Genomic DNA, 113,999 nt, shown 5'->3' with positions numbered 1-113,999 from the left:
GTAGCTGACGTAGAGATGCTTGCCGTCTTCGGTCAACATGGGTCGTGATTCCTGTTCAGTCGGCCAGATAGGGGTGGCGCATCATGATCGTGTGGTCGCGGTCGGGGCTGGTCGACACCATGTGGATCGGCACGCCGGTGACCTGCTCGATGCGCTGCAAGTACAGCCGCGCATTGACCGGCAGCTTGTCGTACTGCGTCACACCCACGGTGCTTTCGGTCCAGCCTTCCAGCGTCTCGTAGACCGGCGTGCAGCGCGAGATTTCGTCGGCACCCATCGGCAGGATGTCGGTGTATTCGCCGTCGAGCTCGTAGCCGGTGCACAGCTCCAGCTTCTCGAGGCCATCGAGCACATCAAGCTTGGTGATGCACAGGCCCGACAGGCCGTTGACCTGTGCCGAGCGCTTGAGCAGCGCGGCATCGAACCAGCCGCAACGGCGGCTGCGACCGGTGGTCACGCCCTTCTCGGCGCCCACCGTGCTCATGTGGTAGCCCGGCGTGCCCGGCTTTTCCCAGTCGAGTTCGGTGGGGAACGGGCCGCCGCCGACGCGCGTGCAGTACGCCTTGGTGATGCCCAGGATGTAGTGCAGCATGCCCGGGCCGACGCCCGAACCGGCGGCCGCATTGCCGGCCACGCAGTTGCTGGAGGTCACGTACGGGTAGGTGCCGTGGTCGACGTCGAGCAGCGTGCCCTGGGCGCCTTCGAACAGCAGATTGGCGCCGGCCTTGTGGGCGTCGTTGAGTTCGCGCGACACGTCGGCCATCATCGGCTTGAGCAGCTCGGCGTGGACCATGGCCTCGTCGTAGACCGTGTCGTAATCGATCGCGGAGGCGCCCAGCACTTGCGTCAGCACATGGTTGTGCAGGTCGAGCAGCACGCGCAGCTTGTCGGCGAAACGCTGGGGGTGCTTCAGGTCCTGCACGCGCAGCGCGCGGCGCGCGATCTTGTCCTCGTAGGCCGGGCCGATGCCGCGGCCGGTCGTGCCGATCTTCTCGCTGCCGCCCTTCTCGCGGTAGAGCTCGCGGGCGATGTCGAGTGCGGCATGGAAGGGGAGGATCAGCGGGCAGGCCTCGCTGATGCGAAGGCGCGAACGTACCTCGACGCCGGCCTTCTCCAGGCCTTCGATCTCCTCGAAGAGCTTGGCCGGCGACAGCACGACGCCGTTGCCGATGTAGCACTTCACGCCTGGCCGCATGATGCCGCTGGGGATCAGGTGCAGCGCGGTCTTCACGCCGTTGATGACCAGCGTGTGGCCCGCGTTGTGGCCGCCCTGGAACCGAACCACGCCCTGCGCGCTCTCGGTCAGCCAGTCGACCAGCTTGCCCTTGCCCTCGTCGCCCCATTGGGTGCCGACGACGACCACGTTTCTTCCGGTGGTAACGCTCATGATGGTTCGCTTCTCAAGATTCAGATGGCTTGGACGTTCCACTGGCCGGCGCTCTGCACGAGCTCCCGGTCGCAGTGGAACTCGTCGATTTCGCTGTCGTGGCCCGGCAGCACGCAGACCACGGTTTCGCCCTGCGCGCGCAACGCGGCGATGGCCGCCCGCAGGCCGGCCGCATCGCTCCACGGTGCGCGGATGGCCGCCCGCAGCGGTCGGCTCGGCACCACGCCGACCAGCTCGCGCAGGTCGACGCTGAAGCCGACCGCCGGCCGGTTGCGGCCGAACACCGCACCCACCTCGTCGTAGCGTCCACCGCGCACCAGCGCATCGGTGGCGCCGTCGACATAGATGCCGAAGCGCATACCGCTGTAGTAGGCATAGCCGCGCAGGTCGGACAGGTCGAAGCTCACGCGGGCGCCGTCGAGGCGCTGGGCCAGGCGCTTGAGGTCGCTCAAGGCGTTCTGTACCGCGGCGCTCGCCGGCAGCGCCTTGGCCGCCTCGTCCAGCACCGCGGCGTCGCCGTAGAGCTGCACCAGGGCCAACAGGCCCTCGCGCGCGGCGGCGGGAAAGTCGCGCGTCAGCGCGCGCAGCGCGCTGGCATCCTTGGCAGCCAGCGCCGCATGCACGCGGGCGATCGTGGCCGCGTCTACCGGCACGCCGGCGAAGAGCGAGCGCACGAGGCGGGCGTCGGCCAGGTCGACGATCACGTCGGAAGGAAGGCCGGCGGCCCGCAGGCAATCGAGCGCCAGCAGCAGCACCTCGGTGTCGGCTTCGAGCCCAGCGTGGCCGTAGATCTCGGCGCCGAACTGCAGTGGTTCGCGGGTGGCATGCGGACGGTCGGGCCGGGTGTGGACGACCGGGCCGCAATAGCAAAGGCGCGTGACGCCCTGGCGGTTCAGCAGATGGGCATCGATGCGCGCGACCTGCGGCGTGGTGTCGGCGCGCAGACCCATGGTGCGGCCGGAGAGCTGGTCGACCAACTTGAAGGTTTGAAGGTCGAGCGCTTCGCCGGTACCGGACAGAAGGGATTCGAGGTGTTCGAGCAGCGGCGGCATCACCAGCTCATAGCCATAGCCACGGGCGGTGTCGAGCAGTTCGCGTCGAAGTTCTTCGATGTGGCGCGCCTCGGAAGGCAGCACATCGGCAATGTGATCCGGGAGGACCCAGGCGGACATGAGGATCGGGGGCGTGGTTAAACCGGGATTCTACCGGGCGCGGAACGACAGCCCGTCATCGGGGCAACCCACAAGGAGAAAGCTCAGTTGAGAACCCAGAGCAGCAGCAGGCCGACGAGGATGCTGCAGAGGCCGAAGAAGCGCAGCTGGCCATCGCGCAGCTGCATCAGCTGACCGAAGCCGCGACGCCAACCGCCCGGAGACACGAAGGGCAGCAGCCCTTCGATCACCAGCACGAGCGCCAACGCGCTCCATAGCGTGTCGGCGCTCACGACAGGCGGTCAGCGCGGCGCGTTCGGGCTGCCGGGCCCGCGCAATGCACGGAAGAAGTCGGACGATGCCGGGTCGACCACCAGCACGTCGCTCTTCTTGTTGAAGCTCTGCTTGTAGGCATCGAGGCTGCGGTAGAACTGAGCGAACTGCGGGTCGCGGCCGAAGGCTTCGCTGTAGGCCGACGCGGCCTGGGCATCGCCCTCGCCCTTGATCTTCTGCGCGTCGCGGTAGGCATTGGCCACGGCCACTTCGCGCTGGCGATCGGCGTCGGCGCGGATCTTCTCGCCTTCGGCAAAGCCGGTGGAGCGCAGTTCGTTGGCCACGCGCTTGCGCTCGGCCTCCATGCGGCGGTAGACCGACTCGGTGATCGCTTCCACGTAGTCGACGCGGGTGATGCGCACGTCGACAATGTCGACGCCCCAGGGCTTGGCGCCCTTCACCACCGCCAGCACTTCGCGCTGCACGTCGGCCATGAGCTGCTCGCGCCGCACTGAGATCAGGTCGCGCACGGTGCGCTTGTTGACGTTTTCCTGGAAGGCGTTGCGCACCACGCGGTTGAGCTGCACGGCACCGGCGTTCTCGTCCAGACCGACGTTGCGGATGTATTCCGAGGGGTTCGAAACGCGCCAGCGCACGTACCAGTCGATCACCACGCGCTGCTTCTCAGCCGTCAGCATGGGTTCGGTCTCGAGGCTCGACAGCGTCAGCAGGCGCTTGTCGATGTACGACACGTTCTGGAACGGCGGCGGCATCTTGAAGTTGAGGCCGGGCTCGGTGATCACGTCCTTGATCTGGCCGAGCTGGTAGACAACGCCGAACTGGCGCTGGTCGACCACGAAGAGCGTCGAGCTGAGCAGCGCGAGCGCCACCAGGATCGTCGATGCGATGAATCCGATTCTGTTCATGTTCTGGTTCTCCGCCTCAACGTCCGTCGCGATCGCGCGTGCGGCCGTCGCGCAGGCGCGCGTCGTTGCTGGCCGGTGCGACCGGGATCACCGAGGACTGCGGCGGTGCGGTGCCCGCCACGTTCGGGCTGGCACCGTCGGCCGGCGCGCCGGCGGCATTGCCACCTGTCATCTGCATCAGCTTGTCGAGCGGGAGGTACAGCAGGTTCGACCCCTGCTTCGAATCGACCAGCACCTTGGTGGTGTTGGTGTAGATCTGCTGCATGGCGTCGGTGTACATGCGGTCGCGGGTGACCTGCGGCGCTTTCTGGTACTCGGCCAGCACGGCGGCGAAGCGGCCGGCATCACCCTGCGCCTGCGCCACGATGCGCGCCTTGTAGGCTTCGGATTCTTCCTTCAGGCGAGACGCGGTACCGGTGGCGCGCGGCACCACGTCGTTGGCATAGGCCTGCGCCTCGTTCTTGGCGCGCTCGCGTTCCTGGCCGGCCTTGAGCACGTCGTCGAAGGCCGCCTGCACCTGCTCGGGCGGACGCACGCCGCCCTGCTGCAGGTTGATGTTCACGACTTCGACGCCGACCTTGTAGCGGTCGAGGATGGTCTGCATGAGCGTGCGCACGCGCGGGGCGATCTGGTCGCGCTCCTCGGCCAATGCGGCGTCCATCTTCATCTTGCCGACCACTTCGCGCACGGCGGTTTCGGCCACCTGCACCACCGTGTCGGCGGGCGCCTTGCTTTCGTAGAGGTAGGCGCGTGCATCGCTCAGGCGGTACTGCACGGCGAACTTGATCTCGACGATGTTCTCGTCTTCGGTCAGCATGGCCGATTCGCGCAGGCCGGTGGAGCGCACGATGCTGTCGCGGCCCACGTCGGTCGAGCGAATCTGCGTGGTCACCACCACCTCATGGCGCTGGATGGGATATGGCAGGCGCCAGTTGAAGCCGGCGCCCACGGTCGTCTTGTAGCGACCGAACTGGGTGATGACGGCCTGCTGGCCTTCGTTCACGATGAAGAAGCCGGTGCCCAGCCAAATCAGCACCGCCACGCCCGCGATGAGGCCGATGCCGTAGCCGGCGTTCTTCATGTCGGGCTTGAAGCCGCCACCGTTGCCGCTGGGCGGACGGCTCCCGCCGCCCTTGCCGCCGCCGAAGAGGCCGCCGAGCTTGCGGTTGAAATCGCGCCAGAGTTCGTCCAGGTCGGGCGGGCCTTGGTTCGGGCCTTGGCCCCGCGGGCGGTTGTTGTTGTTGCCCGAGGGCGGCGGATCGGCGTCGGGCCGGTTCCCTGTCGGGCGGTCGCCGTTCGACGAAGGCTCGTCGCCCCGTCCCCATCGACCGTCGTTCAGGTTGAACATGCCCTGAAAACGTCTCCACACTGGCTTTGCATTCATTCGGTTCGCTTCTCTCGTCAGTGGGGCGATTGTGCCCAATCAGCCGGGTGCATCGTGCAATTCAGCCCCCGCCTCCAAGGGCATGCCCGGTGGCACCGAGCCGGAGCGCCGCGCCAGCTCGGTGCGCAGCGCCGGCAGGCCCAGGCCGCTGTGCGCACTCACGAACAGGCGGGGGATCTGTACGCCATCGATGTCCATCTCGTCCTGCATCTGCAGGGGCTGCTGTGCGCTTTCAAGAGCGTCGAGCTTGTTGAAGACGAGCAATTGCGCAATGCCGTCGGCACCGATCTCGCGCAGCACGCGCTGCACCTCGGCCATCTGTTCGGGGAAGTGCGGATTGGAGGCGTCCACCACATGCAGCAGCAGATCGGCATCGACCGCCTCCTGCAGCGTCGCCTTGAAGGCGTCGACCAGGCCGTGCGGCAGGTCGCGGATGAAGCCGACGGTGTCCGAGATCGATACCTGGCGCCGGCGTCCGTCTTCGGTATTGCCGAGGTAGAGATGGCGCGTCGTCGTGTCGAGCGTGGCGAAGAGCTGGTCGGCCGCGTAGGCGCGCGCCTTCACCAGCGCATTGAAGATCGACGACTTGCCGGCGTTGGTGTAGCCCACCAGCGAGATGTTGAAGGTGTCGCGCCGCTCGCGTTGGCGGCGCTGCGTGCTGCGCTGCTTCTGCACCTTGGCCAGGCGTTCGCGGGTGCGCTTGATCGACTCGTCGATCATCCGGCGGTCGAGCTCGATCTGCTTTTCGCCCGGGCCGCCGCGCACGCCGGCACCGCCGGTCTGGCGCTCCAGATGGGACCAGCGGCGCACGAGGCGAGTGCTGAGGTACTGCAGGCGTGCCAGCTCGACCTGCAGCTTGCCCTCGTGCGAGCGCGCACGCTGGGCAAAGATTTCCAGGATGAGAAAGGTGCGGTCGTAGACGGCGCAGCCCAGCGCACGCTCGAGATTGCGTTGCTGCGCCGGGCTCAGGGCCTGGTCGAAGATGACCTCGCTGGCGCGGTGCAGTTCGGCCAGCTCGCGGATCTCGTCGGCCTTGCCGCTGCCCACAAACAGGGCCGCGTCGGGCGCCTTGCGTTTGCACACCAGGCGCTCGACGGGCGTCAGGCCGGCCGTCTGGGCCAGCAGGCCGAGTTCTTCGAGGGCACTGTCGAAATGAGGCAGCCCGAAATCGACACCGACGAGAACGACGGCGCCATCCTGGCGGGGGATGTCTTCAGACAAGCGGAATGGGGGTTGGCATGAAAAAGCGCGACGGGCGGCGCCCGTCGCGCGACGTGCCGGTCAGGCGGCCGCTTCGTCGTTCTCGGCAGCCGAGAAATTGACAGCGCGTCCGGGCACGATGGTGGAAATGGCGTGCTTGTAGACCATTTGCGTCACAGTGTTCCGCAGCAGCACGACATATTGATCGAAAGATTCGATCTGACCCTGAAGCTTGATGCCGTTCACCAGATAAATGGAAACCGGCACATGCTCCCGACGCAAAGTGTTCAGGAACGGGTCTTGCAAAAGTTGCCCTTTGTTGCTCACGATATTCTCCGTGTTCAAGGAAGAGTTATAGGACCGAGAACCTTAACACAGGGTTTCCCCGCTGCAGCGCGGAGGCCAATGGCCTTCCAAAAATAACGTCTCTTTCAAGGCGGAACTTTGGACGCCGCAAGGGCTCGTTGCATGGCGCTTCAGCGTGGAATCCGCTCCGTCGGCTAGCTCTTGTCCTTGTCGGCATAAGGATTGTGCGAGGACTTGAATTCGATCCGCAGCGGCGTGCCGACCAGGTCGAATTCCTTCCTGAAGCGCCCTTCCAGAAAGCGCTTGTAGGAATCGGTGACGTGTTCCAGCGAATTGCCGTGGATCACGATGACCGGTGGATTCATGCCGCCCTGGTGCGCATAGCGCAGCTTGGGCCGGAACATGCCGGCACGCTGCGGCGCCTGGAACTGGACCGATTCGAGCAACAGCCGCGTGAGCACCGGCGTCGACATCTTCCGGGTCGCTGACTTGTGCGCCTGCGCAATCGCTTGCCAGACCGGACCGAGGCCCTGCCGCTTGATGGCCGAGATGAGGTGCAGCGCCGCGAATTTCAGGAACGGCAGCCGTGTCTCGATCTGGCGCTGCACCTGCTCGCGCTGGTAGCTGTCGACCGCGTCCCACTTGTTGACGGCGATCACCACGGCGCGGCCGGATTCCAGGATGTAGCCGGCAATGTGCGCATCCTGGTCGGTCACGCCCTGCGTGGCATCGAGCAGCAGCAGCACGACGTTGGCCGACTCGATCGCCTGCAGCGTCTTCACCACCGAGAACTTCTCGATCGCCTCGAACACCCTGCCCTTGCGGCGCAGGCCGGCCGTGTCGATCAATTCGAAACGCTGGCCGTTGCGCTCGAAAGGCACGGTGATCGCGTCGCGCGTGGTGCCGGGCATGTCGAAGGCCACCAGCCGCTCTTCGCCGAGCCAGGTGTTGATGAGCGTCGACTTGCCGACGTTCGGCCGGCCGGCCACGGCCAGCTTGATCGGCTTGGCCTCGCCGTTGTCCTGCTCGTCTTCGGGCTCCGGCAGGTTGAGCGGCTCGAGCGCGAGCTCGACCAGGTCGCGGATGCCCTGCCCGTGCGCCGCGGACACGCCGTGCACGTCGCCGAGACCCAGCTCGTAGAACTCGACCAGCTTGGTGCCGTCGTGCATGCCTTCGGCCTTGTTGGCCACCAGCACGCAGGGTTTGCCCAGCCGGCGCAGTTCCTTGCCGATCTCGTGGTCCTGCGCCGAGAGGCCTTCGCGCGCATCGACCACGAACACCACCACGTCGGCCTCGGCGACGGCCTGGCGCGTTTGCTTGGCCATCTCCTTGAAGATGCCGCTGCCCGCGTCGGGCTCGAAGCCGCCGGTGTCGATCACGATGAACTCGTGCCGGCCCTGGCGGCCGTTGCCGTAGTGGCGGTCGCGGGTCAGGCCCGCGAAGTCCGCGACGATGGCGTCACGCGTCTGCGTGAGGCGATTGAACAGGGTCGATTTGCCAACGTTGGGGCGACCGACCAGTGCGATGACCGGTTTCATGAGCAGCGCCCCTTGATAGCGTTATTCAGGGCGATAGCCGAACACGCCGCCATTGCGGGTGACGACCACGACCGTGTTGCCGGCGAGCACCGGCGTGGCGACGATCGGCGAGCCGTCCGGCGTCAGGCGATTGAGCAGCGCACCGTCTTCGCGCGAGACCAGGTGCAGCGTTCCGGTGTCTTCACCGATGATGAGCGAGCGGCCCACCGCCAGCGGCGCGGTCAGCGTGCGGTACTTGAGGCGGTCCATCGACCAGGCGCGTTCGCCGTCGCCGCGGCGCCAGGCCACCACGCTGCCGTTCGATTCGGTGCCGTAGACGAAGCGGTCGTCCCCGGTCAAGCCCTCGGCGCCCGAGGCCGGCTTGCTCCAGATCAGCACGCCGCGCGTGGTGTCGACGCAGCCGACGTTGGCGTAGTACGCGCGGGCACAGACGTTGTCGCCCACCCGGCTCACGCTGCCGGTGAGGTCGACCAGACGCTCGACGTCGTTGGTGCCGCGCGGCGCTGCAATGGGAGATTCCCAACGCGAGGTACCGTTGGCCGGATTGAGCCCGACCAGGCGGCCGCCCACGCCGGTGACCAGCGTATCGCCAACGGCCAGCAACACGCCCGGCTTGCGCAGGACGAGGTTCTCGGCGGTGCGCTGCTGGGCCCACAGGCGACGGCCGGTCTGGCCGTCCCAGGCGCTCAGGGTGCGATCGGCGGTCTGCACGAAGACCCGGCGGCCGGCCACCAGCGGCGCGGTGAACGCCTGCGCAGGGAGGCGCTGCTTCCACAACACCTTGCCGGCCTGCAAGGCCACGAGTTCGTTGTCCTTGGTGATGACGGCAGCCACGGCGCCGTCGCTGCCGACACCGGCGATCAAGGGCGCACCGGCGCTGGCGCGCCAGGCCTCCTGGCCCGAGCGAGCGTCGATCGCGACCACCGTGCCATCGGCACCGGCCACCGTGACGGTGTCGCCGCTGACATCGATCTGAACCGGGAAGTCGGTCTTTGGAATCGACACCTTCCAGGCCTGCCGCACCGAGAAGAGCGCCGGGTTGGCGGGCAACTCGGCCGGCTTGGGCTTGGGGGTGCCGGAACAGGCCGCGAGCACCGCGACCAGCAGGGCCGCAGCGACGAGGCGCAGCGTGGGCGTGACAGGGTCGAGACGAGAGAGATTCATGGTGCGATCATTGGGTTTTGACGGGCGCCGCCGCAGCGGGTGCCAGCGTCTTCGGATCCACGCCGACGGCGTTGAGCTTGACCTCGACGAGCCGGCGGTAGTCGTTGCCGGGTTCGAAGGCCGTCCACGCCTTCTGGTACTCGCCCTTGGCCTCGTCGCGCTTGCCCTGCGCCAGGTAGATGTCGCCCTTCCGGTCGGCGATCAGCGCATCGAATTCCTTGGGCACCGGTGCCGCCAGCTGCTTGAGTGCATCGTCATACGATTTCTGCTGCAGCAGCTCGGCCGACAGACGCAAGCGAGCAATCGCCTGGTAGGCCGGGTCGACCGCGTTCTGCGCCACCCATTCGAGCGCGGCGCGCGAACCGTCGGCCTTGCCCTGCTCGTTGAGCGTCTTGGCAGCCAGCAGGCCGGCCTGCTGCGCGTAGACGGTGCCGGCAAAGCGGTCTTTCATCTCGCCGAGCGCACGCTCGATGCGTGCGGCATCGTTCGCCTGCGCGCTGCGCTCGACTTCGTCATAGAGCGCCGACGCCTGCGCGGCCTTGGTCCGCTGAAAGTACTGCCAGCCGTTCCACGCCATGAAGGCGCCGGCTGCCAGCAGCACGACCCAGGTGATGAGCGTGCCGTAGGTGTTCCAGAAATGCTTCAGCTGGTCGAGCTGCTCCTGCTCTTCGAGATCGAGATGGGTTGCCATGCGCTGTCAGTGGAGGGGGGTCGGCGATTGTAGGGTGGTGGCCCAGGTGGCCAGGTCGGCCAGCGGACGGACCGTCTGCGCACCGCTGCCGTCGCGCAGTGCCTTGACCGTGATCTCACCGCGGGCGAGCTCGTCTGCACCGAACACCAGCGCGTAGGCGGCACCGCTGGCGTCGGCCTTCTTGAACTGCGACTTGAAGCTGCCCAGGCCGTCGACCGTGCTGGCGTGCATCTGCACCCGCACGCCGGCCTCGCGCAGCTGCTGCAGCGTGCACAGGGCGATCGGCATGCTGGCGGCATCGGGCACCACGGCGTAGGCGTCGGGCACCGGCAGCGGCACCGCGGCGCCCTGCTCCTTCACCAACTCGAGCACCCGCTCGATGCCCATGGCCCAGCCGACGGCGGGCGCAGGCTTGCCACCGATCTGCGCGATCAGGTCGTCATAGCGGCCACCGGCGCACACGGTCCCTTGGGCGCCGAGCCGGTCGGTCACGAACTCGAACACCGTGAGGTTGTAGTAGTCGAGCCCGCGCACCAGGCGCGGGTTGATCGTGTAGACGATGTCGTTCGCATCCAGGATGGCGCGCAGGCCGTCGAAGTGCGCCAGCGATTCGGCGCCGAGGAAGTCGATCAGCTTCGGTGCCGACTCCACCACGTCCTTCATGGCCGGGTTCTTGGTGTCGAGGATGCGCAGCGGGTTGCTGTGCAACCGACGCTTGGCTTCCTCGTCGAGCAGCTCGGCGCGCGCCTCGAAGTACTTGATGAGTTCGGCGCGGTGCAGCGCGCGCTCCGGCGGCTGGCCCAGGCTGTTGAGTTCGAGGCGAACGTCGGCAAGGCCGACGGCCTTCCAGAGCGCCGTCGCCAGCAGGATCAGCTCGGCATCGACCTCGGGGCCGGCAAAGCCCAGCGCCTCGGCACCGATCTGATGGAACTGGCGGTAGCGACCGCGCTGCGGACGCTCGTGGCGGAACATCGGGCCGGTGTACCAAAGGCGCTTGCCGCCGTCGTAGAGCATCGAATGTTCGATGACCGCGCGCACCAGGCTGGCCGTGCCCTCGGGGCGCAGCGTGAGCTTCTCGCCATTGAGCTTGTCTTCGAAGGAGTACATCTCCTTCTCGACGATGTCGGTGACCTCGCCGATGCCGCGCACGAACAGTGCCGTGTGCTCGACGATGGGCGTGCGCACGTTGCGGTAGGCGTAGCGCGCCATCAGGTCGCGCACGATGGCTTCGAGCCATTCCCAGCGCGCGGATTCGGGCGGCAGGATGTCGTTCATGCCTTTGACGGCATTCAATTTGTCGGCCATGGATGTCGGAGAAAAAGGAAAATCAGACCGCTTCGGTCGGCGCAGGTTCGTTGCTGCTGGCGCTGCCGAAACGCTTGTCGATGTAGGTCTCGACCAACTGATGGAACTCGTTGGCGATGTTGTCTCCGCGCAGCGTCAGCGCTTTCTCGCCGTCGATGAAGACCGGCGCGGCCGGCGCCTCGCCGGTGCCCGGCAGGCTGATGCCGATGTCCGCATGCTTGCTCTCGCCCGGGCCGTTGACGATGCAGCCCATCACGGCCACCTTCAGCGTCTCGACGCCGGGGTATTTCTTGCGCCACACCGGCATCTGCAGCCGCAGGTAGTCGTCGATCTGCTTGGCCAGTTCCTGGAAGGTCGTGCTGGTGGTGCGGCCGCAGCCTGGGCAGGCAGTGACGCTCGGCACGAACATGCGCAGGCCCAGCGCCTGCAGGATCTCGTTGGCGATCACCACTTCCTGTGTGCGCGCCTCGCCAGGCTGCGGCGTGAGCGACACGCGGATGGTGTCGCCGATGCCTTCCTGCAGCAGGATCGACAGCGCCGTCGCCGACGCCACGGTGCCCTTCGTGCCCATGCCGGCTTCGGTCAGGCCCAGATGCAAGGGGTAGCTGCAGCGCTTGGCGAGTTCGCGGTAGACCGAGATCAGGTCCTGCACGCCGCTCACCTTGCAGCTGAGGATGATCTGGTCACCGTTCATGCCCATCGATTCGGCGAGCCTGGCGGAGTCGATCGCCGAAGTGATCAGCGCTTCGTACATCACCGACTTGGCGCCCCACGGCGTGGCACGCTGGCTGTTGACGTCCATCAGGTGCGCCAGCAGTTCCTGGTCGAGGCTGCCCCAATTCACACCGATGCGCACCGGCTTGTTCCAGCGCATGGCGGCTTCGATCATCTGGCCGAACTGCCTGTCCTTCTTGTCGCCCTTGCCCACGTTGCCCGGGTTGATGCGGTACTTGCTGAGCGCCTCGGCGCAGGCCGGATAGTCGGTCAGCAGCCGGTGGCCGTTGTAGTGGAAGTCGCCGATCAGCGGCACGTCGATGCCCATGCGGTCGAGCTGCTCGCGGATGTACGGCACCTGCGCGGCGGCCTCGGGCGTGTTGACCGTGATGCGGACCATCTCCGAGCCGGCGATCGCCAGTTCCTTCACCTGGATGGCGGTGCCGATGGCATCGACCGTGTCGGTGTTGGTCATCGACTGCACGCGCACCGGTGCATCGCCGCCGACGGTGACGATGCGTGGCCCCCAGACCACGCGCGCCTGGCGCGAACGCCGTGCCAGCGGCGCGGCGGGTTCGATCGGCCCCATCGCTGCCGGGTTCGTCATGGTTTCACCTCGAAGCGTGCGACGCCGCCCGAACGTGCCAGCGGCGTCAGGTCGAAGGGCTTGCCGCGCACCTGCACGTCGACGCCCGATGCGCGGCCGACGACCACCGACAGCGGCAGTGCGCCGTTCAGCGGGACCGTTTCGCCCGGCATCACCGTGCGGCGCAGCAGCGACTTGCCGGCGGCGTCGGTCACGGTGATCCAGGATTCCGCGCGGACGACGAACACCAGTGCGTCCTTGCCCACGGCGGCCGGCGTATCGACGGCGGCGGACACCGGGCTCGATGCGACCACTGCAGCAGCGGCTGCCGGCGAGGGCTCGCTGGGCGCCTGTGCCGACACCGGCTCGATCACCGTGCCGGCGGGCGCATCGGCCGCCTGCTGCGACACCGCGTCGCTGGTCGACGAGGACGCCCCCGAGGCGAACCCGGCCACCCATTGGCCGATGCGCTCGAAGGCGCCGGAGGGAAGCCACACCAGCGCCGCCGCGCCGGCCAGCAGCAAGGCCACGACGATGAGCAGGGCCCGCGAGGGCGTTCCACCCGCCGTGCTGCGGCTGCGCGGCGCGCCGGAACGGAAGCTCCCGCTGAGCGGCCGATCGGCGTCCGCCAACCCAGGGCGCAGCGCGCCCGGCAGCTTGGCCAGCACCGGAGCCGGGTCGACGTGCAGCGCGCGACAGACGCTGGCCGCCAGCGCACGCGCGAACACCGGATCGGGCAAGGCCTCAATGTTGTTGTCCTCGAGGGCCTGCAACTTTTGCGGCGGCACCTTCAGCGCCGCGGCCACCACGTCGAGGTGCAGGCCGTGCGCTTCCCGCGCCTCGCGCAGCAGATCGCCGGCCGTCTTCTCGGTGCTGTCGCCGTGGCTCAGGGGAGCCGTCTGTGAGTTGCCGAATTCGCTTGCGCGCTCAATCATCGAAATTCCCGCGTTCGTACGCCACTGCCTCCCGTGACTGCGGGAAGCGGCGCTGCAATTGCCCGCCGAGCTGCGCCATGGCCTCGCGGTTGTTGAGTCGGCGCTCGATCTTGACGCCGAGCCACAGGGTTTCCGCGTTGGCCGACGGACTGTTGTTGACCCGGCGAATATAGAACTGCGCGCGCGACCAGTCTTCGCGCTGTGTCAGCAGCGCCGCGAGGTTGTAGCCGACGACCGGATTGCCGGCGTCGATCTCGTAGGCCTGCGTCAAGCTGCGCTCGGCCTCGACGCGCTGGCCGGCCTGCATCTGGCAGACGCCTTGCGTCATCAGCGTCTTGGCACGGGCGCTGTAGTTCGGAGCCGCCAGCGCCGCGCTGAACTGCTGCGCCGCATCGCCATAACGCTTCTGCTGGCAGAGCAGCCAGCCGTAGTTGTGCAGCGTGTTGGGCTCGCGCGGGTTCAGGGCGATCGCACGGCGGAAGCTGTCTTCGGCCAGCCCGGCGTCGTCCAGGCGCATGTAAATCAGCCCTCGCAGGTTGTACGCATCGGCAAAGGTGGCATCGGCCGTCAGCGCCTGCTTGATCTCGTCGAGCGCGACGGTGGTCTGGCCGGCCTCGAAATAGCCGATGGCCAGCTCGAGCCGGATGCGCGCACGGCGACGGCCGGAGGGCTCGTCCGACGCGGTCACCATCTCGGCGCCGTTGCCGGCGGTGCTGCCGACCGGCCGCGAGGTTTGTGTGGTCGTGCTCACGCAGCCAGCCAGCGAGGCCAGCAGCAGCGCGCCCATCAGTCCGCGCACGGGCACCGCGCGCGGCGTCGAAAAAACCATGCTCATCGCTTCAATGCTCCTCGGAGGCCGCCGCGCGGACGGGGTGCAGCGTGACGATGCGACGCTGCGCCATGCGCTCGGCCGCATGGGTGCGGTCCTTGACGTCGCCGGCCAGCTGGCCGCAGGCGGCATCGATGTCGTCGCCGCGCGTCTTGCGCACGGTGGTCACGATGCCCGCTTCGCTCAGGGTGCGGGCAAAAGCCACCACCCTCGGCTGCGGCGAACGCAGCAGGCCCGACGCCGGGAAGGGGTTGAAAGGAATCAGGTTGAACTTGCACGAAATGCCGGTGCTGCGCACCAGCGCGACGAGTTGCTTCGCGTGCTCCGGCTGGTCGTTCACCCCGTCGAGCATGCAGTACTCGAAGGTGATGAAGTCGCGCGGCGCGTGCGCCAGGTAGCGCTTGCAGGCGTCGAGCAGTTCGGCGATCGGGTACTTGCGGTTGAGCGGCACCAGGTCGTCGCGCAGTGCATCGTTGGGCGCATGCAGCGACACCGCCATCGCCACCGGGCAGTCGGCACCGAGCCGGTCGATCATCGGGACCACGCCCGAGGTCGACACCGTCACGCGACGGCGCGACAGACCGTAGGCGTTGTCGTCGAGCATGGTGCGCAGCGCGGGCACCAACGCCGCATAGTTCTGAAGCGGCTCACCCATGCCCATCATCACGACGTTCGAGATGACGCGTTCGTCACGCTTCAAGTGCTTGCGCAGGAAGTGCTCGGCGAACCACAGCTGCGCCACGATCTCGCCGGTGCGCAGGTTGCGGCTGAAGCCCTGGTGCCCGGTGGAGCAGAAGCGGCAGCCGACGGCACAACCGGCCTGGGACGACACGCACAAGGTACCGCGGTCGTCCTCCGGAATGAAAACGGCTTCGACGGCATTGCCATCGCCCACGTCGAACAGCCACTTGATGGTGCCGTCGGCCGACTCGTGTTGGGTGATGACCGGCAGCGCCTCGATGCGCGCCGTGGTCGCCAGCTTCTCGCGCAGCGACTTGGCCAGGTCGGTCATCTGCGCGAAATCGCTCGCGCCACGCTGGTGGATCCAGCGGAAGAGCTGCGTCGCGCGGAAACGCTTTTCGCCCAGCTTTTCGCAAAACGCGGCCAACCCCTCCAGATCGAACTCGAGCAGGTTGACGGTCGTCATGAGATCGGCCGGGTAGCGGACTCAGCGTGCGTAGACGTTGAGGCCGGCGAAGAAGAACGAGATTTCGTTGGCAGCGGTTTCCGGTGCGTCCGAACCGTGCACGGCGTTGGCGTCGATGCTGTCGGCGAAGTCGGCACGGATGGTGCCGGCGGCAGCCTTCTTCGGATCGGTGGCGCCCATCAGGTCGCGGTTCTTGGCGATGGCGTTGTCGCCTTCGAGCACTTGCACGAACACCGGGCCGGAGATCATGAACTCGACCAGGTCCTTGAAGAACGGGCGGGCGCTATGCACGGCGTAGAACTGCTCGGCTTCGGCGCGCGAAAGGTGCACCAGCTTGGCGGCAGCGATCTTGAGGCCGGCGGCTTCAAAGCGGGAGACGATCTTGCCGATGACGTTCTTGGCGACGGCGTCGGGCTTGATGATGGAGAGGGTGCGTTCGATGGCCATGGAGAAGTTGCTTCCTGAGCAGTTGATGTCGAAATGAGGTCCGCCGCGGCGCCGCCAGCGCAGCCCGCGACCTTGACAAAGCCTCTGATTTTAACCGGCGCGCCGCAGGCGCCCGGCTGAAAGACCGCGAAAACCGCGGTCCTGAACAGTTTTAACGGCCGCGGCGGCGGCCACCGCCGGAACCGCCCGGCCCGCCGCCGCCGAAGCCGCCACCACCCGGGCCGCCCCGGCGCGGCCCTTGACGCTGCTCCTTGCGCTGGCGCGAGAAGCTGTCGGCGCCGATGTAGCCCAGTGATGTCTTCATCGGATCGGGCTGCGCACCGCCTGGCGCGCGGTCTTCACCGCCCGCGCGACCCTGCCCCGGCTGGCCCTGGCCCTTGTTGTTGCGACGCCCCTGCGGCGGGCCGCCGGCGTTGCCGCCACGGCCCCGATCGCCGCGCGCGGCCTGGCCGCCGCCCGGATTGGGCATCGGCGGACCGCCCGCATTGCCACCATTGCGGCCGCCGCGGCGCTTGTTGTTGCCGCGACCGTTGCGGCCGCCACCCTCGGCACCTGGCTCGCGCGGACCCGGCGCCGGCCGCGGCGCACCGCCACCGGCCGCCTGGAACAACGAGCGGATGTCGCGCTCGTCCAGTTCCATCCAGGCGCCGCGCTTGAGGCCGCGTGGCAGCACCATGGCGCCATAGCGGATGCGGATCAGCCGGCTCACCGCATGGCCGACCGACTCGAACAACCGGCGCACCTCGCGGTTGCGGCCTTCGGAGATGGTGACGCGGTACCAGTGGTTAGAGCCTTCGCCGCCGCCCTCTTCGATGGTGCCGAACTGGGCCATGCCGTCGTCCAGGCGCACGCCTTCGAGCAGCTTCTTCTTCTCTTCGGCGTTGATCGCGCCGAGCACGCGCACCGCGTACTCGCGCTCCAGGCCGAAGCGCGGATGCATCAGCTGATTGGCGAGCTCGCCCGAGCTGGTGAAGAGCAGCAGGCCTTCGGTGTTCAGGTCCAGCCGCCCGACGGACTGCCACTTGCCCTGCACCAGGCGCGGCAGCTTGCGGAACACGGTCGGCCGGTTCTGCGGGTCGTCGTGGGTGACGACTTCGCCGATGGGCTTGTGGTAGGCGATGACCCGGGCCGGCGGCGGTGCGATCCGGTAGCGGATCGGCTTGCCGTTGATCTTGACCTGGTCGCCGTACTGGATGCGCTGGCCGATGTGGGCCGGCTCACCGTTGACCGAGATGCGGCCCTGCAGGATGAGCGCTTCCATCTCGAGCCGCGAACCCAGGCCGGCCTGGGCCAGCACCTTGTGCAGCTTGGGCGAATCGGCCTCGGGCAGCAGCACGCGCTTGAGCGGCGGCACTTCCGGGCTTTCCTCGTCGGCGTCGAACTGGCCGGAGATGACGTCGGCGAAGCGGATCGGCTCGGTCGGCGGCGCATTGCGACGCTCGCGGTCGGCAAGGCGTTTGGCGCGATCGAGTTCGTCCTCGTCGTCGCCCTCTTCGTCTTCGTCGTCCTCGTCGTCATCGGAGGTCTCGTCACCCTCCTCGCCGCGCACTGGAGCGCCGACGGCAGGCTGAAGCGCAGGCCGGGCGACCGCGGGCGCCTCAACGACGGGCGCAGCGGCCGGCTCTGCTGGGGCCGCAGGCGCCGCGTCGGTGGCCGCCTCGCCGTCATCCGCCAGCGGCGTCTCGGCGACGGGTTTCGGCTTGCGCGGGCGGCGCTTGCGCGGCGCAGCGGCGTCGCCCTCCGGCACGCCGGCCGCAGCAGCGCCGGCCTTGTCGTCGGGAAGGGCTTCGACAGGCGGGATCACCGCGTCGTCGGGTTCGGAGGAGCTCATGTGGGTGTTCCGGGGGGCGCAGTGGGTGCGTCGGGTACGTCGGGTGCGTCGGGGTCGTCGAGGCCGGTCGGCTCGATCGGGGTGTCGGATTCCGCGGCGGCGGCGGCCGCATCCGCCTCTTCGGCCGTCGGGCCCTCCATTGGCAGCGCCGGCTGGTCCGGGCTGACGGCCTCGGCCAGTGCGTCGAGCAGCGCGCCTTGCTGGGCCGGCGATTCGATCACCGGCAGCTGGTCGAGCGAGGCAAGCCCGAGGTCGTCGAGGAACTGCCGCGTGGTCGCGTACAACGCGGGGCGGCCGACGGTTTCGCGGTGGCCGATGACCTCGACCCAGTTGCGGTCCTCGAGTTGCTTCAGGATTTGCGAGTTGATCGTGACGCCGCGTATGTCTTCCATGTCGCCGCGGGTGACCGGCTGGCGGTAGGCAATGATGGCCAGCGTCTCGAGCGCGGCGCGGGTGTAGCGCGGCGGCTTTTCGGGGTGCAGGCGGTCGAGGTGGTCGCGCATTTCGGGCCGGCTCTGAAAGCGCCAGCCACTGCCCACGCTCACCAGCTCGAGGCCGCGCTGGGTCCAGTCGTCCTGCAGTTCGGTCAGCAGCGACTTGATCGTGTCCGCGCCCAGTTCGTCGTCGAACAGAACGCGCAGTTCGCGCACCGGCAGGGGCTGCGTCGAACAGATCAAGGCGGTTTCAAGAATGCGCTTGGCATCCGCCGTATTCATGGTTCGCGTTATCCGGGAAAAGGCGCCAGGTGGCGCACGTTCAAGTGGATGGAGAGTCTCGTGATGGAGAAGCGGCGCTGCCGGCACGCGGCGGGCAGAACGCAAGGCCGGCATCGAAGGCCGGCGGGGCCCTCGGGCCGTCAGGCGCGATTGTAGTCCAGCCCCCAGGTCTCGAAGGCCTGGACCAGATCCGGTGGCGGCGGGGACAAAAAGACCATCGGCGCCTGCGTCTGCGGATGCACGAAGGCCAGGCGGAAGGCGTGCAGCGCCTGTCGTGCCAGGCCCGCCGCCGGGGCGCCACCGTAGAGCGCGTCGCCGACCAGCGGATGGCCGATGGACGCCATGTGGACGCGGATCTGGTGGGTGCGGCCGGTCTCCAGCGTGCAGCGCACCGCACAGCCATCGGCGGTGCCGTCCAGCCGCTCGATCAGGGTGCGCGCCGTCTTGCCAGGATGGCGCTGCAGATCGACCACGGCCATGCGCAGGCGATTGCGCGGGTCGCGGCCGATCGGCGCATCGACCTGCCGCGCGGCGGCGCCCTGCCACGGCCGATGCGCCATGGCGAGGTACTGGCGCGAGACCTCGCGCGCGGCGATCAACTGCACCAGGGCGTCCATGGTGGCCCGCGTGCGGGCCACGACCATCAGGCCGCTGGTGTCGCGGTCGAGCCGGTGCACGATGCCTGCGCGCGGCAGCAGTGCCGCCTGCGGATCGAGCGCCAGCAGGCCATTGAGCAGGGTGCCGCTCCAGTGGCCGGGCGCGGGGTGCACGACCAGCCCGGCCGGCTTGTCGATGACCCGCAGGTGGGCGTCCTCGTGCACCACCCGCAGCAGCATCGGCTCGGCCTTGAAGGCCTGGCTTTGCGGCGTGGGACGCAGCTCGATCTGCCCCGCCTCGCCGGCATGCACCGTCACCGAGGGCTTGGTCACGATCCGGCCCCGCAGTGTGACGGCGCTGGCGTCGATCAATTGCTGCAGGTAGCTGCGCGAGAACTCGGGAACCAAAATGGCCAGCGCACGGTCCAGACGTTGGCCGTGCTGCGCCGTGCCAATGGCAAAGGCCCGCACCTCGCTGGTCTCGCCGAGATCGACACTTTCGTCGGCCTCGTTCGCGTCAGGGCCGCCCAGGGCTTCATCCAGAGGGTCGGTCGATATAATTGAAGGTACTTGTTTCAAGAAAGCTTCATGTGATGTTTCGCGCCAAATTATCGGTTGTCCCCGCGTGGACGGCGCTCGTTGCGGCCGCGTGGCTCGTCGCCGGCTGCTCGACCACCAAGGTCGACGAGACGGCCAACTGGAGCCCCAACAAGATCTACAGCGAAGCCAAGGACGAAGCCGGCTCCGGCGCCTACGACAAGGCGATCCCCTTGTACGAGAAGCTCGAGGGCCGCGCGGCCGGTACGCCGCTGGCCCAGCAGGCACAGTTGGAAAAGGCCTACGCGCAGTACAAGGCAGGCGAGAAGCCAGCCGCCATCGCGACGATCGACCGCTTCATGAAGCTGCACCCGGCCAGCCCGGCGCTGGACTATGCGCTGTACCTCAAGGGCATCATCAACTTCAACGACGACCTGGGCATGTTCGCGTTCCTCACGCGCCAGGACCTGTCCGAGCGCGACCAGAAGGCGGCCAAGGAATCGTTCCAGGCCTTCAAGGAACTGGTCACCCGCTTCCCCGATTCGCGTTACACCCCGGACGCCCGGCAGCGCATGAACTACGTGGTCAATTCGCTGGCCCAGTACGAAGTGCATGTGGCGCGCTACTACTACCAGCGCGGCGCCTACCTGGCGGCCATCAACCGGGCCCAGCTGGCCCTGGCGGACTACCGCGAAGTGCCGGCCCTCGAAGAGGCGCTCTACATCATGGTCCAGTCGTACGACAAGCTGGGGCTCAACGACCTGCGCGACGATGCCAAGCGCGTCCTGACCACCAACTACCCGCAAAGCGAGTACCTGACACGCGGCTTCCGCAGCAAGGACGATCCGTGGTGGAAGGTCTGGTAAGCATCTGGTGAGCGCGCACCGCGTCTCACCTCCGCTGCTGGCCAGTTAGCGCGGCAGCGCCTCGAGCGCAGCGTCGAAATCCGCTTCGCTGTCCAGCCGCCGCATCGGCGGCAAGGCGGCGATCAGCCGCCGGCCGTAGCCCATGCTGACCAGCCGGGTGTCGCAGATCGCCAGCACGCCCACATCGGTTTCGCGCCGGATGAGCCGGCCGGCGCCCTGCTTCAGCGCCACCGCGGCTTCGGGCAGCGAGTAGTCACCGAAGGCGTTGCGGCCTTCTGCCTCCAGCCGCTGCGAGCGCGCCTCGACCAGCGGATCGTTCGGCGGCGGAAAGGGCAGCTTGTCGATCACCACCAGTTGCAGCGCATCGCCGGGTGCGTCGAAACCTTCCCAGAAGGAGGCCGATGCCACCAGCACGCAGCCGCTGCCGCCCTGCCCGTCGCCGGCCCGAAAGCGATCCATCAGGACGCGCTTGGGCAGTTCGCCCTGCACCAGCACCGCCGGGCGGCGATCGCTCTCCACCTGTTCGAGCTGCTGCCGGATCGCGTCGCCGATGGTGCGCAACGCCCGCAGCGTGGTGGTCAGCACCAGCGTGCGCCCGCCCAGCGTCGCTGCGCCGCGCGCCGCCAGCCGCGCGACCTCGGCGCCATGCGACGGATCGTTGGGCTTGGGAAAGGCGCGCGGCACATAGAGCGCCGCCTGCTCGGCGTAGTCGAACGGGCTCTGCACTCGCAGCACCTCGGCGTCGGTCAGGCCGCAGGGCTCGGTGAACCAGCGCAGCCGCGGGTCGTCGCCGAGCGTGGCCGAGGTGAAGATCCAGGCGCGACCGCCGTCCTCGGCCTCCGCGGCGCCCTTCTTCAGCACCCGCGTGCGAACCGCCTCGGCGATGTCCAGCGGCGACTCGACCAGCCGCAGCTGCGTACCGACGTCGACCCAGCGCACCGAGCCGAGCGCACAGGGCTGCACGAAGCGTGCGGCCCGCTCGGCCAGCTGCTCGGCCCGCTCGTGCAGGCGAACGAAGTCGGGCGAGATCTCGCTCACGGTGGCGAGCGCGTCGGCGGCCTGCTCGAAGGCCTCCTGCAGGTCGCCCAGCGCGCCCTGCCACAGCGTCGGCGCCAGGCCTTCCGGCGCGTCGCCGGCCCAGCGCAGCTTGGCACCCGGCCATTGCTTGCCGGCAGCCAGCCGAAGTTCGCGCGCCGCACGCTCGACCTCGGCCACGCGCTGCGTCCAGTCGGCCAGCCCGCGCGCGTGCTGCAGGCCGGCCGCCAGCACGTCGCGTGCGAAATCGAGTGCCTGGCCAGTACCGAACTGCACGCCCAGGAACTGCACGCCGGTCTCGTTGAGCTGGTGTGCCTCGTCGAACACCACCACACGCACCGACGGCAGCAACTCGGCCATGCCCGATTCGCGCACCGCCAGGTCGGCGAAGAACAGGTGGTGGTTGATGACCACCACGTCGGCCGCCAGCGCCTCGCGCCGCGCGAGGTTGACGTGGCAGGGCTTGAACTGCGGGCACTGCGCGCCCAGGCAGTTGTCGCGCGTCGAGGTGATCAGCGGGATGAGCGGCGATCGCTCGTCCAGCCCTGGCAACTCGGCCAGGTCACCGGTGCGGGTGGCCTTGGACCACTGCTCGATCTTGGCCAGCGTGCGCAGGCTGCCGCGTTCCGGCGAGGTGTCGTGGCGCGCCAGGTCGAGCCGGTGCAGGCACAGGTAGCTGGCCCGACCCTTGAGCAGCGCGGTGCGCACCGGCAGCTTCAAGGCATCGACCAGGCGCGGCAGGTCGCGGCCGAAGAGCTGGTCCTGCAGCGTCTTGGTGGCGGTCGACAGCAGCACGCGCTCGCCGCTCAGCAGGGCCGGCACCAGGTAGGAAAAGGTCTTGCCGACACCGGTGCCGGCTTCGACCACCAGTTCGCCGCCGTCGACGATGGTGCGTGCGACGGCCAGCGCCATCTGCGTCTGCCCTTCACGCTCCCGGAACTGATCGGCCGCGTGCGACAGCACGCCGTCCGGCGCGAAGACCGCGCGCACCTCGTCGACCAGCGCCGCCGGCTTGCGCGACGTCGGCCCGGGTGGCGGGGCCCCGCCGAGCAGCGCGTCGAGGTTGTCCTCGTCGCCATCGCCATCGCCATCGCCGTCCCCCTCGAAGGCGAGCTTGCCGGGGACCATCAGGCGGGCTCTTGCGGCTCGACCGAACGCTCGACGCGCGCGATCTGGTCGCGCAGCGCGAGTCGCCGCTTCTTGAGGCGACGCAGCAGCAGCTCGTCTTGCGGCAGGACCTCGCCCAGTCGGTCGATGCTCGCGTTCAGGTCGGCGTGCGCCATGCGCAGCTCGATCAAATGGCGGGACGGGGAATGGAGATTGAAGTCCAAGGGAGATGGGGGATTCGGAATTCGCAACGCCGGTGGCCGGCGCAGCCGACGTCGATACGGCTTCGCTCGATAATACGTCGCCGCTCCCTCTTCCCCGACGCCTTTCAACCGCGCCCCCGGCGCATCCGCGCCATGACACGAGGTTTCCGACTTTCCGCCGCCACCGGCCTGCACAAGGGCGACCGCGCCTACCAGCAGGACCAGGTGGCGATGATCAGCCATCCGCGCGCGGTCGGTTGCGTGCTGGGCATCGTTGCCGACGGCATGGGTGGCCGCAGTGGCGGCCGCAAGGCCTCGGACCAGGTGCTGATGACAGCCAACCAGTTGTTCGCCCGCTACCGCCCCGACCGCGATGACGCCGGAGCGCTGCTGCGGCAGATGCTGGAAGACGCGCACACCGTCATCAAGCTGACGGCCCTGTCGAGCGAACAGGAGCCGCACAGCACCCTGGCCGCGTTCCTGGTGAACCCGAGCGGCGGCTGCGCCTGGATCCACGCCGGCGATTCGCGCATTTACCACTTCCGCCGCGAGCGGCTGGTGGAACGCACCCGCGACCATTCCTACGTGCAGGTGCTGATAGACCGCGGTGAGATCACCGAACGCGAGGCCAACGTGCATCCGCAGGGAAACATCCTGCTCGGCTGCCTCGGCATGACGAGCACGCCGCCGCCGGTCGACCTGCATTTCATCCCGCAGCTCGAGCCCGGCGACGTGCTGATGGCCTGCAGCGACGGCCTCTGGCACTACTTCAGCCCCCAGGAACTCGGTGGCGTGCTCGCCACCCAGCCGCCGCGCATGGCGGTCGAGATGCTGGTGAACGAAGCCCGACGGCGCGCCCGCGGCACCGGGGACAACCTGTCGCTGGTCGTGCTGAAGGTCGAGCCGCTGCCGAAGGAAGATACCGCGGCCTGACGACCGCCTAGCCCGCCACTGGGGCCTCAGGAAGGCTCAGGGAGGTGGCGACAGCGGGGCCGAACGGGGCTTCGTGCGCTCGGTGTTCTGCCGCTCGCGTTCGGCCCGATGCTCCGCGGCCTTCTGCAACTTGCGCTCGTAGCGCGCGCGCTCGGCCGGCGCTTCGGCCTTCAGGCGCGCGGCCTTGGCCTGCTCCTCGGCCTGGGTGCGCTGCTTGTCTTCGAAGCGGCGCCGGTTCGCTTCGGCTTCCGCCGCCACGTCGGCACGGCTCTTCGCATGGTCGGCGGCGCGCTGCTCCCGCCCCTGCTGCGACTGGCGGGCCTTCTCCTGCTCGACCGGGTCGTCCTGCGCGCGTGGAGGCGCCTTGTCGAGGCGCTCGAGCTGTGCAGCGGCGCGGCGCTTGCGTTCCATGTCGTTCAGGTCGGCCTCCTGCCGCTTGATGCCGTCTTCGACCGTCCGACGCTTGCGCCGGCTCTCCTGCAGGCAATCCTCCACCGCGAAACGCTGGTAGCAGGCCGTCCGCTCGGTCTTGGCGCGCTCCACCGATTCGGCTCGCTCTTTCGACAAGCGGGCGCGCTCGGCCTCCATGTCGACATTGCCGGCGGCCGCATTGGTCTGGGCCCAGGTCGGCATGCCGGCGGCCACGAGTGCGATGCAGAGAAGAAGTTTCTTGAAGCTCATGTCAGGTGAGACGCGTATCGACCGTCCGGCGTTCCAGCGCCAGGAACTCCGCCGACTGCATTTCCGTCAGCCGGGACACCGTGCGCGGGAACTCGTGGGCCAGCGGGCCCTCGGTGTACAACGCCTCCGGCGGGACCGCCGCCGACACGATGAGCTTGACCCGGCGGTCGTAGAACACGTCGACCAGCCAGGTGAAACGGCGCGCTTCCGAGGCCCGAGCCACCGTCATCTGTGGCACGTCGGACAGCAGCACGGTGTGGAACTGGGTCGCGATCTCCAGGTAGTCGTTCTGCGAGCGCGGGCCGCCGCAGAGCGTCTTGAAGTCGAACCAGACCAGCCCGCCGGCCTTGCGACGGGCCTGAATCTCGCGCGCCTCGATGTGCAGTACCGAATCTTCGTCGGCGCTCTCCGCGAGCCTGTTGAAGGCAACCGTCATTTCCTGATCGGCCTCGGGGCCGTTGGGCGTGAGGTACAGCCGCACCTGTTCGAGCGTGCGGCGCCGGTAGTCAGTGCCGTTGTCGACGCTCAGCACCTCGAGCTTCTCGTTCAGCAGCGCAATGGCCGGCAGGATGCGGTCGCGGTGCAGGCCGTCCGGGTACAGGTCGTCCGGCTTGAAATTGGAGGTGGTGACGAAGCCCACGCCGTTCTCGAACAGCGCGACCAGCAGCCGGTGCAGGATCATCGCATCGGTGATGTCGGCGACGTGGAACTCGTCGAAGCAGATCAACTTGTAGCGCTTGGAAATCCGCTTGCCGAGTTCGTCCAGCGGATTGACGATGCCCTGCAGGTCCGCCAACTCGCGGTGCACTTCGCGCATGAACTCGTGGAAATGCAGCCGCGTCTTGCGCTTGATCGGCACGGCGTTGAAGAAGCAGTCCATCAGGAAGCTCTTGCCGCGGCCGACCCCGCCGTACATGTAGACGCCGCGTGGCACGTCCGGGCGGTTGATGATCTTCTTCAGCGCATTGGAACGCCGCGCCTTGTAGGCCGCCCACTCGTTGGCGCAGCGCTCCAGCGCGGCCACCGCGCGCAGTTGCGCGGGGTCGCTCTGGAAGCCACGCGAGGCGAGTTCTGCCTCGTACGCTTGCTGGACGCTCAAAGGATCAGAAGTTCAGCGTGCGCTTGTCGACGGCGAGCGCCGCTTCCTTCGTCGCTTCGGACAGCGACGGGTGCGCGTGGCAGATGCGGGCGATGTCTTCGGCGCTGGCCTTGAACTCCATCGCCACGACGGCTTCGGAGATCAGCTCGCTGACCTGCGGGCCCACCATGTGCACGCCGAGGATCTCGTCCGTGGTTGCATCGGCCAGGAACTTGACCATGCCGGTCGTGTCGCCCAGCGCGCGCGCCCGACCGTTCGCGAGGAACGGGAAGGTGCCGGCCTTGTAGGCACGGCCGCTGGCCTTGAGCTGCTGCTCGGTCTGGCCGACCCACGCGATTTCCGGCGAGGTGTAGATCACCCACGGGATCGTGTTGAAGTTGACGTGCCCATGCTGGCCGGCAATGCGCTCGGCCACGGCCACGCCCTCTTCTTCTGCCTTGTGCGCCAGCATCGGGCCGCGCACCACGTCGCCGATCGCCCAGACGTTCGGCAGGTTGGTCTTGCAGGCATCGTCCACCGTGATGGCGCCGCGCTCGTCCAGCGCCAGGCCCACGGCTTCGGCGTTCAGGCCGATGGTGTTGGGCACGCGGCCGATCGAGACGATCAGCTTGTCGACGTCGAGCGACACCGCTTCGCCCTTGGCGTTGGTGTAGGCGACGCTGACACCCTTCTTGCCGGTCTTGACCTCGCCGACCTTCACGCCGAGTTCGATCTTCAGGCCCTGCTTGTCGAAGGCCTTCTTGGCTTCCTTGGCGATCTGGTCGTCGACCGCGCCCAGGAAGGTCGGTAGGCCTTCGAGCACGGTGACTTCGGCACCGAAGCGGCGCCAGACCGAGCCCATTTCGAGGCCGATCACGCCGGAGCCGATCAGCGCCAGCTTCTTGGGCACCGCGCCGACGCGCAGCGCGCCGTCGTTCGACAGGATGTTCTCTTCGTCGAACGGTGCACCCGGCAGCGCACGGGCATTGGAGCCCGTGGCGACGATGATGTGCTTACCGACGATCGACTCTTCGGCAGCGCCCGCGACCTTGATCTCGTAGCCACCGTCGGCGGCCTTCACGAAGGAGGCACGGCCATGGAAGGACGTGATCTTGTTCTTCTTGAAGAGGTAGGTAATGCCGTCGTTGTTCTGCTTCACGACCTGGTCCTTGCGGGCCAGCATCTTGCCGACGTCGAGCTCCAGGCCCTTCACGTTGATCCCGTGGTCGGCGAAGTGCTTGCCGGCATGCTCGTAATGCTCGGACGATTGCAGCAACGCCTTCGACGGAATGCAGCCGATGTTGGTGCAGGTGCCGCCCAGGGCGGGGCCGCCCTTGGCGTTCTTCCATTCGTCGACACAGGCGACGTTGAAGCCGAGTTGCGCCGCACGGATGGCGGCTATATAGCCGCCGGGGCCGCCGCCGATGACGATGACGTCGAATTGCTTGGTATCAGCCATCTGTGTGCGTCCTCAGATGTCGAAGAGGAGGCGCGACGGGTCTTCCAGCGCTTCCTTCATGGCGACCAGGCCCAGCACGGCTTCGCGGCCGTCGATGATGCGGTGGTCGTACGACATCGCCAGGTAGTTCATCGGACGGATCACGATCTGGCCGTTCTCCACCACCGCGCGGTCCTTGGTCGCGTGCACGCCCAGGATGGCCGACTGCGGCGGGTTGATGATGGGCGTCGACAGCATCGAGCCGAAGGTGCCGCCGTTGGAGATGGAGAAGGTGCCGCCGGTCATGTCTTCGATGCCCAGCTTGCCGTCCTGGGCCTTCTTGCCGAATTCGGCGATCTTCTTTTCGATCTCGGCGAAGCTCATCTGGTCGGCGTTGCGCAGGATCGGCACCACCAGGCCACGCGGCGAACCGACGGCGATGCCGATGTCGAAGTAGCCGTGGTAGACGATGTCGTTGCCGTCGACCGAGGCGTTGATGACCGGGAATTTCTTCAGCGCATGCACCGCGGCCTTCACGAAGAAGCTCATGAAACCGATCTTCACGCCGTGTTCCTTGGTGAACTGGTCCTGGAACTTCTTGCGCATCTCCATGACCGGGGCCATGTTGACTTCATTGAAGGTGGTCAGGATGGCGTTGGTCGACTGCGATTGCAGCAGACGTTCGGCGATGCGGGCGCGCAGGCGGCTCATCGGCACGCGCTGCTCGGGGCGCTCGCCCAGGTCCTTCGGGCTCGACGATGCAGCGACTTGCTGCAGCGCCGGCTTGGCGGCCGGTGCCGGCGCAGCGGCCGGGGCCTTGGCGGTCGTGCCCGAGGCCACGGCGCCGAGCACGTCGCCCTTGGTCACGCGGCCGTCCTTGCCGGATCCGGCGACGTCGCCGGTCGACAGGTTGTTGTCGGCCAGCAGCTTGGCAGCGGCGGGCATGGCGACGTCGGACTTCGAACCGCCGGTGGCGGCCGCAGCGGCTTGGGCCGGTGCCGGTGCGGCGGCAGCGGGTGCCGCGGCGGCGGGCGCTGCTGCGCCGGCCTTGCCTTCGGAGTCGATCTTGGCGATGACCTGCCCGGCCACCACGGTGGCACCATCACCTTGCACGATCTCGGCCAGCACGCCGGCCGATGGCGCCGGCACTTCGAGCACGACCTTGTCGGTCTCGATCTCGATCAGGATTTCATCGATGGCGACGGCTTCGCCGGCCTTCTTCTTCCAGGTGAGCATGGTGGCTTCGGCCACCGATTCCGACAACTCAGGGACTTTGACTTCAACGATAGACATTTTGTAGAGTGCTCCGACTTCTATTTATAGGTGGGATGGATGGGGGGAGCCGGCTCACTTCGTGAGGACGAAACCCTTGAGCTTGCCGAACGCGCCGTCGACCAGCGCCTTCTGCTGCTCCTGGTGCAGGTGCGAATAGCCGACCGCCGGCGATGCCGAAGCGGCGCGACCGGAATAGCCCAGCTTCTGGCCATCGGCCATGTTTTCGTGGATGTAGTGTTGCACGAAGAACCAGGCGCCCTGGTTCTGCGGCTCATCCTGGCACCAGACCACGTCGGCCAGGTTCGGGTACTTCTTCAGTTCGGCGGAGAAGGCCTTGTGCGGGAACGGATAGAGCTGCTCGACGCGGATGATCGCCACGTCGTCGACGCCCTTCTCCTCGCGCTTCTTGGCCAGGTCGTAGTAGACCTTGCCCGAGCAGGCGATCACGCGCTTGACCTTGTCGGCCTTGAGGTCCTTCGCGTCGGGGATGACGGTCTGGAAGAAACCCTTGGTGAACTCGGACAGCGGCGAGGTTGCATCCTTGTTGCGCAGCAGCGACTTGGGCGTGAGGATGATCAGCGGCTTGCGCAGGTTGCGCACCATCTGGCGACGCAGGATGTGGAAGATCTGGCTGGCCGTGGTCGGCTGCACCACCTGCATGTTGGTGTCGGCGCTCAACTGCATGAAGCGTTCGAGGCGCGCCGAGCTGTGCTCCGGCCCCTGGCCTTCGTAGCCGTGCGGCAGCATCAGCGTCAGGCCGTTGACGCGGCCCCACTTCACCTCGCCGGATGCGATGAACTGGTCGATCACGACCTGCGCGCCGTTCACGAAGTCGCCGAACTGAGCTTCCCAGATGACGAGCGTGTTCGGGTCGTTCGAGGCGTAGCCGTATTCGAAGGCCAGCACCGCTTCTTCGGACAGGATCGAGTCGATCACGACGAAGGGCGCCTGGTTCTCGGCCACGTTCTGCAGCGGCACGTAGGTGCCGACGTCGAACTTCTCGCGGTTCTGGTCGTGCAGCACGGCGTGGCGGTGCGTGAACGTGCCGCGGCCCGAGTCTTCGCCCGACAAGCGCACCGGGTAGCCGCTGGCCACCAGCGAGGCGAAGGCCATGTGCTCGCCCATGCCCCAGTCGACGTTGACGTCGCCGCGGCCCATGGCGGCGCGATCGTCCAGCACCTTCTTCACCAGCGGATGCACGGTGAAGCCGGCCGGCACGGCCGTGATCTTCTCGGCGATGCGCTTCCACTCGGCGGTCGGGATGGCGGTGTCACCGGCATCGGTCCACTTCTTGTTGAGGAAGGGGCTCCAGTCGACCGCGTACTTGCTCTTGAAGTTGGTGAGCACCGGGTCGGACGTGTTCTTGCCGGCGTCGAAGGCCGCGCGTTGCGCCTTGACCATGTCGTCGCCGAGCGTGTCGCCCAGGCCCTGCGCAGCCAGCTTGTCGGCGTACAGCTTGCGCGTGCCCGGGTGCTGGGCGATCTTCTTGTACATCAGCGGCTGGGTGAGCGAGGGGGTGTCCTGCTCGTTGTGGCCCAGCTTGCGGAAGCAGATGATGTCGACGACCACGTCCTTCTGGAATTCCATCCGGAAGTCGAGCGCGAGCTGGGTGGCCAGCACCACGGCTTCGGGATCGTCGCCGTTCACATGCAGCACCGGTGCTTCGATCATCTTGACGATGTCCGAGCAGTACAGCGTCGAGCGGCTGTCGCGCGGGTCGCTGGTGGTGAAGCCGATCTGGTTGTTGATGACGATGTGCACCGTGCCGCCGGTGGAATAGCCACGCGTCTCGGCCAGCGCCAGCGTTTCCATCACGACGCCCTGGCCGGCGAAGGCCGCGTCGCCGTGCACGATGATCGGCAGCACCTGCTTGCCGAGCGGGTCGCCGCGGCGGTCCATGCGGGCGCGCACCGAGCCTTCGACCACCGGGTTCACGATTTCGAGGTGAGAAGGGTTGAACGCGAGGCTCAGGTGCACCGGGCCGCCGCGGGTGCTCACGTCGGAGCTGAAGCCCTGGTGGTACTTCACGTCGCCGCTGGGCAGCTCTTCGGGGGCGGTGTGGTCGAACTCGGCGAACAGGTCGGCCGGCATCTTGCCGAGCGAATTGACCAGCACGTTGAGGCGGCCGCGGTGGGCCATGCCGATCACGATTTCCTGCACGCCCTTGACGCCGGCCTCGTTGATCAGTTCGTCCATCGACACGATGAAGCTTTCGCCGCCTTCGAGCGAAAAGCGCTTCTGGCCGACGTACTTGGTATGAAGGAAGCGCTCCAGGCCTTCGGCGGCCGTCAGGCGCTCGAGCACATGCTTCTTCTGGTCGGTATTGAGCTTGGGGTTGGTGCGCGCCGTCTCGAGCTTCTGCTGCCACCAGCGCTTTTGCTGGTGGTCGGTGGTGTACATGTACTCGGCGCCGATGGTGCCGCAGTACGTTTCACGCAAGGCGTTGAGCAGATCGCGCAGGGACATGGTGTCCTTGCCGAAGAAGGTGTTGCTCGTGTTGAACACCGTTTCGAGGTCGGCGTCGCGCAGACCGTAGAACGACGGTTCGAGCTCGGGGATCGCCGGGCGCTCGGTGCGCTTGAGCGGGTCGAGGTCGGCCCAGCGGGCGCCGACGTTGCGGTAGGCCGCGATCAGCTGCTGGACCGCGGTGCGCTGGCGACCGAGTTCCGAATCGGCACCGCTGGCCTGCACCACCTTGGTCGTGCCCTGCTTGGCGCGTTCGGCGAAGGCGTTGATGACCGGCTGGTGGGGAACGTCGCGGGCATTGGTGCCATCGACGGCCGGCACATGCTGCAGCGCGTCGAAATAGGAGCGCCAGTTGTCGGGGACGCTGCCCGGATTGGCCAGGTAGTTCTCGTACATCTCCTCGACATAGGGCGCGTTGCCGCCGAAGAGGTAGGTGTTGCCTTGGTAGGCGTGATAGACGGACGACGAATCGCTCATGTTCCGCTGACTTTCGCTTCCCTGAAGGAAGCATTAGCTGGTTTAAGAAACCTTCCGCGACACGGCTGGACCGGTTGGCGGATGCGACTGTGGCTAGGGAAGGGCCTGAGTACGCCTGCATTGTGCCACGCGCATCCGAGGCTGCTGGAGCGGCATGGAGATTTGCACTAATGCCGGTTTGGCGACTGAAGTTGCGCCAGCGGGTCTGCGATGCGCCGGAGATGAATTAATAAGTACTAACATTTGAGCCCGTGCGCATGCCGGGACGTCACCGGTCAGGGAGGACAACACGTGAACATGCTCATCATCGGGGCCAGCCAGGCGCTGGTGTTCTGCCATACCTTGGCCTTCGCGTTCGCCATCGTGACCGTGGCGCGGGAAGACCTGGCGCTGCTCTCGGCCGACTACGTCGACGCCGCCCGGATCCAATCCACCGGCCGCCAACTCGTGATCCTCCTGGGATTGCTCTGGCTGACCGGCGGCGCGCTCATCTTGCTGGATCTCGGCAGCAACCTCGCCGCCCTCGCCGGCCGGCCCAAACTCCTCGCCAAACTAAGCGTCGTGTCGCTGTTGACGATCAACGGGCTGCTGCTGCATCACTTCGCGTTCCCGATGCTCACCCGCCCGGTGCAGGATTTCCGCCGCGCGGCGCTCGTCTGCGTCACGCTGGGCTCGATCAGCACGGTGAGCTGGGTCTACGCCGCATTCATGGGCGTGGCCCGGATCATCGCTCCGGCCATGAGCTACGGCGCGTTCATGGCGCTCTACGCCCTGGTGCTCGCTTGCGGCCTCGCCTTCGGGCTCGCCGTTTTGCTGCCCCGGATCGAGCAACTGCTCGCGCGGCACGCGCAGCAGGATTCCGCGGACGGCGTCGAAGCCGCGCTGCGCCTCACGATGGGCCCGGCGAGCTACCTCATGCTCGACGACATCACACGCGTAGCCCGCAGAACCAGCACGGCGACCGAATATGCCACCGCGCTGGCTGCGCGCTTCCCGCCCTCGATGCAGGACCAGCGCGCCACTTTCATGCGGCGGGTGCGGCAGTTCATGGCGCAAACGGAGCGCTGAGGCAAGTCCGCCGGCTCAGACGCCGACCAGACGCTGGATCTGCTGCAAGCAAGCGGGATCGTCGATGGTCGTCAGGTCGCCCGGGTCGCGCCCTTCGCACACCGCCTGGATGGCACGCCGCAGCAATTTGCCGCTCCGGGTCTTGGGCAGTGCCGTCACGAAGCGCACGCGCGCAGGACGCGCCAACGCGCCCAACTGCTCGGCCACCCGCTTCATGATTTCGCCTTCCAGTTTCAGCGCAGCGTCGGCGTCGGTCACTGCGTTGCCGGCTCTGGGCACCACGAACGCCATTGCCACCTGCCCTTTGAGTTGATCGGCCACGCCAACCACGGCGACTTCGGCCACGTTATCGTGGCCCGAAATGCTCTCCTCGATTTCGCGCGTACCCAGCCGATGGCCGGCCACATTGATCACATCGTCGGTGCGGCCCAGGATGTAGAAATAGCCATCGGCATCACGGATGCCCCAGTCGAAGGTCGAATAGACCATCCGGTCGGGGATGCTCTTCCAATAGGTGTCGACGAAGCGCGCGTCGTCGCGCCACACGGTTTGCATGAAACCGGGCGGCGTCGGGCCCTCGACGACCAACACCCCCTTCTCCCCGGGCGCCGTCAGTTCCTCGCCGGTGGATTCATGGACGATCTTGACCCGCCAGCCGTACATCGGCACGCCGGGGCTGCCGAACTTGCTCGGCTTGCGCTCCACGCCGTTCGCGATGGTGATGATCGGCCAGCCCGACTCGGTCTGCCAGTAGTTGTCGATGATCGGCACGCCCAGGCCATCGCTGATCCAGCGTGCCGTGGGCTCGTCCAGTGGCTCGCCGGCCAGGAAGAGCGCGCGCAGGCTCGAGAGATCGTATTTCTTCAGCAGCCCCGGGTCCTGCTTCTTGAGCACACGCACCGCCGTGGGTGCGCTGAACATGACGGTCACTTTGTACTTCTCGACCAGTTGCCACCAGATGCCGCCATCGGGCTGCCGATCGAGGCCCTGGGTCGGCAGGCCTTCATAAAGAATGGTGGCCATGCCGGCGATCAGCGGGCCATAGACGATGTAGCTGTGCCCGACCACCCAGCCGATGTCGCTGGTCGAGAAGTAGGTTTCGCCCGGCCGGCCATCGAAGATGTGCCGCATGCTCGCGGCCAGCGCCACCGCATAACCGCCGGTGTCGCGTTGCACGCCCTTGGGCTTGCCGGTGGTGCCGCTGGTGTAGATGGTGTAGCTGATCTCGGTCGATTCGAGCCAGGCGCAGGGCACCACCGCCTCGGCGTGCTGCGCGGCCAGGTCGCGCAGCAGGTGGTCGCGTCCGGGCACCATCGCCATCGGCGCCAGACCGCGGTCGGCCAGCAGCACCGCCCGGGGCTTGTGCTTCGACAGGCGGATCGCCTCGTCGAGCAGCGGCTTGTACGCCAGCACCTTGCCGGCCCGCGAGCCGGCATCGGCGCTGACCACCACGACCGGCTCGGCGTCCTCGATGCGCGAGGCCAGCGAGCCGCTCGCGAAGCCGCCGAACACCACGCAATGCACCGCGCCGACGCGGGCGCAGGCCAGCATCGCGAACACCGCCTCGGCGATCATCGGCATGTAGATCAGCACCCGGTCGCCGCGCTGCACGCCCAGCGCCAGCAGGCTGGCAGCCGTGCGCTGCACCTCGGCATGCAACTCACGGAAGCTGTAGCTGCGTTCGCTGCCCGTTTCGGTGGACACGCAGATCAGCGCCGGCTGGTCGCCGCGAGCCTCTAGATGACGATCGACGGCGTTGTGGCAGAGGTTGGTCGTTCCGCCCACGAACCAGCGCGCGAATGGCGGCCGGCTCGCGTCCAGGATCTGCTGCGGCGGCGTTTTCCAGTCGATGAACGCGGCCTGCTCGGCCCAAAAGGCCTCGGGCTGGTCGACGGAACGGCGGTAGAACGCGCTGTACAGCGCGGGATCGAGCGGCGTGGGCATGGCGTGTCTCCGGATGGTCCCGCTGGATACGGGATCTGATTTCATGATTGTGGCGCGCGCTTGCAAGGGGCTGACACGGCCCGCCCGCACACACGCGCCGCCGCCCGGCGCGCCACAACCTTGATCCGCGTCAACGAATCAGTGCCTGGTACTCGCGAAAGGCCGGATGCTCCGCCGTGCGAAGCCATTCGAAGCCGACCATCTCGGTGGTCACCAGTTCGGCGCCGGCACCGGCCAGGCGGTCGAAGGCGGCGTCGCGGTTGCGTTCGGTGCGCGAACTGCAGGCGTCGGTCACGACCCAGACGTCGAATTCGTCCTCCAGCAGGTCAAGCGCGGTCTGCAGCAGGCAGACATGCGCTTCGCAGCCGGCGATCACCACCGTGTTGCGCTCCTCCTGTTCGGCGCTGGGTTTCTGCAGATGCTTGGGCAGGCTGCGTGCGTTGCCTTGCGGCGCCTTGGCCGGCGGCCGGAGCCATTCGCCGAGCCCTTCTTCCACGCCGCTGAAGTGCATCTTGGCGAGCGAACGCTGGCACAGTGCGCGAATCTCGGGCAGGTTCTCGCCCAGTTTGGACGGGTTCTGCTCGGTGCCCCACACCGGCACCTCCAGCATCCTGGCGATCTTGCCGAGGCGGACTGCGTTGGCGGCCACGGCTTCGGCCTCGAAGATGGCGGGCATGAGCCGGGCCTGGTAGTCGACAAGAACCAACTGGGAAACGGAAGCGTCGAGCAGCATGAGGAAATCCTTCGGAAAAACGGTCGGGCGCCTGGTGGCCCGACCTGCCTCGGAATTAGACCGTATCCGGCGCCCTGCCCGCGGATGGCGGAAGGCCGGCGCGCATGCCTTCGTGCTGGCCGCGGCGGCGCTGACCACGGCTGCACCCGCTGAACGCGCTCACTGCGGCTGAAGCCGCAGCAGCTTGCCGTCGGCCTCGTCGGTGAGCACATACAGAAGGCCGTCCGGGCCCTGCCGCACGTCGCGAATGCGAGCCCGCCCGTCTTCCAGCAACTTGTGCTCCGCGACGACCCGATCGCCGGCCAGTTCGATCCGATCCAGGTAGCCGAACTTGAGCGAGCCGACGAAGAGGTTGCCCTTCCAGCCAGGGCCGTAGCGATCGCTGGTCAGGAAGGCCATGCCGGACGGGGCGATGGAAGGCACCCAGTAGTGCAGCGGTTGCGCCATGCCCTCCTTCGCGGTCAGCCCGTTGCCGATCTTCCCGCCACCGTAGTTCTCGCCGTAGGTGACGACCGGCCAGCCGTAGTTCTTGCCCGGCTGAGGCACGTTGATCTCGTCACCGCCCTGCGGACCGTGCTCATGCATCCAGAAGCGCCCGTCGGGCCCGAGCGTCGCGCCCTGGCCGTTGCGGTGGCCGTAGCTCCAGATCTCCGGCAGCGCACCGGCCCGCCCGACGAAAGGGTTGTCGGGCGGCGTGCTGCCGTCCTTCTGGATGCGCACCACCTTGCCCAGGTGGTTGTCGAGCTTCTGCGCGTCTTCCTTGCGACTGAAACGGTCACCCAGGGTGATGAACAGGGTTCCGTCCTTCGCCTCGACGATGCGGCAGCCGAAATGCGCCCGGCTCACCACCTTGGGGCGCTGGCTGAAGATCACCCGGACGTCCTCCAGCCGGCTCGCATCGCCGGACAGCGTCGCCCGCAGCACAGCCGTGCTGTTGGCGGTGCCGCCGGCCTCCGGTTCGGAGAAGCACAGGTAGACCGTGCGATTGCGCGTGAAAGCGCTGTCGGTCACGACATCGAGCAGGCCACCCTGTCCGCCGACCGCGATCGGCGGCAGGCCTGCCACTGGCGCACCAAGGCGGCCCTCCGCATCCACGACCCGCAAGCGGCCGGCGCGCTCGGTCACGAGGAAGCGACGGTCGGGCAAAAAGGCCACCGACCAAGGATTTTCCAGACCGGCGGCGATGCGCTGCACGCGCACCTGCGCCGATACGTGGGTCGCGGCGCCGGCCAGCACCACCATGGCAACGCCGCCCCAGCCGACGCGCGCGAATTGCGGCAATTTCACTTTCATTTGCATTCCTATTGGCCAGTTGACGAATTCGCGAGATCAGCCTCTTGCACCAACCGGTCGCAATTCGCGAACCTTTGCATTACTCGTTGAGACAAATCATTTCGGCCCCAGCCCGGCTTTACATCTCGCAATGGAAAAAATGCAAAATAACTCAACAGCGACAAGCACTTAGATGCACAATCCAGACTCCGCTTCAAATTGACACTCTGCAGTGTCATCCCTATCCTACGAACCCATGCGTTTTTCACTTGTCCTAGCCTCCCTTCTCGTCGCCGGCGTTGCGCACGCCGCACCCGCGGTGGACCGCTCGGACGACATAGACCGTGCGCTGGCAGACAGGGGTTTGATCGGGCAACTTCAGCAAGTTCGCCAAAGCGTGGTCGAACGCACCTCCGATCTGGTGGTGACGGCGATCGGCTTCCTGGGCGTGCCCTACCGCCGCGGCGGCAACACCGCCGAGAGCGGCTTCGACTGCAGCGGCTTCGTCCGTGCGATGTACAACCAGACCGTCGGCCACCTGCTGCCGCGCCGCGCCGAAGAACAGGCGGCGGCCACCGAGAAGATCGATCGAAGCGAATTGAAGCCGGGCGACCTGGTGTTCTTCAACACCATGCGCCGAACCTTCAGCCATGTGGGCATCTACGTCGGCGAGGGCAAATTCATCCACTCGCCGCGCACCGGTGCGCAGGTTCGGGTCGAAGACATGAACGGCAGCTACTGGAAACGCCGCTTCGACGGCGCCCGCCGCGTGCTGTCGGCCAAGGACGACGAAGACACCCGCACCGTGAAGTAATCCAGCGCGCGGGCACCAGCGCCCCGCCTCATAAAAAAACCCGCCGTCGGCGGGTTTTTTGTTGGCGCAAGCCTTCAGCTTCAGCGCTTGACCGGCGGCAGGTCGGTACAACTGCCGTGCGCGGCCTCGGCCGCCAGGCCGATGCTTTCGCCCAGCGTCGGATGCGGGTGGATCGTCTTGCCGATGTCGATGGCATCCGCCCCCATCTCGATGGCCAGCGCGATCTCGCCGATCATGTCGCCCGCATGCGTGCCGACGATGCCGCCGCCGATGATGCGATGGCTCTCAGCGTCGAACAGCAGCTTGGTGAAGCCTTCGTCACGCCCGTTGGCAATGGCGCGACCGGACGCGTTCCACGGGAACAGGCCCTTGCTGATCTTGACGCCTTCGGCCTTGGCCTGGTCTTCGGTGATGCCGACCCACGCCACTTCCGGGTCGGTGTAGGCCACGCTGGGGATCACGCGGGCGTTGAATGCGGCGCTCGCCAGCTCCTTGTCGCCCTTCTGCTCGCCGGCGATGACCTCGGCCGCCACGTGCGCCTCGTGCACCGCCTTGTGCTCGAGCATCGGCTGGCCGACGATGTCGCCCACCGCGAAGATGTGCGGCACGTTGGTGCGCATCTGGATGTCGACCGGGATGAAGCCGCGGTCGGTCACCGTCACGCCGGCCTTCTCGGCTGCGATCTTCTTGCCATTGGGCGTGCGGCCGACGGCCTGCAGCACCAAGTCGTACAGCTGCGGCTCCTTCGGGGCGGCCTCGCCTTCGAAGGTGACGCGGATGCCCTCCTTCGTGGCCTCCGCTCCCACCGTCTTGGTCTTGAGCATGATGTTGTCGAAGCGCGGCGCGTTCATCTTCTGCCACACCTTGACGAGGTCGCGGTCGGCGCCCTGCATCAGGCCGTCCATCATCTCGACCACGTCGAGGCGCGCGCCGAGCGACGAATACACCGAGCCCATTTCCAAGCCGATGATGCCGCCGCCGAGGATCAGCATGCGCTTGGGTTCGACGCCCAACTCCAGCGCACCGGTCGAATCGACCACGCGCGGGTCGTCCTTGGGCATGAAGGGCAGATGCACCGCCTGCGAGCCGGCGGCGATCACGCAGTGGCGGAACTTGATCGTCTGCGCCTTGCCGGTGGTGTCGCGACCGTCGCCCGAGGTTTCCTGCACCTTGACGTGGTACGGGTCGACGAACTCGCCGACCCCGCGCACGGTCGTCACCTTGCGCATCTTGGCCATCGCGCTGAGGCCGCCGGTGAGCTTGCTCACCACCTTGTTCTTGCGCGCCAGCAGCTTGCTGCGATCGATGCTCGGCTCGCCGAAGGTTACGCCCATGTCGGCGAAGTGCTTGACCTCGTCCATCACGGCCGCGACGTGCAGCAGCGCCTTCGACGGGATGCAGCCGACGTTGAGGCAGACGCCGCCGAGGGTCGCGTAGCGCTCGACCAGGATGACCTTCAGGCCGAGGTCGGCCGCGCGGAAGGCGGCGGAATAACCACCGGGGCCGGCGCCGAGCACGAGCAGGTCGCATTCGACATCGACGGAACCGCTGTAGCTCGATGCGACGGGTGCCGGTGCGGCCGAAGTTGGGGCCGGGGCCGGGGCCGGCGACGTCGCGTTGGCCGCCGGTGCCGCAGCGGGAGCCGGCGCGGATGCAGGCGCGGGTGCAGCAGCCCCTTCGGCCACATCCAGCGTCAGCACCACTGAGCCCTGCTTGACCTTGTCGCCGACCTTCACGGCCACGGCCTTCACCGTGCCGGCCGCCGACGACGGGATCTCCATCGACGCCTTGTCCGACTCCACGGTGATCAGCGACTGCTCGGCCTTCACCGTATCGCCCACCTTCACCAGCACCTCGATCACCGCGACTTCGTCGAAATCGCCGATGTCCGGAACCTTGATCTGTTGTTCACTCATCTCGTCGTTCCTTGTTCTCAGAGCAGCACGCGGCGGAAGTCGGCGAGGACCTGGCCGAGATACGCATTGAAGCGTGCGGCCGAGGCTCCGTCGATCACGCGGTGGTCGTACGACAGCGACAGCGGCAGCGTGAGCTGCGGCACGAACTGCTTGCCGTCCCACACCGGCTTCATCGCGCTCTTCGACAGGCCGAGGATCGCGACTTCAGGCGCGTTGATGATGGGCGTGAAGTGCGTGCCACCGATGCCGCCGAGCGAGCTGATCGAGAAGCAGCCACCCTGCATGTCGGCGCCGCCGAGCTTGCCGTCGCGCGCCTTCTTGGCGAGCTCGCCCATCTCCTGACTGATCTGCAGGATGCCCTTCTTGTCGGCGTCTTTCAGCACCGGCACCACCAACCCGTTGGGCGTGTCCGCCGCGAAGCCGACGTTGTAGTACTGCTTGTAGACCAGGGTGTCGCCGTCGAGGCTGGCGTTGAACTCGGGGAATTTCTTCAGCGCCGCGACCACCGCCTTGATCACGAAGGCCAGCATCGTCACCTTGACGCCCGACTTCTCGTTCTCCTTGTTGGTCGCCACGCGGAAGGCTTCCAGCGCGGTGATGTCGGCCTCGTCGTTGTTCGTGACGTGCGGGATCATCACCCAGTTGCGGTGCAGGTTCGCGCCGCTGAGCTTCTTGATGCGCGACAGTTCCTTGCGCTCGACCGTGCCGAACTTCGCGAAGTCGACCTTGGGCCAGGGAATGAGGCCCAGCGCCGCGCCGTCGCCACCACCAGCCGGCGCCTTGGCGCCTGCAGCCTTGGTGCTGGCGACGCCGCTCATCACCGCCTTGGTGAACGCCTGGACGTCCTCCTGCGTGATGCGGCCCTTGAGCCCGGAGCCCTTGACCTCTTCCAGCGGCACACCCAGTTCGCGCGCGAACTTGCGCACCGACGGCGACGCGTGCGGCAGGCTGCCGCTCGGCGGCGTGGTGGTGTCGTGCGCAGCAGGCGCCGCGCTGGGCGCTGGCGCGCTGGCCGTGGCGGCTGCCGGTGCTGCCGCAGCGGACGCCGATGCAGGTGCCGGCGATGCGGCAGGCGCCGGTGCGGGTGCCGCGCCGGCCGTGCCTTCGAGCACCGCGATCAGATCACCGATGTTCACGACATCGCCGACCTTGACTTTCATTTCCTTCAGCGTGCCGGCCGCCGACGACGGAATCTCCATCGACGCCTTGTCCGATTCCACCGTGATCAGCGACTGCTCGACCTTGATCGCGTCGCCCGGCTTCACCAGCACTTCGATGACGGACACGTCCTTGAAGTCGCCGATGTCCGGCACCTTCACCTCGACCGGTCCGGCCGGCGCGGCGGCCGGCGCTGCCGCAGCGGGGGCCGGGGCGGCTGCCGACTGGGGCGCAGGCGCGGCAGCGGCGGGCGCCGCGGCCGGTGGCGCTGCGGCGGCGCCTTCGGCCTCCACCACGATCACGACCGAACCTTCCTTGACCTTGTCGCCCACCGCGACCTTGAGTTCCTTCACCACGCCGGCGGTCGACGACGGAATCTCCATCGACGCCTTGTCCGACTCCACCGTGATCAGCGACTGCTCGGCCTTCACCGTGTCGCCCACCTTCACCAGCACCTCGATCACCGCGACTTCGTCGAAATCGCCGATGTCCGGCACCTTCACTTCCACTGCTGCCATATCTCTGTCTCCCGCCCGTCGGGCGCGTCGGTTGTTCGGGTTGTGCTTTACGCGTAGAGCGGGTTGACCTTGTCGGCGTTGATGCCGTACTTCTTGATGGCTTCAGCGACCTTCGAGGCCGGCAGCGTGCCGTCTTCAGCCAATGCCTTGAGCGTGGCCACCACGATGAAGTGGCGGTTGATCTCGAAGTGCTCGCGCAGCTTGCTGCGGAAGTCGCTGCGGCCGAAGCCGTCGGTGCCCAGCACCTTGTAGGTCCGACCCTTCGGGATGAACGGGCGGATCTGCTCGGCGTAGGCCTTCATGTAGTCGGTCGAGGCAACCACTGGGCCGGTGCTGGCCGCCAGCTGCTGCGCCACGAAGGACACGCGCTGCGTCTCGGTCGGATGCAGCAGGTTCCAGCGGTCTGCGTCCTGGCCGTCGCGGGTGAGCTCGTTGAAGCTCGGGCAGCTCCACACCGCGGCACTCACGCCCCATTCCTTCTCGAGCAGTTCCTGCGCCGCGATGCTCTCGCGCAGAATGGTGCCGCTGCCGAGCAGCTGCACCGTCGGCGTTTCCTTGGCTCCCTTGGCCGGCTTGACCACCGGGCCCTGCTTGCACAGGTACATGCCCTTGAGGATCTGCTCCTCGGTGCCGGGCTGCAGGCCGGGCATCGCGTAGTTCTCGTTGAGCAGCGTAAGGTAGTAGTAGACGTTGTCCTGCTTCTCCACCATGCGCTTCAAGCCATGGTGCAGGATCACGCCGACCTCGTGCGCGAAGGTCGGGTCGTAGCTCACGCAGTTCGGGATGGTGTTGGCCAGGATGTGGCTGTGGCCGTCTTCGTGCTGCAGCCCTTCGCCGTTGAGCGTGGTGCGCCCCGACGTGCCGCCGAGCAGAAAGCCGCGCGCCTGCATGTCGCCAGCGGCCCAGGCCAGGTCGCCGATGCGCTGGAAGCCGAACATCGAGTAGTACACGTAGAACGGCACCATGATGCGGTTGTTCGTGCTGTACGACGTGGCCGCCGCGATCCAGCTCGACATGCCGCCGGCTTCGTTGATGCCTTCCTGCAGGATCTGACCGGCCTTGTCTTCCTTGTAGTACATGACCTGGTCCTTGTCGACCGGCGTGTACTGCTGCCCTGCAGGGTTGTAGATGCCGATCTGGCGGAACAGCCCTTCCATGCCGAAGGTGCGGGCTTCGTCGACCAGGATCGGCACGACGCGCGGGCCCAGCGCCTGGTCGCGCAGCAACTGCGTGAGGAAGCGAACGTAGGCCTGCGTGGTCGAGATCTCGCGGCCTTCGGCGGTCGGCTCGAGCACGGCCTTGAAGGTTTCCAGTGCCGGCACGGTGAAGCTCTCTTCGGCCTTCGTGCGACGGTGCGGCAAATAGCCGCCGAGGGCCTTGCGGCGCTCGTGCAGGTACTTCATCTCGGGCGTGTCGTCGGCCGGCTTGTAGAACGGGATGTCGGCGAGCTGGCTGTCGGGAATCGGGATGTTGAAGCGGTCGCGGAAGGCCTTGATGTCTTCGTCGCCCAGCTTCTTGGTCTGGTGGACGTTGTTCTTGCCTTCGCCGATCTTGCCCATGCCGAAGCCCTTGACGGTCTTCACGAGCAGCACGGTGGGCTGGCCTTCGTGCTTCTGCGCGGCGTGGAAGGCGGCGTACACCTTCTGCGAGTCATGGCCGCCGCGCTGCAGGCCCCAGATCTCGTCATCGCTCAGGTGCTCGACCATCTTCAGCGTGCGCGGGTCGCGGCCGAAGAAGTTCTTGCGGACGTAGGCGCCGTCGTTGGCCTTGAAGGACTGGTAGTCGCCGTCGTTGCACTCCATCATGATCTTGCGCAGCGCGCCGTCCTTGTCGGCGGCGAGCAGGGCGTCCCAGCCCTTGCCCCAGATCAGCTTGATGACGTTCCAGCCGGCGCCGCGGAACTCGCCTTCGAGCTCCTGGATGATCTTGCCGTTGCCGCGCACCGGGCCGTCAAGGCGCTGCAGGTTGCAGTTGATCACGAAGATCAGGTTGTCGAGCTTCTCGCGCGCGGCCAGGCCGATGGCGCCCAGCGATTCGACCTCGTCCATTTCGCCGTCGCCGCAGAACACCCACACCTTGCGGTTCTCGGTGTTGGCGATGCCACGGGCATGCAGGTATTTGAGGAAGCGGGCCTGGTAGATCGCCATCAGCGGGCCGAGGCCCATCGACACCGTCGGGAACTGCCAGAACTCGGGCATCAGCTTCGGGTGCGGGTAGCTGGAGAGGCCCTTGCCGTCGACTTCCTGGCGGAAGTTGAGCAATTGCTCTTCGCTCAGACGGCCTTCGAGGTAGGCACGAGCGTAGATGCCGGGCGACACGTGGCCCTGGATGTAGAGGCAGTCACCGCCGTGGCCTTCGCTCTCGGCGCGCCAGAAGTGGTTGAAGCCGGCGCCGAACATGCTGGCCAGCGAGGCGAAGGAACCGATGTGACCGCCGAGATCGCCGCCGTCGGCCGGATGCAGGCGGTTGGCCTTGACCACCATCGCCATCGCGTTCCAGCGCATGTAGGCGCGCAGGCGCTGTTCGATCTCGAGGTTGCCGGGGCTGCGCGCTTCGAGTTCGGGCTCGAGCGTGTTCACATAGCCGGTGTTGGCCGAGAACGGCAGGTCGACGCTGTTCTGGCGCGCGTGTTCGAGCAGTTGTTCGAGCAGGAAGTGCGCCCGTTCGGGGCCCTCGCTCTGGATGACGGCGGACAGCGCGTCCATCCATTCACGGGTTTCTTGCGCATCCGCGTCGTTCGCGGCCGAGCCGAAATGGTTCTCGGGATTTGCCGACATGCTTGTCTCCTTGAGGGCGTGGCTGTGGATTTGACTGGCGGGAAATGTCGCACAGAACAGGGTGAATTTCAAATGGTGTTTAACGTTTTCTTAATGTGAAAACACCCGCAGGCGATCCGGAGACGGAACCGCTGGATCGCAGTCTGAACCGTTTTCAAGACCGCTCGGCGTCGGGCGGGCTAGGGGTTCCCCTACACTCGGCCGATGCCCCTCTTCAGCCCGCTCGCCGCTGCCCGCAGCGCCGTGAAAGCCTCGCCGCTTTCCTGGTGGCGTCGCTGGTGGCGCCGCCAGACCCCGGTGCTGCAAGACACCGTGGCCATGCTCGTGCCGCTCGCCGCGGTGATGCTGTTCCTGGCGGCCATCGTGTCGGCGTTCTGGTACCTGCGTGCGGAAGAGATCGAGCGCGAACAGGAATCCGTCAAGCGCGATGTCGAGTACGCGCAGCAGCGGCTTCGGCTGCGGCTGCTCGAGCGGCAGGAACAACTGATGCGCCTGGCGCGCGACGCCTCCAACCGCGAAATCGATGCCACCGAATTCGGCAGCCGGGCCGAGTCCCTGGTGAGCCAATACCCGGAACTGCAGGCGGTCAGCTGGATCGACGATCGTCGGCGCTTCAAGGCCAACTACGCCGCACCGAGCGTGCACCCCGCGCAGCAGCATGTCCTGGAAGAAGTGCTGCGCCCCGGGGACATCGAAAGCAACTACGCCCTGGCCCGCGAGCTGCGCCAGCCCGTGTTTTCCCAGCCGGTCACCGGCGGCGATCCGGTCCCGATGCTCCAGCTGCACATTCCGCTGTTCGACCAGGGCCTGTTCGCCGGCGTGGTGCTGGGCGAATTCTCGATCGACAGCCTGCTGCGCTATGGCGTGCCGCCGGAAGTCAGCGCCCGGTACGCCGTCGCCCTGCTGGACGCCAAAGACGGCCTGCTGGCCGGCAACACGGTGAATCCGCGAGCCGAGGGCACCCGGTTGCTGCCCTGGGTCGAGCACACCAACGAGTACGAAGTGCCGGTCTCGCCGATCGGCAACGCGGTGGTGCTGCGCGCGCAGGCTTACCGCACCTCGCCGGGTCTGGTGGGCAACGGCCTGTTCTGGCTGGTGGGGGCGCTGAGCGTTCTGACCGCCTGGATGCTGATCGGCACCTATCGCCATACGCGACGGCGGCTGCAGGCGCAGCAGGCACTGATCGCCGAAACCAATTTCCGCCGCGCGATGGAAAACTCGATGCTCACCGGCATGCGGGTGCTCGACCTCGAGGGCCGGATCACCTACGTCAACGCGGCCTTCTGTGCGATGACCGGCTGGAGTGAATCCGAACTGGTCGGCCAGAAACCGCCCTTTCCCTACTGGCTGGAATCCGACCGCGAGGTGATGAACGAGCGGCTCGAAGAAGAACTGCATGGCCGCGCCCTCCCTGGCGGCTTCCAGGTGCGGGTCAAGCGCAAGAACGGCAGCGTCTTCAACGCACGGCTCTACGTGTCGCCGTTGATCGATGCCCGCGGCCACCAGACCGGCTGGATGACCTCGATGACCGATATCACCGAGCCCACGCGCATCCGCGAACAGCTGTCCGCCTCGTACGAGCGTTTCACCACCGTGCTCGAAGCGCTGGACGCGGCGGTCTCCGTCGCCCCGATCGGCAGCGAGGAGCTGCTGTTCGCGAACAAGCTCTACCGCCTCTGGTTCGGCTCCGACACGGTCGGCCACCTTGGCATGGTGGCGCAGGCCGGCGTGCCGGCGTCGGCCGCGCACGACGACGCGCTGGACGACGTCGACCCGTTCGCCGGCCTGCCGATCGACACGCTCACGGCCGCCCAGCCGGCGAACAACGAGATCTTCGTGCCCGAGCTCGGCAAGTGGCTCGAAGTGCGCTCGCGCTACCTCACCTGGGTCGACGGTCGGCTCGCGCAACTGGTGATCGCGACCGACATCACGCCGCGCCGCGATGCGGAGGAACAGGCCGCTGCCCAGGCCGATCGGGCGCAGGCCGCCAGCCGGCTGATCACCATGGGAGAGATGGCCTCCAGCGTGGCGCACGAACTGAACCAGCCACTGACCGCCATCACCAACTACTGCAACGGCATGATGTCCCGCATCAAGGGGCAGCAGATCGACTCCGACGCCCTGCTCGCCGCGCTGGAGAAGACCGCCAAGCAGGCCCAGCGTGCCGGGCAGATCATCCAGCGCATCCGCTCCTTCGTGAAGCGCAGCGAGCCGAACCGCACGCCCGCCGAGGTGGCGACCATGGTGAGCGAGGCGGTGGAGCTGGCCGGCATCGAGTTGCGCCGGCGCAACGTGCGCCTCAACCACTACGTGGCAGCGCGCCTGCCGATCGTTCGGGTCGACCCCATCCTGATCGAGCAGGTGATGGTCAACCTGCTCAAGAACGCCGCCGAGTCGATCGATCTGGCCGGCCGGCCGCTGGCGCGTCGCAGCGTCGAGCTGCGGGTGCTGCCGAAGGTGATCGACAACCAGCCGGCCATCGAATTCTCGGTGCAGGACACCGGCATGGGCCTGGCCCCGGAAGTCATGGATCGGCTCTACGAGGCCTTCTTCTCGACCAAGGCCGAAGGCATGGGCATCGGCCTGAACCTCTGCCGCACCATCGTCGAGTCGCACCGCGGCCGCATGCAGGCGGAGAACATCTACAATGGCCCGGACGTGGTCGGATGCCGTTTTTCCTTCTGGATTCCGGTGATGGACGCTAGCAGTTCCGTAGCAAACGACGAGGCAAAGGTACCCGCATGAGCTTGATTCCGAAGAAGGGCACGGTCTATGTCGTCGACGATGACGAAGCCGTACGTGACTCGCTGCAATGGCTGCTCGAAGGCAAGGACTACCGGGTTCGCTGCTTCGACTCCGCCGAATCCTTTCTCTCCCGCTACGACCCCCGCGAGGTGGCCTGCCTGATCGTCGACATCCGCATGGGCGGCATGTCGGGCATCGAGTTGCAAGACCGGCTGATCGAACGCCGTTCGCCGCTGCCCATCGTGGTCATCACCGGCCACGGCGACGTGCCGATGGCGGTGGACTCGATGAAGAAGGGCGCGATGGACTTCATCCAGAAGCCCTTCAACGACGAAGAACTCGTGACGCTGGTCGAGCGCATGCTCGAGCACGCGCGCGGCGCTTTCGCCCAGCACCAGCAGTCGGCCAGCCGCGACGCGCTGCTGTCCAAGCTCACCGGCCGCGAAGCGCAGGTGCTCGAGCGCATCGTCGCCGGACGGCTGAACAAGCAGATCGCCGACGACCTGGGCATCAGCATCAAGACGGTGGAGGCGCACCGCGCCAACATCATGGAAAAGCTCAACGCGAACACCGTCGCCGACCTGCTGAAGATCGCGCTGGGCCAGGCCCAGCCGACCGCCAAGGCCTCCTGACGCTATCGGCGAGATAGCCACAAAGTCCCCCGACGCCTGCGCAAGCGGGCGTTTCTACTTGGAAAATCGAAAAACGATGACAGCCCAACTGATCGACGGCAACGCCCTCTCCCGCACCCTGCGCGCCGACGTGGCCGCCCGCGCCGCCGCCCTCAAGGCCCGCGGCGTGACACCCGGCCTGGCCGTGGTGCTGGTCGGCGAGAACCCCGCCAGCCAGGTCTATGTGCGCAACAAGGTGAAGGCCTGCGAAGACAACGGCCTGCATTCGGTGCTCGAGAAGTACCCGGCCGACCTGAGCGAGGCCGACCTGCTGGCCCGCGTCGACGCCCTCAACAACGACCCGGCCATTCACGGCATCCTGGTGCAACTGCCGCTGCCGGCGCACATCGATGCGCAGAAGGTCATCGAAGCCATCTCGCCCGAGAAGGACGTCGACGGCTTCCATGTCGCCAGCGCCGGCGCGCTGATGACCGGCGCGCCCGGCTTCTGGCCCTGCACGCCCTACGGCTGCATGAAGATGCTCGAATCGATCGGCTACGAACTGCGCGGCAAGCACGCCGTGGTCATCGGCCGCAGCAACATCGTCGGCAAGCCGATGGCGCTGATGCTGCTGGCGAAGAACGCGACCGTCACCATTTGCCACAGCGCCACGCCCGACCTGGGCGCCATGACCCGCCAGGCCGACGTGGTCGTCGCCGCCGTCGGCAAGCGCAACGTGCTCACCGCCGACATGGTGAAGCCGGGCGCGGTCGTCATCGACGTGGGCATGAACCGGACCGACGAAGGCAAGCTCTGCGGCGACGTCGACTTCGACGGCGTGAAGGAAGTCGCCGGGTGGATCACGCCGGTGCCCGGCGGCGTCGGCCCCATGACCATCACCATGCTGCTCGTCAATACGCTCGAAGCGGCCGAACGCAGCGCCTCGGCTTGAACTTCTTCCCTTTCGACGCCACCTACACCGCATGACCAATCCACTCCTCGACTTCACCGATCTCCCGCTGTTCGACCAGATCAAGCCGGAGCATGTCGCGCCGGCCGTCGACACCCTGCTGGCCGACGCCGAGACGGCGCTGCAGACCGTCACCGCGCCGGACTTTCCGGCGGACTGGATCGCGATCTCGAAGGTACTGGACGTGTCTTCCGAGCGCTTCAGTCGGGCCTGGGGCGCGGTCGGCCATCTGAACGCCGTGGCCGACACGCCCGAGCTACGCGCGGCCTACAACGACGCCATGCCGCGCGTCACCGCCTTCTGGACCCGCCTGGGTTCCGACGAGCGGCTGTACGCCAAGTACAAAGCGATCGATCCCGCGACGCTGAACACCGAACAGAAGCAGGCGCACCGCAATGCGATCCGAAACTTCGTGTTGGGTGGTGCCGAGTTGCAGGGCGCCGCCAAAGAACGCTTCGCCGTCATCCAGGAACGTCAGGCCGAGCTGAGCCAGAAGTTCAGCGAGAACGCCCTCGATGCCACCGATGCCTTCGCCTACTACGCCGAGGCCAGCGAACTCGAAGGCCTGCCGGAAGACGTGGTCGGCGCGGCGCGTGCCGGTGCAGAAGCCGATGGCAAGCCGGGCTACAAGCTCACCCTGAAGATGCCGTGCTACCTGCCGGTCATGCAGTTCGCCAAGAACAGCGCGCTGCGCGAGACGCTCTACCGCGCCTACGTGACCCGCGCCAGCGAGTTGGGCGACCCGACCTTTGACAACACCGTGCTCATCACCGAGATCCTGGCGCTGCGCCAGGAAGAGGCGAAGCTGCTCGGCCATCGCAACTTCGGTGAACTGTCGGTCGTGCCGAAGATGGCCGATTCGCCGGAGCAGGTCGTGAAGTTCCTGCGCGACCTCGGCACGCGCGCCAAGCCCTTCGGCGAGCGCGACCTGGCCGACCTGCGCGCCTTCGCCGCCGAGCAGCTCGGCATGACCGATCCGCAGCCGTGGGACTGGACCTTCGTCGGCGAGAAGCTGAAGGAAGCGCGCTACGCCTTCAGCGAGCAGGACGTGAAGCAGTACTTCCCGGCGCCCAAGGTGATGGCCGGCCTCTTCAAGATCGTCGAGACCCTGTTCGAAGTAACCATCCGCCGCGACTTCGCGCCGGTGTGGCACCCGACGGTCGAGTTCTACCGCATCGAGCGCGGCGACCAGCGCGTGGGCCAGTTCTACCTCGACCCGTCGGCCCGTGCCGCCAAGCGCGGCGGCGCCTGGATGGACGACGTCCGCGCCCGCTGGCTGCGCCCGGACACCGGCACGCTGCAAACGCCGGTCGCGCAGTTGGTGTGCAACTTCGCCGAAGGCGTCGACGGCAAGCCGCCGCTGCTCACGCACGACGACGTGACCACGCTCTTCCACGAGTTCGGCCACGGCCTGCACCACATGCTCACGCAGATCAACGAGCGCGACGTGTCCGGCATCAGCGGCGTCGAGTGGGACGCGGTCGAGCTGCCCAGCCAGTTCATGGAGAACTTCTGCTGGGAATGGGACGTGCTGCAGCACATGACCGCGCACGTCGACACCGGCCTGCCGCTGCCGCGCGCGCTGTTCGACAAGATGACGGCCGCCAAGAATTTCCAGAGCGGTCTGCAGACGCTGCGCCAGATCGAGTTCTCGCTGTTCGACATGCTGCTGCACACCGAGTTCGATGCCGCAGAGGCGAAGCCAGGCGGCGTGATGGCGCTGCTGGGCCAAGTGCGTGCCGAAGTGGCGGTGATGCCATCGCCCGCGTTCAGCCGCACGCCCAACACCTTCAGCCACATCTTCTCGGGCGGCTACGCGGCCGGCTACTACAGCTACAAGTGGGCCGAGGTGCTGAGCGCCGACGCCTATGCCGCCTTCGAGGAAACCGCGCAGCCGAACGGCGAGCCGAGCATAGAGACGGGCCGCAAGTACCGCCAGGCCATTCTCGAAGCCGGTGGCAGCCGCACGGCCATGGAGTCGTTCAAGGCCTTCCGCGGCCGCGAGCCGCAGCTCGATGCGCTGCTGCGCCACCAGGGCATGGCCGAGGCGCAGCCGGCCTGAGATACTCGGGCGCAACGCCGCCCGACGACCTCACGGAGCCCCGATGCCACGCCATGCCCGCCCTTCCCTCCTGTTGCTGCTGACCCTCGCCCTTGCGGCGAGCGCCGCTTCCGCGCAACAGGTCTATCGCTCGGTCGACAAGAACGGGAAGGCGATCTTTTCCGACCAACCACCGGCGGCGAATGCCCAGCCCGCAGCGCCGCGCGGTGGCGTGTCGACGGTCGAGGGTGGCGGCACGATCGGCGGCCTGCCCTACGAACTCCAGCAAGTGGTGCAGCGCTACCCGGTCACCCTCTACACCCGTGAGGACTGCGCGCCCTGCGATACCGGCCGCGCGCTGCTGAATACGCGTGGCGTGCCCTTCAGCGAACGCCAGGTGAAGACGCCGCAGGACGCCGAAGCGCTCCAGCGGCTCAGCGGGGAGAGTTCGCTGCCGCTGCTCACCATCGGGACGCAGCAGCTCAAGGGATTCGCGGACAGCACCTGGTCGCAGTACCTCGATGCGGCGGGCTATCCGAAGAGCGTTCGGCTGCCGGCCGGCTACCGCAACCCGCCGGCCCAGCCGATGGTGGCGCAGCAGGCAGCACCCTCGGCGCCTGCGGCTGCGGCTGCTGCAACGACCAGCCCGACGCCGGCGATCCCACCGCCGGCCCCGCGGTCGCCGAGCAACCCGACCGGCATCCAGTTCTGAGGGCCGGCGTTCCTGCGCGCGCTCAGGGGTAGCGCAGCGTCTCGACGCCGCCGGGCGTCCCGAGCAAACAGACGGTGGCGCGCTGGTGCGCGAACACGCCGACGGTCACCACGCCTGGCCACTGGTTGACCTCCGACTCGAAGCCCAACGGGTCCGTGATGCGCAGCGCGCTCACATCGACGATGTGCTGCCCGTTGTCGGTCACCAGGGGCACGCCATCCTTCTCACGCACCTGCGCCATGCCCCCCATGCGCTCGAACTGCCGCATGATGCGGCGCGCTGCCATGGGAACGACCTCGACCGGCAGCGGAAAACCGCCGAGCACGTCAACGCGCTTGGACGCATCCGCGATGCACACGAAAGAACGCGACTGGGCGGCCACGATCTTCTCGCGGGTGAGTGCGGCACCACCGCCCTTGATCATGAAGCCGCGGCCGTCGATCTCGTCCGCGCCGTCGATGTAGACAGCCAGCTCATCGACCGCATTGCTGTCGAACACCTCGATGCCCAGCGCGCGCAGGCGCTCGGTCGACGCCACCGAGCTCGACACCGCGCCACGGATGCGGTCCTTCATCGTGGCCAGCGCTTCGATGAACTTGTTGACGGTGGAGCCGGTGCCGACACCGACGATCTCGCCCTCCACCACATAGGCCAGCGCAGCGCGGCCGACCTGGGCCTTGAGTTCGTCCTGAGTGATCGGGGCAGAGGAGGAAGCGGTCATCGCGGAGAATCCTGGGGCTTAGAAGCCGAGAATTATCCGATGTCCCTTTCGTCCCTCTACGGGCTCGCCCGCCCTTTTCTTTTCGGCCTCGATGCCGAGCACGCGCATGAAGTGACGCTTGGTGCCTTGGCGCGCACGCAGAACACGCCGCTCGCCTGCGCCTACGCCAGGGCACGGGTCGACGATCCGGTCACGCTCGCCGGGCTGCGGTTTCCGAACCGGGTGGGGCTCGCCGCCGGGCTCGACAAGAACGCGCGCTGCATCGACGCGTTCGCAGCCATGGGCTTCGGCTTCGTGGAGGTGGGCACCGTCACCCCGAAGGCCCAGCCCGGCAACGCACGACCACGCATCTTTCGTCTGCCGGAGCGCCAGGCCCTCATCAATCGCCTGGGCTTCAACAACGAGGGGCTCGAGGCCTTCATCGGCAACGTCCAGCGCGCCCGTTTCCGTTCTGGCCGGGGCGGCCGTGCACCCATGCTGCTGGGCCTGAACATCGGCAAGAACGCCAGCACGCCGATCGAACGGGCGACCGACGACTACCTGCTGTGCCTGGACGGCGTGTACCCGCACGCCGACTATGTGGTGGTGAACATCTCCAGCCCGAACACGGCGAACCTCCGTTCGCTGCAAAGCGACGAAGCGCTCGATGCATTGCTCGCCGCCATCGTGGCGCGGCGCGAGGCGCTGTCGACCCGACATGGCCGTCGCGTGCCGGTCTTTCTCAAGATTGCACCCGACCTGAACGAGGCGCAGGTTCAGGTCATTGCGGCCGCACTGCAGCGCCACGGCATGGACGGCGTGGTGGCGACCAACACCACGCTGTCCCGCGAGGCGGTGGCCGGACTTCCGCATGCGCAGGAAACCGGCGGCCTCTCCGGTGCGCCGGTGCTGGAGACGAGCAACCGGGTGATCGCCCAGCTCCGCGCCGCCTTGGGGCCCTCATTCCCGATCATCGGCGTCGGCGGCGTCCTCAGCGGTGCCGATGCCCAGGCCAAGCTGGCGGCGGGCGCGGACGTGGTGCAGATCTACACCGGCCTGATCTACCGGGGGCCCACGCTGGTCCGCGAAGTGGCGGACGCGCTGCGCACGCGCAGCGCCTGAGCGCCGCGGCCGCTCAGCGCATGCGCCAGAGCACCGGCGCCACGAACGCCGCCCAGCGCAGCAGGCGCCGGGGCTTCACGACGGCCACCAGCACCGCCGCGGCTGCAGCGGTGGCAACCGGGTGTTCGCGGGCCAGCCGCAAGGCCGCCTCGCTGGGCGTCTCGTCCGGCGGCGGCGCGGCAGGTGGACTGGCGGGTTGCTCGCTCGCCGCCTGAAGCACGGCAATGCGCTGGCGCTGGCGGGCAATGCGGGCGAGCAGTTGCTCCTGGGTCGCCGGACGGGTCGGCCGTGGCGTCCCCGGCGGCTGGCCCTCGTTGCCGATGCCCAACCGATCCTGCACCCAAGCCCAATCGCGCTCGAACTCGCGCTTGGCCGGATCCACCGCATTGCTGGCCTGGCGCAAGTTCGACAGCAGCCCCACGACGGCGGCCAGCCAGATCAGCAACCACACCGCGGCCACGGACCACGCGGCGGTGCTGCGGTAAGGGCTGTCCCAGAAGTGCACGACGATGGCCACCGAGAGCAGCGCAACGGCGACCGTGGTCAGGCCGAGCACCGCACCGGTCAGAACCAGCACCATCTTGAGCCGCTGCTTCTCGGCGTCCCATGCCATCTGCAGCAGCTGCGCACGGTCTTCCGCCGCCATCGCGCCTTCGCCGGCAGCAATCTTCAGACGCCGCAGGCGCGCTTCCAGGCCCAGCATGGCCAGCAGTTTTTTCATCCGATCCTCCCGGTCACGCGCGCCTTCGATGGCGCGTCCGTTGGCTTTTGGTCTTCGCTTGGGTCGTAGCCGCTCAGCGACGGCCGAGCAGCAACCCGATCAGCACGCCGGCCGCCAGTGCGCCGGCAGCGATCTGCCAGGGCTCGTCATGGGCATAAGCGTTGGCGGTGCTGGCGGCATCCTTGGCCTTCTTCGCGGCGATCTTGCTCTTTTCTGCCGCGAGCTCGCGGGCGATGGCGAGCTTGGCTTCGACGCGCTGGCGCAAGGCCTTGATCTGCGGGTTCGACTCCAGATCCTTGCCGCCGAGAACGCCCTTGACGTCACTGGCGATGTCTTCGACGACGGCGTTGGCTGCAGCTTCGAGGTTATTGGATGCACTCATGGGAAACGTTCCTCCGTGATGGGTACCGGCACCGCGCCGGCGGCCTGACGCCGGCTCGCGGCGTGCTGTTCCATGTTACAGGCTGATGATCATCGCGCGAGCAAATCTGCCACGTGTCGTCCGATCGCCAGACTGCTCGTCAGCCCGGGCGATTCGATGCCGAACAGGTTGACGAGCCCCGGCACGCCGTGGGTTTCCGGCCCCTCGATGACGAAGTCGCGTGCCGGCTCGTCCGGCCCCGAGATCTTGGGCCGGATGCCGGCGTAGCCGGGGATGAGCGCCCCGTCGGGCAAGGCCGGCCAGTAGCGGCGCACCTGCGCATAGAAGCCGTCGCCGCGCCGCGCATCGACCACCAGGTCGGTGGGCGAATCGACCCATTGAACGTCGGGCCCGAACTTCGCCTGCCCACCGAGATCGAGCGTGAGATGGACGCCCAGGCCGGCCGCCTCAGGCACCGGATAGATGAGGTGCTGGAACGGCGCGCGGCCCGCGAGCGTGAAGTAGTTGCCCTTGGCGAAATAGGCAGGCGGAATCGCCGCAGCCGGCAGGCCTTCGAAGCGTTGCGCCAACAGCGGCGCGCCGAGGCCCGCGGCGTTGACGACCGATGCGCAGCGCACCGTGGTTCCGTCCTCGCCCGTGAGTTCGATACTGGACGGTCGGCAGACTGCGCGTGCGACCGGTGATTTCAGCGCCAGCAAGCCACCCGCGTTTTCGAGGTCGCCTTGCAGGCTCAGCATGAGGGCATGGCTGTCGATGATGCCGGTGCTCGGTGAATGGAGCGCGGCGCGGCAGGCCAGTTGCGGCTCCATGGCGCGCGCCTCGTCGGCCGTCAAAAGCACCATGTCGTCGACGCCGTTCAGGCGCGCCCTGCCCAAGATGGTTTCCAGCTGCGCGACCTGCGCCTCGGAAGTGGCGACGATCAGTTTTCCGCAACGCCGGTGCGGCAGTTGTCGCTCTGCAGCATAGGCATAGAGCGCCTGCTTGCCCTCAAGGCAAAAGCGCGCCTTGAGCGAGCCTGTCGGGTAGTAGATACCGGCGTGGATCACTTCGCTGTTGCGGGAACTGGTGCCGGTGCCGATGGCACCTTCGGCCTCCAGTACCACCACCTCGCGACCCTGCAGCGCCAAGGCGCGCGCCACGGCCAGGCCGACGACGCCAGCGCCGATGACGGCGCAATCAAATTCATCCATGCCGCAAGCTTAGCGGCAGCGGCCTCAGAAGAAATGGGCGCTGGTCCGGGTGGGCGCCCAGCGGTAGTTCGCCGCGCGCATGAACTGGCGGTGCACCGGCAGCTTCAAGTGCCAAGCGGCAATGCGCTGGCGGCGGGAAGACGAAGTGCGTACGCCGGTGGCGACAAGCCGTCGTCTGGCTCTACCGGCAAGTCCGCGGGATCGTCGGGCTCCGGTTGATCGGGTGGGATGGGGGATGGCAGATCGGGGCTGGTGGCCATGACGTACTCCTGTTCACTGGTCTGGGAGTCGTTCTACGGGCGCCAGGGCGCAGACGTGCCAGCACACAGCCCGAATGCGGGTCGGCATGGGCCGACAGGCTGGGCTGCTGGGAAAGGAATCTGCGTTGGAAATTGGTGGGCGGTGGAGGTTTCGAACCTCCGACCCCAGCAGTGTGAATGCTGTGCTCTACCCCTGAGCTAACCGCCCTCACGGCATGAACATGCCGCTCGATCATTCTGCGTTCGCCTGGAAGACTCACGAGAAGTTCGCACCGCGGTGCGAAGCCTCAGATTATGCCACAGCGTTTTGACCCGCCCCCTCGATCTGGCGAAAGAGCGTACTCCCCTTGCTCGACTTGTCGAGCTGGGCCAACACATCGGCATGGGCGGCCAGTTCGTGCTCCGTGGCCATCAGCACCGGCAGCACGAAACTGTGGAGGTCCACCGCCACCACCGCGCCGAGCGCCGGCTCGTTGGACGACACGTCGATCAACAGCGCATCCTGGCCGCGCGTGAGGTTGATGTAGACGTCCGCGAGCAGTTGGGCGTCCAGCTTGGCCCCGTGGAAGGTCCGGTTGGAGCGGTCGACGCCGAAGCGGTCGCACAGGGCGTCGAGCGAGTTGCGCTTGCCCGGATACACCGCCTTGGCCATGGCCAGCGTGTCGGTCACCTGACCCACGAATTCGCGCAGCGGGGGCAGGCCCGCAAGCTCGAGTTCCTTGTTCAGGAAGCCGACGTCGAAGGCCGCGTTGTGAATGATCAGTTCGGCACCGCGCAGGTACTCCACCACGTCGTTCGCCAGCGTCGCGAACTTCGGCTTGTCGCGCAGGAAATCGGTGGTGAGCCCGTGCACCTTCAGCGCGTCCTCGTGGCTTTCGCGCTCGGGGTTGAAGTAGAAATGCAGGTCGTTGCCGGTCAGCTTGCGGTTGAACAGTTCAACGCATCCCAGCTCGATGACGCGGTCGCCGTTCTCGGCGGACAGGCCGGTGGTTTCGGTGTCTAGGACGATCTGCCGGGACATCAGTGATTTTCCTTGGCGTGGTTGATCGAATACTTCGGGATCTCGATCGTCACATTGTCCTGCGCCAGGATGGCCTGGCAGCTCAGGCGCGACTGCGGCTCCAGGCCCCAGGCACGGTCGAGCAAGTCGTCCTCGACTTCATCGGACGCGTTGAGCGAATTGAAACCCTGGCGAACCACCACGTGGCAGGTGGTGCAGGCGGCGCTCATCTCGCAGGCGTGCTCGATGTTGATGTGGTTGTCGAGCAGGGCCTCGCAGATGGAAGTACCGGCGGGCGCGTTCACCTCGGCGCCCTGCGGGCAGTACTCGGGGTGGGGAAGGATCTTGATCGTGGGCATCGGGTTCTTCTAGAGGGATTCGACCTTGCGGCCCGACAGCGCGCGCGCGATGCCCTGGTTCATGCGCTGCGCGGCGAAGGCCTCGGTGCCGTCAGCCAGCGCCTTGGTGGCAGCTTCGACCACCGCGGCGTCGGTTGCAGACACCGCATTCCGCAGTGCCGCCATCAAAGCCTCGATCGCCGTACGCTCGTCGCCCTCCAGCAGATCGCCGTCGGCGTCGAGCGCGCTCCGGGTCGCGAGCAGCATGCGTTCGGCATCGACGCGCGCCTCGACCAGTGCACGGGCCTGCATGTCCTGCTGGGCGGTCGAGAAGCTCTCCTGCAGCATGGTCGCGATCTGGTCGTCCGACAAGCCGTACGACGGCTTCACGGTGACGCTCGCCTCGACACCGCTGCCCTGCTCTTTCGCGCTGACGCTCAGCAAGCCATCGGCGTCGACGGTGAAGGTCACGCGGATGCGCGCGGCACCGGCGGCCATCGGCGGAATGCCGCGCAGCGTGAAGCGCGCAAGGCTGCGGCAGTCGGCCACCAGGTCGCGCTCGCCCTGCACCACGTGCAGCGCCAGGGCGGTCTGGCCGTCCTGGTAGGTGGTGAAGTCTTGCGCCATCGCGGTGGGAATGGTCTGATTGCGCGGCACGATGCGCTCGACCAGACCGCCCATCGTCTCGATGCCGAGCGAGAGCGGAATGACGTCGAGCAGCAGCAGGTCACCCGCGCCGTTGTTGCCGGCCAGCTGGTTGGCCTGGATGGCGGCGCCGAGCGCCACCACCTCGTCGGGGTTGAGGTTGGTCAACGGTGCGCGACCGAAGAACGCCGCCACCGCCTCGCGGATCTGCGGCATGCGCGTGGAGCCACCGACCAGCACGATGCCTTGCAGATCATCGGGCTTGAGCTTGGCGTCGCGCAGCGCCTTGCGCACCGCCGCGATGGTGCGGGCCGTCAGGGCTTGCGTCGCGGCGTCGAACTGCGCACGCGTCACCCCGACACGCAGGTCGGCGCCACCGAGCGCTGCCACGAAAGGCGCCGCATCGGCAACGGTCAGCGCCTCCTTGGCCGCACGCGCTGCGACCAGCAGCGCGGCGCGATCGGTGTCGTTCTCGGCCTGGCGTCCCGCCTGGGCCAGCACTGCATCGGCCAGTGCATGGTCGTAGTCATCGCCGCCCAACGCGGAATCGCCGCCGGTCGCGATGACTTCGAACACGCCCTGCGTCAGCCGCAGGATCGAGATGTCGAAGGTGCCGCCACCGAGGTCGTAGACCGCGTAGACGCCTTCGCTGGCGTTGTCGAGCCCATAGGCAATGGCCGCGGCGGTCGGTTCGCTGATCAGGCGCAGCACGTTGAGGCCGGCCAGCTGCGCCGCGTCCTTCGTGGCCTGTCGCTGGCCTTCGTCGAAATAGGCCGGCACGGTAATGACCGCGCCATAGAGCTCATCGTCGAAGGTGTCTTCGGCGCGGTAACGCAACGTGGCCAGGATCTCGGCGCTGATCTCGACCGGCGACTTGTCGCCCGCAACGGTGCGCACCTTGACCATGCCGCCCTCGTCGATCAGACCGTAGGACATGGCGTCGCGGTTCACGATGTCGGCCAGACCGCGGCCCATCAACCGCTTGACCGAGGTGATCGTGTTGGCCGGGTCCTGGGCGCGTGCGGCGAGCGCATCGACGCCGATCTGGCGGCGCTCGCCATCGAGGTAACGCACGGCGGACGGCAGGATCACGCGACCCTGGCTGTCCGGAAGGCACTCGGCCACGCCGTTGCGCACGGCCGCCACCAGCGAATGGGTGGTGCCGAGGTCAATGCCGACGGCGATGCGGCGCTGGTGCGGGTCTGGGGCCTGGCCCGGTTCGGAAATTTGGAGGAGTGCCATCGCCCTATTGTCCCAAGGCGTCGGCTTTGGCCTCGACGTCCTGCGCAAAGCGCTCGATGAACATGAGGGCTCTCACCTGCCGGGCAGCGGCCGGGAAGTCGCCCTTCTCGTCGATCAACCCCTCGAGGGACGACAGCGTGAGGCCGCGCGCGGCCTCGACTTCCGCCTGCAGGGCATCGACCGCAGCGCTGGCCGTCGCGTCGTCCAGCGACTCCCGCCATTCCATCTGCTGCATCAGGAAATCGCCCGGCATGGCCGTGTTGTTCTGGGCCTCGATCGGCGCACCGTTCAGTTCGCACAGGTAGCTGGCGCGCCGCACCGGGTCTTTCAGGCGCTGGTAGGCCTCGTTGATGCGCACCGACCATTGCATCGACACCCGCTGCGCCGCAGCGCCCTGGGCGGCGAAGCGGTCGGGGTGGGCTTCGCGCTGGAGTTCTTTCCAGCGGGCGTCCAGCGCGGCGCGGTCCTGCGCGAAGGTCATCGGCACGCTGAACAGTTCGAAATCGGTGTCTTGGAGATTCATGGCGATAAAAAACCGCCAGCACATGACATGGTGGCGGCGGTTGCGCGGGTCAACGCGCGATCAGATCCGAAAGCTTTCGCCACAACCGCAACGGTCGCGCTCGTTCGGGTTGTTGAACTTGAAGCCTTCGTTCAGGCCTTCGCGCACGAAGTCGAGTTGCGTGCCGTCGATGTAGGCCAGGCTCTTCGGGTCGACCAGCACCTTCACGCCCTGGTCTTCGAAGACCACGTCGTCGGGCGTGAATTCGTCGACGTACTCCAGCTTGTAGGCCAGACCGGAGCAGCCCGTGGTCTTGACGCCCAGCCGCACGCCCACGCCCTTGCCCCGCTTCCCGAGGTAACGGTTGACGTGGCGCGCAGCCGCTTCGGTGAGCGTCACAGCCATGTCAGTGGACCGCCGTTTCGGCCGCAGCCGTCGCAGCCGTCGTCACAGTTGCAGTGCCGTGCTTCTGCTTGTAGTCGTTGACCGCCGCCTTGATGGCGTCTTCGGCCAGGATCGAGCAATGGATCTTGACCGGGGGCAGCGCCAGCTCTTCGGCGATCTGCGCGTTCTTCAAGGCTGCCGCTTCGTCCAACGTCTTGCCCTTGACCCATTCGGTGACGAGCGACGACGAGGCGATGGCCGAGCCGCAGCCGTAGGTCTTGAAGCGAGCATCTTCGATGACGCCGGTTTCGGGATTGACCTTGATCTGCAGCTTCATGACGTCGCCGCAGGCAGGCGCGCCCACCATGCCGGTGCCGACGGAGTCGTCGCCCTTTTCGAAGGAGCCGACGTTGCGCGGGTTTTCGTAGTGGTCGATGACCTTGGATGAATATGCCATGGTGTTACCTCTTCAATCGTGTCGGTTACGCGTTCGGTGGGGGCTCAATGGGCCGACCACTGGATCGTGCTGATGTCGATGCCGTCCTTGAACATTTCCCACAGGGGGCTGAGTTCGCGCAGCTTGGCGACGTTGTGCTTGATGGTGGAGATCGCGTAGTCGATCTCTTCCTCGGTCGTGAAGCGGCCGATGGTCATGCGCAGGCTGCTGTGGGCCAGCTCGTCGCTGCGACCCAGGGCGCGCAGCACATAGCTCGGTTCCAGGCTGGCCGACGTACAGGCCGAACCGCTCGACACGGCCAGGCCCTTGATGCCCATGATCAGCGACTCGCCTTCGACGTAGTTGAAGCTCATGTTCAGGTTGTGCGGCACACGACGCTCGATGTCACCGTTGATGAACACCTGCTCCACATCCTTCAGGCCGTTGAGCAGACGCTGCTGCAGGTGGCGCGCATGCGCGATGTCGTCCTTCATCTCGAGCTTGGCGATGCGAAACGCCTCGCCCATGCCGACGATCTGGTGCGTGGGCAAGGTACCCGAGCGCATGCCGCGCTCATGGCCGCCACCGTGCATCTGTGCCTCGAGCCGCACGCGCGGCTTGCGGCGCACGTACAGCGCGCCGATGCCCTTGGGTCCGTAAGTCTTGTGCGAGGCAAGGCTCATCAGGTCGATGGGCAGCGCCGTGATGTCGATCTCGACCTTGCCGGTGGCTTGGGCCGAATCGACATGGAAGATCACGCCCTTTTCGCGGCAGACATTGCCCAGCGCGACCACGTCTTGAATGACGCCGATCTCGTTGTTCACGAACAGCACGCTGGCCAGGATGGTGTCAGGGCGGATCGCGGCCTTGAACTTTTCCAGATCGACGAGGCCGTTTTCCTCGACATCGAGGTAGGTGACTTCGAAGCCCTGGCGCTCGAGTTCGCGCATGGTGTCGAGCACAGCCTTGTGCTCGGTCTTCAGGGTGATCAGATGCTTGCCCTTGCCCTTGTAGAACTGCGCCGCGCCCTTCAGCGCGAGGTTGATCGACTCGGTGGCACCCGACGTCCAGACGATTTCGCGCGGGTCTGCATTGATCAGCTCGGCCACCTGGCCTCGCGCCTTCTCGACGGCTTCCTCGGCTTCCCAACCCCACGCATGGCTGCGTGACGCCGGGTTGCCGAAGTGCTCGCGCAGCCACGGGATCATGGCGTCGACGACGCGGGGGTCGACCGGCGTGGTGGCACCGTAGTCAAGGTAGATGGGGAAATGCGGGGTGACGTCCATGGCTCACTCAGACTCGTGGGGTTTCTTGGTTTTCGGTCGGATGTTCAGCGCGCGGCGCCGCAGCGCCGCCCTCGATCACGACTTGGCGAAGGCGTTGCCCAGTGCGAACACCGAATTCGGCGCATTCACGCGGATGGGCTTGACCACCGGCTGGGCCGAAATCGCGCGCTTCACAGCCGGCTTGTTCTCGATCTGCACGCCCTTGGCGATCTGGTCGTCGACCAGCTTCTGCAGCGTGACCGAATCCAGGAACTCGACCATGCGCTGGTTCAGCGATGCCCACAGCTCGTGCGTCATGCAGCGGCCAGCCTCGCCCAGGCAGTTTTCCTTGCCGCCGCAATGCGTGGCGTCGATCGGCTCATCGACCGACACGATGATGTCGGCCACGGTGATGTCGGCCGCCTTGCGGCCGAGGCTGTAACCGCCGCCGGGCCCGCGCGTCGACTCCACCAGTTCATGGCGACGGAGCTTGCCGAACAGTTGTTCGAGGTAGGACAGCGAGATCTGCTGGCGCTGGCTGATCGCGGCCAGCGTGACCGGACCGGTGTTCTGGCGCAGCGCCAGATCGATCATGGCGGTCACGGCAAAACGACCTTTGGTAGTGAGACGCATCGCAAGCTCCTTGTGCTTCGTTACATTGACACTCGGCAGATACCGAGTGGCGTGGTCTCCGCCCTTACCGGCCCGTGACCACAGAGGTCTGAGCCGGCCCTTCATCGCGAAGTTTCTTTGTTGTTGACTATTTCGCTCAAGTATAACAGAAAGCCCCTCGGCGCGCCCGGGTAAACCCGCGCCGGCGCCCGAGCCTCAGAGCGATGGAATGTTGTCGCCGCCGGCGGCGCCGAAAGCCTGTTCCCGCAGGTGCGCCAACTGGTCGCGCACTCGGGCGGCCTTCTCGAATTCCAGGTTGCGCGCGTGCTCCAGCATCTGCTTCTCGAGCCGCTTGATCTCGCGTGCGATGTCCTTCTCGCTCATGTCCTCGACCTTGGCGCGCTCCAGCTCGAGCTTGGCCATTTCCTTGCCGGTCTTTTCGCTGTAGACGCCGTCGATCAGGTCGCGCACCTTCTTCACGATGCTGCGCGGCGTAATGCCGTGGGCCTCGTTGTGGGCAATCTGCTTGGTCCGGCGACGCTCGGTCTCGCCGATCGCCTTCTTCATCGATTCGGTCATCCGGTCCGCATAGAGGATCGCCTTGCCGTTCATGTTCCGGGCCGCCCGGCCGATGGTCTGGATCAGGCTGCGCTCGGCCCGCAGGAAGCCTTCCTTGTCGGCATCGAGGATGGCGACCAGCGACACCTCGGGAATGTCCAGCCCCTCCCGCAGCAGGTTGATGCCCACCAGCACGTCGAAGGTGCCCAGGCGCAGGTCGCGCAGGATCTCGACCCGCTCCACCGTGTCGACGTCGCTGTGCAGGTAGCGCACCTTCACGCCGTTGTCGCCCAGGTAGTCGGTCAACTGCTCGGCCATGCGCTTGGTGAGCGTGGTGATGAGCACCCGCTCGTTCTTGTCGACGCGGATGCGGATTTCGCCCAGCACGTCGTCGACCTGGTGGGTGGCCGGCCGCACCTCGACGATCGGGTCGATCAGCCCGGTCGGCCGCACCAGTTGCTCGACGACGTTCCCGGCGTGGTCGATCTCGTACTGCGCCGGCGTGGCCGACACGAAGATGCACTGCCGCATGCGTCGTTCGAACTCTTCGAACTTGAGCGGCCGGTTGTCCATCGCCGACGGCAGCCGGAACCCGTACTCGACCAGCGTGGTCTTTCGCGCCCGGTCGCCGCTGTACATGGCGTTGAGCTGGCCGATCATCTGATGACTCTCGTCGAGGAACATCAGCGCGTCCTTCGGCAAATAGTCGGTCAGCGTGGCGGGCGGGTCGCCCGGTGCGGCGCCAGAGAGGTGCCGCGAGTAGTTTTCGATGCCCTTGCAGTGGCCGATCTCGGCCAGCATCTCGAGGTCGAAGCGGGTGCGCTGCTCCAGCCGCTGCGCCTCGACCAGCTTACCCTGGCCCACGAATTCCTTGACGCGATCGACCAGTTCCAGCTTGATGGTCTCGACCGCGGTCATGACCTTGTCGCGCGGCGTGACGTAGTGGCTCGACGGATAGATCGTGAAGCGCGGGATCTTCTGCCGGATACGCCCCGTAAGCGGGTCGAAGAGCTGCAGCGTCTCGATCTCGTCGTCGAACAGCTCGATGCGGATCGCGAGCTCGCTGTGCTCGGCCGGGAACACGTCGATGGTGTCGCCCCGCACACGGAAGGTGCCGCGCGAGAAGTCCTGCTCATTGCGCGTGTACTGCATGCGGATCAGCCGCCCGATCACGTCGCGCTGGCCGATCTTGTCGCCAATGCGCATGATGAAACGCATCTGCGTGTAGTCCTCGGGGGTGCCGATGCCGTAGATCGCACTCACCGTGGCCACGATCACCGTGTCTCGCCGCTCCAGCACGCTCTTGGTGGCCGACAGCCGCATCTGCTCGATGTGCTCGTTGATCGAGCTGTCCTTCTCGATGAACAGGTCGCGCTGCGGCACGTAGGCTTCGGGCTGGTAGTAGTCGTAGTAACTGACGAAGTACTCGACCGCGTTCTTCGGGAAGAACTCGCGGAACTCGCTGTAGAGCTGCGCGGCCAGGGTCTTGTTGGGTGCGAACACGATCGCCGGCCGGCCCAGCCGGGCAATGACGTTCGCCATCGTGAAGGTCTTGCCGGAGCCGGTCACGCCCAGCAGGGTCTGGAACACCTCGCCGTTCTCGACGCCTTCCACCAGCGCGTCGATGGCCGCCGGCTGGTCGCCGGCCGGCGGATAGGGCTGGAACAGCTCGAACGGCGAGCCCGGATAGGTGAGAAAGGTGCCCTCTTTGGCAGGCCCAATGGGGTCTACGTGGGTGGATTCGGGAATGACTTCAGACGTATCGGGCATGGGCGGTCCGTACCAGGTGGCGTGGGGGTCGGTAAAATTCAAGGAAACCTGAAAGCCTAATACAGCTTCGGGCCCACAGCCAGAGGCCCAGCGGCGGACTTTCTGCCCTCGACCACGGCCTACCGATTCATCCAGAGGACTTTTCCATGTCTATGTTCACCGCCGTCGAAATGGCGCCGCGCGACCCGATCCTGGGTCTCAACGAGCAGTACGCTGCCGACAGCAACCCCCACAAGGTCAACCTCGGCGTCGGCGTGTACTACGACGACAACGGCAAGCTGCCGCTGCTGGAATGCGTGAAGGCGGTCGAGCAGGACATGATGAAGGCGCCCGCCGCCCGCGGCTACCTGCCGATCGACGGCATCGTCGCCTACGACAACGCGGTCAAAGGCCTGGTCTTCGGCGCCGACAGCGAGCCGGTGACCTCCGGCCGCGTCGCCACCATCCAGGCCATCGGCGGCACCGGCGGCCTGAAGGTCGGCGCCGACTTCCTGAAGAAGCTCAGCCCGAACGCCACGGTGCTGATCAGCGACCCGAGTTGGGAAAACCACCGCGCGCTGTTCACCCAAGCCGGCTTCGTGGTCGACAGCTACCCTTACTACGACGCCGCCAAGCTCGGCGTCGACTTCGACGGCATGCTGTCGGCGCTGAACGCCGCCCCGGCCGGCACCATCGTCGTGCTGCACGCCTGCTGCCACAACCCGACGGGCTACGACATCACCGCCGCCCAATGGGACCAGGTCATCGCCGCGGTCAAGGCGAACAACCTGACGCCTTTCCTCGACATGGCCTACCAGGGCTTCGGCCACGGCATCGCCGAAGACGGCGCGGTCATCGGCAAGTTCGTGGCCGCCGGCCTGAGCTTCTTCGTCTCGACCTCGTTCTCCAAGAGCTTCAGCCTGTACGGCGAGCGCGTCGGCGCCCTCTCGGTGCTGTGCGAGAGCAAGGAAGAAGCCGCCCGCGTGCTGTCGCAGCTGAAGATCGCCATCCGCACCAACTACAGCAACCCGCCGATCCACGGCGGCGCCGTGGTGGCCGCCGTGCTGAACGACCCGGCCCGCCGCGCCGTGTGGGAAAAGGAACTGGCCGAAATGCGCATCCGCATCAAGGCGATGCGCCAGAAGCTGGTCGACGGTCTGAAGGCCGCCGGCGTGAAGCAGGACATGAGCTTCATCACCACCCAGATCGGCATGTTCAGCTATTCCGGTCTGACCAAGGACCAGATGGTGCGCCTGCGCAACGAGTTCGGCGTGTACGGCACCGACACCGGCCGCATGTGCGTCGCCGCGCTCAACAGCAAGAACATCGATTACGTCTGCCAGAGCATCGCCAAGGTCATCTAAGTCAACTAGGTGACGCGGCTTAGGGTTCGAACCCTAGGCCCGGGCCGGGGTTCTGCCGATATATTGCACTGCAACAAAACACCCCGCCAGGGATCACGATGCTCTATCACCTCTACGAAGCCCAGCGGTCCCTGATGGAACCGCTGACGGATTTCGCGCAAGCCGCCGCCAAGCTCTACAGCAACGGCATGTCGCCGCTGTCACACATGCCGATCGCGCAGCGCATGGCCGCGGGCTACGACCTGCTGTACCGCCTCGGCAAGGACTACGAGAAGCCGGAATTCGGCATCGCGTCGGTCGAGATCGGCGGCAACAACGTGGTCATCCAGGAGGCCATCGCGCTCGACAAGCCCTTCTGCCAGCTGCGGCGCTTCAAGCGCTTCACCGACGACCCGGCCACGCTGCAGGCGCTGAAGAAGCAGCCCGTGGTGCTGATCGTGGCGCCGCTGTCGGGCCACTACGCCACGCTGCTGCGCGACACGGTGCGCACCATGCTGAAGGACCACAAGGTCTACGTCACCGACTGGAAGAACGCACGCACGGTGCCTTTGTCCGAAGGCGCCTTCCATCTCGACGACTACATCCACTACGTCGAGGAATTCATCCGTCACCTGCAGGCCGAGTACGGCAACTGCCACGTCATCAGCGTCTGCCAGCCGACGGTGCCGGTACTCGCGGCCGTGTCGCTCATGGCCAGCCGCGGCGAGCAGACGCCGCTGTCGATGACCATGATGGGCGGGCCGATCGACGCGCGCAAGTCGCCCACCGCGGTCAACAACCTCGCGATGAACAAGAGCTTCGAGTGGTTCGAAAACAACGTGATCTACCGCGTGCCGGAGAACTTCCCCGGTGCCGGGCGGCGCGTGTACCCCGGCTTCCTGCAGCACACCGGCTTCGTCGCGATGAACCCCGACCGTCATGCGACCAGCCACTACGACTACTTCAAAGACCTGATCAAGGGCGACGACGCCAGCGCCGAGGCGCACCGGAAGTTCTACGACGAGTACAACGCCGTGCTCGACATGGACGCGGATTACTACCTCGAGACCATCCGCGCGGTGTTCCAGGAATTCATGCTGGTCAACGGCACCTGGGATGTGCGCAACGCCGATGGCTCCGTCGAACGCGTGAAGCCCCAGGACATCCACCAGAGCGCGCTGCTCACGGTCGAAGGCGAACTCGACGACATCTCCGGTTCGGGCCAGACGCAGGCGGCACACGGCCTCTGCGCCGGCATCCCGAAGACTCAGCGCCAGCACTACGAAGTGCAAGGCGCCGGCCACTACGGCATCTTCAGCGGCCGGCGTTGGCGCGAGCTGGTGTACCCGCAGGTCAAGGCCTTCATCGCGGCGCACGACGCGCCGCAGAAGCGCGCCGCCACCGCAACGCGGGCGTCCGTGACCGCCGAAGACACGGTGGCCGCCAAGCCGGTGCGCCGCGTCGCTGCCGCCAGCGCAGCACCGGCCAAGAAGAGCCCCCGCGCCGCAGTCCGACCGGCCGCCAAAACGGCCGCCCGACCCGCTGCGCGCAAGACCGCCCCCGCGGCCCGCCGAGGTGCGCGCTAGCCCCGCAGCCCTTCCCGCGTTCCCCGGCCCCGCTGGGGCGACCGGGCTGGCAGCGCGCGTCCACGAGGCGCTGCCGCAGACTCAATGCACCCGCTGCGGCTATCCGGATTGCCAAGCTTATGCAGAAGCCATCGTGCATGAAGGCGCTGCCATCAACCGCTGCCCACCGGGGGGCGCCGAAGGCGTGGAGCGACTCGCCGCGCTGACCGGCTCACCCGTCCTGCCGCTCGACCCGGCGTGCGGCAGCGACGGCCCGCGCCACATGGCCGTCATCGACGAGGCCTGGTGCATCGGCTGCACGCTGTGCCTCGACGCCTGCCCGACCGACGCGATCGTCGGCATCCACAAGCGCATGCACACCGTCATCGAGCCGCACTGCACCGGCTGCGAACGCTGCATTCCCGTCTGCCCGGTCGACTGCATTTCGCTCGTGGTCGAGACGCCGGGGCGCAGCGGCTGGCAAGCCTGGTCGCAAAAGCAGGCGGACGCCGCGCTCGCCCGCTACCGCATCCACCAGCAGCGCCATGCCGCGCCTGCGACAGAGGCCCCGCCGGCCACGGTGATCGCGCCCGAGGCGGCCGATCGCAAGCGCGCCATCGTCGAAGCTGCACTGGCGCGTGCCCGCAACGCCAAGCGTTGAAACCGCAGCGCCCATGGACAACCGGACCCTGCTCCTGTTCGCCGCGGCTTCGCTGGTGCTGGCGGTCACGCCGGGCCCGACGATGCTGCTGGCGCTTTCCAACGGCATCGCCGGCGGCATGCGCCGGGCGGCGTGGGGCATCGCCGGCGCATCGCTCGGCAGCGCCCTCGTGATCGGCGCGGTGGCGGTCGGTCTCGGCTCGCTGCTGGCCGCTTCCGAATGGCTGTTCAATGCGATGCGGCTGGCCGGCGTGCTGTACCTGGTGTGGCTGGGCATCATGCTCTGGCGCAGCGAGCCGGCGGACCTGCAGGCTGCACTGGCCCGGCCGCCGTCGACCGCGCTGCAAGGCCGCCTCGCATTGGCCAAGAGCCTGGCCGTGGCGCTGTCGAACCCGAAATCGCTGCTGTTCTTCGCCGCCTTCCTGCCGCAGTTCGTCGACACCGCGCAGCCTCAGGGGCCGCAGTACCTGGTGCTGGGCGCCCTCTTCGTCACCCTCGACATGCTGGTGATGCTGAGCTATGCGGCTGCCGGCACCCAGGCGGTGCGCTGGCTGTCGCGCCGCAGCCTGCGGCTGCTCGACCGCGGCTGCGCAGTCGGCATGTGGCTGCTGGCCGCCACGCTCGCGGCCTGGCGGCGCCCCGGCGCCTAGGCCGGCGTTGCCGCCAGTGCCGCGAAGGCCTTCACCACTTCGGCCGGCGCCTGCACCATCTCGATCAACACACCCTCCCCGGCAATCGGAAATTCCTCGTTCGCCTTCGGATGCAGGAAGCAGATGTCGAAGCCAGCCGCGCCCTGGCGGATGCCGCCCGGTGCGAAGCGCACGCCCTGCGCCGTCAGCCATTCGACCGCCTTCGGCAGATCGTCGATCCACAGGCCCACGTGGTTCAACGGCGTGGTGTGCACGGCGGGCTTCTTGTCCAGGTCGAGCGGCTGCATCAGATCGACCTCGACCTTGAATGGCCCCACGCCCATCGTGCAGATGTCCTCGTCGACATTCTCGCGTTCGCTCTTGAAGGTGCCCGTGACTTCGAGCCCCAGCATGTCGACCCAGAGCTTCTGCAGGCGCAGCTTGTCGGGCCCGCCGATGGCGATCTGCTGGATGCCCAGCACCTTGAAGGGGCGTGTCATGCGGGGTGTCCTTCGCTCGTTGAAACCTGTCGGGCCTTCAGGCCCAGCTTGCGCAGCAGCTGCACATCGGCTTCTACGTCGGGATTGCCGGTGACCAGCAGCTTGTCGCCATAGAAGATCGAGTTGGCGCCGGCCATGAAGCACAGCGCCTGCACCGCATCGCCCATCTGCTGCCGCCCGGCCGACAGCCGCACGCGCGCCGTCGGCATCGTGATGCGCGCCACCGCGATCATGCGCACGAAGTCGAAGGGATCGACCGGCTCCGAATCGGCCAGCGGTGTGCCCGGCACCCGCACCAGGCTGTTGATCGGCACCGATTCCGGATACGGATTCAGGTTGGCGAGTTGCGCGATCAGCCCCGCGCGGTGCACCGGCTGCTCGCCCATGCCGACGATGCCGCCGCAGCACACGCTGATGCCGGCGCTGCGCACATGGGCCAGCGTGTCGAGCCGGTCCTGGTAGCTTCGCGTGTCGACGATGTCGCTGTAGTACTCGGGTGCGGTGTCGAGGTTGTGGTTGTAGTAGTCGAGGCCCGCGGCCTTGAGCTGCTGCGCGTGGTGCGGCTCCAGCATGCCGAGCGTGGCGCAGGTCTGCATGCCCAGGCCCTTCACCGCCTCGACCAGCACGGCCACCTTTTCCACGTCGCGGTCCTTCGGCGCGCGCCATGCGGCGCCCATGCAGAAGCGCGTGGCGCCGGCGTCCTTCGCGGCCTGTGCGGCGCGCACCACCTCGTCCACTTCCATCAACTTCTGCGCCTTCACGCCGGTGTCGAACTCGGCCGACTGCGGGCAGTAGCCACAGTTCTCCGGGCACCCACCGGTCTTGACCGAAAGCAGCGTCGCCAGTTCGATGTCGCCTTGGGGAAAGTGCTGGCGATGCACCGTCTGCGCTTCGAACAGCAGATCCATCAGCGGCTGGTCGAGCAAGGCCTGGATCGCTTCGACCGACCAGGGCCCCTGCGGCGCCGTGGTCTTGACGGGCCGGTGCAGTGTGATCGTCTGTTTCAAATCGTCGGCACCCATCAGTTGAACTCCAGAATGATCTGATCGACGGCGAGCGACTCGCCCTTGGCCGCGGAGATCGTGCCAACCACGCCGTCCTGCATGGCGAACAAGACGTTCTCCATCTTCATCGCCTCGATCACCGCAAGCTTCTCGCCTGCCTGCACGGTCTGGCCCGGCTGCACCGACACCTCGACCAGCAGACCCGGCATCGGCGACATGAGGAACTTGCTCAGGTCCGGCGGCGCCTTGTAGGGCATCAGCTTCTGCAGACGCGCGCCCAGCGGCGACAGCACCATCGCCTCGATCTGCGTGCCGTTGTGCGACACGCGCAGCGCCAGCGGGTTCTTGCCCGCACCACGCTCCACCTGCGCCACGAAAGGCTTGTCGTTGACCACGCCTTCGATGCGCACCGCACCCAAGGCCGCGCTGCTGCCGATCTTGTAACTCTTGTCGCCGACCTGCACTGCGCTCGATCCGTTGGCGCCCTTGAAATCCGTCACCGACACCGGCGTGTGCAGATGCTGGCCCTTCGCGTCGAGCGTGACGACGACGAACTGCTCCGCGATCTTCACGCCATGGCCTTCGAGCTGCCCGCTGATGCCCGAGGCGCGCGCGCGGTAGCGGCGGTGCATGAAGGCGGCCAGCGCGGCGAGGAAGCTCGGATCGTCGTGCGGCACGTCTTCCGCATGAAAGCCGTGGCTGTAGTGCTCGGCGATGAAGCCCGTGTTGAAGTCGCCGCTGACGAACTTCGGGTGCGCGAGCAGCGCCGCCTGGAACGGGATGTTGCTGCTGACGCCGCGGATCACGAAGCCGTTGAGCGCCTCGCGCATCAGCGCAATCGCATGCGCGCGGTCTTTGCCGTGCACGATCAGCTTGGCGATCATCGAGTCGTAGAACATCGGGATCTCGCCGCCGTCGTACACGCCGGTGTCGACGCGAACGCCATACAGGTGCTCGGTGTCGGCCGAGAACATGGTCTCTTTCGGCGGCTGGAACTTCACCAGCCGACCGGTCGACGGCAGGAAGTTGCGGAACGGGTCTTCGGCGTTGATGCGGCACTCGATGGCCCAGCCATCGCGCTTCACGTCGGCCTGCGTCAGCGGCAGCGGCTCGCCCGCGGCGACACGGATCATCAGCTCGACCAGGTCCAGGCCGGTGATGCATTCCGTCACCGGGTGCTCCACCTGCAGCCGCGTGTTCATTTCGAGGAAGTAGAAGCTCTGGTCCTTGCCGACCACGAACTCCACCGTGCCCGCCGACTGGTACTTCACCGCCTTGGCCAGCGCCACCGCCTGCTCGCCCATCGCCTTGCGCGTTTCATCGCTGATGAAGGGCGACGGCGCCTCCTCGATCACCTTCTGGTGGCGCCGCTGGATCGAGCATTCACGCTCGTTCAGATAGATCACGTTGCCCTGCGAATCGCCCAGCACCTGGATCTCGATGTGGCGCGGCTCGACCACGAACTTCTCGATGAAGACGCGGTCGTCGCCGAAGGAATTGCGTGCCTCGTTGCGGCAGGCCGTGAAGCCCTCGAAGGCTTCCTTGTCGTCGTGCGCCACGCGCAGCCCCTTGCCGCCACCACCCGCCGAGGCCTTGATCATCACGGGATAGCCGATGTCCTTGGCGATCTGCACCGCCCGTTCGGCCGATTCGATGGCCTCGTTCCAGCCCGGAATCGTGTTGACCTTGGCGTCGTTCGCGAGTTTCTTGGAAGCGATCTTGTCGCCCATCGCCGCGATCGAATAGTGTTTGGGCCCGATGAAGACGACGCCCTCTTCCTCGACCTTGCGCGCGAAGGCCTCGTTCTCCGACAGGAAGCCGTAGCCCGGATGCACCGCCTCGGCGCCGGTCTTCTTGCACGCCGCGATGATGCGGTCGGCCTGCAGGTAGCTGTCGCGGCTGGCCGAGCCACCGATGTGCACCGCCTCGTCGGCCAGTTCGACATGGCGCGCGTCTTTGTCGGCGTCTGAATAGACGGCCACGGTGGAGATACCCATCTTCTTCGCGGTCTTGATGACGCGGCAGGCGATTTCGCCGCGATTGGCGATCAGGATTTTTTTGAACATGAGGGTCCTGTATGCGTTAGGTTCTTGTGGACAAGTTGCACTACCGAGAGGTGAGGCATTCTTCCAGCCACCCTCCAGTGATTCGCGTGAAGGCTTGGGGCTGCTTTCTAGAGTCTTCAAGCGTCCCTCTGTCAAAGTAATCTGTCATATGCTCACTCCATCGTCTAGACATTCCTGACGACTCCAGAGCGTCAGTCGTCGTGGCTTTAGACCGCCCAGTAAATTTGAACGTCCAAGGAACAAGGGCGACGACAAGCCCCTTCCTGCACTCCTCTACGGACGAGGCGGATGCGTCTGGAAAGTAGTGGGCCGCGCAAGCCAACAATCCCGCATCAGCCTTTTCACCCAGAATTCGTATCGGTTCGGGACCGCTGCCCTTCGACAACAAGTGGTCGTAAATGCTTCGAGTCTCATTCGTCAGAGATGGGAGCACGCTCGCAAGCGCACTCGCTTGAAATTGCGATGACACGCCCGCGTCAGCTGAAGATGGCTGGCTCAGCAGTGCGTGCTGCAACAGCACGCACTGAGGACCTCGAGACTTAATCGCTGGAAGCTCACTCAGCTTGGCGCGGGGCACCGCGCAACCAACCATGGCCAATGCGGTAGCGACGACGACCACCACGCGAAGCAGTATCAGAGGCATAGCAAGAACGCCTACAGCGGAATATTGCCGTGCTTGCGCCACGGGTTCTCGAGCTTCTTCTCGCGCAGCATGACCAGCGAGCGGCAGATTCGCTTGCGCGTCTCGCTCGGCAGGATCACGTCGTCGATGTAGCCGCGCGTGCTGGCCACGTAGGGGTTCGCGAAGCGGGCCTTGTATTCGGCTTCGCGCGCTGCCAGCTTCTCGGGGTCGTTCTTGTCCTCGCGGAAGATGATCTCCACCGCGCCCTTGGCGCCCATCACCGCGATCTCGGCGCGCGGCCAGGCGAGGTTGACGTCGCCGCGCAGGTGCTTCGATGCCATCACGTCGTACGCGCCGCCGTAGGCCTTGCGCGTGATGACGGTGATCTTCGGCACCGTGCACTCGGCGTACGCATACAGCAGCTTGGCGCCGTGCTTGATGATGCCGCCGTACTCCTGGCTGGTGCCGGGCATGAAGCCGGGCACGTCGACGAAGGTGACGACCGGGATGTTGAACGCATCGCAAAAGCGCACGAAGCGCGCCGCCTTGATGGAGCTCTTGATGTCGAGGCACCCCGCCAGCACCAGCGGCTGGTTGGCCACGATGCCCACGCTCTGGCCTTCCATGCGCGCGAAGCCGATCACGATGTTCTTCGCGTAGTCGGGTTGCAGTTCGAAGAAGTCGCCGTCGTCGACCACCTTGGCGATCAGCTCCTTCATGTCATAGGGCTTGTTCGGGTTCTCGGGCACCAGCGTGTCGAGCGACAGGTCGGCGCGGTCGGCCGGGTCGCCGCTGGGGCGCACGGGCGGTTTCTCGCGGTTGTTGAGCGGCAGGTAGTTGTACAGGCGGCGCAGCATCATCAGCGCCTCGACGTCGTTCTCGAAGGCCATGTCGGCCACGCCGCTCTTGGTGGTGTGCGTCAGCGCACCGCCCAGTTCCTCGGCGGTCACGTCCTCGTGCGTCACGGTCTTCACCACCTCGGGGCCGGTGACGAACATGTACGAGCTGTCTCGCACCATGAAGATGAAGTCGGTCATGGCGGGCGAATACACCGCGCCGCCGGCGCAGGGGCCCATGATCATGCTGATCTGCGGCACCACGCCGCTGGCCATCACATTGCGCTGGAACACGTCGGCATAGCCGCCGAGCGAGGCCACGCCTTCCTGGATGCGCGCGCCACCCGAGTCGTTGAGCCCGATGACCGGTGCGCCGACCTTCATGGCCTGGTCCATCACCTTGCAGATCTTCTCGGCGTGCGCTTCGCTGAGCGCGCCGCCGAACACGGTGAAGTCCTGGCTGAAGATGAACACCAGGCGGCCATTGATCATCCCGTAGCCCGTGACCACGCCGTCGCCCGGGATCTTGTTGTCGGCCATGCCGAAGTCGGTCGAGCGGTGCTCGACGAACATGTCCCATTCCTCGAAGGTGCCGTCGTCTAGCAGCAGCTCGATGCGCTCGCGCGCCGTCAGCTTGCCCTTCTTGTGCTGCGCGTCGATGCGCTTCTGCCCACCGCCCAGGCGTGCCTGGGCGCGTCGTTGTTCGAGTTGTTCGAGGATTTCTTTCATGGCATTCAGTCTGGAAGATGAATCGGAAAAGGTCTTGAAATCAAGGTGCCCGCGACGCTTGCGCGGCGAGCAGTTGGCGCGCGGCGGTCGATGCGGGCAAGCGGCCCGCTGCCACCTGCGCGATGGTGTCGGGCAGCAGTTCGCGCACCGCCGGATGCTGGCGAAAGGCCTGCTTCAGGCTGGCGTCGATGCGTTCCCACATCCACGACAGCGCCTGCTTCTCGCGGCGCGTGGCGCGCTTGCCGTTGGCGTCCTGGAGTTGCTTGAAGCGCAGGACAGACGCCCAGAAGGCATCGACGCCGGTGCCCAGCAGCGCGCTCAGCTGCATCACCTGCGGCTGCCAGAAGCGCACTTCGGCCTCGGGCGAGCCGGGCTCGGCGTGCGCGGCCCTCAGCATCTCGGCATGCGCCGGGTTGCCGTGGTGGCCGAAGAGGCGCAATGCCGACGTGATCTGCGCCTGCGCGCGTGTCGCGGCATCGCGGTCCAGGTCGGCTTTGTTGATGACCACCAGGTCGGCGATTTCCATCACGCCCTTCTTGATGGCCTGCAGATCGTCGCCGGCATTGGGCAACTGCATGAGCACGAACATGTCGGTCATGCCGGCCACTGCGGTCTCGCTCTGGCCGACGCCGACCGTCTCGACGATGACGATGTCGTAGCCAGCGGCTTCGCACACCAGCATCGCCTCACGCGTCTTCTCGGCCACGCCGCCCAGCGTGCCGCTCGACGGGCTGGGGCGGATGTATGCCTTCTCGTGCACCGACAGCCGCTCCATGCGCGTCTTGTCGCCGAGGATCGAGCCACCGGAGACGGTCGACGACGGGTCGATGGTGAGCACCGCGACGCGGTGGCCCTGCGCGATCAGGTGGAGCCCCAGCGTCTCGATGAAGGTCGACTTGCCGACCCCTGGCACGCCGGAGATGCCGAGGCGGAAGGACTGCCCGGTGTGCGGCAGAAGCGACGTCAACAACGCATCGGCCTGCGTTCGGTGATCGGCGCGCGTCGATTCGAGCAGCGTGATCGCCTTGGCGATGGCACGGCGCTGCGCCATGCCGCTCGATCGGATGATCGCCCCTTCGATCGCAGTCGCCGAAGTCAGCACGTCGCCTCCACCGCGAGGTGCCAGCGGTAGTGCAAGTCCACGCCCTCTCCACCTTCGAGCACGAAGCCGTGCCGCAGGTAGAAGCGGTTGGCGTCGCTCCGCACGAGCGCGGTGAGGATGATGTCGCGTTTCCGGTCGCGCGCCTGCGCTTTGGCCCAGCGCATGACCCACTCGCCGATGCCGCGACCCTGGAAGCCGGTACGCAGGTAGAGGTGGTCGAGACGCAGGGCGTCCGGTCCTTCGGGCTTGAGCGTGACGAAGCCGACGCGCAGCTCGCCGTCGAGCACGATGTGGTGCATGAAGGGCACGACGAAGCCGGCGTTCAGGCGCTCGCGCGAACGCGTCAGGTCGAAGCGCCCGACACGCTCCAGGCTCGGGCGCATCGCATCGATGCGCAAAGCCAGCATGTCTTCGAAATCGCCGGAATCCACCGGCTGCAGCGACAGCCGCGACAGGAGATCGCTCACGCTGCGTCTTTGGCTGCGACCGACGCGCGGATCTGTTCGAGCACGTCCTTGGCGCTCGCCGGGATCGGGGTGCCCGGGCCGTAGATGCCCTTCACACCGGCCTCGTACAGCATCTCGTAGTCGCCACGCGGGATCACGCCGCCGACGAACACGATGATGTCGTCGGCGCCCTGCTTCTTGAGCTCCGCGATGATCGCGGGCACCAGGGTCTTGTGGCCGGCCGCGAGGGTGCTGACGCCGACCGCATGCACGTCGTTCTCGATGGCCTGGCGGGCGCACTCTTCGGGCGTCTGGAACAGCGGGCCCATGTCGACGTCGAAGCCGAGGTCGGCAAACGCCGTGGCGACGACCTTCGCACCCCGGTCGTGCCCGTCCTGCCCCAGCTTGGAGATCATCACGCGCGGACGACGGCCTTGCTCTTCGGCGAACGCGGCGATCTCGTGCTGCAGCGCTTCCCAGCCTTCGGCCGAGTCGTAGGCCGCGGCATAGACGCCGGTGACCTTCTGCGTGTCTGCGCGATGGCGGCCGTAGACCTTCTCGAGCGCGTCGCTGATCTCGCCGACCGTGGCGCGCAGGCGCACCGCGTCGATGCTCAGCGCGAGCAGGTTGCCCTCGCCGCTTTCAGCCGCAGCGGTCAGCGCATCGAGCGCAGCCTGCGTGGCCACGGTGTCGCGCTTGGCGCGAATCGCATGCAGCTTGGCAATCTGCCCGTCGCGCACTTTCACGTTGTCGATCGACAAACTATCGATCGCGTCTTCGGTCTTGAGCTTGTACTTGTTGACGCCGACGATCACGTCGCGCCCCGAGTCGATGCGCGCCTGTTTGTCGGCTGCCGCTGCCTCGATCTTGAGCTTGGCCCAACCACTGTCGACCGCCTTGGTCATGCCGCCCATCGCCTCGACCTCTTCGATGATCGTCCAGGCGGCATCGGCCATGTCCTGCGTGAGCTTCTCCATCATGTAGCTGCCGGCCCAGGGGTCGATCACGCTGGTGATGTGGGTCTCTTCCTGGATGATGAGCTGCGTGTTGCGCGCGATGCGCGCGCTGAACTCGGTCGGCAGCGCAATGGCTTCGTCGAGGGCGTTGGTGTGCAGCGATTGCGTGCCGCCGAACACCGCGGCCATCGCCTCGATGGTGGTGCGCACCACGTTGTTGTACGGATCCTGCTCGGTGAGCGACCAGCCCGAAGTCTGGCAGTGGGTGCGCAGCATCAGGCTCTTGGGGTTCTTGGGCTCGAACTCCTTCATGATGCGGCACCACAGCAGGCGCGCGGCGCGCATCTTGGCGACTTCCAGATAGAAGTTCATGCCGATGGCCCAGAAGAAGGAGAGGCGCCCGGCAAAGCCGTCGACGTCGAGGCCCTTGGCCAGGGCAGTCTTCACGTACTCCTTGCCGTCGGCCAGCGTGAAGGCCAGCTCCAGCGCCTGGTTCGCGCCGGCTTCCTGCATGTGGTAGCCGCTGATGCTGATCGAGTTGAACTTCGGCATCTTCTGTGCCGTGTATTCGATGATGTCGCCGATGATCCGCATGCTCGGCGCGGGCGGGAAGATATAGGTGTTGCGGACCATGAACTCCTTGAGGATGTCGTTCTGGATGGTTCCGCTCAGTTGGTCCTGCGCCACGCCCTGCTCCTCGGCCGCGACCACGTAGCCGGCCAGCACCGGCAGCACCGCACCGTTCATCGTCATCGACACCGACACCTTGTCGAGCGGGATCTCGTCGAAGAGGATCTTCATGTCCTCGACCGAGTCGATCGCCACGCCGGCCTTGCCGACGTCGCCGGTCACGCGCGGATGGTCGCTGTCGTAGCCGCGGTGGGTGGCCAGGTCGAAGGCCACGCTGACACCCTGCCCGCCAGCGGCCAGCGCCTTGCGGTAAAAGGCGTTCGATTCCTCGGCGGTCGAGAAGCCCGCGTACTGCCGGATCGTCCACGGCCGCACCGCGTACATCGTGGCCTGCGGGCCGCGCAGGTAAGGCTCGAAGCCCGGCAGCGTGTCGGTGTACTTCAGGCCCTGCAGATCGGCCGCGGTGTAGAGCGGCTTGACGGTGATGCCGTCGGGCGTGCGCCAGTTCAGCGCTTCGACATTGCCGCCGGGGGCGGACTTGGCCGCGGCCTGGGTCCATGCCGCCAGATCAGCGGGCTTGAAGATGGGTTCGGGAGTGCTCATGGCTTCGCGGACGCGGTGATCCGCGCTCGGTTCTGGGTTGGTTCGCACGAGTCTAAACCATCCGTAATTATTAATTCAATCGAAATTTCTGCGGTACAGTCGCCCTATGTCCGCCGCCACCCTCACGCCCCGCGCCCTCTATGAAGAGGTCGCCGAACTGCTGCGCCAGCGCATCTTCAGTCGCGAGCTCGACCCCGGCAGCTGGATCGACGAGATGAAGATCGCGGAGGAATACGGCATCAGCCGCACGCCGCTGCGCGAAGCGCTCAAGGTGCTCGCGGCCGAGGGGCTGGTGACGATGAAGGTGCGGCGCGGCGCCTATGTGACCGAGGTGTCGCAGCAGGACCTGGCGGACGTGTACCACCTGCTCTCGCTGCTGGAGTCCGACGCGGCCGGCGTGGTGGCCGAGCGCGCCACCGCCGCGCAGTTGCAGACGCTGCAGGTCTTGCACGCCGAACTGGAAGCCGCGGCCATCCCCGGCAAGGTCGACCGCGAGCACTTCTTCGCGATCAACGAACGCTTTCATATGCAGTTGCTCGCCATCGCGAACAACCGCTGGCGCGACCAGATGGTGGCCGACCTGCGCAAGGTGATGAAGCTCAACCGCCACAACTCGCTGCTCAAGTCGGGGCGCATCGACGAATCCCTCAGGGAGCACCGCGCGCTGATGGCGGCGATCGTCGCCCAGGACCCGGCGGCCGCCATGGTGCGCATGCGCGAGCACTTCAGCAACGGGCTCGAAGCCGCGGCATAGAAGCTCGGGGCAGAACGCCCCATTTGCTGGCACGTTCACACCGACTTGGTGCCATCTGCGAGCCGAGCCCTGGTTTTTTGCGGGCTCCCTGCTCGAAAGGGCCCCAAATCGCCGGGCACGGATCGTGCATCCGGTTCAGGCAGACGTCCGTGGCAGTGCAGCCGCAGACGTCATCGCCTCCGCCAATGACGGCGGAACCCGAGTTAGCCACAACGCGCATGCGCCAAGCCCTCGGTTGTTCCAACCCGATTGAGTTCCGCGTTCCGCGGGGGCCCCAACCCAGCCTGTGCCACTCCTTAGCGAGCCCGGCGCAGTGACCTGTACGGCACCCCACGGGGGACGGACGTGCAGGAATCAACATGAAAATCATCGTCGTCGGTCATGGCATGGTGGGCCACAAGTTCCTCGAGGAACTGCACCAGCTGGGCCTTTCGCAAGCCGAGGTCACGGTGCTGTGCGAGGAACCTCGCGCCGCCTACGACCGCGTGCACCTCTCGGAATTCTTCGCCGGCAAGACCGCCGACGACCTGTCGCTGGTCGCGCCGGACTTCTTCGCGCGCAGCGGTTTCTCGCTGCGCCTGGCGGCACGGGCCGCCGCCATCGAGCGCCGCGACAACACCGTGACGACCATCGACGGCGAGGTGCTTCACTACGACAAGCTGGTGCTGGCCACCGGGTCGGTCCCCTTCGTACCCCCCGTGCCGGGCCGCGACAGGCCGCACACCTTCGTCTACCGCACCATCGACGACCTGGAGGGCATGAAGGCCAGCGGCGCCCATTCCAAAACCGGCGTCGTGATCGGCGGCGGCCTGCTCGGACTTGAATGCGCCAAGGCACTGCGCGACCTGGGCCTGGAGACCCACGTCGTCGAGTTCGCGCCGCGTCTGATGGCCGTGCAGGTCGACGACGGTGGCGGCCGCGTGCTGCGCACGAAAATCGAGGAGCTGGGCGTGCGCGTGCACACCGGCCGCAACACGGTGGACATCACCGATGGGGCCACGGCCCGCCACCGGATGGTGTTCGCCGACGGCAGTTGGCTGGAGACCGACATGATCGTGTTCTCCGCCGGCATCCGCCCACGCGACGAGTTGGCACGGCAGAGCGCGCTGGCCGTCGGCGCGCGCGGCGGTATCGCCATCGACAACCACTGCCGCACCAGCGACCGAGACGTCTACGCGATCGGCGAATGCGCCTCGTGGAACGAGCAGACCTTCGGCCTCGTGGCGCCGGGCTACGAGATGGCGCGCGTGGCCGCCAAGCACGTGGCCGGCGATGCCGAGGCCGCTTTCGCCGGTGCCGACATGAGCACCAAGCTCAAGCTGATGGGCGTCGACGTGGCGAGCATCGGCGACGCACACGGCAAGACGCCAAACGCGCGCAACTACCAGTACATCGACGAGCGCAAGCAGGTCTACAAGAAGATCGTGGTCAGCGAGGACGGCAAGACGCTGCTGGGCGCCGTGCTGGTGGGCGACGCCGAGGAATACGGCACGTTGCTGCAGATGGCGCTCAACGGCATCGCGCTGCCGGCCGAGCCCGAGTTCCTCATCCTGCCGTCGAGCGACGGCAAGGCCAAGCCGGGCCTGGGCGTGGAGGCGCTGCCCGACACCGCGCAGATCTGCTCGTGCAACAACGTGAGCAAGGCGCAGATCGGCGCGGCCGTGGACGGCGGCGCCTGCACCATCGCCGAAATGAAGGCCTGCACCAAGGCCGGCGCCACCTGTGGCGGCTGCGTGCCGCTGGTCACGCAGGTCATGAAGTTCGAGATGGCCAAGCGCGGCATGGCCGTCAACAACCACCTGTGCGAGCACTTCGCCTACTCGCGCCAGGAGCTCTACCACCTGGTGCGCGTGGGCCAGATCAAGACCTTCGACGACCTGCTGCACAAGCACGGCAAGGGCCTGGGCTGCGACATCTGCAAGCCGGTGGCCGCCAGCGTGCTCGCTTCCGTCTGGAACGAGTTCGTGCTCAAGCCCCAACTGGCCAGCCTGCAGGACAGCAACGACTACTTCCTGGGCAATATCCAGAAGGACGGCACCTACTCCGTCGTGCCGCGCATGCCCGGCGGCGAGGTCACGCCCGACGGCCTCATCGCCGTGGGCCAGGTCGCCAAGAAGTACGGCCTGTACACCAAGGTCACGGGCGGCGCGCGCGTCGACATGTTCGGCGCACGCGTCGACCAGTTGCCGCTGATCTGGGAAGAACTCATCGCCGCCGGTTTCGAGAGCGGCCACGCCTACGGCAAGTCGCTTCGCACCGTGAAGAGCTGCGTGGGTTCGACCTGGTGCCGCTACGGCGTGGACGATTCGGTCGGCCTGGCCGTGCAGCTGGAGAACCGCTACAAGGGCCTGCGCGCACCGCACAAGATCAAGTTCGGCGTCTCGGGCTGCACCCGCGAATGCGCCGAGGCGCAGGGCAAGGACGTGGGCATCATCGCCACCGACAAGGGCTGGAACCTCTACGTCTGCGGCAACGGGGGCATGAAGCCGCGCCATGCCGAGCTGATCGCCAGCGACCTGAGCAAGGACGCGCTTATCGCGCTGATCGACCGCTTCCTGATGTTCTACGTGCGCACGGCCGATCGGCTGCAGCGCACCAGCACCTGGCGCGACAACCTCGAAGGCGGCCTCGACTACCTGAAGGACGTGCTGATCGCCGACAGCCTGGGTCTCGGTGCCGAGCTGGAAGCCCAGATGCAGCACGTGGTCGACACCTACCAGTGCGAATGGAAGACCGCCGTGACCGACCCGACGGTGCGCCAGCGCTTTCGCACCTTCGTCAACAGCGACAAGGCCGACGAACGCATTGTCTTCATCCAGGAACGCGGACAGATCCGCCCGGCCCGACCCGACGAAGCCGCTGCGCAGGTGGCCGACGCCACGCCGGCCTGACCCCCGAGGAACATGCACATGACAACCGATACCCTGCACTGGACCGCCGTCTGCGCGGCCGACGACATCCTCCCGAACACCGGCGTTTGCGCGCTGGTGCAGGGGCGCCATGTCGCGGTCTTCCGCATCGGCAACGACCAGTTCCACGCCATCGACAACATCGACCCGCAATCCGGCGCCAGCGTGCTGTCGCGCGGACTGATCGGCAGCCTGGGTGACCGCGTCGTGGTCGCCTCGCCGCTCTACAAGAACCACTTCGACCTGCGCACCGGCGAATGCATCGAGGCGCCGCAGAACTCGGTACGCCCCCACACCGTGCGTGTGGACGACGGCCGCGTGCTGGTCGCCCACGGCTGAACACCCCCTTCCCTTTTCATTTCTATCTTCAGGTATCCACATGGCCTATCTCGCACCTGCCGAATTCGTGACCAAGATGGTCGACGCCGGCGAATCCAAGCTCGTGATGTCGACCCGCGACACGCTGATCCGCTCCTACATGGCCGGTGCCATCCTCGCGCTGGCCGCCGCCTTCGCCGTCACCGTGACGGTCAACACCGGCAATGCGCTGGTCGGGGCGATCCTGTTCCCGGTCGGCTTCATCATGCTGTACCTCATGGGCTTCGACCTGCTGACCGGCGTCTTCACGCTCGCGCCGCTGGCGGTGTTCGACAAACGCCCGGGCGCCACCTGGGGCGGCGTGATGCGCAACTGGAGCCTGGTGTTCTGCGGCAACTTCGCGGGCGCGCTGACGGTGGCCGTCTTCATGGCGATCATCTTCACCTTCGGCTTCAGCGAAGCGCCCAACGCCGTCGGCGAACGGCTCGGCCACATCGGCGAGGGCCGCACGCTGGGCTATTCCTCTCACGGTGCAGCCGGCATGCTCACCTTGTTCATTCGCGGCGTGATGTGCAATTGGATGGTGTCGACGGGCGTGGTCGCCGCGATGATGTCGACCACCGTCTCGGGCAAGGCCATCGGCATGTGGATGCCCATCATGATCTTTTTCTACATGGGCTTCGAGCACTCGATCGTGAACATGTTCCTGTTCCCCACCGGCCTGATGTTGGGCGGCAAGTTCACGCTGATGGACTACCTGATCTGGAACGAGATCCCGACCGTGCTGGGCAACCTGGTGGGTGGCCTGACCTTCGTCGGCGCCACGCTCTACAGCACCCACTACAAGACCGGACCGAAGCGCAAGATCGCATGAGCCGACGGCTGCGCGTGACGCTGGGCCAGCATTCGCTCGCCAGCCCACACCATGCCAACCAGGACTTCCACGGCGCCTGCCTGCCCACCGGCCACCTGCTCGCCAGCAAGGGCGTTGCGCTGGCGCTGGCCGATGGCATCAGCTCCAGCCGGGTGAGCCAGGAGGCGAGCCAGACGGCGGTGCGCTCCTTTCTGGAGGACTATTACGCCACCTCCGACGCCTGGTCGGTGCGGCGTGCGGCACAGCGGGTGCTCGCGGCCACCAACTCCTGGCTGCACGCGCAGACGATGCGCAGCGACGGCCGCTTCGAGCGCGACCGCGGCCATGTCTGCACCTTCAGCGCGCTGATCCTCAAGGGCCGCGACCTGCACCTGCTGCATGTGGGCGACGCCCGCGTGTTCCGCCTGCACGCCCACGCGCTGGAGCAGCTGACGGAAGACCACCGGGTGCATCTGTCGTCCGCCGAGTCGTACCTGGGCCGCGCGCTCGGCACCGGCCCCAACGTCGAGATCGACTACCGCTGCTGGGCCGCCGAGCCGGGCGAGGTCTACCTGCTGGCGACCGACGGCGCCTACGCGCACCTGGAGGCCGCGGCCGTCCACGAGGCGCTGGCCCGCCACGCCGAGGACTTCGACGCGGCGGCGGCCTGGCTGACGGCGCACACCCGCGCGAGCGGCAGCACCGACGATGCCACGCTGCAGCTGCTGCGCATCGACGAACTGCCCGAGGCCGGAACGCCGCATCCGCAGCTCGGCCGCGAGGGGCTGGCGCTACCGCCGCTTCTGACGCCGCGCATGCCCTTCGAGGGCTTCACCATCGTGCGCGAACTGCAGCTGAGCGCGCGCAGCCACGTGCATCTGGCGGTGGACGATGCCAGCGGGCAGCAGCTGGTGATCAAGACACCATCGGTCGATCTGCGCGACAGCGCCGAGCACCTCGACGGCTTCGTGCTGGAGGAATGGGTGGCCCGACGCATCGACAGCCCGCATGTGCTCAAGGCCTGGCCCGGCGATCGCCCACGGCACCACCTGTTCGTCGCGCTCGAATACGTCGACGGCCAGACGCTGGCGCAGTGGATGGTCGACCACCCGCGGCCGCCACTGGAAAGCGTGCGCGCCCTCGTCGCGCAGTTGGCGCTCGGCCTGCAGGCCCTGCACGGACGCGAGATGCTGCACCGCGACCTGCGCCCGGAAAACGTGATGATCGACCGCCAAGGCACCGTCAAGCTCATCGACCTCGCCACGGTGCATGTCGCGGGCCTGGCCGAAGGCCGGCATACGGGCCACGATGCCTCCGTGCCCGGCACGCTCCAGTACATCGCACCGGAGTACCTGATCGGACAACCCGGCAGTCCGCGCAGCGACCTGTTCTCGCTGGCCGCCATCACCTACCAGATGCTCGGCGGGCAGCTGCCGTATGGACTCAGGGCGTCGCGGGTTCGCACGCCGCAAGACCTGCGTGGCCTGCAATACGTGCCGCTGCGCCACACGCGGCCCGAACTACCGGCGTGGGTCGACGCGGTGCTCGCCAAGGCGCTGCATCCGCTGGCGGCGAAGCGGCAGGAGGCCGTCTCGGAGTTCGTCCACGACCTCGCATCGCCGGGGGCCGCATTCCTGCGCATGCGCAGCCCACCGCTGATCGAACGCAATCCGGTGCGCTTCTGGCAATGCACCACGCTGCTGCTCGCGATCGCGCTGCTGGTGCTCGCTGGGCTTCGCGTCGCAGGCTGACCCAGCACCGCACAGCGGCGGCTGCGAGCCTCTCGGTCTCAGGCCGCCAGCTTGAAGGTGCCGACCGCTTCGGACAGCCGGGTGACCTGGTCCTTCAAGCTCTCGGTCGCGGCGGTCGACTGCTCCACCAGCGCGGCGTTCTGCTGCGTCATCTGGTCGAGCTGCGTGATCGCCTCATTCACCTGGCCCACGCCTTCGCTCTGTTCGCCGGCGGCGGTGCTGATCCGGCTGATGATGTCGGTCACGCGACCGACCGAGCTCAGCAGTTCCTTCATCGTCGAGCCGGCGGTGTCGACCAGCCTGGCGCCCGACTCGACCTTGCTCACGCTGTCACCGATCAGCTCTTTCACCTCGCGCGCCGCCACCGCGCTGCGCTGCGCCAGGCTGCGCACTTCGCCAGCCACCACCGCGAAACCGCGCCCCTGCTCGCCCGCGCGCGCGGCTTCCACGGCCGCATTGAGCGCCAGAATGTTGGTCTGGAAGGCGATGCCGTCGATCACGCCGATGATGTCGCCGATCTTGCGCGAGGCGCCTGCGATGGCTTCCATCGTCGTCACCACGTCCGCCACCACGTCGCCGCCACGCGTTGCCACGCCCGACGCCGACAGCGCCAGCGCATTGGCCTGGCGCGCTGCCTCGGCGCTCTCGCGCACGGTGGCGGTCAGTTGCTCGACGCTGGCCGCGGTCTGCTGCAGGTTGAAGGCCGTCTGCTCGGTGCGCGTCGAGAGGTCGCGGTTGCCCATGGCGATCTCGGTGCTGGCCGTCGTGATGGAGCCGCTGGCCGCGTGCACGCTGGCGACAAGTTCGGCCAGCTTGCCCTGCATGGCGCCCATGTCGGACACCAGCACCTGGACCTCGTCGCGCCCGGTGACGGGAATCGGCGCCATGCTGAGGTCGCCCCCGGCGACGCGCTCGGCCATGCGCGACGCCGCCTGCAGGGGCAGGACGATCGAGCGCGCCAGCGCCCAGCCACAGGCGACGCTCACCAGCAGGCCGAGGCCGATACCGGTGGCCAGCATCGTGATGCCTTCCTTCTCGCTGCGTTCGGCGGCGGCACGCGCCGTCTCGACCCGATCGGCCTGGTAGGCCGCCAGTTCGTCCACAGCCTTGGCATAGGCATCGGCGGCCGGGCGCAGGCGCTTGCCAATCTCGTCGCTGGACACCGTTTCGCCCGCGGCCTTCTGCTTGACCAGCCCGTCGCGCACGGTGCGGAATTTCCCGCCGGCCTCGTCGATCGCGGCAAAGAGTTCCTTGGTGCGCTCGTTGTCGGCCAGCCCTTCCAGCGTCTTGCGAACGACTTCCGAGCGCGCCGAGGTCAGCTTGCGGTCGGCATTGATGCGCGCGGTGTAGCCGGGGTCGTCCGTCTGTATCAGGCTTTCGGCGCGCGCCGAGCTCAGCACGACGATGGCGTGCAGCTCGCGGGCCAGCAAGGCACGCTGGGCCGAGGCGCCCCCGAGGTCGTTGGCGATGTCCTGCAGCTTGTCGAGCCGCCAGATGCCGATGCCGGCCGCCAGCGAGGTGACGAGCATCACCAGCCCGAAAGCCAGCGCCAGCCGGGGTGCGAGGCGCAGACGCGAGAGAAGGGAAAACATGGGGAGATCCTTGAAATGGGCGCGCCCGACCGGTCCTGGAATGGGCGGACCGATCCGGACAAGGTCCCGATCAAGGCTTATCGGCCATTGCGGCCGAAAGTTGAATGCGTCAGTCGACCATCGCCGGCTCGACCGGCTGCGCATGGGCCAGCGCCATCACCGCATGGGGCGTCTCGCCCTTCAGGCGGTGGTCGCTCCACACCTGGCGCCAGCGGCGTGCGCCGGGCAGGCCGTTGCGAAGGCCCAGCATGTGGCGCGCGATGTTCGACCACGGCGTGCCGTGCTCGGCCGCTTCGCGCACCATGTAGTCGCACATCTGCCGCTCGATGTCCTCGCGCGACAGCGCGCGTGCCGGCTCGCCGAAAAACGCCGCATCCCATTCGGCCAGCCACCAGGGGTTGTGGTACGCCTCGCGGCCGACCATCACGCCGTCGAGCAGGCGCAGTTGCTGGTGCACCTGCTCGGTCTGCGCGATGCCGCCGTTGATCGAGAAGCGCAGCGCCGGGAAGTCATGCTTCAGGCGATGCACCAGTTCATAGCGCAGCGGCGGCACCTCGCGGTTCTGCTTGGGCGACAGGCCTTTGAGCCAGGCGTTGCGGGCATGGACGATGAAGGTCCGGCAGCCCGCCTCGCTGACCATGCCGACGAAGTCGCGCACAAACTCGTAGCTCTCGGTCTTGTCGATGCCGATGCGGTGCTTGACCGTGACCGGCACGTCGACCACGTCGACCATCGCCTTCACACCATCGGCCACCAGTTGCGGCTCCGCCATCAGGCAGGCACCGAAGGCGCCGCGCTGCACCCGTTCACTGGGGCAGCCGCAGTTCAGGTTGATCTCGTCGTAGCCCCACTGTTCGCCCAGCTTCGCGCAATGCGCCAGGTCGGCCGGCTCGCTGCCGCCGAGCTGCAGCGCCACCGGATGCTCCTGGGCGTTGAAGCGCAGGTGGCGTGGCACGTCGCCATGCACCAGCGCACCGGTCGTCACCATCTCGGTGTAGAGCAGCGCGCGCTGCGTGAGCAGGCGGTGGAAGAAGCGGCAGTGGCGGTCGGTCCAATCCATCATCGGAGCGACGGACAACCGGTCGGCGGAGTAGGCAGTGAGTTCCATGGGCAGCCCGCGATTTTCCTGCCTTTTCTCATCGGCAGGCTGCGGCAGGGGCGCCACCGCGCAACGCGCGGCCTTCAGTCGCGCGGCCCGCCGTTGCCGAACATGCGCCGCATCGCGGCGAGCCCAGCCACCAGGGCATTGGCGTAGGTGCTGTACGGATCTGCGGAGGACTCCACGGGAAGGTAGGGCAAAGCCTCTTCCATGGCGTAGTCCGTGGCTTCCATGAGGACCCAGTAGAACTCGCCGTCCTCGAGCTCGTGCACCGTCAACGCGATATTTCGCAATAGGGACATGGGCAATAGGAGTGGGGAATAAGCGGCACGCTCACATCGTAGGCATGGCGCCAAAAAACGCCTGCGGAGAAAGTCACGCTTTATTACAAATGTCAATTGATGCGATTGAATTGCAGGTTGTTGTCGACAGCAATGGGTATTTTCCACACGCCGCTCGCTTGCTTCTCCTACATCGCCGCGGGTTGCCGGCGACCTATTCTCCAACTGTCTCGGGAGCCATTGAACGACCCGACGGAGGACCGCCATGAAGAACTTTTCGCTCGAGCCCAGCATGACCGCCACGATGGGGGGTGCCTTCTATCCCACGGGCTATTCCATGGTGATGTTTCCCAGTTCCGAAGACGCCAAGAAGGTCGGGCAGCGATTGGCGGAAAAGGGATTCGGTGCCGATACGATCTATTTGATTCCGCCGGAGATCGTGTTGTCGCAAATCACCCCGACGACCAGCGATGCCGACAACCCGCTGCCCAGCGCCGGCACCGAGGGCGCCACCGTGCGCGCCTACACCAAGCTGGCCCGCGAAGGCCACAGCGCGTTGCTGGTGAAAACCAAAGACGAAGAAGCCGCCGAGCGACTGATGGAAGTGGTGCGAACCGTGCCGTATTCGATCGCGCAGCGCTATCGGATGCTGGTCATCGAAGACCTCTGAGCCGCAGGGCTCGCCTTCATCAGGCGGGCGTTGCCCGACGCACCACATCGCGCGCCATCGCCTGTGCCAACTCGTGCTCGCCAAGGAAGACCGTCACAGCAGCCTCCTGCGTGAGCAACCGGGCTTCGTCCTCGTTGTGGCTGCGGATGACGGTTTCGATACCGGGGTTGAGCGTTCGGGCCGTCTCGACCATCTGACGCACGTTCATCGCATCCGGGGTGGCGATCACCAGCACGCGCGCCCGCGCGATGTGCGCCTGGATCAGCACCGCAGGCTCCGAGGCATCGCCCCACACGGCGGCCACGCCCTCGGTCCGCAGCTTCTCGACCAGTTCCCGGTTCTGCTCCGCCACCACGAAGGGAATGTGCTGCGCTGCCAGCACGGCGGCGATGCGCCTGCCGACCCGGCCGTAGCCCACCAGCACCACCTGGTGCGACAGATAGCGCGCCTCGGTCGTGGCCGGCAATTCGGCCAAGGGGTCGTCACGCGCCTCGAGCCCGCGCGCGAAGGACGAATGCGCATGCAGCCACTTCTGCAACGGCGCGATCAGGCTGAACCACAACGGATTGGTGGCGATGGAAATCAGCGCGCCCGCCAGGATCAGGCTCTGCCCTTCCGCCGGCATGAGCTTGAGCGACACGCCCAGTCCCACCAGGATGAAAGAGAACTCGCCGATCTGCGCCAAGCTGGCGCTCACCGTCAGCGCCGTGTTCAGCGGATAGCGGAAGGCCAGCACCAGCACGCAGGCGGCGATCGACTTCCCCACCACGATGACCAGCACCACCGCCAGCACCTGCAGCGGCCGGTCGATGAGCACCGAGGGGTCGAACAGCATGCCGACCGAAACGAAGAAGAGCACCGCGAAAGCGTCGCGCAGCGGCAGCGATTCCTCGGCCGCGCGCTGGCTGAATTCGGACTCGCGCATCACCATGCCGGCGAAAAAAGCCCCCAGCGCGAAGGACACCCCGAACAGCGCTGCCGAGGCGAAGGCGATGCTGACAGCCGCCGCCACCACGCACAGCGTGAACAGCTCGCGCGAATTGGTGCGCGCGACCTGCCAGAGGATCCACGGGAAGGCCCGACGGCCGACCACCAGCATCAGCGCCACGAAGCCACCGACCTGCAGCAGCGTGACGCCCAGCGTCGTCCAGATCGCGCTGGCATTGGCGCCGTCGGCCGTTCCGCCCAGCGTGCTCGCCAGCGGAGGCAGCAGCACGAGCACCAGCACCATCGCCAGGTCCTCGACGACCAGCCAGCCGACCGCGATGCGCCCGGTGTAGGAGTCGAGCAGCCCGAGGCTTTCCAGCGCACGCAGCAGCACGACCGTGCTCGCCACCGACAGCGCCAAGCCGAACACCAGCGCAGCGCCCAACGGCCAGTCCCACCACAGCGCCAGCGAGCCGCCCATCAGCGTGGCCACGGCGATCTGCACCAGCGCGCCCGGCACCGCGATCTTTCGGACGGCCAGCAGGTCGTCGAGCGAGAAATGCAGGCCGACGCCGAACATCAGCAGCATCACGCCGATCTCGGCGAGCTGCGCGGCGATCTCGGCATCGGCCACGAAGCCGGGCGTGAACGGTCCGATGATCACGCCGGCAAGCAGGTAGCCCACCAGCGCCGGCAGACGGACGCGCACCGCCAGGAAGCCGAGCACGAGCGCGAGCCCGAGGCCCGCCGCGATGGTGTTGATCAGGGAAACGCTGTGGGGCATCCGGGTTGGTCGCTGCGTGGGAAATCGCTGAAGGAGGTTGTCGCGACTGTAGCCGCCGGTCGCCAGCGGCCCCACGCGCCCAAGAAAAAACCCGCCGCAGCGGGTTCCTTCGTGAAGCGCGCTCGGGCCTTCAATGCATGTGCAGGCCGCCGTTGACCGAGAAGTCGGCGCCGGTCGAGTAGCCGCCTTCGTCGGTGGCCAGCCAAGAGATGATCGAGGCGATCTCGCTCGGTTTGCCCAGGCGCTTGACCGGAATCGTGGCGATGATCTTGTCCAGCACTTCCTGGCGGATCGCGTTCACCATGTCGGTGCCGATGTAGCCCGGGCTCACGGTGTTGACGGTCACGCCCTTGTTGGCCATCTCCTGTGCCAGCGCCATGGTGAAGCCGTGCATGCCGGCCTTGGCAGCGGAGTAGTTGGTCTGGCCGGCCTGACCCTTGGCGCCGTTGACCGAGCTGATGTTCACGATGCGGCCCCAGCCCTTTTCCACCATGTCAGCCACCACTTGCTTGGTGACATTGAACATGCTGTTGAGGTTGGTCTCGATGACGGCACTCCAGTCTTCGGGCGTCATCTTGAGGAACATGCGGTCGCGGGTGATGCCGGCGTTGTTGACCAGCACGTCGATGCTGCCGTGTTCGGCCTTGGCCTTGCTGAAGGCGTCGACTGTGGAAGTCCAGTCGCCGACATTGCCGACCGAGGCGTGGAAGTCATAGCCCTGCGCCTTTTGCTCACCCAGCCATTTGCCGAAGTCGCGCGTCGGGCCGCAACCCGCAATGACGGTGAACCCGTCCTTGTGAAGGCGCTGGCAGATGGCGGTTCCGATTCCTCCCATGCCACCGGTGACGTAGGCGACTTTCTTGCTCATGAATATTCCTTGGATTGGTACAACGCCCGGACAGGCCGGACCACTGTAGCGAAGTTTCTCACGGCCTCCGGCCCAGGAAAACACTGACCTGCGCAGGGAACAACTGTCACATATCGTTCCCACACGGGGCCCCGCCGGGACCGCCGGCCGTCCGTTCAGGGCAGCAGCACGATGGCGCCCGTGGTGGCGCGCCCTTCGACCGCGCGGTGTGCATCCGCCACCCGTGCGAGCGGAAAGCGTTCCCCGATGCTCGCGCGTACGGCGCCTTGCGCCATCGCCTCGAACACATCCGCCGCGTTGGCGCGGAACGTGGCCGGGTCCGCGTTGTGCGGGAAGACGGAAGGCCGCGTGAGAAACAGGCAGCCCTTCCTGTTCAGCAGCTCCGGCTGGATCTCCGGGGCCGGCCCCGAGGCCGCGCCGAACAGCACGACCAGCCCGAAGGGCGCGGTGCAGTCGAGTGAGCCGAGGAAGGTGTGCTTGGCCACCGAGTCGTACACCACGCGCGCCTTGCGCCCACCGGTCGCATCGATCACCTGCGCCACCCAGTCGGGCTGCGAATAGTCGACCGCCACCTCGCACCCCGCCGCACGCGCCACCGCGCACTTGGCGGCCGAGCCCGCGGTGCCGATCACCGTCGCGCCCAGCGCCTTGGCCCAGCCGCTCAGGATCTGGCCGACACCACCGGCCGCGGCATGCACCACGACGATGTCGCCCGGCTGCACCGCGTGCGTCTTCTTCACCAGGTACTGCGCCGTCATGGCCTTGAAGAACACGGCGGCCGCGTCCTCGTCGGAGATGCCGGCCGGAATCTTCACCAGTTTGGCCGCCGACACGTTGCGCCGGTCGGCATACGCGCCGATGCCGGCGTTCATGTAGACGACGTGGTCGCCGAGCGCCAGGTCGGCAACGCCCTCGCCCACCGCCTCCACCACGCCCGCGGCCTCGTGGCCCAGGCCGGTGGGTGCGGGCAGCGGCACCTTGCCGCTGCGCTGCGAGATGTCGAGGTAATTGAAGCCGACGGCGGTCTGGCGCAGCTGCACCTCGCCAGCCGCGGGTGCGGGCAGCGCGATGGTTTCGAGACGCATGACGTCGGGGCCGCCGAACTCGGCGAGGCGGATGGCGTGGGCTGGGGTCATGCGATCGAATCTAGCAGCGGCTCACTCGGCCTGCACGCCCGAGGCCTTGATGACCTTGCCCCACTTGGCGGTCTCGGCGGTCAGCAGCGTGCGCAGCGATTCCGGCGTGACCTTGTCCATCGGCACGATCTCCGAACTGAGCTCCGCGATGCGCGCCTTCACCGCGTCGTCCTGCAGCGCCGCGCGCAACGCGACGTTGAGTTTCGCTGTGATCTCCGGCGGCGTGCCCTTGGGCGCGTACACGCCATGCCACACCTTCACGTCGAAGCCCTTCAGGCCCTGCTCGTCCAGCGTCGGGATGGTGGGCATCGACGCCAGCCGCTTCGGCGTGGTCACGCCGAACACCTTGACCCGCGTACCGTGCTTGATGACCGGCGCGGTCTGCGTGGTCTGGTCGCACAGCAGGTCGACCTGTCCGCCCATCAGGTCGTTGAGCGCCGGACCGGCGCCCTTGTACGGCACGGTCGTGAGCTCGACGCCGATCTGGTTCGCGAAGAGCAGACCGCACAACTGCGACACCGCGCCGATGCCGGCATTGGCCAGCGACACCTTGTCCTTGTTGGCCTTCACATAGCTCAGCAGTTCCTGAAGGTTGTTCGCCGGGAAGTCCTTGCGCGACAGCAGCGTCATCGGCACGTCGAGCACCTGGCCGATGTACTCGAAGTCCTTCAACGGGTCGAACGGTAGCTTCTTGTAGAGCGCCGGCGCGGTCGCCATGCCCATGTGGTGGATCAGGATCGTGTAGCCGTTGGGCGCCGCGCGCGCCACGCGTGCCGGGGCGATGGTGCCGCCCGCGCCCACGGTGTTCTCGACGATCACCGTCTGCCCGAGCGATTTGCCCATGGGGATGGCGAGCATGCGCGCCACCACGTCGGTCGGGCCGCCCGCGGAATACGGCACGACGAGCGTCACGGGCTTGTCGGGCCAGGCGGCCTGCGCGAGAGCGGGGGCGTGCAGGGGCAACAGCGCGGCGCCGAATGCAATGCCCAGCCATGTCTTGATGGTCGATGTCATGTTTTTGTCTCAGGATGGTTGTCGAAAGGGAAAAGGAACGCTCAGGTGATCGGTGCGCTGTTCAGCCGGCGCGGCCCTCCTGCGCCAGCAGGCGCTCGGCGAGCTTGACGACCGGCCCGTCGACCATGCGGCCGTCGACGTTGACGACACCGCCGCCGGCGGCACGCACCGCATCGCGCACGCGTCGCGCCCAGGCCAGCTCGTCGGCACTCGGTGTGAAGGCGGCCTCCACGCCGACGACCTGCTCCGGATGGATGCACAGCTTGGCGCCGAAGCCGCCGCGGCGTGCACGCGAGGCCTCGGCCGTGAGCCGTGTCGCATCGCGCCAGTCGGGCGTGATGCCATCCACCGGCGGTGCCAGCTCCGCCCGGCGCGATGCCAGCACCAGCGCCAGCCGCACCGGCACGAGTTCGGCCTCGTCGGGCCCGCAGGCCAGGCCCGCGTCGGCCTGGAAATCGAGGTGTCCGAACACCAGGCGCAGCACTTGCGGCGCGGCAGCCAGGGCGTCGGCGGCATCGAGGCCGGCGACCGATTCGATCAACGGCAGCAGCGCAGCGGCCCGTCCGATGGCCTGGGCCAGCGCCGCCAGGTCGGACGCACGCTCCGCCTTGGGCAACACCACGCCGGCCAGCAGACCCTGCGCAGCCAGCTGCGCGACCAGCGCGCGATCGTCCGCGTGCCACGGCGTGTCGAATGCATTCACGCGCACCAGCAGGCGGCCGTGCGCCGACCCCGGCAAGGCAGCGAAGCTCTGCGCGATCTGGGTGCGGGCCGCGTCCTTGCGCTCCGGCGCCACCGCGTCTTCGAGGTCGACGATCACGGCGCCCGCCCCGCTCGCCAGTGCACGCGCGTGGCGCTCCGGCCGGTCGCCCGGCACGAAAAGGAAAGTGCGCGCGAGGGCCAGCGGCGATGTCGTGCCGCTCATGGCTCGGCACCGAGAAGCGGCCCGACCTTCGCCGCGGTGGCCACACGCCACAGCACGTCGATGGCGTCGCACATCTCGGCCTCTTTCGCGCCGCCGCTGAAGGCCGCGAGGCGCAGCGCCTTGGCGGTGATCTCGTCGCGACCGAGCGTGTTGCCCGGGTCGCCCTTCGGTTCATCCACGCGGCCTTCGAACACGCGGCCATCACGCGTGCGCACCGTCACCTTGCCGATCCAGCGGCGTGGGTAGGCGGCGTCGACCTCGGCGTCGAGCGCCATCCGCACGCGGTCGCGGAAGGCGCGGGTCGCGTCGTCGCGGAAGTGCGCGTCGAACTCGGCCAGCCCGGCCTGGCCGAAGCGCGCAACCAGCGCCAGCACCGTGCCCATCGAGAACTTCGACTGGTGCACCGTCGCCGGGTCGACCACCGGGCCCAGCACATCGATCGCGCCCTGGTGCACATGCGTCTGCACGTCCTCGATGTCGTCGGCGTGCAGGTCGTGCGCCTGCATCACCGCCAGCAGGGCATCGGCGGCGGGGTGCGTGTGGCGGCACGAGGCGTGGTACTTGAACGAAGTCTCGGCCAGCGCCCAGCGCGTGCCCAGGCCATCGACCAGCCTCGCCGGATCGGCATCGCTCGACATGCCCGCCGCCAGGCCCTGCGGTCCTTCGAGGATCTGCTGCGCGCCGGTGAAGCCGTCGCGTGCCAGGCTGGCGGCCATCAGGCCGGCGGCGGCCGCATGCGCCGTGTGCAGCTGCTTCGAATCGGCGGCGGTGCGCAGGAACTCCCAAAGCCCCGCAGCCTGCGTCCCGGCCGAGCCGAGGGCGTGCTGCATGCGCGCCGCATCCAGCCCGAGCAGATGGCCGGCGGTCGCCGCCGCGGCCAGCGTGCCGGCGGTGCCCGTGGTGTGGAACACCTTGTAGTGCGAGCGCCCGAGGAACTCGCCGACGCGGATGCCCACCTCGTAGCCGGCCACCGCGGCGGTCAGCAATTGCCGGCCGCTCGCGCCCAGCGCCTGCGCCCAGGCGAGCGCGACCGGGAACACCACCGTCGCCGGATGGAACACCGAACCGTTGTGCACGTCGTCCTGCTCGGCCACGTGCGAAGCGGCGGCGTTCACCATCGCCGCGAAGTACGGGCTGCTGCGGCCGCGGCCGACCAGCACTTCGCTCGCGCCGTCGGTCGGGCCCATGGCACGCGCGAAGGCGGCAATGGACTCGACCGGGCGCGCACCATGGCCGGCGATGGCCGAGCCGAACCAGTCGACCAGCAGGTCTTCGGCGCGTCGCACCACGGGTGTGGGAATGTCCTCGAAGCGCAGGTCCGCGGCGAATCGGGCGAGCAATGCGGTCGTCATCAAGTCGCCTCCGCCGCGCGCAGTGCCGCGATGTCGGCCGCGTTGCGGCCCAGCGACTGCAGGATCGCTTCGGTGTGCTCGCCGACCGAGGGCACGGCGTCCATGCGGTAATCGAAGGCGCTCTGCCGGCCCGGCGGCAACAGCGCCGGGATGGCGCCCGCCGGCGAGCCCACGTCGCGCCAGCGCCCACGCGCCTGCAGCTGCGGATGCGACCACAGGCCGGCCATGTCGTTCATGCGCGCATTGGCGATCTGCGCGGCGTCGAGCCGTTCCAGCACCTGCGCGCTGCTCAGCGCAGCGAAAACCTCGAGGATGAGCGCCTTCAGTGCATCGCGGTGCTCGTTTCGCTTCGCGTTGGCGTCGAAGCGCGGGTCGCTCGCGAGCGCCGGCTGCAGCAGCACCTTCTCGCAGAAGACGCGCCACTCGCGTTCGTTCTGCAGGCCGAGCATCACGGTGCCGCCGTCGCCGGCCGCGAAGGGGCCGTAGGGGTAGATGGTGGCGTGCGATGCGGCGCTGCGCGGCGGCGGCGTCGCGCCCTGGTAGGCGTAGTACATCGGGAAACCCATCCACTCCGCGAGCGACTCCAGCATCGACACGTCGATGTGCGAGCCCTGGCCGGTCTTGCCCCGTTGCAGCAGCGCGGCCAGCACGCCGGTGTACGCGTACATGCCCGCGGCGATGTCGGCGATGGAGTTGCCCGACTTGCACGGCTCGTCGGGCGTGCCGGTGACCGAGAGGAAACCGGCCTCGCTCTGAATCAGCAGGTCGTAGGCCTTCTTGTCACGGTACGGCCCGTCGCCGCCGTAGCCCGAGATGTCGCAGACGATGAGCGATGGGTGCCTGGCTTGCAACACGTCGTAGCCCAGGCCCATGCGCGCCGCGGCGCCCGGTGCAAGGTTCTGCACCAGCACGTCGGCGCCCGCGATCAGTTCCTGCAGCACGGCCAGCGCGGCCGGCTGCTTGAGGTCGAGCGTGAGGCTCTCCTTGGAGCGGTTGACCCACACGAAGTGCGAGGCTTCGCCGTCCACCCGCTGGTCGTAGGCACGTGCGAAGTCGCCGGCGCCAGGGCGCTCGACCTTGATGACGCGCGCGCCCAGGTCGGCCAGCTGGCGGGTACAGAACGGCGCCGCGATGGCGTGTTCGAGCGAGATGACGGTGATGCCGTCCAAGGGTCTTGTCATGGCGGCCTCAGAACGAGCGTGGCAGCCCGAGCAGGTGCTCGGCCACATAGGAATGGATCAGGTTGGTCGAGATCGGCGCCACCTGGTAGAGCCGTGTCTCGCGGAACTTGCGCTCGACGTCGTATTCGCAGGCGAAGCCGAAGCCGCCGTGCGTCTGCAGGCAGGTGTTGGCCGCCTCCCAACTCGCCTTGGCCGCCAGGTACTTGGCCATGTTGGCTTCGGCGCCGCAGGACTGGCCGGCGTCGAACAGCGCACAGGCCTTGAAGCGCATCAGGTTCGCCGCCTCGGTCTCGATGTAGTCGGCTGCGATCGGAAACTGGATGCCCTGGTTCTGGCCGATGGCACGGCCGAACACCTGGCGGTCGGTGGCGTAGCGCCGCGCCTTGTCGACGAACCAGTAGGCGTCGCCGATGCACTCGGCCGCGATCAGCGTGCGCTCTGCGTTCAGGCCGTCCAGGATGTACTTGAAGCCCTGGCCTTCTTCACCGATCAGGTTCTCCACCGGGATCTCGAGGTTGTCGAAGAACACTTCGTTGGTCTCGTGGTTCACCATGTTCTGGATCGGGCGCACGGTCATGCCCTTGCCTCCCCGGTCCGCAATGGCCTGCTTCAGGTCGACGATGAAGATCGACATGCCCTCGGACTTCTTCCTCACCTCCGCCAGCGGCGTGGTGCGCGCCAGCAGGATCATCAGGTCGGAATGCTGGATGCGCGAGATCCACACCTTCTGGCCGTTGACGACGTAGCGGTCGCCCTTCTTCAGCGCCGTGGTCTTGAGTTGCGTGGTGTCGGTGCCGGTGGTCGGCTCGGTCACGGCCATCGACTGCAGGCGCAGTTCGCCGGTCGCGATCCGGGGCAGGTACTGGCGCTTCTGCGCTTCGCTGCCGTGGCGCAGCAGCGTGCCCATGTTGTACATCTGGCCGTGGCACGAACCCGCGTTGCCGCCGGAGAAGTTGATCTCTTCCATGATCACCGAGGCCTCGGTCAACCCGAGGCCCGAGCCACCGTAGTCGGACGGGATCAGCGCTGCGAGCCAGCCGGCCTGGGTGAGTGCGTCGACGAAGGCCTCGGGGTAGCCGCGCGCGTGGTCGACCTTCTGCCAGTAGGCGGCGTCGAAGCCGCCGCACAGCGAGCGCAATGCCTCGCGCATCTCCTGGTGGCCGTCGGGGGTGGGGATCTGTGTCTTCATCGAGGAGTTGGAGCGAGGGTCGCAGTCGCCTGCATGGTGAGCCAGCCGTCGGCGTCTTCGCCCCACAGCCGGAAGGAGTTCCTGTCGCCTGCGTCGGGGCAGCCGTGCAGTCGAAAGGGCGCGATGTCGAAGGTCGGCCGCACGGCGCGGAACTCGAAGCGCGACAGGGTCGCGTCGGGCCGCTCGCGGCGCAGCAGGTCGACCAGCAGCGTCGCGATCAGCGGGCCGTGCACGATCAGGCCGGGGTAGCCCTCGACCTCGGTGACGTAGCGGCGGTCGTAATGGATGCGATGCCCGTTGAAGGTGAGCGCCGAGTAGCGGAACAGCAGCACGTCGCCGGGCACGAGGGTGCGGCTGAAGGTGGCGTCCTGCGGTGCCGGCGTCGGCGCGGGGCTGGTCTCGCCGGGTGCCGCGGCGGCACGGTAGACGATGTCGTGCTCCTCGGTGAGCGCCAGGCCGCGTGCGTTGTGCAGCTCGTGCCGCGCCAGGACGAACACCAGTTCGCCGCTGCGGCCGGTCTTGTGCGTGACCGACGCGATCGTCGACACCCGCTTCGCGGCGTCGCCCACGCGCAGCGGGTTGCCCGGTTCCCATTGCAGGCGGCCACCCGCCCACATGCGGCGCGGCAGCGGCACCGGCGGCAGGAAGCCGCCCCGCTTCGCATGGCCATCGGCACCGATCTCCGACTGGCGGTGGTGCGGCAGAAAGTAGAGCCAATGCCACAACTCGGGCAGCCGCGTGCCGGCGACGGGCAAGGCATCGTCGCGGTCGAGCGTGGCCGACAGCGCGCGCACGGGTGCGGCGGTGATGGCATCGTCCAGCGTCTCGCTGCGGCCCTGCCAGGCCTGGAGCGCGGCGATGTCGTCGGGGGCGAGCATGGTCATCAGTCCACCGCCGCGCCGGACGACTTCACGATGCGTGCCCATTTCGCGAGATCGGTCTGCAGCAGCGCGGCGAACTGCTCGGGCGTGGTCGGCGCCGCAATCTCGACGCCCTGCTGTTCGAGCTTCTCGCGCAGGTCGGGCGTGGCGAGCGCCTTGCGCGTGCCGTCCTGCAGGGCGGTCTGCACGTCGGCCGGCAGCCCGGCGGGCGCGAACAGGCCGATCCACAGCGTGCCGTTGTAGCCCGGCACCGACTCGGCGATGGCCGGCACCTCGGGCAGCGACGGCGAGCGCTTCTCGCCGCTGACGGCCAGCGCGCGCAGCTTGCCGCTCTTGATGTGCGGCAGCGCCGACGGCAGGCTGGCGAACACGATCGGCAACTGGCCGCCTAGCACGTCGTTGATGGCCGGTGCCACGCCCTTGTAGGGCACGTGCTGCAACTGGATGCCCGCCATGTTGTTGAGCATCTCGCCCAGCAGGTGGTTGAGCGTGCCGTTGCCGGCGGACGCGTACTGGTAGTTGGCGTCCTTGCGCTTGGCCAGCGCGAGGAATTCGCTCAGCGTCTTCGCCGGGAACGCCGGGTTGACCAGCAGCACGTTGGGCACCGCGCCGATCAGGCCGACCGGCCGGAAGTCCTTCACCGGGTCGAAGCCGGGGCTCTTGTAGAGCGCCGGGTTGATGGCCTGGCTGCTGCTGATCGTCATGAGCAGCGTGTAGCCGTCCTTCGGCGCCTTGGCCACCAGCTGCGTGCCGATGTTGCCGCCCGCGCCAGGCCGGTTGTCGACTACCACGCTGGTGTTCATCACCTCGCCCAGCTTCTGGCCGACCAGCCGGCCGACGATGTCGTTGGTGCCGCCGGCAGCCTGCGGCACGACCAGCGTGACGGGGCGCGACGGGTAGGCGGTCTGGGCCGTTGCGGGAATGGCTTGCAGCAGGCTGGCGCTGACGGCCAGGCCCAGCGCGATGGTGCGGATTTGCATGGTTCTTGTCTCCTGTGTGCTGTGCATGGTGGCCGCTGCGATGGCGCGGCGCAATCTGCGAATTCGGAACCGAGCCTTCGGTGATTCCGAATGCTCGTCTACGATGCCGCATGCATTTCGACCTGAACGACCTGCGCCTGTTCGTCGCCACCGCCGAGCTGGGCAACCTCACGCGGGCGGCCGAACGGCAGCACCTGTCGCTGGCAGCGGCAAGCGCGCGCATCAAGGCGCTGGAGGCGCAGTGCGGCCTGCCGCTGCTCACGCGGGAGGCGCGCGGCGTCAAGCTTCTGCCGCAGGGCGAGGCCTTCCTGCACCACGCGCGGCTGATGCTCCACCAGACCGACCGGCTGCGCGACGAGCTGCTGGCCTACGGCGGCGGGCTGCGCGGCCATCTGCGCGTGTTCGCCAACACCACCGCGGTGACTGATTTCCTGCCCGAACTGCTGCCCGCCTTCCTCGCCGCCTACCCGCGCATCAACGTCGACCTTCAGGAAAAACCGAATGCTCAGATTCCGCGCGGCGTGCTGGAAGGCCGGGCCGACATCGGCATCGTGGCCGGCGATGTGGACACGCTGGGCCTCGAGGCGATCCACTTCAGCACCGACCGGCTGGTGCTCGCCACCTCACGCAAGCACCGCTTCGCGCGGCGCCGGCGCATCGCCTTTGCCGAGACGCTGGACGACGACGCGGTCGGCATGCAGCAGGGCAGCACGCTGCAGGCCTTCCTGGCGCAGATCACCGAACACCTCGGCCGGCGCCAGAAGCTGCGCATCCAGCTCGCCAGCTTCGACGCCATGTGCCGGATGATCGGCAGCGACGTCGGGATCGGCGTGGTGCCCGAGTCGGCGGTGCGCCGCAACCAGCAAAGCATGCAGCTCGCGCTGATCGAACTGAGCGACCCATGGAGCGTGCGCGAGCGCTACCTGTTGATGCGCGACCGCGCGAGCCTGCCGATCTATGCGGCTGCGCTGGTCGATGCGCTGTGCGCGCACTACACGACGCCGGGCGCCGAGCCGGAACGCGCTGCCTTCTCAGGGCGCCGCCGAGGCGCTCGTTCAGCTTGATGCCGATTCAATCGCCCTGCTTCCTCAGCCATTCCACCTGCCGCGCATAGACCTGCTCGATGCGCTGCAGCCTGCTTTGCCGCGCGGCCTCGTTCACCCAGGCGGCATTCATCGTCTGCTGCCACGCCTGCTGGTACTCCAGTTCTGCCGCGGGCAGGAGCGCCGTGTCGTCCTCGGCTTCATAGCCGAGAGCGGCATTCAGCGCGCGGAGGACCGCGCGTTCGGCCTCGGCGCCCGGGCCGGCGCCGCGGCCATAGCCGACCAGGAAGTCGCGCAACTTGCGGCGCAGCGCCGGCGGGGCATCGCGCCGCAGCACCAGTTGCGCAGGCGGCGTGGGCGCCGAGCGCCAGATCACCTGCAGCCGCGCGGCCTCGGCCGGGAACTGCTCTCGGAAGCGCTGCAGGTCGGTCGTGTTGTTGGTGGCGACGTCGGCGTCGCCGTTCGCCACCGCGAGCGCCGTCGCCTGGTGCGTGTCGACCAATTCGCTGCGAAAGGCGGTCTCGATGGCAATGCGGTTCGGCAGAAACAATTCGACCTGCGGCAGGATGAAGCCGGAGACCGATCGGCTGTCGCCGCGCGCCAGCCGCCAGCGCCCGGGGGTGGCCAGCAACCCGGCCAGGCTGTTCAGCGCACCGTCCTTGCGCACCACCAGCACCGCGCGATGGTCCGCGTCGCCCTCGCGGCGTCGCACCTGCGCCAGCACCCGCATGCGCCGCTGCGTGACCGCGTCCAGCGCCATCTTGGCCGTCAGCATCGCGATGTCGACCTCGTTGCGGCGGACCGCCTGATCGAGCGACTCGTAGGAGGTCACCGACAGCACCGTGACCGACCGCCCGAGCGCACGCCCCATGTCCGCCAGAAGCGGCGCCCAGCGGGCGCGCGATTCCACCGCACCGCCGGATGGCAGCACCCCGAAACGCAGTGGCAGGGTCGGCGCGATCGGGCCACCGCCCTGCGCCCGCAACACCGCCGGTGCGGCCGGTGACAGCGAGATCGCCAGTTGCAGCCCGCGCCGCAGCACGGTCCGCCGGCCCGACGCGTCGACGGGCGCCTCAGCGCGGGTCGCGCAGCGCCGCCACCTGCTCTGCATAACTGCTCTCGATGCGTTGCAGGCGCGCCTGCCTGGCCGCTTCGTTGACCCACTGGGCAGTGGCCGCGTTCTGCTTGGCCAGCTGGTAGGCCAGTTTGGCGGCCGGCAGCAGCGACGCGTTGTCGGCAGCGACGAAACCCGCGAGGTCGTGCAGGGCCTTGAGGTAGCCGCGCTCGGCATCCCCGCGCGGGCCCTTGCTGCGGGCGTAGTCGACCAGGAAGGCCTGCACCTTGCGCTGGAATTCCGGCGGATCGTCGCGCCGCACCACGATCTGCGCATGCGGGATCAGTTCCGACTCCCAGATCACCTGCAGCCGTGCCGCCTCGGCCGGGAACTGCAGCTTGAAGCGCTCGAAGTCGGCGGTGTTGTTGGTGGCCACATCGGCCTCGCCATTGGCGACAGCCAGCGCGGTGAACTGGTGCGTACCCACCACCTCGCTGAAGAAGCGGGTTTCCATGGCGATGTGGTTGGGCAGGAAGAGCTGCAGCTGCGGCACGATGAAGCCCGACACCGAACGGCTCTCGCCGCGCGCCAGCCGCCAGCGCTCCGGCTCGGCCAGCAGCCCCTTCAGGGTGTTGAAGGGCCCGGCCTTGCGCGCCAGCAGCAGCGCGCGGTAGCCGGGCAGCCCGTCATGGCGGGTGACCTGCGCCACCACCCGCATGCCGCGCTGGGTCACGGCGTCCAGGGCCATGCGGCCCGAGAGGAAAGCCATGTCGACCTCGTTGCGCTGGATGGCCTGCTCGAGCGCTTCGTACGACGTGACCGACAGCACGCGGATCGGCCGCCCCACCGCGCGGCTCAGGTCGGCCAGCACCGGGTCCCAGTCGTTGCGCGACTCGAAGGCACCGCCGAGCGGCAGGATGCCGAAGCGCAAGGGCTGCGCCGCGTCGGCCTGCGCCCCGGCCTCCCCGCCGCCGAGCGCCAGCAGCCCGACGAACAGCGCATGCCGCAGCCACCGCCAGGCGTCGCGGCGGCGCAGCGGGGGCGCAAAGCACGGGTGGACGGCAGACATCGGCGTGAAGACAGGCATCCGCCGAACGGCGGACTGGTCAAGACAGGGCGTCAGGAACACAATTAGAAACCAAACCGCCGGCAGATTTGTGACGTTTTTCACTGTTCATGGCTGCTATCCACCCTTTGAACACCGCGCCAGCCTCTGACGCGGGGGGGGTGCGACCGCCGTGGCGCTGGCGCGTGGTGCACTGCCTGGAGCGCCTGTCGCTGGCCCAGCAGTTGATCCTGCTGGCGGTGCTGCCGGCCACCGTCGCCACGCTGGCGGCCATCGCGGTGCTCACGCGGCAGCACCTGGACAGCGTGACCGAACTGATGCGCGCCAACGCCCAGACGGTGGCCTTGCAGGTGGCCACGGTGGCCCAGGCGCCGCTGGGCCACATGGACCGCCGCGCCCTGCTGCGCGTCGCGCAGTCGGGCACCTACCAGCCGCATGTGCAGCAGGTGCAGATCTGGTCGGAGGACGGCGAGATCGTCGCCAATTCCGAGACCGCCGACCGGGCCCGCTCCGAGGGCCTGCAGGTGGTGGTGCCGGTGCCCGGCGAGGACGGCCACGGGGCCGGGCAGGTGATGGTCGAGATCAGCCTCGACGCGGTCGAGCGCGCCCGGCGCTCCGTCGGCTTCAACGTGATGCTGGTGCTCGCCGCCAGCCTGTTCGGCGTCGGCCTGTCCGGCTGGTGGGCCGCGCGCCGCATCAGCGCACCGATCAGTGCGCTGGGCGAGGCGGTCGACCGGCTGGGCGCCGGCGAAGAGGCGAGCGTGAGGGTCGAAGGCACGGCCGAGGTGCGGCGCCTGCAGAGCGGCTTCAACCAGGCGGCCGGCGCGCTGGCCGAAAGCCGGCGCCTGCTGGAAAGCCGCATCGCCGACGCCACCGCCGAACTGGGGCGCAAGAACCAGCAACTGGAGGTGGCGAGCCAGGCCAAGACCCGCCTGCTGGCCGCTGCCAGCCACGACCTGCGCCAGCCGCTGCATGCGCTCACCCTGTTCTCCGACGGCCTGGCCAACGGCGAGACCGACCCGGTGCGGCTGCAGCGCATCAGCCACATCCGCGAATGCGTCGAGTCGCTCGACCGGCTGTTCTCCGAACTGCTCGACCTGTCGCAACTCGACGCCGGCGTGCTGCAGCCGCAGTTTTCGGACTTCCCGCTCGACTGCCTGTTCGACGAGATCAGCCGCAACTTCCGCGCGGTGGCCGAGGCGCAAAACCTGCGGCTGGTGGTGCGCAAGACCGATGTGTGGGTGCGCTGCGATTACGTGATGCTGTCGCGCATCCTGAACAACCTGGTGTCCAACTCGCTGCGCCACACGCACGAAGGCGGCGTGCTGATCGGTGCGCGGCCGCGCGGCAACGGCGTGCGCATCGACGTGCTCGACACCGGCGTCGGCATCGCGCCGCAGCACCAGGCGCGGGTGTTCGAGGAGTTCTTCCAGATCGACGCGCACAACCGGCCGGGCGAGCGCGGCGCGCGTGGCATGGGCCTCGGCCTGGCCACGGTGCAGCGGCTGGCCGACCTGCTCAACACCTGCGTCGAACTCAGTTCGCGGCCAGGGCGCGGCACCTGCGTCCGCGTGCTGGTGCGTCGCACCACGCCGGTGCTCGCACCGCTGCCGCTCGCGGTGGCCGTGGCCACCGACGAGGCCGAGCTGCGGCTCGACGGGCTGCGCGTGCTGGTCATCGACGACGAGCGCAGCATCCTCGAAGGCCTGCAGGTGGCGCTCACGACCTGGGGCGCCGAAGTGATGGCGGCCCAGAACCGGGCCGAGGCGCTGGCGCTCGCCGACGGCTGGTCGCAGCCGCCCGATGTGGTGGTGAGCGACCTGCTGCTGCAGGGCGGCGACAACGGACTCGACGTGCTGGCCGCGCTGGAGCGGCATCCTCACGGCATCCGCGCCTGCACCGCGCGCCTGCTGGTGACCGGCGAGACCAAGCCCGACCGGCTGCGCGAGGTGGCCGCCTCCGGCGTCACCGTGCTCTACAAGCCGGTGTCGCCCCGGGTGCTTCGCCAGGCGATGCATGCGCAACTGGCCAGCGTTCGGCGCGGCGCCTGAGGTCTGTCGGACAGCCACCGGCCATCGGGCATAGGCCCTTCGGCCGACGCCTTGTGCCGTAGTGCACGGCCAGCACCCCCCCTCGGCGCCGGCCTAAGCCCTCTGCCTTATCGCGCCGCGACAGCCCGCTTCGTACATTGGGATGTCCCTTTTTCCCACTGCGCCCGCAGGCCCGTCCGTGAACCTTTTTCTCTCCAGCCTCAGACCGCTGCGCACGGCGGTGTGCCGGCTGTTGCCGACCTGTGCGGTCCTGCTCGCCGGCCCGACGGCGGCGGCCGGCCTCACCGTGCTGGTCGCCGACGATTCGGCACCGCATGCCGAGTTCGCACGCCACTTGCGCACCGCCGTCGACGATGCGCCCGCCACCATCGCCGTCGGCATGGTGGCCGCCCGCGCCGCGCTCGATCAGCCGGGCGCCGAGCCGCTGCTGCTGGCGATGCTGACGCAACTCGACTACGAAAGCCTGCGCCGCGAGCCCGGGCTGCGGCGGGGCAACCGGCGCATCGGCGTGCTGTTGCGCGACCCGGCCATTGGCGACCAGTTGGCGCTCATCGAGGCCGTGATGCCGCAGAAGCCCCGCCTGGGCGTGGTCGCGACGCTCGAGTCCGAGCCGCTGGTGCGCGAACTGCAACGCGCTGCCGCCGGCTGGGACCTGGACGTGCAGTACGCATTCGGTCCCACGGCCCTGGCGGCGGCGCTGCAGACGGTCGTTGCCCGCAGCGACGTGCTGATGGTGCTGCCCGACCGCATCGGCGACAGCCAGGCCGCCACGCTGGCGGTGCTGCGGGCCGGCGCTGGCGCCACCTTGCCGGTGTTCGGCGCCAGCGACGGACTGGTGCGCTCGGGCGGGCTGGCCGCGGCCGTGTCCACGCCCACCCAGCTGGCGGCCCAGGCACGCGCCATCGTGCAGAAGCTCAAGCGCAGCGCCGACGGCGTGGTGCTGGTGGAGGCGGCCACGCCGGCTACGGTGCGGGTCAACACCACCGTGGCGCGCAGCCTCGGCCTGCACCTGCCCGACGAACGCGCACTGACCGAAAGGGTGACGGCACCGCGATGATGCGCAGCAGCAGCCGCCTCTTGCCACCGGCCCGCCTACCGTTGCGCAACATCGTCGACGGCCCTTCCGAGCGGGCATCGCTGCCCGACGCCGTGCCACCGGTGCAGGTCCGCGGCAGCCTGCGGCGCGACCTGCTGCGTCTGGGCATCGGCCCCTGCGCCGTGCTGGCGGTGGCGCTCACCGCCTGGTTCACCCACGGCCGGCTCGCCATGCTCGACGCGGTGTTCGACGCCGAAGGCGAGGCGGTGGCCCGCCAGGTGGCGGCAATGTCCGACCTGAGCCTGTACGCCGGCGACCTGCCGGCGCTGCAGAACGTGGCCAACGCCGCCCTGCGCGGCGGCCAGGTGGCGCGCGTCGAGATCAGCAACAGCGCTGGCGTGTACGTCACGGCCGGCCCGCCGGCCACGCCGGACCCCAACGGCGCCCTGCTGCGCGTCTTCACCGCCCCGGTCACGCTGCGCGAAGCCTCGCGCGCCAGCGCCTTCGCGCCGGCGGGTTCGACCGCCGGCACCACGCCCATCGGCCTGGTGCAGGCCTTCCGCGCCTCGACCGCCCATGCGCGCGAGCGCATGCGCTCGCTGATGGCCGGCGTCGGCATCGCACTGCTCGCCCTGTTCGCCGCCTGGGCCGCGGTGCGCCACATGGCCCGCACGGTGGCGCAGCCGCTGCGCCGCATCTCGCGCACGGTCGCGGCGCTGCAGGCCGGCCAGTTCGACGCCCGCTGCGAGGTGGTCGGCGAGGCCGAGGGCCGCGCGCCCGCGTCGGGCGGCCATGAACTCGCCGCGCTGGCCGCCGACATCGATCACCTGGCCGAGCGGCTGCAGCACCACCAGCAGATCAGCGAAGCGCGCGTGCGCGAGGCGACGGCGGTGGCGCTGCAGCGCATGGCCGAGGCCGAGCAGGCGGCGCTCTCGCGCGCCCGTTTCCTGGCCGCCGCCAGCCACGACCTGCGCCAGCCGCTGCATGCGATGGGCCTGTTCATCGACGGCCTGCTGCCCGGCGCGAACGATGCGCAGCGCCCGGCCGTGCTGCGGTTGCAGGAAGGCACCGCCTTCATGGGCGTGCTGCTGGACGACCTGCTGGAGATTTCCCGGCTCGACGCGAAGGTGCTGACGCCGGCCATCACTGCCCTGTCGCTGGCCGCGCTGTTCGACCCGCTCGCCGCGCAGCACGCGGCCGCGGCGGCCGGCGCCCAGGTGCGGCTGCTGTGGGACGACCGCGGGCTGGCGGTGCGCAGCGACGCCGCGCTGCTGCAGCGCATCGTCGGCAACCTGGTGAGCAATGCCATCCGCCATGCACCGCCGGGCGGCACCGTGCTGGTGACGGCGCGGCGCCGGCGCGGCGGCGTGCGCATCGAAGTGCGCGACAACGGCGTGGGCATCGCGCCCATCCACCAGGCGCGCATCTTCGAAGAGTTCTATCAGGTGGCGAACACCGAGCGCGACCGGCGCCAGGGCTTCGGTCTGGGCCTGGCGATCTGCGCACGCATCGCCGCGCTGCTGGGCACGCGCATCACGCTGCGTTCGGCGCTGCAGGCCGGGAGCACCTTCGCGCTGGTGCTGCCCGAGGTCGCGCTGGCCGACGTGCCGCCGCCGGCGCCCGCGCCCCCTGCGCCGGCGCCCATGGCCGGCCTGCGCTGCCTGGTGGTCGACGACGACCCGGTCATCCTCGACGGCAGCCGCGCGCTGCTGGCGCAGTGGGGCTGCCCTGTCGACACCGCCGACTCGGTGGCCGCCGCGATCGCCTGCCTCGAGGCGCCCGGCGTCGCCTACGACGCGGTGCTGTGCGACCTGCAACTCGCCAACGACGAGGACGGCATGACCATCATCGACGCCAGCCGGCAGCTGCAGCCCGATGCGCTGGCGGTGCTGGTCTCGGGCGCCACCGGGCCCGAGGTGCTGCAGCGCATCCGCCAGGGCGGCGTGACGCTGCTGACCAAGCCGGTCGCGCCGGCCAAGCTGCGCGCGCTGCTGTCGACACGGCGGCGGCCGGGCTAGGGTCGGCCCGCCGTGGGGATGGGTGCAGGCACACTGCGCACCCATGTCGCTCACGCCCGCCGATTTCCTGAAGACGATCCGGCGCAACCCGGTCAACGTCGAATTGCTGGCCAGACTGCGCACGCTCGGACTGCCCCAATGCCACCTGACGGCCGGCTGCCTGTTCCAGACGCTGTGGAACGCACACGCCGGCCGGCCGCCCGAAGAAAACATCCAGGACTACGACGTCTTCTACTTCGACGACCGCGACCTGTCATGGGACGCGGAAGACGCCGCGATCCGGCGCGTGCAGGCAGCGACGGCCGACCTGGGCATCACGGTGGAACCGAGGAACCAGGCGCGCGTGCACCTCTGGTACGCGCAGCGCTTCGGCGCGCCCTATCCGGGACTGCGCTCGGCGCGCGACGGGATCGATCGCTACCTGGTCGCCTGCACCTGCGTGGGCATCGAGGTCGCCGACAGCGCGCTCTATGCGCCGGACAGCCTGGACGACCTCGGCGCCGGGCTGCTGCGCATCAACCCACGCCACGCGCTGCCGGACCTGTTCCGCACCAAGGCCGCGAGCTATCAGGCGCGCTGGCCGTGGCTCAAGGTCATCGCGCCCGATGAGCCACCTGCCTGAAAGGCGGGCGGCAGAATTCACCGTTCCGACCGGCGCGTCGCATTCGACGCCGCGGCCCGATTTTTCCAAGGACATTCATGACCGACCTCTCCGCCTTTCCGATCACCCAGAAATGGCCGGCCCAGCACCCGGACCGCCTGCAGCTCTATTCCCTGCCGACGCCCAACGGCGTGAAGGTGTCGATCCTGCTGGAGGAATTGGGTCTGCCCTACGAGCCGCACCTGGTGAGCTTCGAGACGCAAGACCAGATGTCGCCGGCCTTCCTGTCGCTCAACCCGAACAACAAGATCCCGGCCATCCTCGACCCGCAGGGACCCGGCGGCCGGCCGCTGGCGCTGTTCGAATCCGGCGCCATCCTGGTGTACCTGGCCGAAAAGACCGGCCGCTTCATCCCGGCCGATGCGGCCGGCCGCTACGAATGCCTGCAGTGGGTGATGTTCCAGATGGGCGGCATCGGGCCGATGTTCGGCCAGCTCGGCTTCTTCCACAAGTTCGCCGGCAAGGACTACGAGGACAAGCGGCCGCGCGACCGTTATGTGGCGGAGTCGAAGCGCCTGCTGGGCGTGCTGGAGAAGCAACTGCACGGGCGCGACTGGATGCTGGGCACGGACTACTCCATTGCCGACATCGCGATCTTCCCGTGGGTGCGCAACCTGATCGGCTTCTACGAGGCACGCGAGCTGGTCGCTTTCGACGATTTCCCGAACGTGGCGCGCGTGCTCGCCGCCTTCGTGGCCCGGCCTGCGGTGGCGCGCGGGCTGCAGATTCCGCCGCGCGACTGACCCACCGTACGCAGGCGCGGACAGGCCTTGTAGGCCTCGACTGACAACGCGACGGGCCAAGCGCCGCGGGAGGGGCAAAGGGGTGAGAGGCACGCTACGCTACTACTATTGTTTGCGGTCCTTCTCTCCTCATGCGCCTGCCCCGCCGTCCCCGCTTTTCTCCCACCTCGGTCGGCATCGCGACCCCGCCTCCCCTGCTTTGCGCACTGCTGATCGGTGCGACCCTCGGACTCGCCGCCTGCGGCGGCGGAGGGGGTGACGGTGGCTCTGGCGCGACCAGCAGCGCGACCGGTTCCGCATCGACGTCCCAGGCCCCGAACCAGACCGCGGTCGACGCCGCCGACGAACTGCCGGCCTCGGCGTATGCCGCCGCATCCGGCGACCGGGCAGCATGGACGCTGCTGCAGCAGGCCCGCACGCAATGCGGCTTCGGCAACCTCGAACAGAACACCCGGCTGGATGCCGCCTCGCGCACCCACGGTCAGTACCTGCTGGCCGAAAGCCGTGATGGCACGTTCGCGATCGGCCACGAGGAAGCGAACGTCAACAACCCCCACTTCACCGGCCGGATGGCCAGCGACCGCGCGCTGTACGCCAGCTACGGCGCGCATGTGACGGAACTGTTGACCGCCTCGATCGAGACCTATGTGTCGACCGGCGCGATCGCCCAGCCCACGGCCGCGCAGCGCGGGGCGCGCGACATGCGCTCGCTGCTGAACTCGGTGGCCCATCTGAGCGGCGCCATGAGCAGTGCCCGCGTCGGCGGGCTGGCGGCGGTGAGCGCATCCACGACCACGACAGCGGACGGGCGGGAGACGCTGGTCGTCAACCACCGGCTCGGCGTGCTGCTCGGCCAGCAGGAGCGCGCGCAACTGCTCGGCGCCGGAAAGGTCGCCAGCTACCCTTGCGCAGGAAGCGTCGATATCGACTACGCCTTTGCGCCGGCGACCGAGGAGCCCAACCCCTTCCCGGAGGTCACCGACCGCACGGTGCAATTCGGCCCGCCAATCTACCTGCGTGCCGACGAAGGCGCGGACTTGCGGGTCACGGCCTTTGCGCTCAAGGACAGCAGCGGTGCGGCGCAACCGGTGCGCACCGACGCGGTGCCCCGGCGCGGCCACGAGTTCTTCATGGTGCCGAAGAACAAGCTCGCACCTGGCGCGCGCTACACGGTCGAGCTCGAAGGCGCGGCCAACGGTGCCGCCTTCCGGCAGACCTTCGACTTCCGGACGCGTTCCTGACCTTTCGTAGGCGGCGCGGCGGCTGACAGGCCGCGGCCGCGCCACCTGCCCGGCCTGAAGCCGGGCATGTGCCGCCTCACGCCGGCACGGCGTCGATGTTCGCGCGGTCCCAGTGGCGGTGCTTGGCGATCGCGCCGATGAAGGCATTGGCGATCTCGGTCGCCGCCGTGCTGTCGCCCAGGTTGGTGACGGGCGTTTCCGCCACCACCACGCCGGCCGGCGCCGCGGCCGCTTCGCCGCGCCCCACCCCCACCAGCGACAGCAGCTCGACACCTTCGCCGACCGCGCAGATCGCCTTGCAGTGCTTGAAGGCCTCGAGCGCGAAGTGCACCGCCTCGCCGTTCTGGCGCAGCGCCGCGACGCCGTCCTTGCCGGCCGGAATGAGCACTGCGTCGAACATCACCGACGGCATGGTCGCGAAGGTGGCGTCGACATCGATCTGGCGCTTCGAGGCGCTGGCCACCGTACCCAGGCGTGGCCCGACCACCTTGCACTGGGCACCGGCGGCTTCCAGCGCCTCGCGGATCGGCTTGAGCGACGCCGAGTCGACGCCGTCGGCCACCAGGATCGCGACCTTGCGGGTCTTGATCGAGCCGTCGCCCGAATCGACCATGCGCAACGCCGGCGACTCCTCGATCGGCAGCGAGATGCGGTGATCGCGAAAGCCCGGCCGGCCGGCCGCGGCACGGGCGTCGGGGGCGGCGATGCCCAGCGGCTCGGCCACGCGCCGCGCCAGCTTCTCGTCCACATGCGCCAGGTTGTCCACCATGCGCTGGCGGATGGCCGGCACGTCCAGCTTCGAGAGCTCGAAACGGAAGGCCGCAACGATGTGCTCCTTCTCGGCCGTGCTCTGGCTGTTGAAGAACAGGCGCGCCTGCGTGAAGTGGTCGTCGAAGGACGCGCTGCGGCGGCGGATCTTCGGCGGCTCGATCTCTTCGGGAAAGGACTGGAAGCCACCGCTCTCGCCGTCGATGCGGAACTCGGTGCCGTTGGCCAGCGTGTTCGGCTCGTAGGCCACCTGGCCGCGCGCGATCGTCTGGCGGTGCATGCCGTCACGCTGGAAGTTGTGGAACGGGCACACGCCCTTGTTGATCGGCAGCTCGTGGAAGTTGGCGCCGCCCAGGCGCGAGATCTGCGTGTCGGTGTACGAGAACAGCCGGCCCTGCAATAGCGGGTCGTTGCTGAAGTCGATGCCGGGCACCACATGGCCCGGGTGGAAGGCGACCTGTTCGGTCTCGGCGAAGAAGTTGTCCGGGTTGCGGTCGAGCACCAGCTTGCCGATGCGTTGCACCGGCACCAGTTCTTCGGGGATCAGCTTGGTCGGGTCGAGCAAGTCGAAGCCGAGCGAATGCTCCTTGTCCTGCGGGATCATCTGCACGCCGAGCTCCCATTCAGGGAAGTCGCCGTTCTCGATCGCCTCCCAGAGGTCGCGGCGGTGGAAGTCGGCATCCTTGCCGGCGATCTTCTGCGCCTCGTCCCACGCCAGGCCATGGATGCCGAGCTTGGGCTTCCAGTGGAATTTCACGAAATGCGACTCGCCGCGCGCATTGATGAAGCGGAAGGTGTGAACGCCGAAGCCTTCCATCATCCGGTAGCTGCGCGGAATGGCGCGGTCGCTCATCGCCCACATCAGCATGTGGGTGCTCTCGGGCATCAGCGAGACGAAATCCCAGAAGGTGTCGTGCGCGCTGGACGCCTGCGGGATCTCGTGGTGCGGCTCGGGCTTGAGCGCATGAACGAGGTCGGGAAACTTCATCGCATCCTGGATGAAGAAGACCGGGATGTTGTTGCCCACCAGGTCGTAGTTGCCCTGCTGGGTATAGAACTTGACCGCGAAGCCGCGCACGTCGCGCACCGTGTCGGCCGAGCCGCGTGAGCCGGCCACGGTCGAGAAGCGCACGAAGACGGGCGTCTTCTGCGACGGGTCCTGCAGGAAGTCGGCGCAGGTGAACTGCGACATCGACTTGTAGACCTGGAAGTAGCCGTGTGCCGCGGCACCGCGGGCGTGTACTGCACGCTCGGGAATGCGCTCGTGATCGAAATGGGTGATCTTCTCGCGCAGGATGAAGTCTTCGAGCAGCGTGGGCCCGCGCACGCCGGCCTTGAGCGAATTGTGGTTGTCGGGGATGTGCAGCCCCTGGTTCGTCGTCAGCTGCGGCACACCCTCCTGGGTGAAGCCCGCCAGCTGCTGTTGCTTGCTGTTGGGGCCGTCGCTGGCCTTCGGGCGGCGTCCGGACGCTGCCCTGTTTCGTGGGGTCATTCCTGATCCTTGGGGGTCGATGAAGGCGCCGCGCAGGCGCCGGGGAAAGTTCAGTGCGTCTCGACGTCGAGGAACATGTCGAGGGCGTTCACCAGGGCCACGACTCCCACGGTGCCGGCAATGGCAGCCACCGTCCAGACCAGAACTTCGTCCATCGCGGGGCTGTTCAGCACGTTGACCAGGCTGGAAAGATCCATTGGTGACCTCGGGTAGATGAAGCGCGGTTGAAGAAAGGCCAGTGCGGCTGCCCGCACGGTGCGAGGCGGTCATGGGGCCGGACCGGTGGGGCCGGGGTCTCGGCAACGGTGACCGGTCAGATTAGGGGAGGCTGCGCCATTCACCCGTAGTGGCCGCGCGCTCGGGTCTGTGGGATCGACGAGCCGATTCCGGTAGGAGAGGACCGACGCGTCGCCCTCGGCCTACGCCGGTTCGCGGCGCGCTGCTGCGCAGGGGGGTGCGGCGCTCCGTCTACGATGCATCACTGTCCGGCGCCGGGCACTGAACATGCTTTACCCCCTCACCTCTCATTCTTGCGAAGCGACGCCATGCTCATTCAGATCGGCTATGACATCGAAATCGGCGTCACGGCGCCCACCGCGCTCATCTACATGCTTCGCGTCCACCCCTCCCGCAGCGGCGACATTGCCGACGGTGAGAACATCAGCATCAGCCCGCCGCTGCAGACCGACCACTACCAGGACGCCTTCCACAATTTCTGCGCCAGGGTCCATGTACCCCAGGGCGTGAGCAGCGTGCGCTTGCGCAACCACGCGGTCGTCTACGACACCGGCTGGCACGACTCGGTCGACTACGGCGCCATCGAGCATGCGCCGGCCGACCTGCCGGTGCACACCCTGCCCTTCCTGCTGCCCAGCCGCTACTGCGAGGTCGACAGCGAACTGCTGGCCTTCGCCTGGTCGCAGTTCGGCAACGTCACGCCGGGCTGGCACCGGGTGCAGGCCATCTGCGACTTCGTGCACAACCACCTGCGCTTCGACTACCAGCAGGCGCGCGCCACGCGCACCGCGCTGGAGGGCTTCCGCGAGCGGGTCGGCGTGTGCCGCGACTTCACCCATCTGGCCGTGGCGCTGTGCCGCTGCATGAACATTCCGGCACGCTACGTCACCGGCTACCTGGGCGACATCGGCATTCCGCCGGTGCCCTATCCGATGGATTTCAGCGCCTGGTTCGAGGTGTACCTCGGCGACCGCTGGCACACCTTCGATGCGCGCCACAACACGCCGCGCATCGGCCGAATCGTGATCGCGCGCGGCCGCGATGCGGCGGACGTGCCGATCACCATGGTGTTCGGTGTCAACACCCTGAACCACTTCGAGGTGGTGACCCAGGAGCTCATCCAGCCCTGAGCACCGGCGCCCCCTGGAAGGGGTCAGCGCTCGCCCGCCTGGTAGCCGAGCACCTTCATCGGCAGGGCCAGGCCCTTGCGGCCGCGCTCCCAGTCGGTCCAGGGCGCATTGCCGACGGCGAAGCGCTCGGGCGCCGTGCGCAGCGTCCAGTGCGCGCCCGAACTCAATTGCGGCAGCTCGTCCCAGCGCACCGGCACCGACACGCCCAGCCCGGGCCGCGCCCGCACCGACCAGGCGCTCACCGTGGTGGCACCGAAGCCGTTGCGCAGGTAGTCGACGAAGATCTTGCCGACGCGATTGCGCGGCCCGCTCTTGGCGACGAAGCGGTCCGGGATGGTCTGCGCCATGTGCTGCACCACCGCCTGCGAAAAGCCCTTGACGGCATCCCAGCCGAAGTGGCGCCGGATCGGCACCAGCACATGCAGGCCCTTGCCGCCGCTGGTCTTCAGGAAGCCGACCAGGCCGAGTTCGTCGAGCAGCGTGCGCATCAGCAGGGCCGCCTCCTGCATCTGCCCCCACTCGACGCCTTCACCCGGGTCGAGATCGAAGGTCATGCGGTCGGGCCGGTCGATGGCGCTCGAGGTCGCGTTCCAGCTGTGGAACTCGACCACGTTCATCTGCGCGGCAGACATCAGGCCTTCGATGCGGTCGAGCTGCAGCAGCGGGTCGTGATCGCGATCCAGCGACGCGTCCAGCA

At 67.6% G+C, this 113,999-nt stretch carries 99 protein-coding genes and 1 tRNA gene (2 of these 100 only partly in view); 28 read left to right on the top strand and 72 right to left on the bottom strand.

The genetic code is table 11. From position 1 onward, the window contains the following. From ACSFBE_RS18780 to ACSFBE_RS18685, 20 genes are all read right to left on the bottom strand, one after another. Positions 1-39 carry the start of a phosphoribosyltransferase gene (locus ACSFBE_RS18780; RefSeq protein WP_435491921.1) on the bottom strand. The gene continues 486 nt to the left of window position 1, outside the view, so 39 of the gene's 525 nt are visible here — the first part of the coding sequence; it begins with the start codon at positions 37-39; its stop codon lies beyond the left edge, outside the window. Between the two features lie 16 nt (positions 40-55). Further along, positions 56-1,387: an adenylosuccinate synthase gene (locus ACSFBE_RS18775; protein ID WP_435491920.1), complete on the bottom strand. Its 1,332-nt coding sequence runs from the start codon at positions 1,385-1,387 to the stop codon at positions 56-58. Positions 1,388-1,407: 20 nt separating this feature from the next. Beyond that, positions 1,408-2,559: an ATP phosphoribosyltransferase regulatory subunit gene (locus tag ACSFBE_RS18770; RefSeq protein WP_435491919.1), complete on the bottom strand. Its 1,152-nt coding sequence runs from the start codon at positions 2,557-2,559 to the stop codon at positions 1,408-1,410. 83 nt (positions 2,560-2,642) lie between these two features. Further along, complete coding sequence (locus tag ACSFBE_RS18765; RefSeq protein ID WP_435491918.1) at positions 2,643-2,831, bottom strand: DUF2065 domain-containing protein; 189 nt, start codon at positions 2,829-2,831, stop codon at positions 2,643-2,645. A 9-nt stretch (positions 2,832-2,840) separates the two neighbouring features. Next, positions 2,841-3,737: a protease modulator HflC gene (gene hflC, locus ACSFBE_RS18760; RefSeq protein ID WP_435491917.1), complete on the bottom strand. Its 897-nt coding sequence runs from the start codon at positions 3,735-3,737 to the stop codon at positions 2,841-2,843. Between the two features lie 16 nt (positions 3,738-3,753). After that, a complete protein-coding gene (gene hflK, locus ACSFBE_RS18755; RefSeq protein ID WP_435492006.1) occupies positions 3,754-5,085 on the bottom strand; it encodes an FtsH protease activity modulator HflK in 1,332 nt (443 codons plus the stop codon). A gap of 75 nt (positions 5,086-5,160) precedes the next feature. Further along, positions 5,161-6,342, bottom strand: a complete 1,182-nt coding sequence (gene hflX, locus ACSFBE_RS18750; RefSeq protein WP_435491916.1) for a GTPase HflX — start codon at positions 6,340-6,342, stop codon at positions 5,161-5,163. 60 nt (positions 6,343-6,402) lie between these two features. Beyond that, positions 6,403-6,648: an RNA chaperone Hfq gene (gene hfq, locus ACSFBE_RS18745; protein ID WP_093108079.1), complete on the bottom strand. Its 246-nt coding sequence runs from the start codon at positions 6,646-6,648 to the stop codon at positions 6,403-6,405. A gap of 173 nt (positions 6,649-6,821) precedes the next feature. Then, positions 6,822-8,165, bottom strand: a complete 1,344-nt coding sequence (gene der / locus ACSFBE_RS18740; RefSeq protein ID WP_435491915.1) for a ribosome biogenesis GTPase Der — start codon at positions 8,163-8,165, stop codon at positions 6,822-6,824. A 21-nt stretch (positions 8,166-8,186) separates the two neighbouring features. Beyond that, positions 8,187-9,329 carry an outer membrane protein assembly factor BamB gene (bamB, locus tag ACSFBE_RS18735; protein ID WP_435491914.1) on the bottom strand — a complete coding sequence of 381 codons (1,143 nt, stop codon included), beginning with the start codon at positions 9,327-9,329 and terminating at the stop codon, positions 8,187-8,189. A gap of 7 nt (positions 9,330-9,336) precedes the next feature. Further along, complete coding sequence (locus ACSFBE_RS18730; protein WP_435491913.1) at positions 9,337-10,020, bottom strand: YfgM family protein; 684 nt, start codon at positions 10,018-10,020, stop codon at positions 9,337-9,339. 6 nt (positions 10,021-10,026) lie between these two features. Next, a complete protein-coding gene (hisS, locus tag ACSFBE_RS18725; RefSeq protein ID WP_435491912.1) occupies positions 10,027-11,325 on the bottom strand; it encodes a histidine--tRNA ligase in 1,299 nt (432 codons plus the stop codon). A gap of 22 nt (positions 11,326-11,347) precedes the next feature. Then, entirely contained in the window at positions 11,348-12,646 is a 1,299-nt protein-coding gene (ispG, locus tag ACSFBE_RS18720; protein ID WP_435491911.1) for a flavodoxin-dependent (E)-4-hydroxy-3-methylbut-2-enyl-diphosphate synthase, read from the bottom strand. Next, on the bottom strand, positions 12,643-13,560 hold the full coding sequence (locus tag ACSFBE_RS18715) for a helix-turn-helix domain-containing protein (protein ID WP_435491910.1): 918 nt from the start codon (positions 13,558-13,560) through the stop codon (positions 12,643-12,645). Before ACSFBE_RS18715 ends, ispG begins: the two co-directional genes overlap by 4 nt. Beyond that, positions 13,553-14,395 carry a type IV pilus biogenesis/stability protein PilW gene (pilW, locus tag ACSFBE_RS18710; protein WP_435491909.1) on the bottom strand — a complete coding sequence of 281 codons (843 nt, stop codon included), beginning with the start codon at positions 14,393-14,395 and terminating at the stop codon, positions 13,553-13,555. Before pilW ends, ACSFBE_RS18715 begins: the two co-directional genes overlap by 8 nt. Before the next feature lie 4 nt (positions 14,396-14,399). Beyond that, complete coding sequence (gene rlmN, locus ACSFBE_RS18705; protein WP_435491908.1) at positions 14,400-15,536, bottom strand: dual-specificity RNA methyltransferase RlmN; 1,137 nt, start codon at positions 15,534-15,536, stop codon at positions 14,400-14,402. 21 nt (positions 15,537-15,557) lie between these two features. Then, a complete protein-coding gene (gene ndk / locus ACSFBE_RS18700) occupies positions 15,558-15,983 on the bottom strand; it encodes a nucleoside-diphosphate kinase (protein ID WP_435457000.1) in 426 nt (141 codons plus the stop codon). A 151-nt stretch (positions 15,984-16,134) separates the two neighbouring features. Then, complete coding sequence (locus tag ACSFBE_RS18695) at positions 16,135-17,814, bottom strand: pseudouridine synthase (RefSeq protein WP_435491907.1); 1,680 nt, start codon at positions 17,812-17,814, stop codon at positions 16,135-16,137. Continuing rightward, complete coding sequence (scpB, locus tag ACSFBE_RS18690; protein WP_435491906.1) at positions 17,811-18,530, bottom strand: SMC-Scp complex subunit ScpB; 720 nt, start codon at positions 18,528-18,530, stop codon at positions 17,811-17,813. The genes ACSFBE_RS18695 and scpB overlap by 4 nt, the downstream gene beginning before the upstream one ends. Positions 18,531-18,670: 140 nt before the next feature. Beyond that, positions 18,671-19,669, bottom strand: a complete 999-nt coding sequence (locus tag ACSFBE_RS18685) for an RluA family pseudouridine synthase (RefSeq protein ID WP_435492005.1) — start codon at positions 19,667-19,669, stop codon at positions 18,671-18,673. A 50-nt stretch (positions 19,670-19,719) separates the two neighbouring features. On the opposite strand from ACSFBE_RS18685, the gene ACSFBE_RS18680 reads away from it, so the two are divergent. After that, entirely contained in the window at positions 19,720-20,529 is an 810-nt protein-coding gene (locus tag ACSFBE_RS18680; protein ID WP_435491905.1) for an outer membrane protein assembly factor BamD, read from the top strand. 45 nt (positions 20,530-20,574) lie between these two features. On the opposite strand, the gene ACSFBE_RS18675 is transcribed toward ACSFBE_RS18680, so the two are convergent. Continuing rightward, a complete protein-coding gene (locus ACSFBE_RS18675) occupies positions 20,575-22,692 on the bottom strand; it encodes a DNA repair helicase YoaA (RefSeq protein ID WP_435491904.1) in 2,118 nt (705 codons plus the stop codon). Next, positions 22,692-22,895, bottom strand: coding sequence for a DUF465 domain-containing protein (locus ACSFBE_RS18670; RefSeq protein ID WP_435491903.1), 204 nt, complete (start codon positions 22,893-22,895; stop codon positions 22,692-22,694). Before ACSFBE_RS18670 ends, ACSFBE_RS18675 begins: the two co-directional genes overlap by 1 nt. Positions 22,896-23,027: 132 nt before the next feature. Here ACSFBE_RS18670 and ACSFBE_RS18665 point away from each other — a divergent pair, with 132 nt between their 5' ends. After that, positions 23,028-23,807 carry a PP2C family protein-serine/threonine phosphatase gene (locus tag ACSFBE_RS18665; protein WP_435491902.1) on the top strand — a complete coding sequence of 260 codons (780 nt, stop codon included), beginning with the start codon at positions 23,028-23,030 and terminating at the stop codon, positions 23,805-23,807. 36 nt (positions 23,808-23,843) lie between these two features. Here ACSFBE_RS18665 and ACSFBE_RS18660 read toward each other — a convergent pair whose 3' ends face one another. Genes ACSFBE_RS18660 through ACSFBE_RS18640 form a run of 5 tightly spaced genes read right to left on the bottom strand, consistent with a single transcriptional unit; the run spans position 23,844 to position 31,222 of the window. Then, positions 23,844-24,488, bottom strand: coding sequence for a hypothetical protein (locus tag ACSFBE_RS18660; protein WP_435491901.1), 645 nt, complete (start codon positions 24,486-24,488; stop codon positions 23,844-23,846). Between the two features lies 1 nt (position 24,489). Beyond that, a complete protein-coding gene (gene zapE / locus ACSFBE_RS18655) occupies positions 24,490-25,587 on the bottom strand; it encodes a cell division protein ZapE (RefSeq protein WP_435491900.1) in 1,098 nt (365 codons plus the stop codon). A 4-nt stretch (positions 25,588-25,591) separates the two neighbouring features. Further along, positions 25,592-27,025, bottom strand: a complete 1,434-nt coding sequence (gene lpdA, locus ACSFBE_RS18650) for a dihydrolipoyl dehydrogenase (RefSeq protein WP_435491899.1) — start codon at positions 27,023-27,025, stop codon at positions 25,592-25,594. Between the two features lie 12 nt (positions 27,026-27,037). Continuing rightward, positions 27,038-28,297 (bottom strand): 2-oxoglutarate dehydrogenase complex dihydrolipoyllysine-residue succinyltransferase, encoded by a 1,260-nt coding sequence (gene odhB / locus ACSFBE_RS18645; protein ID WP_435491898.1) that lies wholly within the window; start codon positions 28,295-28,297, stop codon positions 27,038-27,040. A gap of 54 nt (positions 28,298-28,351) precedes the next feature. Next, positions 28,352-31,222, bottom strand: a complete 2,871-nt coding sequence (locus tag ACSFBE_RS18640) for a 2-oxoglutarate dehydrogenase E1 component (RefSeq protein ID WP_435491897.1) — start codon at positions 31,220-31,222, stop codon at positions 28,352-28,354. A 291-nt stretch (positions 31,223-31,513) separates the two neighbouring features. Between ACSFBE_RS18640 and ACSFBE_RS18635 the strand changes: the two genes are divergently transcribed. Next, positions 31,514-32,290, top strand: coding sequence for a hypothetical protein (locus ACSFBE_RS18635; RefSeq protein ID WP_435491896.1), 777 nt, complete (start codon positions 31,514-31,516; stop codon positions 32,288-32,290). A gap of 15 nt (positions 32,291-32,305) precedes the next feature. On the opposite strand, the gene ACSFBE_RS18630 is transcribed toward ACSFBE_RS18635, so the two are convergent. The 3 genes from ACSFBE_RS18630 to ACSFBE_RS18620 all read right to left on the bottom strand — a co-directional run bounded on the left by ACSFBE_RS18630 (position 32,306) and on the right by ACSFBE_RS18620 (position 36,209). Further along, positions 32,306-34,234, bottom strand: coding sequence for a propionate--CoA ligase (locus ACSFBE_RS18630; RefSeq protein ID WP_435491895.1), 1,929 nt, complete (start codon positions 34,232-34,234; stop codon positions 32,306-32,308). Between the two features lie 130 nt (positions 34,235-34,364). After that, complete coding sequence (locus ACSFBE_RS18625) at positions 34,365-34,967, bottom strand: isochorismatase family protein (protein WP_435491894.1); 603 nt, start codon at positions 34,965-34,967, stop codon at positions 34,365-34,367. Positions 34,968-35,126: 159 nt separating this feature from the next. Then, positions 35,127-36,209: a PQQ-dependent sugar dehydrogenase gene (locus tag ACSFBE_RS18620; RefSeq protein ID WP_435492004.1), complete on the bottom strand. Its 1,083-nt coding sequence runs from the start codon at positions 36,207-36,209 to the stop codon at positions 35,127-35,129. 286 nt (positions 36,210-36,495) lie between these two features. On the opposite strand from ACSFBE_RS18620, the gene ACSFBE_RS18615 reads away from it, so the two are divergent. Then, the gene (locus ACSFBE_RS18615) at positions 36,496-37,053 is read left to right on the top strand and encodes a C40 family peptidase (protein ID WP_435491893.1); all 558 of its coding nucleotides are present in this window, start codon (positions 36,496-36,498) and stop codon (positions 37,051-37,053) included. An 80-nt stretch (positions 37,054-37,133) separates the two neighbouring features. Here the strand turns inward: ACSFBE_RS18615 and lpdA (ACSFBE_RS18610) are convergent, their stop codons facing one another. From lpdA (ACSFBE_RS18610) to aceE, 3 genes are read right to left on the bottom strand one after another with little or no spacing between them, the layout of a single operon-like run. After that, positions 37,134-38,969 carry a dihydrolipoyl dehydrogenase gene (lpdA, locus tag ACSFBE_RS18610; protein WP_435491892.1) on the bottom strand — a complete coding sequence of 612 codons (1,836 nt, stop codon included), beginning with the start codon at positions 38,967-38,969 and terminating at the stop codon, positions 37,134-37,136. Positions 38,970-38,986: 17 nt separating this feature from the next. Then, positions 38,987-40,645, bottom strand: a complete 1,659-nt coding sequence (gene aceF, locus ACSFBE_RS18605) for a dihydrolipoyllysine-residue acetyltransferase (protein WP_435491891.1) — start codon at positions 40,643-40,645, stop codon at positions 38,987-38,989. Between the two features lie 47 nt (positions 40,646-40,692). After that, a complete protein-coding gene (gene aceE, locus ACSFBE_RS18600; RefSeq protein WP_435491890.1) occupies positions 40,693-43,422 on the bottom strand; it encodes a pyruvate dehydrogenase (acetyl-transferring), homodimeric type in 2,730 nt (909 codons plus the stop codon). A gap of 204 nt (positions 43,423-43,626) precedes the next feature. Between aceE and ACSFBE_RS18595 the strand changes: the two genes are divergently transcribed. The 5 genes from ACSFBE_RS18595 (at position 43,627) to ACSFBE_RS18575 (ending at position 50,501) form a co-directional block, all read left to right on the top strand. Beyond that, positions 43,627-46,167, top strand: coding sequence for a PAS domain-containing sensor histidine kinase (locus ACSFBE_RS18595; protein ID WP_435491889.1), 2,541 nt, complete (start codon positions 43,627-43,629; stop codon positions 46,165-46,167). Next, complete coding sequence (locus ACSFBE_RS18590; RefSeq protein ID WP_140842251.1) at positions 46,164-46,799, top strand: response regulator transcription factor; 636 nt, start codon at positions 46,164-46,166, stop codon at positions 46,797-46,799. Before ACSFBE_RS18595 ends, ACSFBE_RS18590 begins: the two co-directional genes overlap by 4 nt. Before the next feature lie 76 nt (positions 46,800-46,875). Continuing rightward, a complete protein-coding gene (gene folD, locus ACSFBE_RS18585) occupies positions 46,876-47,730 on the top strand; it encodes a bifunctional methylenetetrahydrofolate dehydrogenase/methenyltetrahydrofolate cyclohydrolase FolD (protein WP_435491888.1) in 855 nt (284 codons plus the stop codon). 31 nt (positions 47,731-47,761) lie between these two features. Further along, on the top strand, positions 47,762-49,810 hold the full coding sequence (locus ACSFBE_RS18580; RefSeq protein WP_435491887.1) for a M3 family metallopeptidase: 2,049 nt from the start codon (positions 47,762-47,764) through the stop codon (positions 49,808-49,810). Positions 49,811-49,853: 43 nt separating this feature from the next. Continuing rightward, complete coding sequence (locus tag ACSFBE_RS18575) at positions 49,854-50,501, top strand: glutaredoxin family protein (protein ID WP_435491886.1); 648 nt, start codon at positions 49,854-49,856, stop codon at positions 50,499-50,501. 22 nt (positions 50,502-50,523) lie between these two features. Here ACSFBE_RS18575 and rpiA read toward each other — a convergent pair whose 3' ends face one another. Then, positions 50,524-51,222, bottom strand: coding sequence for a ribose-5-phosphate isomerase RpiA (rpiA, locus tag ACSFBE_RS18570; protein ID WP_435491885.1), 699 nt, complete (start codon positions 51,220-51,222; stop codon positions 50,524-50,526). A gap of 39 nt (positions 51,223-51,261) precedes the next feature. Between rpiA and ACSFBE_RS18565 the strand changes: the two genes are divergently transcribed. After that, positions 51,262-52,323: a quinone-dependent dihydroorotate dehydrogenase gene (locus ACSFBE_RS18565; protein ID WP_435491884.1), complete on the top strand. Its 1,062-nt coding sequence runs from the start codon at positions 51,262-51,264 to the stop codon at positions 52,321-52,323. A gap of 13 nt (positions 52,324-52,336) precedes the next feature. On the opposite strand, the gene ACSFBE_RS18560 is transcribed toward ACSFBE_RS18565, so the two are convergent. From ACSFBE_RS18560 to uvrB, 13 genes are all read right to left on the bottom strand, one after another. Further along, on the bottom strand, positions 52,337-53,044 hold the full coding sequence (locus ACSFBE_RS18560) for a phage holin family protein (protein ID WP_435491883.1): 708 nt from the start codon (positions 53,042-53,044) through the stop codon (positions 52,337-52,339). A gap of 73 nt (positions 53,045-53,117) precedes the next feature. After that, positions 53,118-53,426, bottom strand: a complete 309-nt coding sequence (locus ACSFBE_RS18555; RefSeq protein WP_435450027.1) for a glycine zipper domain-containing protein — start codon at positions 53,424-53,426, stop codon at positions 53,118-53,120. Between the two features lie 89 nt (positions 53,427-53,515). After that, entirely contained in the window at positions 53,516-54,616 is a 1,101-nt protein-coding gene (locus tag ACSFBE_RS18550; protein ID WP_435491882.1) for an NAD(P)/FAD-dependent oxidoreductase, read from the bottom strand. Positions 54,617-55,009: 393 nt separating this feature from the next. Further along, positions 55,010-55,084: transfer RNA gene (locus ACSFBE_RS18545), tRNA-Val, on the bottom strand. An 84-nt stretch (positions 55,085-55,168) separates the two neighbouring features. After that, positions 55,169-55,897 carry a DNA polymerase III subunit epsilon gene (gene dnaQ / locus ACSFBE_RS18540; RefSeq protein ID WP_435491881.1) on the bottom strand — a complete coding sequence of 243 codons (729 nt, stop codon included), beginning with the start codon at positions 55,895-55,897 and terminating at the stop codon, positions 55,169-55,171. Next, positions 55,897-56,235 (bottom strand): ISC system 2Fe-2S type ferredoxin, encoded by a 339-nt coding sequence (gene fdx / locus ACSFBE_RS18535; RefSeq protein ID WP_435491880.1) that lies wholly within the window; start codon positions 56,233-56,235, stop codon positions 55,897-55,899. Before fdx ends, dnaQ begins: the two co-directional genes overlap by 1 nt. 9 nt (positions 56,236-56,244) lie before the next feature. Then, positions 56,245-58,101, bottom strand: coding sequence for a Fe-S protein assembly chaperone HscA (gene hscA / locus ACSFBE_RS18530; protein ID WP_435491879.1), 1,857 nt, complete (start codon positions 58,099-58,101; stop codon positions 56,245-56,247). Positions 58,102-58,105: 4 nt separating this feature from the next. Continuing rightward, positions 58,106-58,624 (bottom strand): Fe-S protein assembly co-chaperone HscB, encoded by a 519-nt coding sequence (hscB, locus tag ACSFBE_RS18525; RefSeq protein WP_435491878.1) that lies wholly within the window; start codon positions 58,622-58,624, stop codon positions 58,106-58,108. Between the two features lie 60 nt (positions 58,625-58,684). Then, positions 58,685-59,008: an iron-sulfur cluster assembly protein IscA gene (gene iscA / locus ACSFBE_RS18520; protein WP_435491877.1), complete on the bottom strand. Its 324-nt coding sequence runs from the start codon at positions 59,006-59,008 to the stop codon at positions 58,685-58,687. Between the two features lies 1 nt (position 59,009). Beyond that, the gene (gene iscU, locus ACSFBE_RS18515; protein WP_435491876.1) at positions 59,010-59,444 is read right to left on the bottom strand and encodes a Fe-S cluster assembly scaffold IscU; all 435 of its coding nucleotides are present in this window, start codon (positions 59,442-59,444) and stop codon (positions 59,010-59,012) included. A gap of 44 nt (positions 59,445-59,488) precedes the next feature. Further along, entirely contained in the window at positions 59,489-60,709 is a 1,221-nt protein-coding gene (locus tag ACSFBE_RS18510; RefSeq protein WP_435491875.1) for an IscS subfamily cysteine desulfurase, read from the bottom strand. 75 nt (positions 60,710-60,784) lie between these two features. After that, a complete protein-coding gene (iscR, locus tag ACSFBE_RS18505) occupies positions 60,785-61,321 on the bottom strand; it encodes a Fe-S cluster assembly transcriptional regulator IscR (RefSeq protein WP_262074354.1) in 537 nt (178 codons plus the stop codon). A gap of 195 nt (positions 61,322-61,516) precedes the next feature. Beyond that, on the bottom strand, positions 61,517-63,628 hold the full coding sequence (gene uvrB, locus ACSFBE_RS18500; protein WP_435491874.1) for an excinuclease ABC subunit UvrB: 2,112 nt from the start codon (positions 63,626-63,628) through the stop codon (positions 61,517-61,519). Positions 63,629-63,774: 146 nt separating this feature from the next. Between uvrB and ACSFBE_RS18495 the strand changes: the two genes are divergently transcribed. The 4 genes from ACSFBE_RS18495 to ACSFBE_RS18480 all read left to right on the top strand — a co-directional run bounded on the left by ACSFBE_RS18495 (position 63,775) and on the right by ACSFBE_RS18480 (position 67,825). After that, positions 63,775-64,971: an amino acid aminotransferase gene (locus tag ACSFBE_RS18495; protein WP_435491873.1), complete on the top strand. Its 1,197-nt coding sequence runs from the start codon at positions 63,775-63,777 to the stop codon at positions 64,969-64,971. A 98-nt stretch (positions 64,972-65,069) separates the two neighbouring features. Continuing rightward, complete coding sequence (locus ACSFBE_RS18490; RefSeq protein ID WP_435491872.1) at positions 65,070-66,536, top strand: polyhydroxyalkanoate depolymerase; 1,467 nt, start codon at positions 65,070-65,072, stop codon at positions 66,534-66,536. Beyond that, on the top strand, positions 66,526-67,176 hold the full coding sequence (locus ACSFBE_RS18485) for an RnfABCDGE type electron transport complex subunit B (RefSeq protein WP_435491871.1): 651 nt from the start codon (positions 66,526-66,528) through the stop codon (positions 67,174-67,176). Before ACSFBE_RS18490 ends, ACSFBE_RS18485 begins: the two co-directional genes overlap by 11 nt. A gap of 13 nt (positions 67,177-67,189) precedes the next feature. Beyond that, the gene (locus ACSFBE_RS18480) at positions 67,190-67,825 is read left to right on the top strand and encodes a LysE family translocator (RefSeq protein WP_435491870.1); all 636 of its coding nucleotides are present in this window, start codon (positions 67,190-67,192) and stop codon (positions 67,823-67,825) included. Here ACSFBE_RS18480 and ACSFBE_RS18475 read toward each other — a convergent pair. From ACSFBE_RS18475 to scpA, 7 genes are all read right to left on the bottom strand, one after another. Further along, entirely contained in the window at positions 67,822-68,304 is a 483-nt protein-coding gene (locus ACSFBE_RS18475; RefSeq protein WP_435491869.1) for a VOC family protein, read from the bottom strand. The two genes, ACSFBE_RS18480 and ACSFBE_RS18475, sit on opposite strands and share 4 nt — an antisense overlap. After that, a complete protein-coding gene (bioB, locus tag ACSFBE_RS18470) occupies positions 68,301-69,326 on the bottom strand; it encodes a biotin synthase BioB (RefSeq protein ID WP_435491868.1) in 1,026 nt (341 codons plus the stop codon). Before bioB ends, ACSFBE_RS18475 begins: the two co-directional genes overlap by 4 nt. After that, entirely contained in the window at positions 69,326-71,374 is a 2,049-nt protein-coding gene (locus tag ACSFBE_RS18465) for an acetyl-CoA carboxylase biotin carboxylase subunit (protein WP_435491867.1), read from the bottom strand. The genes bioB and ACSFBE_RS18465 overlap by 1 nt, the downstream gene beginning before the upstream one ends. A gap of 654 nt (positions 71,375-72,028) precedes the next feature. Continuing rightward, positions 72,029-73,561: an acyl-CoA carboxylase subunit beta gene (locus ACSFBE_RS18460; RefSeq protein ID WP_435491866.1), complete on the bottom strand. Its 1,533-nt coding sequence runs from the start codon at positions 73,559-73,561 to the stop codon at positions 72,029-72,031. Between the two features lie 40 nt (positions 73,562-73,601). Then, the gene (gene meaB / locus ACSFBE_RS18455) at positions 73,602-74,663 is read right to left on the bottom strand and encodes a methylmalonyl Co-A mutase-associated GTPase MeaB (protein ID WP_435491865.1); all 1,062 of its coding nucleotides are present in this window, start codon (positions 74,661-74,663) and stop codon (positions 73,602-73,604) included. Next, a complete protein-coding gene (locus ACSFBE_RS18450) occupies positions 74,657-75,130 on the bottom strand; it encodes a GNAT family N-acetyltransferase (protein ID WP_435491864.1) in 474 nt (157 codons plus the stop codon). The genes meaB and ACSFBE_RS18450 overlap by 7 nt, the downstream gene beginning before the upstream one ends. Further along, positions 75,127-77,298, bottom strand: coding sequence for a methylmalonyl-CoA mutase (gene scpA, locus ACSFBE_RS18445; RefSeq protein ID WP_435491863.1), 2,172 nt, complete (start codon positions 77,296-77,298; stop codon positions 75,127-75,129). Before scpA ends, ACSFBE_RS18450 begins: the two co-directional genes overlap by 4 nt. 106 nt (positions 77,299-77,404) lie before the next feature. Between scpA and ACSFBE_RS18440 the strand changes: the two genes are divergently transcribed. From ACSFBE_RS18440 to ACSFBE_RS18420, 5 genes are all read left to right on the top strand, one after another. Continuing rightward, positions 77,405-78,052 carry a GntR family transcriptional regulator gene (locus tag ACSFBE_RS18440; RefSeq protein WP_435491862.1) on the top strand — a complete coding sequence of 216 codons (648 nt, stop codon included), beginning with the start codon at positions 77,405-77,407 and terminating at the stop codon, positions 78,050-78,052. A 359-nt stretch (positions 78,053-78,411) separates the two neighbouring features. Continuing rightward, the gene (gene nirB / locus ACSFBE_RS18435) at positions 78,412-80,943 is read left to right on the top strand and encodes a nitrite reductase large subunit NirB (protein ID WP_435491861.1); all 2,532 of its coding nucleotides are present in this window, start codon (positions 78,412-78,414) and stop codon (positions 80,941-80,943) included. Between the two features lie 18 nt (positions 80,944-80,961). Beyond that, positions 80,962-81,300: a nitrite reductase small subunit NirD gene (gene nirD, locus ACSFBE_RS18430; RefSeq protein WP_435491860.1), complete on the top strand. Its 339-nt coding sequence runs from the start codon at positions 80,962-80,964 to the stop codon at positions 81,298-81,300. A 40-nt stretch (positions 81,301-81,340) separates the two neighbouring features. Further along, the gene (locus tag ACSFBE_RS18425) at positions 81,341-82,153 is read left to right on the top strand and encodes a formate/nitrite transporter family protein (protein WP_435491859.1); all 813 of its coding nucleotides are present in this window, start codon (positions 81,341-81,343) and stop codon (positions 82,151-82,153) included. Further along, positions 82,150-83,883, top strand: coding sequence for a bifunctional protein-serine/threonine kinase/phosphatase (locus ACSFBE_RS18420; RefSeq protein WP_435491858.1), 1,734 nt, complete (start codon positions 82,150-82,152; stop codon positions 83,881-83,883). The genes ACSFBE_RS18425 and ACSFBE_RS18420 overlap by 4 nt, the downstream gene beginning before the upstream one ends. A 38-nt stretch (positions 83,884-83,921) precedes the next feature. On the opposite strand, the gene ACSFBE_RS18415 is transcribed toward ACSFBE_RS18420, so the two are convergent. The 3 genes from ACSFBE_RS18415 to ACSFBE_RS18405 form a co-directional block, all read right to left on the bottom strand. Then, on the bottom strand, positions 83,922-85,475 hold the full coding sequence (locus ACSFBE_RS18415; protein ID WP_435491857.1) for a methyl-accepting chemotaxis protein: 1,554 nt from the start codon (positions 85,473-85,475) through the stop codon (positions 83,922-83,924). 109 nt (positions 85,476-85,584) lie between these two features. Next, entirely contained in the window at positions 85,585-86,583 is a 999-nt protein-coding gene (dusA, locus tag ACSFBE_RS18410; RefSeq protein ID WP_435491856.1) for a tRNA dihydrouridine(20/20a) synthase DusA, read from the bottom strand. Positions 86,584-86,657: 74 nt separating this feature from the next. After that, the gene (locus tag ACSFBE_RS18405; RefSeq protein WP_435491855.1) at positions 86,658-86,876 is read right to left on the bottom strand and encodes a hypothetical protein; all 219 of its coding nucleotides are present in this window, start codon (positions 86,874-86,876) and stop codon (positions 86,658-86,660) included. Positions 86,877-87,120: 244 nt separating this feature from the next. Here ACSFBE_RS18405 and ACSFBE_RS18400 point away from each other — a divergent pair, with 244 nt between their 5' ends. Continuing rightward, positions 87,121-87,525: a hypothetical protein gene (locus ACSFBE_RS18400; protein WP_435491854.1), complete on the top strand. Its 405-nt coding sequence runs from the start codon at positions 87,121-87,123 to the stop codon at positions 87,523-87,525. A gap of 19 nt (positions 87,526-87,544) precedes the next feature. Here ACSFBE_RS18400 and ACSFBE_RS18395 read toward each other — a convergent pair whose 3' ends face one another. The 10 genes from ACSFBE_RS18395 to ACSFBE_RS18350 form a co-directional block, all read right to left on the bottom strand. Then, positions 87,545-89,236 carry a cation:proton antiporter domain-containing protein gene (locus ACSFBE_RS18395; protein ID WP_435491853.1) on the bottom strand — a complete coding sequence of 564 codons (1,692 nt, stop codon included), beginning with the start codon at positions 89,234-89,236 and terminating at the stop codon, positions 87,545-87,547. Positions 89,237-89,366: 130 nt separating this feature from the next. Beyond that, entirely contained in the window at positions 89,367-90,104 is a 738-nt protein-coding gene (phbB, locus tag ACSFBE_RS18390; RefSeq protein WP_435491852.1) for an acetoacetyl-CoA reductase, read from the bottom strand. A gap of 155 nt (positions 90,105-90,259) precedes the next feature. Then, positions 90,260-91,240 (bottom strand): quinone oxidoreductase family protein, encoded by a 981-nt coding sequence (locus ACSFBE_RS18385; RefSeq protein ID WP_435491851.1) that lies wholly within the window; start codon positions 91,238-91,240, stop codon positions 90,260-90,262. 21 nt (positions 91,241-91,261) lie between these two features. Further along, positions 91,262-92,254 (bottom strand): tripartite tricarboxylate transporter substrate-binding protein, encoded by a 993-nt coding sequence (locus ACSFBE_RS18380; RefSeq protein WP_435491850.1) that lies wholly within the window; start codon positions 92,252-92,254, stop codon positions 91,262-91,264. Between the two features lie 61 nt (positions 92,255-92,315). Further along, positions 92,316-93,179, bottom strand: coding sequence for an HpcH/HpaI aldolase/citrate lyase family protein (locus tag ACSFBE_RS18375; protein ID WP_435491849.1), 864 nt, complete (start codon positions 93,177-93,179; stop codon positions 92,316-92,318). Continuing rightward, complete coding sequence (locus tag ACSFBE_RS18370; protein WP_435491848.1) at positions 93,176-94,531, bottom strand: MmgE/PrpD family protein; 1,356 nt, start codon at positions 94,529-94,531, stop codon at positions 93,176-93,178. Before ACSFBE_RS18370 ends, ACSFBE_RS18375 begins: the two co-directional genes overlap by 4 nt. After that, positions 94,531-95,712: a CaiB/BaiF CoA transferase family protein gene (locus tag ACSFBE_RS18365; protein ID WP_435491847.1), complete on the bottom strand. Its 1,182-nt coding sequence runs from the start codon at positions 95,710-95,712 to the stop codon at positions 94,531-94,533. Before ACSFBE_RS18365 ends, ACSFBE_RS18370 begins: the two co-directional genes overlap by 1 nt. A 7-nt stretch (positions 95,713-95,719) precedes the next feature. Then, positions 95,720-96,901, bottom strand: coding sequence for an acyl-CoA dehydrogenase family protein (locus ACSFBE_RS18360; protein WP_435491846.1), 1,182 nt, complete (start codon positions 96,899-96,901; stop codon positions 95,720-95,722). Continuing rightward, positions 96,898-97,785, bottom strand: a complete 888-nt coding sequence (locus ACSFBE_RS18355; RefSeq protein WP_435491845.1) for an HTD2 family dehydratase — start codon at positions 97,783-97,785, stop codon at positions 96,898-96,900. The genes ACSFBE_RS18360 and ACSFBE_RS18355 overlap by 4 nt, the downstream gene beginning before the upstream one ends. Then, the gene (locus ACSFBE_RS18350; protein WP_435491844.1) at positions 97,785-98,762 is read right to left on the bottom strand and encodes a tripartite tricarboxylate transporter substrate binding protein; all 978 of its coding nucleotides are present in this window, start codon (positions 98,760-98,762) and stop codon (positions 97,785-97,787) included. The genes ACSFBE_RS18355 and ACSFBE_RS18350 overlap by 1 nt, the downstream gene beginning before the upstream one ends. A gap of 110 nt (positions 98,763-98,872) precedes the next feature. Between ACSFBE_RS18350 and ACSFBE_RS18345 the strand changes: the two genes are divergently transcribed. Continuing rightward, on the top strand, positions 98,873-99,826 hold the full coding sequence (locus tag ACSFBE_RS18345) for a LysR substrate-binding domain-containing protein (protein WP_435491843.1): 954 nt from the start codon (positions 98,873-98,875) through the stop codon (positions 99,824-99,826). 7 nt (positions 99,827-99,833) lie between these two features. Here the strand turns inward: ACSFBE_RS18345 and ACSFBE_RS18340 are convergent, their stop codons facing one another. Further along, entirely contained in the window at positions 99,834-100,916 is a 1,083-nt protein-coding gene (locus tag ACSFBE_RS18340; RefSeq protein ID WP_435491842.1) for a phosphate/phosphite/phosphonate ABC transporter substrate-binding protein, read from the bottom strand. Then, complete coding sequence (gene phnD, locus ACSFBE_RS18335; protein ID WP_435491841.1) at positions 100,879-101,928, bottom strand: phosphate/phosphite/phosphonate ABC transporter substrate-binding protein; 1,050 nt, start codon at positions 101,926-101,928, stop codon at positions 100,879-100,881. The genes ACSFBE_RS18340 and phnD overlap by 38 nt, the downstream gene beginning before the upstream one ends. A 107-nt stretch (positions 101,929-102,035) precedes the next feature. Between phnD and ACSFBE_RS18330 the strand changes: the two genes are divergently transcribed. From ACSFBE_RS18330 to ACSFBE_RS18305, 6 genes are all read left to right on the top strand, one after another. After that, on the top strand, positions 102,036-103,976 hold the full coding sequence (locus ACSFBE_RS18330; RefSeq protein ID WP_435491840.1) for an ATP-binding response regulator: 1,941 nt from the start codon (positions 102,036-102,038) through the stop codon (positions 103,974-103,976). A 178-nt stretch (positions 103,977-104,154) separates the two neighbouring features. Then, positions 104,155-105,033, top strand: coding sequence for an ABC transporter substrate-binding protein (locus ACSFBE_RS18325; RefSeq protein WP_435491839.1), 879 nt, complete (start codon positions 104,155-104,157; stop codon positions 105,031-105,033). Positions 105,034-105,074: 41 nt separating this feature from the next. After that, positions 105,075-107,030: an ATP-binding protein gene (locus tag ACSFBE_RS18320; protein WP_435491838.1), complete on the top strand. Its 1,956-nt coding sequence runs from the start codon at positions 105,075-105,077 to the stop codon at positions 107,028-107,030. Between the two features lie 43 nt (positions 107,031-107,073). Next, the gene (locus ACSFBE_RS18315; protein ID WP_435491837.1) at positions 107,074-107,652 is read left to right on the top strand and encodes a nucleotidyltransferase family protein; all 579 of its coding nucleotides are present in this window, start codon (positions 107,074-107,076) and stop codon (positions 107,650-107,652) included. Between the two features lie 77 nt (positions 107,653-107,729). Beyond that, positions 107,730-108,434 (top strand): glutathione S-transferase N-terminal domain-containing protein, encoded by a 705-nt coding sequence (locus tag ACSFBE_RS18310; RefSeq protein ID WP_435491836.1) that lies wholly within the window; start codon positions 107,730-107,732, stop codon positions 108,432-108,434. Between the two features lie 131 nt (positions 108,435-108,565). After that, positions 108,566-109,675, top strand: coding sequence for a hypothetical protein (locus ACSFBE_RS18305; RefSeq protein WP_435491835.1), 1,110 nt, complete (start codon positions 108,566-108,568; stop codon positions 109,673-109,675). Between the two features lie 76 nt (positions 109,676-109,751). Here ACSFBE_RS18305 and katE read toward each other — a convergent pair whose 3' ends face one another. After that, the gene (katE, locus tag ACSFBE_RS18300) at positions 109,752-111,935 is read right to left on the bottom strand and encodes a catalase HPII (protein WP_435491834.1); all 2,184 of its coding nucleotides are present in this window, start codon (positions 111,933-111,935) and stop codon (positions 109,752-109,754) included. Between the two features lie 50 nt (positions 111,936-111,985). Continuing rightward, positions 111,986-112,132, bottom strand: a complete 147-nt coding sequence (locus tag ACSFBE_RS18295; protein WP_435491833.1) for a hypothetical protein — start codon at positions 112,130-112,132, stop codon at positions 111,986-111,988. Between the two features lie 348 nt (positions 112,133-112,480). Between ACSFBE_RS18295 and ACSFBE_RS18290 the strand changes: the two genes are divergently transcribed. Next, positions 112,481-113,302, top strand: a complete 822-nt coding sequence (locus tag ACSFBE_RS18290; RefSeq protein WP_435491832.1) for a transglutaminase-like domain-containing protein — start codon at positions 112,481-112,483, stop codon at positions 113,300-113,302. Between the two features lie 23 nt (positions 113,303-113,325). Here ACSFBE_RS18290 and ligD read toward each other — a convergent pair whose 3' ends face one another. Next, positions 113,326-113,999, bottom strand: the final stretch of a protein-coding gene (gene ligD / locus ACSFBE_RS18285; protein ID WP_435491831.1) for a DNA ligase D. Its footprint extends 1,879 nt past the window's final position; the window shows 674 of its 2,553 coding nt (coding positions 1,880-2,553); the start codon falls outside the window, past its right edge; the stop codon is at positions 113,326-113,328.

Source organism: Variovorax sucrosi, assembly GCF_051216635.1.
Classification (GTDB): domain Bacteria; phylum Pseudomonadota; class Gammaproteobacteria; order Burkholderiales; family Burkholderiaceae_C; genus Variovorax.
The sequence above is the reverse complement of the archived record's forward strand: the minus strand, read 5'-3'. Positions and strand labels throughout refer to the sequence as shown.

What these genes read in the sequence shown, in the direction of transcription:
- ACSFBE_RS18775 (WP_435491920.1), bottom strand. Translation starts at nt 1,387, where the DNA reads ATGAGCGTTACCACCGGAAGAAACGTGGTCGTCGTCGGCACCCAATGG.
- ACSFBE_RS18770 (WP_435491919.1), bottom strand. Translation starts at nt 2,559, where the DNA reads ATGTCCGCCTGGGTCCTCCCGGATCACATTGCCGATGTGCTGCCTTCC.
- hflC (WP_435491917.1), bottom strand. Translation starts at nt 3,737, where the DNA reads ATGAACAGAATCGGATTCATCGCATCGACGATCCTGGTGGCGCTCGCG.
- hflK (WP_435492006.1), bottom strand. Translation starts at nt 5,085, where the DNA reads ATGTTCAACCTGAACGACGGTCGATGGGGACGGGGCGACGAGCCTTCG.
- der (WP_435491915.1), bottom strand. Translation starts at nt 8,165, where the DNA reads ATGAAACCGGTCATCGCACTGGTCGGTCGCCCCAACGTTGGCAAATCG.
- bamB (WP_435491914.1), bottom strand. Translation starts at nt 9,329, where the DNA reads ATGAATCTCTCTCGTCTCGACCCTGTCACGCCCACGCTGCGCCTCGTC.
- ACSFBE_RS18730 (WP_435491913.1), bottom strand. Translation starts at nt 10,020, where the DNA reads ATGGCAACCCATCTCGATCTCGAAGAGCAGGAGCAGCTCGACCAGCTG.
- hisS (WP_435491912.1), bottom strand. Translation starts at nt 11,325, where the DNA reads ATGGCCGACAAATTGAATGCCGTCAAAGGCATGAACGACATCCTGCCG.
- ispG (WP_435491911.1), bottom strand. Translation starts at nt 12,646, where the DNA reads ATGACGAACCCGGCAGCGATGGGGCCGATCGAACCCGCCGCGCCGCTG.
- ACSFBE_RS18715 (WP_435491910.1), bottom strand. Translation starts at nt 13,560, where the DNA reads ATGATTGAGCGCGCAAGCGAATTCGGCAACTCACAGACGGCTCCCCTG.
- pilW (WP_435491909.1), bottom strand. Translation starts at nt 14,395, where the DNA reads ATGAGCATGGTTTTTTCGACGCCGCGCGCGGTGCCCGTGCGCGGACTG.
- rlmN (WP_435491908.1), bottom strand. Translation starts at nt 15,536, where the DNA reads ATGACGACCGTCAACCTGCTCGAGTTCGATCTGGAGGGGTTGGCCGCG.
- ndk (WP_435457000.1), bottom strand. Translation starts at nt 15,983, where the DNA reads ATGGCCATCGAACGCACCCTCTCCATCATCAAGCCCGACGCCGTCGCC.
- ACSFBE_RS18695 (WP_435491907.1), bottom strand. Translation starts at nt 17,814, where the DNA reads ATGAGCTCCTCCGAACCCGACGACGCGGTGATCCCGCCTGTCGAAGCC.
- scpB (WP_435491906.1), bottom strand. Translation starts at nt 18,530, where the DNA reads ATGAATACGGCGGATGCCAAGCGCATTCTTGAAACCGCCTTGATCTGT.
- ACSFBE_RS18680 (WP_435491905.1), top strand. Translation starts at nt 19,720, where the DNA reads ATGTTTCGCGCCAAATTATCGGTTGTCCCCGCGTGGACGGCGCTCGTT.
- ACSFBE_RS18675 (WP_435491904.1), bottom strand. Translation starts at nt 22,692, where the DNA reads ATGGTCCCCGGCAAGCTCGCCTTCGAGGGGGACGGCGATGGCGATGGC.
- ACSFBE_RS18665 (WP_435491902.1), top strand. Translation starts at nt 23,028, where the DNA reads ATGACACGAGGTTTCCGACTTTCCGCCGCCACCGGCCTGCACAAGGGC.
- ACSFBE_RS18660 (WP_435491901.1), bottom strand. Translation starts at nt 24,488, where the DNA reads ATGAGCTTCAAGAAACTTCTTCTCTGCATCGCACTCGTGGCCGCCGGC.
- lpdA (WP_435491899.1), bottom strand. Translation starts at nt 27,025, where the DNA reads ATGGCTGATACCAAGCAATTCGACGTCATCGTCATCGGCGGCGGCCCC.
- odhB (WP_435491898.1), bottom strand. Translation starts at nt 28,297, where the DNA reads ATGTCTATCGTTGAAGTCAAAGTCCCTGAGTTGTCGGAATCGGTGGCC.
- ACSFBE_RS18640 (WP_435491897.1), bottom strand. Translation starts at nt 31,222, where the DNA reads ATGAGCGATTCGTCGTCCGTCTATCACGCCTACCAAGGCAACACCTAC.
- ACSFBE_RS18630 (WP_435491895.1), bottom strand. Translation starts at nt 34,234, where the DNA reads ATGCCCACGCCGCTCGATCCCGCGCTGTACAGCGCGTTCTACCGCCGT.
- ACSFBE_RS18625 (WP_435491894.1), bottom strand. Translation starts at nt 34,967, where the DNA reads ATGCTGCTCGACGCTTCCGTTTCCCAGTTGGTTCTTGTCGACTACCAG.
- ACSFBE_RS18620 (WP_435492004.1), bottom strand. Translation starts at nt 36,209, where the DNA reads ATGGTGGTGCTGGCCGGCGCCGCGACCCACGTATCGGCGCAGGTGCGC.
- ACSFBE_RS18615 (WP_435491893.1), top strand. Translation starts at nt 36,496, where the DNA reads ATGCGTTTTTCACTTGTCCTAGCCTCCCTTCTCGTCGCCGGCGTTGCG.
- lpdA (WP_435491892.1), bottom strand. Translation starts at nt 38,969, where the DNA reads ATGAGTGAACAACAGATCAAGGTTCCGGACATCGGCGATTTCGACGAA.
- aceF (WP_435491891.1), bottom strand. Translation starts at nt 40,645, where the DNA reads ATGGCAGCAGTGGAAGTGAAGGTGCCGGACATCGGCGATTTCGACGAA.
- aceE (WP_435491890.1), bottom strand. Translation starts at nt 43,422, where the DNA reads ATGTCGGCAAATCCCGAGAACCATTTCGGCTCGGCCGCGAACGACGCG.
- ACSFBE_RS18595 (WP_435491889.1), top strand. Translation starts at nt 43,627, where the DNA reads ATGCCCCTCTTCAGCCCGCTCGCCGCTGCCCGCAGCGCCGTGAAAGCC.
- ACSFBE_RS18590 (WP_140842251.1), top strand. Translation starts at nt 46,164, where the DNA reads ATGAGCTTGATTCCGAAGAAGGGCACGGTCTATGTCGTCGACGATGAC.
- folD (WP_435491888.1), top strand. Translation starts at nt 46,876, where the DNA reads ATGACAGCCCAACTGATCGACGGCAACGCCCTCTCCCGCACCCTGCGC.
- ACSFBE_RS18580 (WP_435491887.1), top strand. Translation starts at nt 47,762, where the DNA reads ATGACCAATCCACTCCTCGACTTCACCGATCTCCCGCTGTTCGACCAG.
- ACSFBE_RS18575 (WP_435491886.1), top strand. Translation starts at nt 49,854, where the DNA reads ATGCCACGCCATGCCCGCCCTTCCCTCCTGTTGCTGCTGACCCTCGCC.
- rpiA (WP_435491885.1), bottom strand. Translation starts at nt 51,222, where the DNA reads ATGACCGCTTCCTCCTCTGCCCCGATCACTCAGGACGAACTCAAGGCC.
- ACSFBE_RS18565 (WP_435491884.1), top strand. Translation starts at nt 51,262, where the DNA reads ATGTCCCTTTCGTCCCTCTACGGGCTCGCCCGCCCTTTTCTTTTCGGC.
- ACSFBE_RS18560 (WP_435491883.1), bottom strand. Translation starts at nt 53,044, where the DNA reads ATGAAAAAACTGCTGGCCATGCTGGGCCTGGAAGCGCGCCTGCGGCGT.
- ACSFBE_RS18555 (WP_435450027.1), bottom strand. Translation starts at nt 53,426, where the DNA reads ATGAGTGCATCCAATAACCTCGAAGCTGCAGCCAACGCCGTCGTCGAA.
- ACSFBE_RS18550 (WP_435491882.1), bottom strand. Translation starts at nt 54,616, where the DNA reads ATGGATGAATTTGATTGCGCCGTCATCGGCGCTGGCGTCGTCGGCCTG.
- dnaQ (WP_435491881.1), bottom strand. Translation starts at nt 55,897, where the DNA reads ATGTCCCGGCAGATCGTCCTAGACACCGAAACCACCGGCCTGTCCGCC.
- fdx (WP_435491880.1), bottom strand. Translation starts at nt 56,235, where the DNA reads ATGCCCACGATCAAGATCCTTCCCCACCCCGAGTACTGCCCGCAGGGC.
- hscA (WP_435491879.1), bottom strand. Translation starts at nt 58,101, where the DNA reads ATGGCACTCCTCCAAATTTCCGAACCGGGCCAGGCCCCAGACCCGCAC.
- hscB (WP_435491878.1), bottom strand. Translation starts at nt 58,624, where the DNA reads ATGAATCTCCAAGACACCGATTTCGAACTGTTCAGCGTGCCGATGACC.
- iscA (WP_435491877.1), bottom strand. Translation starts at nt 59,008, where the DNA reads ATGGCTGTGACGCTCACCGAAGCGGCTGCGCGCCACGTCAACCGTTAC.
- iscU (WP_435491876.1), bottom strand. Translation starts at nt 59,444, where the DNA reads ATGGCATATTCATCCAAGGTCATCGACCACTACGAAAACCCGCGCAAC.
- ACSFBE_RS18510 (WP_435491875.1), bottom strand. Translation starts at nt 60,709, where the DNA reads ATGGACGTCACCCCGCATTTCCCCATCTACCTTGACTACGGTGCCACC.
- iscR (WP_262074354.1), bottom strand. Translation starts at nt 61,321, where the DNA reads ATGCGTCTCACTACCAAAGGTCGTTTTGCCGTGACCGCCATGATCGAT.
- uvrB (WP_435491874.1), bottom strand. Translation starts at nt 63,628, where the DNA reads ATGCCCGATACGTCTGAAGTCATTCCCGAATCCACCCACGTAGACCCC.
- ACSFBE_RS18495 (WP_435491873.1), top strand. Translation starts at nt 63,775, where the DNA reads ATGTCTATGTTCACCGCCGTCGAAATGGCGCCGCGCGACCCGATCCTG.
- ACSFBE_RS18490 (WP_435491872.1), top strand. Translation starts at nt 65,070, where the DNA reads ATGCTCTATCACCTCTACGAAGCCCAGCGGTCCCTGATGGAACCGCTG.
- ACSFBE_RS18480 (WP_435491870.1), top strand. Translation starts at nt 67,190, where the DNA reads ATGGACAACCGGACCCTGCTCCTGTTCGCCGCGGCTTCGCTGGTGCTG.
- ACSFBE_RS18475 (WP_435491869.1), bottom strand. Translation starts at nt 68,304, where the DNA reads ATGACACGCCCCTTCAAGGTGCTGGGCATCCAGCAGATCGCCATCGGC.
- bioB (WP_435491868.1), bottom strand. Translation starts at nt 69,326, where the DNA reads ATGGGTGCCGACGATTTGAAACAGACGATCACACTGCACCGGCCCGTC.
- ACSFBE_RS18465 (WP_435491867.1), bottom strand. Translation starts at nt 71,374, where the DNA reads ATGTTCAAAAAAATCCTGATCGCCAATCGCGGCGAAATCGCCTGCCGC.
- ACSFBE_RS18460 (WP_435491866.1), bottom strand. Translation starts at nt 73,561, where the DNA reads ATGAAAGAAATCCTCGAACAACTCGAACAACGACGCGCCCAGGCACGC.
- scpA (WP_435491863.1), bottom strand. Translation starts at nt 77,298, where the DNA reads ATGAGCACTCCCGAACCCATCTTCAAGCCCGCTGATCTGGCGGCATGG.
- ACSFBE_RS18440 (WP_435491862.1), top strand. Translation starts at nt 77,405, where the DNA reads ATGTCCGCCGCCACCCTCACGCCCCGCGCCCTCTATGAAGAGGTCGCC.
- nirB (WP_435491861.1), top strand. Translation starts at nt 78,412, where the DNA reads ATGAAAATCATCGTCGTCGGTCATGGCATGGTGGGCCACAAGTTCCTC.
- nirD (WP_435491860.1), top strand. Translation starts at nt 80,962, where the DNA reads ATGACAACCGATACCCTGCACTGGACCGCCGTCTGCGCGGCCGACGAC.
- ACSFBE_RS18425 (WP_435491859.1), top strand. Translation starts at nt 81,341, where the DNA reads ATGGCCTATCTCGCACCTGCCGAATTCGTGACCAAGATGGTCGACGCC.
- ACSFBE_RS18420 (WP_435491858.1), top strand. Translation starts at nt 82,150, where the DNA reads ATGAGCCGACGGCTGCGCGTGACGCTGGGCCAGCATTCGCTCGCCAGC.
- ACSFBE_RS18415 (WP_435491857.1), bottom strand. Translation starts at nt 85,475, where the DNA reads ATGTTTTCCCTTCTCTCGCGTCTGCGCCTCGCACCCCGGCTGGCGCTG.
- dusA (WP_435491856.1), bottom strand. Translation starts at nt 86,583, where the DNA reads ATGGAACTCACTGCCTACTCCGCCGACCGGTTGTCCGTCGCTCCGATG.
- ACSFBE_RS18405 (WP_435491855.1), bottom strand. Translation starts at nt 86,876, where the DNA reads ATGTCCCTATTGCGAAATATCGCGTTGACGGTGCACGAGCTCGAGGAC.
- ACSFBE_RS18400 (WP_435491854.1), top strand. Translation starts at nt 87,121, where the DNA reads ATGAAGAACTTTTCGCTCGAGCCCAGCATGACCGCCACGATGGGGGGT.
- ACSFBE_RS18395 (WP_435491853.1), bottom strand. Translation starts at nt 89,236, where the DNA reads ATGCCCCACAGCGTTTCCCTGATCAACACCATCGCGGCGGGCCTCGGG.
- phbB (WP_435491852.1), bottom strand. Translation starts at nt 90,104, where the DNA reads ATGAGCAAGAAAGTCGCCTACGTCACCGGTGGCATGGGAGGAATCGGA.
- ACSFBE_RS18385 (WP_435491851.1), bottom strand. Translation starts at nt 91,240, where the DNA reads ATGACCCCAGCCCACGCCATCCGCCTCGCCGAGTTCGGCGGCCCCGAC.
- ACSFBE_RS18380 (WP_435491850.1), bottom strand. Translation starts at nt 92,254, where the DNA reads ATGACATCGACCATCAAGACATGGCTGGGCATTGCATTCGGCGCCGCG.
- ACSFBE_RS18375 (WP_435491849.1), bottom strand. Translation starts at nt 93,179, where the DNA reads ATGAGCGGCACGACATCGCCGCTGGCCCTCGCGCGCACTTTCCTTTTC.
- ACSFBE_RS18370 (WP_435491848.1), bottom strand. Translation starts at nt 94,531, where the DNA reads ATGACGACCGCATTGCTCGCCCGATTCGCCGCGGACCTGCGCTTCGAG.
- ACSFBE_RS18365 (WP_435491847.1), bottom strand. Translation starts at nt 95,712, where the DNA reads ATGACAAGACCCTTGGACGGCATCACCGTCATCTCGCTCGAACACGCC.
- ACSFBE_RS18360 (WP_435491846.1), bottom strand. Translation starts at nt 96,901, where the DNA reads ATGAAGACACAGATCCCCACCCCCGACGGCCACCAGGAGATGCGCGAG.
- ACSFBE_RS18355 (WP_435491845.1), bottom strand. Translation starts at nt 97,785, where the DNA reads ATGACCATGCTCGCCCCCGACGACATCGCCGCGCTCCAGGCCTGGCAG.
- ACSFBE_RS18350 (WP_435491844.1), bottom strand. Translation starts at nt 98,762, where the DNA reads ATGCAAATCCGCACCATCGCGCTGGGCCTGGCCGTCAGCGCCAGCCTG.
- ACSFBE_RS18345 (WP_435491843.1), top strand. Translation starts at nt 98,873, where the DNA reads ATGCATTTCGACCTGAACGACCTGCGCCTGTTCGTCGCCACCGCCGAG.
- ACSFBE_RS18340 (WP_435491842.1), bottom strand. Translation starts at nt 100,916, where the DNA reads ATGCAGAGCAGGTGGCGGCGCTGCGCGACCCGCGCTGAGGCGCCCGTC.
- phnD (WP_435491841.1), bottom strand. Translation starts at nt 101,928, where the DNA reads ATGTCTGCCGTCCACCCGTGCTTTGCGCCCCCGCTGCGCCGCCGCGAC.
- ACSFBE_RS18330 (WP_435491840.1), top strand. Translation starts at nt 102,036, where the DNA reads ATGGCTGCTATCCACCCTTTGAACACCGCGCCAGCCTCTGACGCGGGG.
- ACSFBE_RS18315 (WP_435491837.1), top strand. Translation starts at nt 107,074, where the DNA reads ATGTCGCTCACGCCCGCCGATTTCCTGAAGACGATCCGGCGCAACCCG.
- ACSFBE_RS18310 (WP_435491836.1), top strand. Translation starts at nt 107,730, where the DNA reads ATGACCGACCTCTCCGCCTTTCCGATCACCCAGAAATGGCCGGCCCAG.
- ACSFBE_RS18305 (WP_435491835.1), top strand. Translation starts at nt 108,566, where the DNA reads ATGCGCCTGCCCCGCCGTCCCCGCTTTTCTCCCACCTCGGTCGGCATC.
- katE (WP_435491834.1), bottom strand. Translation starts at nt 111,935, where the DNA reads ATGACCCCACGAAACAGGGCAGCGTCCGGACGCCGCCCGAAGGCCAGC.
- ACSFBE_RS18295 (WP_435491833.1), bottom strand. Translation starts at nt 112,132, where the DNA reads ATGGATCTTTCCAGCCTGGTCAACGTGCTGAACAGCCCCGCGATGGAC.
- ACSFBE_RS18290 (WP_435491832.1), top strand. Translation starts at nt 112,481, where the DNA reads ATGCTCATTCAGATCGGCTATGACATCGAAATCGGCGTCACGGCGCCC.